This is a genomic window from Geodermatophilus sp. SYSU D01106, assembly GCF_054049995.1.
On the sequence record NZ_JBJGYM010000004.1, the window covers coordinates 112,554 to 224,261 of the forward strand.

General features: G+C 75.0%; 116 protein-coding genes, 1 other RNA gene and 1 riboswitch (2 of these 118 running past the window's edge). Of the genes, 48 read left to right on the forward strand and 69 right to left on the reverse strand.

Annotation, left to right across the window (positions count from 1 at the left end; genetic code table 11):
* The 7 genes from ACI78R_RS05945 to ACI78R_RS05975 form a co-directional block, all read right to left on the reverse strand.
* A protein-coding gene (locus tag ACI78R_RS05945; RefSeq protein ID WP_457039968.1) for an L-ribulose-5-phosphate 4-epimerase crosses the window boundary here: on the reverse strand, positions 1-56 show its 5' portion. It extends 619 nt beyond the left edge of the window; the window shows 56 of its 675 coding nt (coding positions 1-56); its start codon is at positions 54-56; its stop codon lies off the left edge, out of view.
* Positions 53-1,675, reverse strand: coding sequence for a xylulokinase (locus ACI78R_RS05950; protein ID WP_457039969.1), 1,623 nt, complete (start codon positions 1,673-1,675; stop codon positions 53-55). Before ACI78R_RS05950 ends, ACI78R_RS05945 begins: the two co-directional genes overlap by 4 nt.
* A gap of 144 nt (positions 1,676-1,819) precedes the next feature.
* Complete coding sequence (locus ACI78R_RS05955; RefSeq protein WP_457039970.1) at positions 1,820-2,866, reverse strand: LacI family DNA-binding transcriptional regulator; 1,047 nt, start codon at positions 2,864-2,866, stop codon at positions 1,820-1,822.
* A gap of 74 nt (positions 2,867-2,940) precedes the next feature.
* Entirely contained in the window at positions 2,941-4,005 is a 1,065-nt protein-coding gene (gene yjfF, locus ACI78R_RS05960; protein ID WP_457039971.1) for a galactofuranose ABC transporter, permease protein YjfF, read from the reverse strand.
* Complete coding sequence (locus ACI78R_RS05965) at positions 4,002-5,189, reverse strand: ABC transporter permease (RefSeq protein ID WP_457039972.1); 1,188 nt, start codon at positions 5,187-5,189, stop codon at positions 4,002-4,004. Before ACI78R_RS05965 ends, yjfF begins: the two co-directional genes overlap by 4 nt.
* Complete coding sequence (locus ACI78R_RS05970) at positions 5,182-6,744, reverse strand: sugar ABC transporter ATP-binding protein (RefSeq protein WP_457039973.1); 1,563 nt, start codon at positions 6,742-6,744, stop codon at positions 5,182-5,184. The genes ACI78R_RS05965 and ACI78R_RS05970 overlap by 8 nt, the downstream gene beginning before the upstream one ends.
* Before the next feature lie 96 nt (positions 6,745-6,840).
* On the reverse strand, positions 6,841-7,833 hold the full coding sequence (locus ACI78R_RS05975) for an ABC transporter substrate-binding protein (protein WP_336029912.1): 993 nt from the start codon (positions 7,831-7,833) through the stop codon (positions 6,841-6,843).
* A gap of 265 nt (positions 7,834-8,098) precedes the next feature.
* On the opposite strand from ACI78R_RS05975, the gene ACI78R_RS05980 reads away from it, so the two are divergent.
* Positions 8,099-9,040 carry an aldose 1-epimerase family protein gene (locus ACI78R_RS05980; protein ID WP_457039974.1) on the forward strand — a complete coding sequence of 314 codons (942 nt, stop codon included), beginning with the start codon at positions 8,099-8,101 and terminating at the stop codon, positions 9,038-9,040.
* 125 nt (positions 9,041-9,165) lie between these two features.
* Here ACI78R_RS05980 and ACI78R_RS05985 read toward each other — a convergent pair whose 3' ends face one another.
* Positions 9,166-10,527, reverse strand: a complete 1,362-nt coding sequence (locus ACI78R_RS05985) for a dicarboxylate/amino acid:cation symporter (protein WP_073422314.1) — start codon at positions 10,525-10,527, stop codon at positions 9,166-9,168.
* A 250-nt stretch (positions 10,528-10,777) separates the two neighbouring features.
* Here ACI78R_RS05985 and ACI78R_RS05990 point away from each other — a divergent pair, with 250 nt between their 5' ends.
* Genes ACI78R_RS05990 through ACI78R_RS06010 form a run of 5 tightly spaced genes read left to right on the forward strand, consistent with a single transcriptional unit; the run spans position 10,778 to position 14,076 of the window.
* Positions 10,778-11,104 (forward strand): DMT family transporter, encoded by a 327-nt coding sequence (locus ACI78R_RS05990; RefSeq protein WP_073422313.1) that lies wholly within the window; start codon positions 10,778-10,780, stop codon positions 11,102-11,104.
* Positions 11,104-11,673 (forward strand): TetR/AcrR family transcriptional regulator, encoded by a 570-nt coding sequence (locus tag ACI78R_RS05995; protein ID WP_457039975.1) that lies wholly within the window; start codon positions 11,104-11,106, stop codon positions 11,671-11,673. The genes ACI78R_RS05990 and ACI78R_RS05995 overlap by 1 nt, the downstream gene beginning before the upstream one ends.
* A gap of 50 nt (positions 11,674-11,723) precedes the next feature.
* On the forward strand, positions 11,724-12,305 hold the full coding sequence (locus tag ACI78R_RS06000; RefSeq protein ID WP_457039976.1) for a sugar O-acetyltransferase: 582 nt from the start codon (positions 11,724-11,726) through the stop codon (positions 12,303-12,305).
* The gene (locus ACI78R_RS06005) at positions 12,302-12,859 is read left to right on the forward strand and encodes a TetR/AcrR family transcriptional regulator (RefSeq protein ID WP_457039977.1); all 558 of its coding nucleotides are present in this window, start codon (positions 12,302-12,304) and stop codon (positions 12,857-12,859) included. Before ACI78R_RS06000 ends, ACI78R_RS06005 begins: the two co-directional genes overlap by 4 nt.
* 20 nt (positions 12,860-12,879) lie before the next feature.
* Positions 12,880-14,076 carry an MFS transporter gene (locus ACI78R_RS06010; RefSeq protein WP_457039978.1) on the forward strand — a complete coding sequence of 399 codons (1,197 nt, stop codon included), beginning with the start codon at positions 12,880-12,882 and terminating at the stop codon, positions 14,074-14,076.
* 9 nt (positions 14,077-14,085) lie between these two features.
* Here ACI78R_RS06010 and ACI78R_RS06015 read toward each other — a convergent pair whose 3' ends face one another.
* The gene (locus ACI78R_RS06015; RefSeq protein WP_457039979.1) at positions 14,086-14,424 is read right to left on the reverse strand and encodes a hypothetical protein; all 339 of its coding nucleotides are present in this window, start codon (positions 14,422-14,424) and stop codon (positions 14,086-14,088) included.
* Between the two features lie 186 nt (positions 14,425-14,610).
* On the opposite strand from ACI78R_RS06015, the gene yidD reads away from it, so the two are divergent.
* Positions 14,611-15,015, forward strand: coding sequence for a membrane protein insertion efficiency factor YidD (yidD, locus tag ACI78R_RS06020; RefSeq protein WP_457039980.1), 405 nt, complete (start codon positions 14,611-14,613; stop codon positions 15,013-15,015).
* 70 nt (positions 15,016-15,085) lie between these two features.
* Here the strand turns inward: yidD and ACI78R_RS06025 are convergent, their stop codons facing one another.
* From ACI78R_RS06025 to ACI78R_RS06035, 3 genes are all read right to left on the reverse strand, one after another.
* Positions 15,086-16,891, reverse strand: a complete 1,806-nt coding sequence (locus ACI78R_RS06025; RefSeq protein WP_457039981.1) for a bifunctional metallophosphatase/5'-nucleotidase — start codon at positions 16,889-16,891, stop codon at positions 15,086-15,088.
* A gap of 90 nt (positions 16,892-16,981) precedes the next feature.
* Positions 16,982-17,533: a DUF1353 domain-containing protein gene (locus ACI78R_RS06030; RefSeq protein ID WP_457039982.1), complete on the reverse strand. Its 552-nt coding sequence runs from the start codon at positions 17,531-17,533 to the stop codon at positions 16,982-16,984.
* 20 nt (positions 17,534-17,553) lie between these two features.
* Positions 17,554-19,059 carry an MFS transporter gene (locus ACI78R_RS06035; RefSeq protein ID WP_457039983.1) on the reverse strand — a complete coding sequence of 502 codons (1,506 nt, stop codon included), beginning with the start codon at positions 19,057-19,059 and terminating at the stop codon, positions 17,554-17,556.
* Positions 19,060-19,221: 162 nt separating this feature from the next.
* Here ACI78R_RS06035 and ACI78R_RS06040 point away from each other — a divergent pair, with 162 nt between their 5' ends.
* A complete protein-coding gene (locus tag ACI78R_RS06040; protein ID WP_457039984.1) occupies positions 19,222-20,232 on the forward strand; it encodes an iron-containing redox enzyme family protein in 1,011 nt (336 codons plus the stop codon).
* Between the two features lie 113 nt (positions 20,233-20,345).
* The gene (locus ACI78R_RS06045; protein ID WP_457039985.1) at positions 20,346-21,902 is read left to right on the forward strand and encodes a methyl-accepting chemotaxis protein; all 1,557 of its coding nucleotides are present in this window, start codon (positions 20,346-20,348) and stop codon (positions 21,900-21,902) included.
* Positions 21,903-21,949: 47 nt separating this feature from the next.
* Here ACI78R_RS06045 and ACI78R_RS06050 read toward each other — a convergent pair whose 3' ends face one another.
* The 5 genes from ACI78R_RS06050 to glnA all read right to left on the reverse strand — a co-directional run bounded on the left by ACI78R_RS06050 (position 21,950) and on the right by glnA (position 28,777).
* Positions 21,950-22,288 carry a CDGSH iron-sulfur domain-containing protein gene (locus ACI78R_RS06050; protein WP_457039986.1) on the reverse strand — a complete coding sequence of 113 codons (339 nt, stop codon included), beginning with the start codon at positions 22,286-22,288 and terminating at the stop codon, positions 21,950-21,952.
* Between the two features lie 43 nt (positions 22,289-22,331).
* Positions 22,332-23,153, reverse strand: a complete 822-nt coding sequence (locus ACI78R_RS06055; RefSeq protein WP_457039987.1) for an aquaporin — start codon at positions 23,151-23,153, stop codon at positions 22,332-22,334.
* 120 nt (positions 23,154-23,273) lie between these two features.
* Complete coding sequence (locus ACI78R_RS06060) at positions 23,274-26,369, reverse strand: bifunctional [glutamine synthetase] adenylyltransferase/[glutamine synthetase]-adenylyl-L-tyrosine phosphorylase (protein WP_457039988.1); 3,096 nt, start codon at positions 26,367-26,369, stop codon at positions 23,274-23,276.
* Between the two features lies 1 nt (position 26,370).
* Positions 26,371-27,108, reverse strand: a complete 738-nt coding sequence (locus tag ACI78R_RS06065; RefSeq protein WP_457039989.1) for a type 1 glutamine amidotransferase — start codon at positions 27,106-27,108, stop codon at positions 26,371-26,373.
* Between the two features lie 328 nt (positions 27,109-27,436).
* Positions 27,437-28,777 (reverse strand): type I glutamate--ammonia ligase, encoded by a 1,341-nt coding sequence (gene glnA, locus ACI78R_RS06070; RefSeq protein WP_457039990.1) that lies wholly within the window; start codon positions 28,775-28,777, stop codon positions 27,437-27,439.
* 133 nt (positions 28,778-28,910) lie between these two features.
* On the opposite strand from glnA, the gene ACI78R_RS06075 reads away from it, so the two are divergent.
* From ACI78R_RS06075 to panB, 4 genes are all read left to right on the forward strand, one after another.
* A complete protein-coding gene (locus tag ACI78R_RS06075) occupies positions 28,911-29,390 on the forward strand; it encodes an N-acetyltransferase family protein (protein WP_457039991.1) in 480 nt (159 codons plus the stop codon).
* Positions 29,391-29,470: 80 nt separating this feature from the next.
* The gene (locus ACI78R_RS06080; RefSeq protein WP_457039992.1) at positions 29,471-30,004 is read left to right on the forward strand and encodes a DinB family protein; all 534 of its coding nucleotides are present in this window, start codon (positions 29,471-29,473) and stop codon (positions 30,002-30,004) included.
* A gap of 86 nt (positions 30,005-30,090) precedes the next feature.
* On the forward strand, positions 30,091-31,923 hold the full coding sequence (locus ACI78R_RS06085) for an NAD+ synthase (RefSeq protein ID WP_457039993.1): 1,833 nt from the start codon (positions 30,091-30,093) through the stop codon (positions 31,921-31,923).
* A complete protein-coding gene (panB, locus tag ACI78R_RS06090) occupies positions 31,920-32,750 on the forward strand; it encodes a 3-methyl-2-oxobutanoate hydroxymethyltransferase (RefSeq protein WP_457039994.1) in 831 nt (276 codons plus the stop codon). Before ACI78R_RS06085 ends, panB begins: the two co-directional genes overlap by 4 nt.
* A gap of 64 nt (positions 32,751-32,814) precedes the next feature.
* On the opposite strand, the gene ACI78R_RS06095 is transcribed toward panB, so the two are convergent.
* On the reverse strand, positions 32,815-33,192 hold the full coding sequence (locus ACI78R_RS06095) for a DUF2784 domain-containing protein (RefSeq protein WP_457039995.1): 378 nt from the start codon (positions 33,190-33,192) through the stop codon (positions 32,815-32,817).
* A 74-nt stretch (positions 33,193-33,266) separates the two neighbouring features.
* On the opposite strand from ACI78R_RS06095, the gene ACI78R_RS06100 reads away from it, so the two are divergent.
* Complete coding sequence (locus ACI78R_RS06100) at positions 33,267-34,382, forward strand: glycosyltransferase (RefSeq protein WP_457039996.1); 1,116 nt, start codon at positions 33,267-33,269, stop codon at positions 34,380-34,382.
* Here ACI78R_RS06100 and npdG read toward each other — a convergent pair.
* From npdG to ACI78R_RS06115, 3 genes are read right to left on the reverse strand one after another with little or no spacing between them, the layout of a single operon-like run.
* Positions 34,369-35,070, reverse strand: a complete 702-nt coding sequence (npdG, locus tag ACI78R_RS06105; protein WP_457039997.1) for an NADPH-dependent F420 reductase — start codon at positions 35,068-35,070, stop codon at positions 34,369-34,371. The two genes, ACI78R_RS06100 and npdG, sit on opposite strands and share 14 nt — an antisense overlap.
* Positions 35,071-35,256 (reverse strand): hypothetical protein, encoded by a 186-nt coding sequence (locus ACI78R_RS06110; RefSeq protein ID WP_336033693.1) that lies wholly within the window; start codon positions 35,254-35,256, stop codon positions 35,071-35,073. It abuts the gene before it with no gap.
* A gap of 60 nt (positions 35,257-35,316) precedes the next feature.
* On the reverse strand, positions 35,317-35,787 hold the full coding sequence (locus ACI78R_RS06115) for a cupin domain-containing protein (RefSeq protein ID WP_073422293.1): 471 nt from the start codon (positions 35,785-35,787) through the stop codon (positions 35,317-35,319).
* Positions 35,788-35,872: 85 nt separating this feature from the next.
* On the opposite strand from ACI78R_RS06115, the gene ACI78R_RS06120 reads away from it, so the two are divergent.
* Complete coding sequence (locus tag ACI78R_RS06120) at positions 35,873-37,030, forward strand: diguanylate cyclase (RefSeq protein WP_457039998.1); 1,158 nt, start codon at positions 35,873-35,875, stop codon at positions 37,028-37,030.
* Positions 37,031-37,080: 50 nt separating this feature from the next.
* Positions 37,081-38,370, forward strand: a complete 1,290-nt coding sequence (locus ACI78R_RS06125; RefSeq protein WP_457039999.1) for a M24 family metallopeptidase — start codon at positions 37,081-37,083, stop codon at positions 38,368-38,370.
* Here the strand turns inward: ACI78R_RS06125 and ACI78R_RS06130 are convergent, their stop codons facing one another.
* The 3 genes from ACI78R_RS06130 to ACI78R_RS06140 form a co-directional block, all read right to left on the reverse strand.
* Positions 38,371-38,796 carry a ChaB family protein gene (locus ACI78R_RS06130; protein ID WP_073422290.1) on the reverse strand — a complete coding sequence of 142 codons (426 nt, stop codon included), beginning with the start codon at positions 38,794-38,796 and terminating at the stop codon, positions 38,371-38,373.
* Between the two features lie 75 nt (positions 38,797-38,871).
* Positions 38,872-39,606 carry a polysaccharide deacetylase family protein gene (locus ACI78R_RS06135; protein WP_457040000.1) on the reverse strand — a complete coding sequence of 245 codons (735 nt, stop codon included), beginning with the start codon at positions 39,604-39,606 and terminating at the stop codon, positions 38,872-38,874.
* Positions 39,607-39,619: 13 nt separating this feature from the next.
* A complete protein-coding gene (locus ACI78R_RS06140; protein ID WP_457040001.1) occupies positions 39,620-40,807 on the reverse strand; it encodes an endo-1,4-beta-xylanase in 1,188 nt (395 codons plus the stop codon).
* Positions 40,808-40,968: 161 nt separating this feature from the next.
* Here ACI78R_RS06140 and ACI78R_RS06145 point away from each other — a divergent pair, with 161 nt between their 5' ends.
* Entirely contained in the window at positions 40,969-41,988 is a 1,020-nt protein-coding gene (locus ACI78R_RS06145; protein WP_457040002.1) for a LacI family DNA-binding transcriptional regulator, read from the forward strand.
* Between the two features lie 16 nt (positions 41,989-42,004).
* Here the strand turns inward: ACI78R_RS06145 and ACI78R_RS06150 are convergent, their stop codons facing one another.
* From ACI78R_RS06150 to ACI78R_RS06165, 4 genes are read right to left on the reverse strand one after another with little or no spacing between them, the layout of a single operon-like run.
* Positions 42,005-42,406 (reverse strand): acyl-CoA thioesterase, encoded by a 402-nt coding sequence (locus ACI78R_RS06150; protein WP_083628965.1) that lies wholly within the window; start codon positions 42,404-42,406, stop codon positions 42,005-42,007.
* Positions 42,403-42,633 carry a hypothetical protein gene (locus ACI78R_RS06155; RefSeq protein ID WP_073422285.1) on the reverse strand — a complete coding sequence of 77 codons (231 nt, stop codon included), beginning with the start codon at positions 42,631-42,633 and terminating at the stop codon, positions 42,403-42,405. The genes ACI78R_RS06150 and ACI78R_RS06155 overlap by 4 nt, the downstream gene beginning before the upstream one ends.
* Positions 42,634-42,637: 4 nt before the next feature.
* On the reverse strand, positions 42,638-42,895 hold the full coding sequence (locus tag ACI78R_RS06160; RefSeq protein WP_073422284.1) for a DUF2795 domain-containing protein: 258 nt from the start codon (positions 42,893-42,895) through the stop codon (positions 42,638-42,640).
* A gap of 14 nt (positions 42,896-42,909) precedes the next feature.
* Positions 42,910-44,043: a baeRF2 domain-containing protein gene (locus tag ACI78R_RS06165; protein WP_457040003.1), complete on the reverse strand. Its 1,134-nt coding sequence runs from the start codon at positions 44,041-44,043 to the stop codon at positions 42,910-42,912.
* Between the two features lie 133 nt (positions 44,044-44,176).
* Between ACI78R_RS06165 and ACI78R_RS06170 the strand changes: the two genes are divergently transcribed.
* Positions 44,177-44,512 carry a hypothetical protein gene (locus ACI78R_RS06170; RefSeq protein WP_073422282.1) on the forward strand — a complete coding sequence of 112 codons (336 nt, stop codon included), beginning with the start codon at positions 44,177-44,179 and terminating at the stop codon, positions 44,510-44,512.
* 111 nt (positions 44,513-44,623) lie between these two features.
* Here ACI78R_RS06170 and ACI78R_RS06175 read toward each other — a convergent pair whose 3' ends face one another.
* From ACI78R_RS06175 to ACI78R_RS06215, 9 genes are all read right to left on the reverse strand, one after another.
* Positions 44,624-45,508 carry a type II secretion system F family protein gene (locus ACI78R_RS06175; RefSeq protein WP_336033675.1) on the reverse strand — a complete coding sequence of 295 codons (885 nt, stop codon included), beginning with the start codon at positions 45,506-45,508 and terminating at the stop codon, positions 44,624-44,626.
* Positions 45,508-46,449, reverse strand: a complete 942-nt coding sequence (locus ACI78R_RS06180) for a type II secretion system F family protein (protein ID WP_457040004.1) — start codon at positions 46,447-46,449, stop codon at positions 45,508-45,510. The genes ACI78R_RS06175 and ACI78R_RS06180 overlap by 1 nt, the downstream gene beginning before the upstream one ends.
* On the reverse strand, positions 46,449-47,942 hold the full coding sequence (locus ACI78R_RS06185; protein ID WP_073422280.1) for a CpaF family protein: 1,494 nt from the start codon (positions 47,940-47,942) through the stop codon (positions 46,449-46,451). Before ACI78R_RS06185 ends, ACI78R_RS06180 begins: the two co-directional genes overlap by 1 nt.
* Positions 47,939-49,126, reverse strand: a complete 1,188-nt coding sequence (locus ACI78R_RS06190) for an AAA family ATPase (protein WP_457040005.1) — start codon at positions 49,124-49,126, stop codon at positions 47,939-47,941. The genes ACI78R_RS06185 and ACI78R_RS06190 overlap by 4 nt, the downstream gene beginning before the upstream one ends.
* On the reverse strand, positions 49,123-49,827 hold the full coding sequence (cpaB, locus tag ACI78R_RS06195; protein ID WP_454555568.1) for a Flp pilus assembly protein CpaB: 705 nt from the start codon (positions 49,825-49,827) through the stop codon (positions 49,123-49,125). The genes ACI78R_RS06190 and cpaB overlap by 4 nt, the downstream gene beginning before the upstream one ends.
* 5 nt (positions 49,828-49,832) lie before the next feature.
* Positions 49,833-50,858: a TadE/TadG family type IV pilus assembly protein gene (locus ACI78R_RS06200; RefSeq protein ID WP_457040006.1), complete on the reverse strand. Its 1,026-nt coding sequence runs from the start codon at positions 50,856-50,858 to the stop codon at positions 49,833-49,835.
* Complete coding sequence (locus tag ACI78R_RS06205) at positions 50,846-51,277, reverse strand: TadE/TadG family type IV pilus assembly protein (RefSeq protein WP_457040007.1); 432 nt, start codon at positions 51,275-51,277, stop codon at positions 50,846-50,848. Before ACI78R_RS06205 ends, ACI78R_RS06200 begins: the two co-directional genes overlap by 13 nt.
* Before the next feature lie 148 nt (positions 51,278-51,425).
* Complete coding sequence (locus ACI78R_RS06210) at positions 51,426-51,623, reverse strand: Flp family type IVb pilin (protein WP_457040008.1); 198 nt, start codon at positions 51,621-51,623, stop codon at positions 51,426-51,428.
* A gap of 331 nt (positions 51,624-51,954) precedes the next feature.
* Positions 51,955-52,644, reverse strand: coding sequence for a prepilin peptidase (locus tag ACI78R_RS06215; RefSeq protein WP_457040009.1), 690 nt, complete (start codon positions 52,642-52,644; stop codon positions 51,955-51,957).
* A 246-nt stretch (positions 52,645-52,890) separates the two neighbouring features.
* Here ACI78R_RS06215 and ACI78R_RS06220 point away from each other — a divergent pair, with 246 nt between their 5' ends.
* From ACI78R_RS06220 to ACI78R_RS06240, 5 genes are read left to right on the forward strand one after another with little or no spacing between them, the layout of a single operon-like run.
* Complete coding sequence (locus ACI78R_RS06220) at positions 52,891-53,151, forward strand: hypothetical protein (protein WP_073422273.1); 261 nt, start codon at positions 52,891-52,893, stop codon at positions 53,149-53,151.
* A gap of 24 nt (positions 53,152-53,175) precedes the next feature.
* Positions 53,176-53,466: a hypothetical protein gene (locus ACI78R_RS06225; RefSeq protein WP_073422272.1), complete on the forward strand. Its 291-nt coding sequence runs from the start codon at positions 53,176-53,178 to the stop codon at positions 53,464-53,466.
* Between the two features lie 26 nt (positions 53,467-53,492).
* Complete coding sequence (locus ACI78R_RS06230) at positions 53,493-53,819, forward strand: hypothetical protein (protein ID WP_457040010.1); 327 nt, start codon at positions 53,493-53,495, stop codon at positions 53,817-53,819.
* 30 nt (positions 53,820-53,849) lie between these two features.
* Positions 53,850-54,116: a DUF1905 domain-containing protein gene (locus ACI78R_RS06235; RefSeq protein ID WP_457040011.1), complete on the forward strand. Its 267-nt coding sequence runs from the start codon at positions 53,850-53,852 to the stop codon at positions 54,114-54,116.
* A 56-nt stretch (positions 54,117-54,172) separates the two neighbouring features.
* Positions 54,173-55,657 carry a DUF222 domain-containing protein gene (locus ACI78R_RS06240; RefSeq protein WP_457040012.1) on the forward strand — a complete coding sequence of 495 codons (1,485 nt, stop codon included), beginning with the start codon at positions 54,173-54,175 and terminating at the stop codon, positions 55,655-55,657.
* A 24-nt stretch (positions 55,658-55,681) separates the two neighbouring features.
* Here ACI78R_RS06240 and ACI78R_RS06245 read toward each other — a convergent pair whose 3' ends face one another.
* The 4 genes from ACI78R_RS06245 to ACI78R_RS06260 all read right to left on the reverse strand — a co-directional run bounded on the left by ACI78R_RS06245 (position 55,682) and on the right by ACI78R_RS06260 (position 58,514).
* On the reverse strand, positions 55,682-56,500 hold the full coding sequence (locus ACI78R_RS06245) for an alpha/beta fold hydrolase (protein ID WP_457040013.1): 819 nt from the start codon (positions 56,498-56,500) through the stop codon (positions 55,682-55,684).
* Entirely contained in the window at positions 56,497-57,234 is a 738-nt protein-coding gene (locus ACI78R_RS06250; RefSeq protein ID WP_457040014.1) for a hypothetical protein, read from the reverse strand. Before ACI78R_RS06250 ends, ACI78R_RS06245 begins: the two co-directional genes overlap by 4 nt.
* 156 nt (positions 57,235-57,390) lie before the next feature.
* Positions 57,391-58,026 carry an SIMPL domain-containing protein gene (locus ACI78R_RS06255; RefSeq protein ID WP_457040015.1) on the reverse strand — a complete coding sequence of 212 codons (636 nt, stop codon included), beginning with the start codon at positions 58,024-58,026 and terminating at the stop codon, positions 57,391-57,393.
* The gene (locus ACI78R_RS06260; protein WP_457040016.1) at positions 58,023-58,514 is read right to left on the reverse strand and encodes a hypothetical protein; all 492 of its coding nucleotides are present in this window, start codon (positions 58,512-58,514) and stop codon (positions 58,023-58,025) included. The genes ACI78R_RS06255 and ACI78R_RS06260 overlap by 4 nt, the downstream gene beginning before the upstream one ends.
* 132 nt (positions 58,515-58,646) lie before the next feature.
* Between ACI78R_RS06260 and ACI78R_RS06265 the strand changes: the two genes are divergently transcribed.
* From ACI78R_RS06265 to ACI78R_RS06275, 3 genes are all read left to right on the forward strand, one after another.
* Positions 58,647-59,597, forward strand: coding sequence for an ABC transporter substrate-binding protein (locus ACI78R_RS06265; RefSeq protein WP_457040017.1), 951 nt, complete (start codon positions 58,647-58,649; stop codon positions 59,595-59,597).
* Positions 59,590-59,970, forward strand: coding sequence for a hypothetical protein (locus tag ACI78R_RS06270; RefSeq protein WP_457040018.1), 381 nt, complete (start codon positions 59,590-59,592; stop codon positions 59,968-59,970). The genes ACI78R_RS06265 and ACI78R_RS06270 overlap by 8 nt, the downstream gene beginning before the upstream one ends.
* A gap of 93 nt (positions 59,971-60,063) precedes the next feature.
* Positions 60,064-60,645, forward strand: coding sequence for a hypothetical protein (locus ACI78R_RS06275; RefSeq protein ID WP_457040019.1), 582 nt, complete (start codon positions 60,064-60,066; stop codon positions 60,643-60,645).
* Between the two features lie 6 nt (positions 60,646-60,651).
* On the opposite strand, the gene ppk2 is transcribed toward ACI78R_RS06275, so the two are convergent.
* The 4 genes from ppk2 to ACI78R_RS06295 are packed head-to-tail and all read right to left on the reverse strand — an operon-like array spanning position 60,652 to position 64,669.
* The gene (gene ppk2, locus ACI78R_RS06280; RefSeq protein WP_457040020.1) at positions 60,652-61,488 is read right to left on the reverse strand and encodes a polyphosphate kinase 2; all 837 of its coding nucleotides are present in this window, start codon (positions 61,486-61,488) and stop codon (positions 60,652-60,654) included.
* Between the two features lie 52 nt (positions 61,489-61,540).
* On the reverse strand, positions 61,541-63,001 hold the full coding sequence (locus ACI78R_RS06285) for a protein adenylyltransferase SelO (protein WP_457040021.1): 1,461 nt from the start codon (positions 62,999-63,001) through the stop codon (positions 61,541-61,543).
* Between the two features lie 43 nt (positions 63,002-63,044).
* Positions 63,045-63,821, reverse strand: a complete 777-nt coding sequence (locus ACI78R_RS06290; protein WP_457040022.1) for an MBL fold metallo-hydrolase — start codon at positions 63,819-63,821, stop codon at positions 63,045-63,047.
* The gene (locus tag ACI78R_RS06295) at positions 63,818-64,669 is read right to left on the reverse strand and encodes an alpha/beta hydrolase (protein ID WP_457040023.1); all 852 of its coding nucleotides are present in this window, start codon (positions 64,667-64,669) and stop codon (positions 63,818-63,820) included. Before ACI78R_RS06295 ends, ACI78R_RS06290 begins: the two co-directional genes overlap by 4 nt.
* A gap of 183 nt (positions 64,670-64,852) precedes the next feature.
* Here ACI78R_RS06295 and ACI78R_RS06300 point away from each other — a divergent pair, with 183 nt between their 5' ends.
* Positions 64,853-65,803: a helix-turn-helix domain-containing protein gene (locus ACI78R_RS06300; RefSeq protein ID WP_457040024.1), complete on the forward strand. Its 951-nt coding sequence runs from the start codon at positions 64,853-64,855 to the stop codon at positions 65,801-65,803.
* Between the two features lie 4 nt (positions 65,804-65,807).
* Here the strand turns inward: ACI78R_RS06300 and ACI78R_RS06305 are convergent, their stop codons facing one another.
* Complete coding sequence (locus tag ACI78R_RS06305; protein WP_073419381.1) at positions 65,808-66,272, reverse strand: RidA family protein; 465 nt, start codon at positions 66,270-66,272, stop codon at positions 65,808-65,810.
* A 140-nt stretch (positions 66,273-66,412) separates the two neighbouring features.
* On the opposite strand from ACI78R_RS06305, the gene ACI78R_RS06310 reads away from it, so the two are divergent.
* Complete coding sequence (locus tag ACI78R_RS06310; RefSeq protein WP_457040025.1) at positions 66,413-67,861, forward strand: amino acid permease; 1,449 nt, start codon at positions 66,413-66,415, stop codon at positions 67,859-67,861.
* 8 nt (positions 67,862-67,869) lie between these two features.
* On the opposite strand, the gene ACI78R_RS06315 is transcribed toward ACI78R_RS06310, so the two are convergent.
* Both ACI78R_RS06315 and ACI78R_RS06320 read right to left on the reverse strand, forming a co-directional pair.
* Positions 67,870-68,511 (reverse strand): hypothetical protein, encoded by a 642-nt coding sequence (locus ACI78R_RS06315; RefSeq protein WP_457040026.1) that lies wholly within the window; start codon positions 68,509-68,511, stop codon positions 67,870-67,872.
* Between the two features lie 41 nt (positions 68,512-68,552).
* A complete protein-coding gene (locus ACI78R_RS06320) occupies positions 68,553-69,218 on the reverse strand; it encodes a maleylpyruvate isomerase family mycothiol-dependent enzyme (protein ID WP_457040027.1) in 666 nt (221 codons plus the stop codon).
* Positions 69,219-69,300: 82 nt separating this feature from the next.
* Between ACI78R_RS06320 and helR the strand changes: the two genes are divergently transcribed.
* The 3 genes from helR to ACI78R_RS06335 are packed head-to-tail and all read left to right on the forward strand — an operon-like array spanning position 69,301 to position 72,303.
* Positions 69,301-71,538: an RNA polymerase recycling motor ATPase HelR gene (gene helR, locus ACI78R_RS06325; protein WP_457040028.1), complete on the forward strand. Its 2,238-nt coding sequence runs from the start codon at positions 69,301-69,303 to the stop codon at positions 71,536-71,538.
* Between the two features lie 33 nt (positions 71,539-71,571).
* A complete protein-coding gene (locus ACI78R_RS06330; RefSeq protein WP_457040029.1) occupies positions 71,572-71,793 on the forward strand; it encodes an RNA polymerase subunit sigma-70 in 222 nt (73 codons plus the stop codon).
* Between the two features lie 15 nt (positions 71,794-71,808).
* Positions 71,809-72,303 (forward strand): Clp protease N-terminal domain-containing protein, encoded by a 495-nt coding sequence (locus ACI78R_RS06335; RefSeq protein WP_457040030.1) that lies wholly within the window; start codon positions 71,809-71,811, stop codon positions 72,301-72,303.
* Between the two features lie 6 nt (positions 72,304-72,309).
* On the opposite strand, the gene ACI78R_RS06340 is transcribed toward ACI78R_RS06335, so the two are convergent.
* Positions 72,310-72,942: a LysE/ArgO family amino acid transporter gene (locus tag ACI78R_RS06340; protein WP_457040031.1), complete on the reverse strand. Its 633-nt coding sequence runs from the start codon at positions 72,940-72,942 to the stop codon at positions 72,310-72,312.
* Between the two features lie 72 nt (positions 72,943-73,014).
* Between ACI78R_RS06340 and ACI78R_RS06345 the strand changes: the two genes are divergently transcribed.
* Both ACI78R_RS06345 and dapB read left to right on the forward strand, forming a co-directional pair.
* Positions 73,015-73,899: a LysR family transcriptional regulator ArgP gene (locus ACI78R_RS06345; RefSeq protein WP_457040032.1), complete on the forward strand. Its 885-nt coding sequence runs from the start codon at positions 73,015-73,017 to the stop codon at positions 73,897-73,899.
* 10 nt (positions 73,900-73,909) lie between these two features.
* A complete protein-coding gene (dapB, locus tag ACI78R_RS06350; protein WP_457040033.1) occupies positions 73,910-74,707 on the forward strand; it encodes a 4-hydroxy-tetrahydrodipicolinate reductase in 798 nt (265 codons plus the stop codon).
* On the opposite strand, the gene ACI78R_RS06355 is transcribed toward dapB, so the two are convergent.
* Both ACI78R_RS06355 and ACI78R_RS06360 read right to left on the reverse strand, forming a co-directional pair.
* Positions 74,704-75,801, reverse strand: coding sequence for a sensor histidine kinase (locus ACI78R_RS06355; RefSeq protein WP_457040034.1), 1,098 nt, complete (start codon positions 75,799-75,801; stop codon positions 74,704-74,706). The genes dapB and ACI78R_RS06355 overlap by 4 nt on opposite strands.
* A complete protein-coding gene (locus ACI78R_RS06360) occupies positions 75,798-76,475 on the reverse strand; it encodes a response regulator transcription factor (protein WP_457040035.1) in 678 nt (225 codons plus the stop codon). The genes ACI78R_RS06355 and ACI78R_RS06360 overlap by 4 nt, the downstream gene beginning before the upstream one ends.
* Before the next feature lie 88 nt (positions 76,476-76,563).
* Here ACI78R_RS06360 and ACI78R_RS06365 point away from each other — a divergent pair, with 88 nt between their 5' ends.
* Positions 76,564-77,151, forward strand: a complete 588-nt coding sequence (locus ACI78R_RS06365; RefSeq protein WP_457040036.1) for a M15 family metallopeptidase — start codon at positions 76,564-76,566, stop codon at positions 77,149-77,151.
* A 7-nt stretch (positions 77,152-77,158) separates the two neighbouring features.
* Here ACI78R_RS06365 and ACI78R_RS06370 read toward each other — a convergent pair whose 3' ends face one another.
* On the reverse strand, positions 77,159-77,485 hold the full coding sequence (locus ACI78R_RS06370) for a hypothetical protein (RefSeq protein ID WP_457040037.1): 327 nt from the start codon (positions 77,483-77,485) through the stop codon (positions 77,159-77,161).
* 201 nt (positions 77,486-77,686) lie between these two features.
* On the opposite strand from ACI78R_RS06370, the gene ACI78R_RS06375 reads away from it, so the two are divergent.
* The 4 genes from ACI78R_RS06375 to ACI78R_RS06390 are packed head-to-tail and all read left to right on the forward strand — an operon-like array spanning position 77,687 to position 81,967.
* On the forward strand, positions 77,687-78,805 hold the full coding sequence (locus tag ACI78R_RS06375) for a 2-keto-3-deoxygluconate permease (RefSeq protein ID WP_457040038.1): 1,119 nt from the start codon (positions 77,687-77,689) through the stop codon (positions 78,803-78,805).
* A complete protein-coding gene (locus ACI78R_RS06380; RefSeq protein ID WP_457040039.1) occupies positions 78,802-80,034 on the forward strand; it encodes a four-carbon acid sugar kinase family protein in 1,233 nt (410 codons plus the stop codon). The genes ACI78R_RS06375 and ACI78R_RS06380 overlap by 4 nt, the downstream gene beginning before the upstream one ends.
* Positions 80,035-80,060: 26 nt before the next feature.
* Entirely contained in the window at positions 80,061-81,104 is a 1,044-nt protein-coding gene (pdxA, locus tag ACI78R_RS06385) for a 4-hydroxythreonine-4-phosphate dehydrogenase PdxA (protein ID WP_457040040.1), read from the forward strand.
* Positions 81,105-81,115: 11 nt separating this feature from the next.
* Positions 81,116-81,967 carry a GntR family transcriptional regulator gene (locus tag ACI78R_RS06390; protein ID WP_457040041.1) on the forward strand — a complete coding sequence of 284 codons (852 nt, stop codon included), beginning with the start codon at positions 81,116-81,118 and terminating at the stop codon, positions 81,965-81,967.
* A gap of 317 nt (positions 81,968-82,284) precedes the next feature.
* Here the strand turns inward: ACI78R_RS06390 and ACI78R_RS06395 are convergent, their stop codons facing one another.
* The 5 genes from ACI78R_RS06395 to ACI78R_RS06415 form a co-directional block, all read right to left on the reverse strand.
* Positions 82,285-82,524, reverse strand: coding sequence for a hypothetical protein (locus ACI78R_RS06395; RefSeq protein ID WP_457040042.1), 240 nt, complete (start codon positions 82,522-82,524; stop codon positions 82,285-82,287).
* Positions 82,525-83,110: 586 nt separating this feature from the next.
* Positions 83,111-83,620 (reverse strand): hypothetical protein, encoded by a 510-nt coding sequence (locus tag ACI78R_RS06400; protein ID WP_457040043.1) that lies wholly within the window; start codon positions 83,618-83,620, stop codon positions 83,111-83,113.
* Between the two features lie 558 nt (positions 83,621-84,178).
* Positions 84,179-84,706: a hypothetical protein gene (locus ACI78R_RS06405; RefSeq protein WP_457040044.1), complete on the reverse strand. Its 528-nt coding sequence runs from the start codon at positions 84,704-84,706 to the stop codon at positions 84,179-84,181.
* A 202-nt stretch (positions 84,707-84,908) separates the two neighbouring features.
* The gene (locus ACI78R_RS06410) at positions 84,909-87,185 is read right to left on the reverse strand and encodes a hypothetical protein (protein ID WP_457040045.1); all 2,277 of its coding nucleotides are present in this window, start codon (positions 87,183-87,185) and stop codon (positions 84,909-84,911) included.
* Positions 87,186-87,892: 707 nt separating this feature from the next.
* A complete protein-coding gene (locus ACI78R_RS06415) occupies positions 87,893-88,660 on the reverse strand; it encodes an NERD domain-containing protein (RefSeq protein WP_457040046.1) in 768 nt (255 codons plus the stop codon).
* A gap of 271 nt (positions 88,661-88,931) precedes the next feature.
* On the opposite strand from ACI78R_RS06415, the gene ACI78R_RS06420 reads away from it, so the two are divergent.
* Positions 88,932-90,038: a tyrosine-type recombinase/integrase gene (locus ACI78R_RS06420; RefSeq protein WP_457040047.1), complete on the forward strand. Its 1,107-nt coding sequence runs from the start codon at positions 88,932-88,934 to the stop codon at positions 90,036-90,038.
* A 39-nt stretch (positions 90,039-90,077) separates the two neighbouring features.
* Here ACI78R_RS06420 and ACI78R_RS06425 read toward each other — a convergent pair whose 3' ends face one another.
* From ACI78R_RS06425 to ACI78R_RS06435, 3 genes are all read right to left on the reverse strand, one after another.
* Positions 90,078-90,512, reverse strand: coding sequence for a hypothetical protein (locus tag ACI78R_RS06425; protein WP_457040048.1), 435 nt, complete (start codon positions 90,510-90,512; stop codon positions 90,078-90,080).
* A gap of 449 nt (positions 90,513-90,961) precedes the next feature.
* Positions 90,962-91,378: RNase P RNA component class A (gene rnpB, locus ACI78R_RS06430), an RNA gene on the reverse strand.
* A 36-nt stretch (positions 91,379-91,414) separates the two neighbouring features.
* Entirely contained in the window at positions 91,415-93,868 is a 2,454-nt protein-coding gene (locus ACI78R_RS06435) for a phosphoketolase family protein (RefSeq protein ID WP_457040049.1), read from the reverse strand.
* A gap of 229 nt (positions 93,869-94,097) precedes the next feature.
* Positions 94,098-94,242, forward strand: a riboswitch (cyclic di-AMP (ydaO/yuaA leader).
* 252 nt (positions 94,243-94,494) lie between these two features.
* Here ACI78R_RS06435 and ACI78R_RS06440 point away from each other — a divergent pair.
* The gene (locus ACI78R_RS06440) at positions 94,495-95,118 is read left to right on the forward strand and encodes a hypothetical protein (RefSeq protein WP_457040050.1); all 624 of its coding nucleotides are present in this window, start codon (positions 94,495-94,497) and stop codon (positions 95,116-95,118) included.
* Between the two features lie 31 nt (positions 95,119-95,149).
* On the opposite strand, the gene ACI78R_RS06445 is transcribed toward ACI78R_RS06440, so the two are convergent.
* On the reverse strand, positions 95,150-95,869 hold the full coding sequence (locus ACI78R_RS06445; protein ID WP_457040051.1) for a PIG-L deacetylase family protein: 720 nt from the start codon (positions 95,867-95,869) through the stop codon (positions 95,150-95,152).
* Positions 95,866-96,228 (reverse strand): DoxX family protein, encoded by a 363-nt coding sequence (locus ACI78R_RS06450; RefSeq protein ID WP_073419359.1) that lies wholly within the window; start codon positions 96,226-96,228, stop codon positions 95,866-95,868. Before ACI78R_RS06450 ends, ACI78R_RS06445 begins: the two co-directional genes overlap by 4 nt.
* 24 nt (positions 96,229-96,252) lie before the next feature.
* Here ACI78R_RS06450 and ACI78R_RS06455 point away from each other — a divergent pair, with 24 nt between their 5' ends.
* Entirely contained in the window at positions 96,253-97,005 is a 753-nt protein-coding gene (locus ACI78R_RS06455) for a sulfite exporter TauE/SafE family protein (RefSeq protein WP_457040052.1), read from the forward strand.
* A 1-nt stretch (position 97,006) separates the two neighbouring features.
* Positions 97,007-98,242: an SLC13 family permease gene (locus ACI78R_RS06460; RefSeq protein WP_457040053.1), complete on the forward strand. Its 1,236-nt coding sequence runs from the start codon at positions 97,007-97,009 to the stop codon at positions 98,240-98,242.
* A 63-nt stretch (positions 98,243-98,305) separates the two neighbouring features.
* On the opposite strand, the gene nadA is transcribed toward ACI78R_RS06460, so the two are convergent.
* Together nadA and ACI78R_RS06470 are read right to left on the reverse strand one after the other, a co-directional pair.
* Positions 98,306-99,337, reverse strand: a complete 1,032-nt coding sequence (gene nadA / locus ACI78R_RS06465; protein WP_454552431.1) for a quinolinate synthase NadA — start codon at positions 99,335-99,337, stop codon at positions 98,306-98,308.
* Positions 99,338-99,467: 130 nt separating this feature from the next.
* Positions 99,468-100,058: a dihydrofolate reductase family protein gene (locus ACI78R_RS06470; protein ID WP_457040054.1), complete on the reverse strand. Its 591-nt coding sequence runs from the start codon at positions 100,056-100,058 to the stop codon at positions 99,468-99,470.
* 157 nt (positions 100,059-100,215) lie between these two features.
* Between ACI78R_RS06470 and ACI78R_RS06475 the strand changes: the two genes are divergently transcribed.
* The 3 genes from ACI78R_RS06475 to ACI78R_RS06485 are packed head-to-tail and all read left to right on the forward strand — an operon-like array spanning position 100,216 to position 102,715.
* On the forward strand, positions 100,216-101,106 hold the full coding sequence (locus tag ACI78R_RS06475; RefSeq protein ID WP_457040055.1) for an ABC transporter substrate-binding protein: 891 nt from the start codon (positions 100,216-100,218) through the stop codon (positions 101,104-101,106).
* Entirely contained in the window at positions 101,067-101,975 is a 909-nt protein-coding gene (locus ACI78R_RS06480; RefSeq protein WP_217651143.1) for an amino acid ABC transporter permease, read from the forward strand. Before ACI78R_RS06475 ends, ACI78R_RS06480 begins: the two co-directional genes overlap by 40 nt.
* Entirely contained in the window at positions 101,972-102,715 is a 744-nt protein-coding gene (locus ACI78R_RS06485; RefSeq protein WP_457040056.1) for an amino acid ABC transporter ATP-binding protein, read from the forward strand. The genes ACI78R_RS06480 and ACI78R_RS06485 overlap by 4 nt, the downstream gene beginning before the upstream one ends.
* 138 nt (positions 102,716-102,853) lie before the next feature.
* Here the strand turns inward: ACI78R_RS06485 and ACI78R_RS06490 are convergent, their stop codons facing one another.
* Genes ACI78R_RS06490 through ACI78R_RS06510 form a run of 5 tightly spaced genes read right to left on the reverse strand, consistent with a single transcriptional unit; the run spans position 102,854 to position 107,620 of the window.
* Complete coding sequence (locus ACI78R_RS06490; RefSeq protein WP_457040057.1) at positions 102,854-103,948, reverse strand: bifunctional RNase H/acid phosphatase; 1,095 nt, start codon at positions 103,946-103,948, stop codon at positions 102,854-102,856.
* On the reverse strand, positions 103,945-104,685 hold the full coding sequence (locus ACI78R_RS06495) for a zinc ribbon domain-containing protein (protein WP_336033589.1): 741 nt from the start codon (positions 104,683-104,685) through the stop codon (positions 103,945-103,947). The genes ACI78R_RS06490 and ACI78R_RS06495 overlap by 4 nt, the downstream gene beginning before the upstream one ends.
* A 44-nt stretch (positions 104,686-104,729) precedes the next feature.
* A complete protein-coding gene (gene mctP / locus ACI78R_RS06500; RefSeq protein WP_457040058.1) occupies positions 104,730-106,382 on the reverse strand; it encodes a monocarboxylate uptake permease MctP in 1,653 nt (550 codons plus the stop codon).
* A 3-nt stretch (positions 106,383-106,385) separates the two neighbouring features.
* On the reverse strand, positions 106,386-106,757 hold the full coding sequence (locus ACI78R_RS06505) for a DUF3311 domain-containing protein (protein ID WP_457040059.1): 372 nt from the start codon (positions 106,755-106,757) through the stop codon (positions 106,386-106,388).
* Positions 106,742-107,620, reverse strand: a complete 879-nt coding sequence (locus ACI78R_RS06510; protein WP_457040060.1) for a Nif3-like dinuclear metal center hexameric protein — start codon at positions 107,618-107,620, stop codon at positions 106,742-106,744. The genes ACI78R_RS06505 and ACI78R_RS06510 overlap by 16 nt, the downstream gene beginning before the upstream one ends.
* Before the next feature lie 61 nt (positions 107,621-107,681).
* Between ACI78R_RS06510 and ACI78R_RS06515 the strand changes: the two genes are divergently transcribed.
* The 3 genes from ACI78R_RS06515 to ACI78R_RS06525 form a co-directional block, all read left to right on the forward strand.
* Positions 107,682-109,634 (forward strand): FUSC family protein, encoded by a 1,953-nt coding sequence (locus ACI78R_RS06515; RefSeq protein WP_457040061.1) that lies wholly within the window; start codon positions 107,682-107,684, stop codon positions 109,632-109,634.
* Positions 109,635-109,698: 64 nt separating this feature from the next.
* A complete protein-coding gene (locus tag ACI78R_RS06520; RefSeq protein ID WP_457040062.1) occupies positions 109,699-110,691 on the forward strand; it encodes an alpha/beta fold hydrolase in 993 nt (330 codons plus the stop codon).
* 104 nt (positions 110,692-110,795) lie between these two features.
* On the forward strand, positions 110,796-111,708 hold the 5' portion of the coding sequence (locus ACI78R_RS06525; RefSeq protein ID WP_073419348.1) for a WS/DGAT/MGAT family O-acyltransferase. The gene runs 497 nt beyond the window's last position; the window shows 913 of its 1,410 coding nt (coding positions 1-913); its start codon is at positions 110,796-110,798; its stop codon lies off the right edge, out of view.

Sequence of the window (111,708 nt, forward strand, 5' to 3'; positions counted from 1 at the left end):
GCCACGGAGTCGCGCTGCGCCCGGTGGGTGCCGCGCTCGGTCAGGGTGGCGGTCATCGGGGTTCTCCTCGCTGGGCGGGGCTGACGTGGTCGACGGCGGCGCGCTCGACCGGGAGCGCGGCGATGTAGCGCTGCACGAAGGCGTCGAAGCCGGCGACGTCGGCCGGGTCCGGCTGCGCCGTCCGCACGTCCGCGCCGGGGAAGACCGTGGTCTCCAGGTGGTCCGCCAGGCTCCGGTCCGGAGGGCCGCTGCCGGCGAAGGCGGCCAGGACGGCCATGCCCCAGGCGCCTCCCTCGCCGGCGACGTCGCCGACGGAGACCGGGGTGTCGATGGCGGCGGCCAGGAAGCGCTGGGCGACCCCCTCGGTCTTGAACAGGCCGCCGTGCGCGAACATCCGGTCGAGCCGGACGCCCTCGGCCCGTTGCAGGACGTCCATGCCGATCCGGAGCGTGGCCAGGGACGAGTAGAGGTGGGTCCGGACGAAGGTGCCGAGGTCGAGCCGGCTGTCCGGCGACCGCAGGAACAGCGGCCGGCCCTCCCCGAGCCCGGTGATCGGCTCCCCGGCCAGGTAGTTGTAGGCCAGCATCCCGCCGCCGTCGCGGGCGCCGTCGAGGGCCGCGGTGAACAGGACCTCGAAGACCGCCGACGGGTCCGCCGGGGCTCCCAGGGCCCGGGCGAACTCGGTGAACAGCCCGACCCAGGCCTCCAGCTCGCTGGCCCCGTTGTTGCAGTGCACCATCGCCACCGGGTCGCCGGCCGGGGTGGTGACCAGGTCCAGCTCGCGGTGCACCCCGGCGAGCTCGTGCTCCAGCACGACCATGGCGAAGACGCTGGTGCCGGCGGAGACGTTGCCGGTGCGCGGGGCGACCGCGTTGGTGGCGACCATCCCGGTGCCGGCGTCACCCTCCGGAGGGCACAGCGGGATGCCGGGGCGCAGCCGCCCGGTCGGGTCGAGCAGCGCCGCGCCGGCCTCGGTGAGCTCACCGGCCCGGCGGCCCGCGACCTCGATCCGGGGCAGCAGGTCGGCGAGGGTCAGGTCGACCCCGGCCTCGGCGGCCAGCTGGTCGAACCGGGTCAGCATGCCGGCGTCGTAACCGCGGGTGCCGTCGTCGATCGGGAACATGCCGCTGGCGTCGCCGATGCCGAGGACCCTCTCGCCGGTGAGCCTCCGGTGCACGTAGCCGGCCAGGGTGGTCAGGGAGTCCAGGCGCCCGACGTGCTCCTCGCCGTCCAGGATCGCCTGGTAGAGGTGCGCGACGCTCCACCGGTGCGGGACGTTGACGCCGAACTCCGCGCTGAGGCGCTCCGCCGACCGTCCGGTGTTCGTGTTGCGCCACGTGCGGAACGGGGTGAGCAGGTCACCCGTGGCGTCGAACGCCAGGTAGCCGTGCATCATCGCCGACACGCCCAGGACCCCGACCGTCGACAGGTCGACCCCGTGGCGCTGCCGCACGTCCTCGGCCAGGGCCGCGAAGCTCTGCTGCACCCCGGTCCAGACGTCGTCCAGTGAGTACGTCCACAGCCGGTCGACGAACTGGTTCTCCCAGTCGGAGCAGCCGACCCCGAGCGGGACGTGGTCCGGCCCGATCAGCACCGCCTTGATCCGTGTCGACCCCAGTTCGATGCCCAGGGCCGTGCGACCGCCGGTGATCACTGCGCCGGCGTTCTCCGACATCGGTCCTCCTGCTCTGCGGCCGCCGGTCGGCTGCCGTCGGGACGGGGTCGCGGAGGCCGCGCCCGGGGTCAACGGGTGTGCTGGGGCCCGTCGCGGACGCGACGGGAGGAGCGCCCCGGTGGGGGGCGCGGGGGACGGCGGGTCTCAGGCGCCGGGCGGGCGTGCGGTCGACGCGCGGACGACGAGGGCCGCGGGGACGACGACGGCGTCGTCGGCCGAGGACCAGCCCGGGTCCTCGATCCGCTGCAGCAGCAGGTCCACGCACCGCCGGCCCACCTCGGCGAAGTCCTGCCGGACGGTGGTCAGCGGCGGCCGCAGGTACTCGGCCTCGGCGATGTCGTCGAAGCCGACCACGCTGACGTCCTCGGGGATCCGGACGCCGCCCTCGGCCAGCGCCCGGATCATCCCCAGCGCCATGTGGTCGTTCGCGACGAAGACCCCGGTGACCGGGACGCCCGCCGCCAGCAGCGCGACGCCGGCCTCGTAGCCCGACCGCGCACCCCAGTCGCCGGGGAGCACGACGTCGGCGGGCAGACCGGCGGCGGCCATCGTCTGCTGCCAGCCGTGCAGCCGCGCGGCGGACTCGATCCAGTCCTCGCGCCCGGTGACGTGCCCGATCCGGCGGTGCCCGAGGTCGACCAGGTGCCGGGTGGCCTGCACCGCGCCGCCGGCCTGGTCGATGACCACGGACGTGATGCCCGGGGCGGCCCCGCCCTCGACGGCGACCGCCGGGAGGTCGGCCGGCAGCCCGGCCATCACCCGGACCGCCGCGCGCTGGGGCGCGAGCACGACGACGCCGGACACCGAGTGCTCGCGCAGCCGCTCGACCGCCTCGGTGAACCCCTCCTCCGAGAGGTCGGGCACCGTGGCGACGTGCACGTGGTAGCCGCGCTCGCGGGCCGCCTGCTCGAGGCTGAAGAGGGTGCTCGCCGGGCCGTAGAGGCCGGTGTCGAAGGCGACGACGCCGATGGTGTCGGTGCGGCGGGTGACCAGGGCCCGGGCGGTGAGGTTGCGGCGGTAGCCCAACTTGTCCATGGCCGCGAGCACCCGGGTGCGGGTCTCCTCGGCCACGTGCGGGTGGTCGTTGAGGACGCGGGACACCGTCTGCGCCGAGACGCCGGCCAGCCGGGCGACGTCGGTCATGACCGCGGGACGGCTGCCGGCCGCCTGGGTCCTCGGTCGCGCGCCCATCGCCGTCGATCCTGTCAGGCCGCGGTGCGTCCCGCGGCCCGTGGCGCCGCCCCGGGCCGGGCTGCCCAGGGCGGTCACGACGCCGACCCGGCGCGCCGGGCGGTCAGCCGCTGCAGGACGACGAAGACCAGCAGCAGGACCCCGATGGTGATCTTCGTCCACCAGGAGTTCAGGCCACCGTCGAAGTCGATGAGCGCCTTGATCGTGCCGAGGACCAGGACCCCCAGCAGCGACCCGACCACCAGGCCGCGCCCGCCCACCAGGAGCGTCCCGCCGATGACCACCGCCGCGATCGCGTCGAGCTCCAGGCCGATCCCGTGCAGGCTCCAGCCGGAGAGGATGTAGACGCTGAACAGCAGGCCGCCGAGCGCCGAGCAGAAGCCGCTGATCACGTAGACGCCGACCTTGGTCCGGCCGACGGCGAGCCCCATCAGCGCGGCGGAGGACTCGCTGCCGCCGATGGCGTAGACGGTCCGCCCGAAGCGGGTCCGGTGCAGCACGTAGGCCGCCACCGCGACCACGACCAGGGCGAGGACCGCGCCGTAGGACAGGAACGTCCCGCCCGGCAGCTCGACCACGTTGATCGCGACGGCGGTGAACAGGTCGTCCTGGATCGGGATGGAGGGCCCGCTGATGGCGAAGCAGATGCCGCGGGCCAGGAACATCCCGGCCAGGGTCACGATGAACGGCTGCAGCTGCAGGCCGTGGATGGCCAGCCCCATCAGCCACCCGAGCAGCGACCCGGTGGTCAGCACGGCGACGATCACCAGCGGCGCCGGCCAGCCGGCCTGCAGCAGGCTCGCCGCCATCACCGTGCCGAGCGCGACCACCGCCCCCGAGGAGAGGTCGATGCCGCCGGTCAGGATCACGAACGTCATGCCGACCGCGAGGACGATCAGGTAGGCGTTGTCGACCAGCAGGTTGAGCGCCACCTGCGGGTAGCCGAAGTTCTCGTAGCGGATCGAGCCCGCGCCGAAGAGCACCACCAGCAGGACCGCGGTCATGAGCACCGAGACGGTGCTCGACCCGGTCGAGGTGCTGCGCAGCCAGCGGCGCGCCGCCTCCTGCCACCCCGGGCTGGCCGGCGGGTCCGGCGGGGAGCCGGGGGCCTCGGGGAGCCGCGTGTCGGAGACGGTCATCGGAGGACCCCCTGCTCGGCCGGGCGGCCGGGGACGGACCCGGTGCCGGCGGCCGGCTCCGGGACGGACGGCCGGACGGGGTCCGGCGGGACGGGACCGGCGTCCGCGGGAGTCCCCGCGGCACCACCGGCAGTGGCGGCGGGACCCCGGCGGCGGCGGAGGGCCGCGCGCACCCGGGGCGCCTGCAGCAGGAACACCATGATGATCACGACGGCCTTGAACAGCCGGATGTACTCGTCCGGCAGGCCCATGGTCAGCACCGTGGTCGTCAGCGTCTGCAGGATCAGCGCGCCCACGACCGTGCCGGTCAGGGAGTACCGCCCGCCGGCCAGCGACGTCCCGCCGATGACGACGGCGAGGATCGCGTCGAGCTCGATGAACAACCCGGCCCGGTTGGCGTCGGCCGCGCTGACGTTGGCGGTGACCATCAGGCCGGCCACGGCCGCGACCAGGGCGACGAAGACGTAGACGGTGAAGGTGATGCTGCGCGCGCGGACGCCCGCGAGGCGTGCGGCGGCCGGGTTGACCCCGACGGCCTCGATGAGCACGCCGAGCGCGGTGCGCCGGGTGAACAGCCCGACGGCCAGCAGGACCAGCGCCGTGATGACCACCTGGACCGGCAGGCCGAGCACGAAGCCGCCGCCGAGCCAGTCGAAGACCGGGTTCTCCGCGGTGACGATGTTGCCGTCGGTGACCAGCATGGCGATGCCGCGGCCGGCGGTCATGAGCACCAGCGTCGCGATGATCGGCTGGATCCCGACCACGGAGACGAGGAACCCGTTCCACGCCCCGAGGACCAGCCCGGCGGCGACCGCGAGCCCGATGGCCAGCGCGGCGGTGCCGCCGGAGGTGGGGTCGGCGGCCCCCTCGACGACCGTGAAGGCGACCGACCCGGAGATGGCCAGGACCGCGCCCACCGACAGGTCGATGCCCCGGGTGGCGATGACCAGCGTCATCCCGACGGCGATCAGCAGCACCGGCGCGACGTTCTTGACGACGTTGACGAGGTTGCCGAAGAGGTGGCCGTCCTGGATGCGCAGGCTGAAGAAGCCCGGGTTGGCCACGAGGTTGAACAGCAGCAGGACCGCGAGCGCGGCGACGGCCCACAGGACCGGGGACCGGCGGGCGCGGACGAGCAGGCCGTCGACGGGACGGCCCGGCGCGGCGGCGGATCGGTCAGTCACGGGCGTTCCCCCGGGCGATGAGGTCGACGACGCCGTCGAGCGAGGTGTCGGAGGCGTCGAGGTCGGCGACCACCTGGCGGTCGCGCAGGACGACGACGGAGTCGCAGATCCGCAGCACCTCCTCGAGCTCCGCGGACACGAAGACCACGGACATCCCCTCGGCGGCGAGCTGGGCGACCAGCTCCTGGATCTGGGCCTTGGCGCCGATGTCGATGCCGCGGGTGGGCTCGTCGAGCAGCAGCAGCCGCGGCTCGGTGAGCAGCCAGCGGGCGAGCAGGACCTTCTGCTGGTTGCCGCCGGAGAGGTTGCGCAGCAGCGCCTCCGGGTCGGCCGGCCGGACGTCGAGGGCGCGGATGTAGCGGGCCACCATCTCGTCGCCGGCCCGCCGCGGGATCGGCCGCAACCAGCCGCGCCGGGCCTGCAGGGCGAGCAGGAGGTTGTCCCGGACGGTGAGGTCCCCGACGACGCCCTCGCCCTTCCGGTCCTCGGAGAGGAAGGCGATGCCCTGGGCGATGGCGCTGCGCGGTGACCGCAGGCGCACCGGCCGGCCGTCGACCTCCACCCGCCCGGTGCTGGCCCGGTCGGCGCCGAACAGCAGCCGGGTGAGCTCGGTGCGGCCCGACCCGAGCAGGCCGGCCAGCCCGACGACCCGCCCGGCGTGCACCCGCACGTCGGCGGGCTCGATCGCGCCCCGGCGCCCCAGGCCCGACGCCGCCAGCCGCGGCACCGCGCCGTCCTCGACCGGCCGGGGCGCGGCGTGCTCGAGGTCCTCCAGGGTGGCGAGCTCGCGGCCGATCATCGCCCGGACCAGGTCGGTGCGCGGGAGGTCGGCGGTGCGGTGCTCCCCCACCAGCCGGCCGTTGCGCAGGACGGTCATCCGGTCGCTGATCTCGTAGACCTGCTCCAGGAAGTGGGAGACGAACAGGATCGCCACGCCGCGCTCGCGCAGCGACCGCACCACCCGGAACAGCTCGGCGACCTCGCCGGCGTCGAGGCTCGACGTCGGCTCGTCGAGGACGAGCACCCGGGCGTCGGTGTCGACGGCGCGGGCGATCGCCACGAGCTGCTGGACGGCGATCGGGTGCGACCCGAGGACCGACCGCGGGTCGATGTCGAGGTGCAGCTCGCGCAGCACCCGGCGGGCCCGCTCGCGGGACGCCCGCTTGTCGATCGACCCGCGGCGGCGGGGCTCACGGCCGAGGACGATGTTCTCGGTGACCGTGAGGTTCGGGCAGAGGTTGACCTCCTGGTAGACGGTGCTGATCCCGGCCGCCTGGGCGTCGGCGGGGGTCGCGAACCGCTGCTCCACCCCGCCGAGGGTCACCGTGCCGGCGTCGTAGGGGTAGACGCCGGTGAGCGCCTTGATCAGGGTCGACTTGCCGGCGCCGTTCTCGCCCATCAGCGCGTGGACCTCGCCGGGGAACAGCCGCAGCGAGACGTCGTCGAGGGCCTTGACGCCCGGGAACTGGATCGTGATGCCGGTCATCGCGACGACCGGCTCGGGGAGCGGGGGCGGGACCGGGGCGGCCGGCACCTCGGCGGGAGCTGGGGACACGGGAGTCCTCTCGGGAGGTGGTACCCGCCGCCCGCCCGGGGGTGGACGCCCGGGCGGGCGGGGGCGCGGGAGCCGGGACCGGCTCCCCGGACGGGATCAGTACTTCCGGTCCGGGAGGACCTCCGCGGCCTGCTCCTGGGTGAAGGTCGTCTCCTCGGTGACGACCCGCTCGGGGACCTCCTCGCCGTCGAGCACCTGCTGGGCGAGCTCCATCAGCTGCTCACCGAGCAGCGGGTTGCACTCGACGATGAAGTTGATCTTGCCGTCGGCGAGGGCCTGCATGCCGTCGCGGACCGCGTCGACGGAGATGATCTGGATGTCCTGGCCCGGGACCTTGCCGGCCGCCTCGATGGCCTCGATGGCGCCGAGGGCCATGTCGTCGTTGTGCGCGTAGACGGCGTTGATGTCGGGGTTGGAGTTGAGCATCGCCTCCATGACCTCGCGGCCGCCGGTGCGGGTGAAGTCACCGGACTGGGAGGCCACGATCGTCAGGTTCGGGCTGTCGGCGATGGCCTCGGCGAAGCCCTCCTGGCGGTCGATCGCCGGGGCGGCACCGGTGGTGCCCTGCAGCTCGGCGATGTTCCACTGCGCCCCGGTCGAGGCCCAGTTCTCCACGGCCCACTCGCCGGCCTTGCGGCCCTCCTCGATGAAGTCCGAGCCGAGGAAGGTGACGAAGAGGTCCTCCTGCTCCGTCTCGACCGAGCGGTCGGTGAGGATCACCGGGATGTCGGCGCGCTTGGCCTCGAGGAGGACCGCGTCCCAGCCGGTCTCCACCACCGGGCTGAAGGCGATGACGTCGACCCGCTGCTGGATGAAGGAGCGGATCGCGGAGATCTGGTTCTCCTGCTCGCCCTGCGCGTCGGAGAACTGCAGCTCGATGCCGGCGGCCTCGGCCGACTCCTGGATGGACTGGGTGTTGGCGGTGCGCCAGCCGCTCTCGGCGCCGACCTGGGCGAAGCCCATCGTGATGGTGTCGTCCCCGCCACCACCGCCACCGCCGCCGCTGCCCTCCGCCGAGCCGCCGCAGGCGGCCAGCCCGAGGACCGCGACCGACGCCGTGACGGCGGCGAGGAGCTTGTTCCTGATCAACGTCTGCCTCCTGTGAGTTCCTGCCGGCCCGTCGGGTCCGGTCTCGTGGTGCTCCCCGGAGCGACCACCGCTGACTGGTCCCGGGGACGCGCTCTCAGGCGGCTCGTCCTGCGGGCCCGGCGACGCTGCTGGGCGTGACGCGGGACACTGTGAACGCAAACATGTCCGGCCGTCAAGGGGTCCGCGCCGCCGATTTGTCCCCGTCTTCACGGGCGTCCCGGTCGCTACATGGGACGCGGGTCACAGTCTGTTAACGTTCCCAGCCGTGGTCTCGACAACTCCGCCGACCGGGCGGCAGGTCACGCTGCGCGCGGGCCCGGTCAGCGCCGTGGTGACCGAGGTCGGGGGCGGCCTGCGCCGGCTGCGGACGGGCGGGCGCGACCTGGTCGCGGGCTTCGGGGCCGACGTCGCCCGGCCGGTCTTCCGCGGCTCGGTGCTGGTGCCGTGGCCCAACCGCGTGGGCGACGGCCGCTACCGCTGGGCCGGCCGGGACGAGCAGCTCCCCCTGACCGAGCCCGACCGGCGGACGGCGCTGCACGGCCTGCTGTGCTGGACCCGGTGGGACGTGCGCGACGCCTCCCCGGACGCCGTGGCGCTCGGCGCCCGCGTGGTCCCGCAGCCCGGTTACCCGCACCAGCTCGACGTCGTCGTCACCTACCGGGTGCACGAGGACGGGCTGTCGTGGGCGGTGGAGGCCGAGAACACCGGCACCACCGCGGCGCCCTACGGCTGCTCGGTGCACCCGTACCTCGTGGCCGGCCCCGGACGGGTCGACGACTGGACCCTGCACCTGCGTGCCGCCGAGTACCTCGAGGTCGACGCGGAGCGCCTCCTGCCGACCGGCCGCCGCCCGGTCGACGGCACCCCGCTCGACTTCCGCGCCGGCCGCGCACCCCTCGCGGGCGTCGCCGTCGACCACGCCGTCACGGCCGTCACGCCGGACGACGACGGGACCGCGCGCGCGGAGGTCCGGACCGCCGACGGCAGCGGGGTCGCGCTCGAGTGGGACCCGCGGGCGCTGCCGTGGGTGCAGCTGCACACGGCCGACCGCCCGGAGCCCGGGCTGCACCGGGCGGGGCTCGCGGTCGAGCCCATGACGTGCCCGCCGGACGCGTTCCGCACCGGCGAGGGCGTCGTCCGGCTCCAGCCGGGCGACCGGCACGTGGCGCGGTGGCGGATCCGGGCACTGGCCGCCGACGGCGGATGAGGGCTCCCCGGGGACGACGACGGGCCGGTGACCTCCGGGGAGGTCACCGGCCCGTCGGGCGGTGCAGGGTCAGGCGGTGCCGGTCAGGCCGTGCCGGTCAGGCGGTGCCGGTCAGGCCGTGCCGGTCAGGCGGTGGCGGGCTGGCGCAGGTCGGCGTCGACCCCGCCGGTCGGCTCGACCGCCGGGGCGGCCTCGCTGAAGGTGCCGCCGGTGCGGAACCGCTCGACGTCGAGGATGCCCTCGCGCTTGGCCACGATGGTCGGCACCAGCGCCTGGCCGGCGACGTTCACCGCGGTGCGGCCCATGTCGAGGATCGGGTCGATCGCCAGCAGCAGGCCGACGCCGGCGAGCGGCAGGCCCAGGGTGGACAGCGTCAGGGTCAGCATGACCACCGCGCCGGTGACGCCGGCCGTGGCGGCCGAGCCGACGACGGAGACCAGCGCGATCAGCAGGTAGTCGGTGATCGACAGGTCCACGCCGAAGAACTGCGCCACGAAGATCGCCGCGAGCGCCGGGTAGATCGCCGCGCAGCCGTCCATCTTCGTCGTCGCGCCCAGCGGCACGGCGAAGGAGGCGTAGGACCGCGGGACGCCCAGGTTCTGCTCGGTCACCCGCTCGGTCACCGGCAGGGTGCCGATCGACGAGCGCGAGACGAAGGCGAGCTGGATGGCCGGCCAGGCGCCGGCGAACCAGCGCAGCGGCGAGAGGCCGTGCAGCCGGAGCAGCACCGGGTAGACGACGAACAGCACCAGCGCGAGACCGGCGTAGACGGAGCCGGCGAAGACGCCGAGGCTGCCGAGGGAGTCCCAGCCGTAGCTGGCGACGGCGTTGCCGATGAGGCCGACGGTGCCGATCGGGGCCAGCAGGATGACCCACCACAGCACCTTCTGGACGATCGCCAGCGCGGAGCGGACCAGCCGCAGGAACGGCTCGGCGGGCTCGCCGACCTTGAGGACGGCGACACCGACCGCGACCGAGATGACGATCAGCTGCAGGACGTTGAACGACAGGCCGACCGAGCCGTCGTCGCCCGCGGAGGCCTGCAGGCCCAGGACGTTGCCGGGCACCAGGCCGGTGAGGAAGTCCCACCAGCCGCCGGTGGTGCCGGGGTCGGTGGCGGCGGCCGCGTCGACGGAGCTGTTGCGGCCGGGCTGGGTGAGCAGGCCCAGGCCGATGCCGATGCTGACGGCGATCAGCGCGGTGATGCCGAACCACAGCAGGGTCTGCGCGGCGAGCCGGGCGGCGTTGGAGACCTGCCGGAGGTTGGCGATGCTGACGATCACCGCGGTGACGATCAGCGGCGGGACCAGCGCCTTGAGCAGCGTGACGAAGGTGCCGCCGATGGTCTGCAGGGTGCTGGTGAGCCAGTTCGGGGTCCCGTCGGCGACGGGGCCCATCTCGCGGGCGACCAGGCCGAGGGCCACGCCGACGACGAGCGCGAGGAGGACCTGCGCCGCGAAGGGGACGCGGCGGAGACGTGCGAGCACGGAGGTGTGCCTTTCGAGGGGAGGAGGACGTCGGGACCGGTGTCAGGCGCCGCGGCGACAGGCGGCGGTCGTCACCCGGCCGTAGTCGAGCGCGCGGCGGCGCGTGAGTCCCCAGAGGTCGTGCACGAGGAGGTCAATGCCGCCGCGCGCCCGGGCCATCCCACCTGTGCGGCAACTCACGATCTTGACCTGGTCCGGTACTCGTGTACCGTCCAAGTGGTACCGCCGTACCACTTCTGGGGAGCACATCGTGGCCTGGGCCCTGCTCGTCACCGCCGGACTGTTCGAGACCGCCTTCGCCGTCTCGCTCAAGCAGTCCGAGAACTTCACGCGCCTGTGGTGGTCGGTGGCGTTCGTCGTCTGCGCCGCCGCGAGCTTCGTGCTGCTGTCGTCCGCGCTGCGCACGCTGCCGGTCGGCACCGCCTACGCCGTCTGGACCGGGATCGGTGCCGGCGGCACGGCGGTCGTCGGCATGGCCGTCCTGGGCGACCCGGTCACCACGATGCGCATCGTCGCGATCCTGCTGATCCTCGGCGGCGTGCTGATGCTCCAGCTCGCGCCGTCGGCGGCCCACTGATGACCCGCCTGACCGGCAAGGGCGAGGCCCGCCGGGCGGCCATCGTCGAGGCGGCCGCGCGCCTGCTGGCCGAGGCGGGGCCGGACGCCCTCACCCACCGGGCCGTCGTCGCGGCGTCGGGCGTCCCGCTGGCCGCCACCACCTACTACTTCGCGAGCATCGACGACCTGCGGGCCGCGGCGGTGGAGGCGCTCGCCGCGCAGGAGCGGGCGGCGGCCGAGGACCTGGTCGCCGCGGTGCCCCGCCGGGCCCGCTCCGCGGCGGCCACCGCGCGCCTGGTCGTCGACGTCGTCCACGGGGCCGGCCGCACCCGCGACGACGAGCTGCTGGCCCTCTACGAGCGGTTCCTCGCCTGCGGGCGGCACCCCGCGCTGCGGCCGGTCCTGCGCGCGGCGCGGCACGCGATCGACGCCGCACTGGCCGACCTCCTCGACCGGTGCGGCCGGACCGGGGCCGACGTCGCCACGCTCGTGGCGCTGGTCGACGGCTCGACCGTCTCGGCGCTGGTCGAGGGCGACGGCTCGGCGCGGCGCCGGGCCGAGGAGGCGGTGGCGCGGGCGCTCGGCTGACCGGCGCGGCGGTGTGTACGGACGTTCCTAGCATGTGTACGGTCGTCCGCATGGCCGCTCCCGACGACTCCCGGACCATGCGCGAGCGCATGCTCGCCGGCGAGCTCTACATCGCCGACGACCCCGAGCTGGCCGAGGCGAGCGCGGCGGCCCAGGACCTCGCGGCGGCCTACAACGCCACCACCGCCCGGCAGCGCCCGCTGCGCCGCCGGCTGCTCGAGCAGCTGCTCGGCGCCGTCGGCGAGGACACCGAGATCCGCCCGCCGCTGCACGTCGACTACGGCACCTCGATCCGCGTCGGCGCCCGCTGCTTCGCCAACTTCGGGCTGGTCGCCCTCGACGTCGCGGCCATCACCATCGGCGACGACGTCCAGATCGGGCCGAACGTCCAGCTGCTCACCCCCACCCACCCGGTGGAGCCGGGGCCGCGGCGGGAGAAGTGGGAGGCCGCGGAGCCGATCACCATCGGCGACAACGTCTGGCTCGGCGGCGGCGTCGTCGTGCTGCCCGGCGTCACGATCGGCGCGGACACCGTCGTCGGCGCGGGGTCGGTGGTCACCCGCGACCTGCCGGCCGGGGTGGTCGCCGTCGGCAACCCCGCACGGGTGGTCCGCACGCTGGAGCGGTCGTGACCCGGGCGCCCGTGCGGCGGGCGCGGCGGCACGACCCCGGACGGCGCGACCGGCTGGTGGCCACCACCGTCGACGTCATCGCCGAGGTGGGCGTCGTCGGCGCCACGCACCGGGCCATCGCCCGCGCCGCCGACGTGCCGCTCGGGTCGCTGACCTACCACTTCGCCTCCCTCGACGAGCTGCACACCGCGGCCTTCACCCGGCACGTCGACGAGGTGGCGCCCCGCTTCGAGGAACGCATGCGGGCCGCGGACGGCGCGGGCGCCGCGCTCGAGGTGCTGGTCGCCCACCTCACCGACGACCTGCTCGTCTCCCACCGCGACTTCGTGCTCATGGTCGAGCTCTACGCCGCGGCCGCCCGGCGGCCGGCGCTGCGCGCGGTCACCCAGGACTGGATGCAGCGCAGCCGCCGGAGCCTGGAGCTCCACTTCGACCCGGTCACCGCCCGGGAGATCGACGCGATGGTCGAGGGCCTGGTGCTGCACAGCGCCCTGTCGACCGACCCCATGACACCCGACCAAATCCGCGCGGCCTTCGCCCGCTTCGCGCGCTGACCCTCCCGGACAGGACACCCGTGTCGGACACCCTCGCGGTCCCCGCGCACCTGCGCGCCGCCCGCGCCGCCGTCGCCACCTGCTTCTTCGTCAACGCGGTGCTCTACGCCAACCTCGTGCCGCGGCTGCCCGAGGTGAAGGACCGCCTCGACCTGAGCAACGCAGCCCTCGGTGCCGCGATCGCCGCACTCCCCCTCGGTGCCCTGGTCAGCGCACTGGCCTCGGCCGCGCTCATGCGCCGCTTCGGGTCGGCGCGGGTGGCCTCGTGGGGGCTCGTCGCGCTGGCGGGAGCCATTTGGGGCGCGGCGGTGTCACCGTCGTGGTGGCTGCTGGCCGCCGCGCTGTTCGTCGCCGGCGCGCTGGACGCCGTCGTCGACGTCGCGCAGAACGCGCACGGGCTGCGGGTGCAGCGGGCCTACGACCGGTCGATCCTCAACGCCTTCCACGGGCTCTGGAGCGTCGGCGCGGTGGCCGGCGGGCTGCTCGGCTCAGCCGCGGCGGGCCTGCGGGTGCCGCTCGCCGTGCACCTCGGCGTGGTGGCGGCGGTGTTCGCCGTCGTCGCCCTGGTGGCGTACCGCCGCATGCTGCCCGGGCCCGACCACGAGGAGCCCGTCGACGACGACGGCGCCCCGGCGGCCGGACGGGCGGGGATGCGGGCGTCCCTCGGCGCGATGGCGGCGCTCGGCGTGCTGGCCACCTGCGGGGCGTTCGTGGAGGACGCCGGCTCGTCGTGGGCCGCGCTGTACCTGCGCGGCGAGGTGGGCACCGGGGTGGCCACGGCGGGCCTGGGCTTCGTTGCGCTGTCGGTGGCGATGACCGTCGGCCGGCTGACCGGCGACCGGGTGGTGGACCGCTTCGGCCAGCGCCGGGTGGCCCGCGGCGGCGGCGCGCTGATCGCCCTCGGCATGGGGCTGGCCCTCGCGCTGCCGTCGCTGACGACGACGCTCGTCGGGTTCGCGCTGGCCGGGCTCGGCGTGGCCACCCTCGTGCCGGCCGTCTACGCCGCCGCCGACGAGCTGCCCGGCCTGCGGCACGGCGTCGGCCTGACGGTGGTCAACTGGCTGCTGCGGATCGGCTTCCTCGCCTCGCCGCCGCTGGTGGGCGCGGTCGCCGACGCGACGAGCCTGCGGGTGGGCCTGCTCGGCGTGGTGCTGGCCGGCGTCGTCACCCTCGTGCTCGGGCGGGTGCTCCGGCCGACGGTCTCCGCGGCCGGCTGACCGCCGGGGTCAGGCGGCGTCGTCCTCCAGGACGGGGGCGTCCTCGAGGCCGACCATGACCTCGTTGGTCTGCAGGGTCACCAGCCACGCGAGCGCGTGGTCCTCGACCGGCTGGCCGGAGACCTGCGCGATGGCGTGCAGCTGCGCGGCGACCAGCCCGCGGGCGGCCTGGTAGACGTCGGCGGCGGTGACGGCGACGCCGAGCTCGGCCAGCCACAGCCGGCCGTCGGACAGCACCCGCACCTCGGGCTGGGCGCCCACCTGCAGGTCGGCGGCCGCGCTCGTGAGCACGGACATGCCGGCGCGCAGCTCGGTGAGCCGGCGGCTGGGCTGGGACGACGACGACATCGGGTGCTCCCTCGGACGGGCCCACGGGCCTCGGGTCGTGGGAGAGGAGTCGGCAGCCGGCAGGCGGCACCCGACCACCGGTGGGACGGCGGTGCACCCGTGGGGCGCCGGTGACGAACCGTTGCCGTCCCGACCCGCGCGCGCGGCCCTTCCGCGGACGGCGGCCGCCCTGCACGATGCCGCCCCGTGACCAGCCTCCCCGGGTGCCGCCGCCGGAACCGCCGCTCGCGACGCAGGAAGAACGGGTCCGACGGCTGCGACGGGTGCGACGGCTGCGAGAACGGCTGCGACGCCATCGGCCTGTTCTCGCTGCTGTGGCTGGCGCTGCCCGCGGCCCTGGTCACCCCGGCCCCGGCCGGCACGCCGTGGGCGGCGCGCTGGCCGGCGCGGCTCGTCGTCGCCTACCGGGAGCGGGTCAGCCCGGCCCGCCCGCCGTGCTGCCGGTTCACCCCGACCTGCTCCACCTACGGCCTGCAGGCGCTGCGCGTGCACGGCCTGCTGCGCGGCGGGCTGCTCACCGTGCGGCGGCTGCGGCGTTGCGGCCCCGGCAACGGCGGGTCCGACCCGGTGCCGGTCCGGACCCGGACGTAGGACGGCCCTGGACGCGCGCCGGCGGCGGCCCTCCGGAGAGGACCGCCGCCGGCGACGGGGTGGTGCGGGGTCAGGCGACCGTGGTGATCCGGTCGTCCGTGGGAGCGGCCACCGGGCTGTTCGCACCCAGGTAGGCGGTGAAGGCGTCCAGGTCGATGACCCCCGTGACGCGGTTGGTGCCCGAGCGCAGCACCGTGAAGCCGTCCCCGCCATCGGCGAGGAAGTTGTTCACGGTGATCCGGTACGTGGCCGCGGGGTCCACCGGCTGGCCGCCGAGCCGCACGGAGGAGTCCACGACGCGGGTGCCCGTGCACGGGTCCGCACCGAGCGCGGCCGAGGTCCCGCTGAGCGACACCTGGTAGCTCACGCCCGCCGACGCGTACAGCGGCTGGTTCTGCGCGCCCTGGCGGGCCTGGAACTGCTGCTCGAGCAGGCACTGCACCTGCGCGCCGGTCAGGTCCAGGGTCACGAGGTTGTTGGCGAACGGCTGGACGGCGAACGCCTCCTCGTAGGTGACCGGGTCCTGCCCCGTGGCCGTCGCGTTGAGGTCGGCGCGCACGCCGCCGGGGTTCATGAACGCGGCCACGGCACCGGTCTCGTCATCGGTCGCGGCGAGCTGGGCGTCGGCGATCAGGTTGCCCAGCGGCGACTCACCGTTGATGTAGACGGGCTGGCCGTTGGACCCCGTCCCGTAGGGGTACAGCCGCTCCTGCGCCCGCAGGACAGGACCGGTGGTCGAGCCGACGACCTCGCTCGCGATCGGGCCGAGCGCCTCCCGGTACCGGGCGATCAGGGCGGTCTGCGCCGCGTCGGCCGGGACGCCGCGCTCGACGACGACGTTGTCGACCCGGGTCGCGGAGTCGATGACGTCACCGGTCCGCTTGTCGACGGTGAGGTCGATGTCGGTGACCAGGCGGCCGTTGTTGCCCGCGCTGCTGACGACCTTGTCGTCGACGGTGCAGTTGTAGGCCTGGTGGGTGTGGCCGCTGACGACCACGTCGATGGCGTCGGACATGCCGTTGGCGATGTCGACGATCGGCCCGCTCAGGCCGTTGCAGCCGTCGACGTCCCACGCGTTGGTCCCGGTCTGCGTGCCGCCCTCGTGCAACAGGACGACGATGCTCTCGACCCCCTGGGCCTGCAGTTCGGCCGCGTAGCGGTTCGCGGTCTCGACCTCGTCGGCGAAGTCCAGGCCGGCCACCGCGGCCGGGCTGACGATGTCGCCGGTGCCCTCGAGCGTCATGCCGATGAAGCCGACCTTGACGCCCTGCACGTTGTGGACCGCATACGGGGCCAGCAGCGGCTGCCCGGTCTCCGTGACGAAGGCGTTGGCCGACAGGTACTGGAAGTCCGCGCCCTCGTAGGGGGTGCCGTCGGCGCATCCGTCGACGGGGTGGCAGCCGCCGTTCTGGATGCGCAGCAGCTCGTCCGCGCCCTCGTCGAACTCGTGGTTGCCGACGCTGGCGTAGTCCAGGCCGGCGAGGCCCAGCGCCTCGATGGTCGGCTCGTCGTGGAAGGCGGCCGACAGGAGCGGCGAGGCGCCGATCAGGTCGCCGGCGGCCACGGTGATCGTGTTCTGCTTGCGCTGCGCCTCGGCGAGCTGTCGCAGCTGGGTGGCGAGGTACTCGACCCCACCCGCCGGGACGGTCTGCGCGGTGCCGTCGGGGTTGGTGCCGGTCCGGACGGTGCCGCCGGAGCCGGTGGGCGGCTCGAGGGCGCCGTGGAAGTCGTTGAGGGCCAGCAGCTGGATCTCGACCGGCTTCGGCCCGTTCGGGGCGGCGGCTGCCGGTGCGAGGGCGGCGGTGACGACCAGGCCGGTCATCGCCGTCGTCACGGCCGCGGCGACGGTGCCGCGGCGCAGGACGGAGGGGCTCATGCGGAGGACTCCCAGGGTCTCTGGAGGAGGGACGCCGGCCATTCCACCCGCGTCCGGTGACGGGAGTGTGACGGACCGGTACGCCCATCGTCACCAGGGGGTGCCGGATCCGTTCCGCCGCCGAGTCCACGGCCGCACGCCGTCGTCGCCGGACACCAGCCGCTCCAGTCCGGCGTAGACGGCCAGCCCCGGGACCGCGAGCAGCGATGGCGGCAGCACCAGTGGCGCGGCGAGCACCGAGATCACCAGCACCCCGGGCGCCGACAGCAGCCACCCGGGCCGCCGCTCGGCGTCGGCCAGGGCGCCCCAGCGCACGGCGGTCCACATGAGCCAGCGCAGGAGCACCGGGACCCCGGCCTCCCGCATCGCCCGCCGGAACAGCCCGTCCGCCTCGCGGGAGGCGACCGCGCGGGTGCGGATGCCCACGGTGCACAGCCAGTCGTGCAGCACCGCGGCGAGCGTGTAGCGGCCGGACTCCGGCACCAGCCAGAGCACCGGCCGCGGCACGCTCGCCAGGTCGGTGGCGAAGCCGGCCGGGACGACGAACCGGTCGCGCCGGCCGAGGTAGGTGAGCGGCTCGGCGAGCGTCCAGCCGTCGGCGCCGGAGGTGCGGAGGACCGCGACGGGCGGGTCGAAGGGCACGCCGCGATCCTGCCGCGCGGTCAGCCCCGCGGCCGGGCCGCGCCCTCCGCGCGGGTGGCGGGACGGCGGGCGGCGAACGGCGTGGCGACGTCCTCCAGCGACTTGCCCTCCGCGTCGATGCCGAGCACCGCGGCCACCACGCCGCCGACCACCATCACCGCGGCGCCCAGCATGTAGCCCCAGAACAGCCGGATCGGCTGGGAGCCGTCGCCGATCAGCGAGCCGTAGACGACCGGGCCGAGCGCGCCGAAGCACTGCGCGATGGCGAAGAAGACCGCTATCGCCTTGGCCCGGACCTCCATCGGGAAGATCTCGCTGACCGTCAGGTAGGCCGAGCTCGCGCCGGCCGAGGCGAAGAAGAAGATGACCGACCAGGCGATCGTCTGGGTGTAGGCGTTGAGCGCGCCGGCCTGGAACAGCCCCGCCGTGACCGCCAGCAGGATGCCGGAGAGCACGTACGTGCCGGCGATCATCTTCTTGCGGCCGACGGTGTCGAACAGGTGCCCGAGCACGAACGGCCCGGCCAGGTTGCCCACCGCGAAGGCGATGAGGAACAGCGGCGCGTCCCCGGAGTCGACGTCGTAGTACGTGCCGAGCACCAGGACGTAGGTGAAGAAGATCGCGTTGTAGAGGAACGACTGGCTGACCATCAGCGTCGCGCCGTAGACGGCGCGGGCCGGGTACTCGCGGAACAGCACGCGGGTGAGCGCGGCGTAGCCGATGTCCGGCGTCGGCTTGAGCTCGATGGCGCGGCTCTCGTCGACCGCCGGCAGCGACCGGCCGCCGTGCTCCACCTCGTGCTCGATGTAGGCGATGGTCTCCTCGGCCTCGGCCTCCCGGCCGTGCATGACCTGCCAGCGGGGGCTCTCCGGCAGGTGCCGCCGGACCAGCAGGATCACCAGGCCCAGGACCGGGCCGATGAGGAAGGCGATGCGCCAGCCGGTGCTGGGCTCCAGGGCGTTGAGCAGGATGAAGGTGCCGAGCGTGCCGAGGACGGCGCCGGCCCAGTAGGTGCCGCTCACCATGATGTCGACCCGCCCGCGGTACTTCGCCGGGATGAGCTCGTCGATGGCGGAGTGGATCGCGGCGTACTCGCCGCCGATGCCCATGCCGGCGATGAACCGGGTGACGTAGAGGAAGGCCACCCAGCCGGGCCCGTTGCCGAGCGTGAGCGCGGTCAGCCCGCTCCCGACGAGGTAGACGGCGAGGGTGATCATGAACAGCTTGCGGCGGCCGAGCTTGTCCGACAGCCGGCCGAACCAGAGGGCGCCGACGACCTCGCCGAGCAGGTAGACGGTCGCGATGAGGCCGACCTCGGTACCCGACAGCCCGAGGGTCTCGGGCTCGGTGAGGCGGTCGACGACGGCGCCGGCGACGGTGATCTCCAGCCCGTCGAGGATCCAGGCGGTCCCCAGCGCGGCCACCATCCGGGTGTGGAACGGCGACCAGGGCAACCGGTCGATCCGCGCCGGGATGAGGCTGCGGATCGCGCCGGGCGCCTCCGCCGGCTTCGACAGGCTCGTCATCGAGCACCTCCAGTTCGGGAACTTGAGCGCCCTCTACCCCGTTGAGGATCGGTTGACGCAACCAACCTCGCGCGGACCCGTCCGGGTGACGCCGCTCCTCCTGTGCGGCATCCCATCGCGCGCGGTGCATCGAAGCCGCGCGAGCTGGGCATGGGCGGGGACATGCGCCTTCCCCAGCCCCGGGGCCCCCTGACCGCCGCCCTGCGCGACGACCTGCTCGCCGGTGAGGTCTCCGCCGCCACCGTCGAGCTCGCCCGCCGCACTGCGGAGGAGTCGGCCGACCCGCTGCACGACGACGACCTGCAGCTGGCGCTGGCGGTCTGCTACGAGCTGCACTACCGCGGCTTCGACGACGTCGACGACGCCCTCGAGTGGGACCCCGACCTGCTGGGCCTGCGCGCCCGCCTCGAGCGCGCGCACCTGGCGGCGCTGCGTGCGCTGACCGGCCCGGTCACCGCGACCGGCGACCCGGTCGACGAGCAGCTGGCCGCGCTGATCGCCGCCGACGACGGCCCCTCGCTGTCGCGGTACATGGCGCGCAGCGGCACCGAGGAGCAGTGGCGCGAGTACCTCACCCTGCGGTCGGTCTACCACCTCAAGGAGGGCGACCCGCACACCTTCGCCATCCCGCGCCTCGGCGGCCGGGCCAAGGCCGCGATGGTGGAGATCCAGGCCGACGAGTACGGCGGCGGGTCGCCCGAGCGCATGCACAGCGAGCTGTTCGCCGGGATGATGCGCGACCTCGGCCTCGACGCCGGCTACGGCGCCCTGTGGGACGTCGCGCCCGCGGTGGCCTTCACGGCGGTCAACACCATGTCGCTGTTCGGCCTGCACCGGCGCTGGCGGGGCGCGGCGCTCGGCCACCTCGCCTGCGTGGAGATGACCTCCTCGGAGCCCAGCCGCCGCTACTCCTCCGGCCTGCGCCGCCTCGGCCACGACGAGCACACGACCGTCTTCTACGACGAGCACGTCGAGGCCGACGCCGTCCACGAGCAGATCGCCTCGGTCGACATGTGCGGCTCGCTGGTCGCCGAGGACCCGTCGCTCACCGCCGACGTGCTGTTCGGCGCGGCGTGCTCGCTGGCCCTCGACGGGCTGGCGGCCGGCCACCTGCTCGGCGCCTGGGAGGCCGGCCGGTCGGCCCTGCGCGGGGAGACGGTGCTGGCCGCCTGAGTTCCGTACCGGGGAGGTCACCCGGCTGCACATCGGTTGCGTGCTGCCGATCCTCTGGGCGCACGGACCGGTGGGGACCCGCTCCCCCGGTCCCCTGATCCCCGGAGGACCCCATGTGGCGGCGCACCGACCCGGCCACGGCCGGCCAGCCCGCGGCCCAGCCGATGCCGCGTGACGTCGAGACGCTGGAGAAGGTGGTCGAGGCCCTCGACGACGGCGTCTCCACGGTCCTCGACGCCCACGTCGCCGTCGTCCGCACCATCGTGGAGACCTGCGACCTCGGCTACGGCGCCGTCTGGCTGCCCGACGGCACGGGCGCGTTCGTCCTGGCCTGGGAGGGCGGGCCGCTCACCCGGGCCATGTCCGCCGCCTGGCCGCGCGACGGCCGGCTGACCGAGGCCGCCGGCATGGGCGGCCGCGCGCTGCGCGAGCGCAAGCCGGTGCACATGACCGAGGCCCCCGCCGGGCGCGGGCAGTGCATCCGGTGGGAGACGGCCTGGGCGGCCGGCGCGCGGGAGGGCACCTTCTCCCCCGCCGTCGACGACGGCGTGGTCACCGCGGTCCTGGAGTTCCACAGCGCCACGCCGCTGCCCTTCTTCGGCGTCCGCAGGGAGAAGTGGCGGGCCATCGCCCGGCTGCTGTCGCACGCCCGGAAGGCCGCCCTCGCCACCTCCGCGCTCAAGGAGACCCTCGACGACCGGGTCGCCGTCACCACCGTGGTCACCGAGATCGGCGCGGCCCGGGACGAGCAGAGCGCGCTGCGCAGCGCGCTGGACACGGTGCGCACCGCCTTCGGCTGGGCGTACGGCTCGTTCTGGGCGCTCGACGAGGCCGAGGGCGTGCTGCGCTTCTCGACGGAGTCCGGCTCGGCCGGCGAGGAGTTCCGCAAGGTCACCCTCGCCGCCAGCTTCGCCGAGGGTGTGGGCCTGTCGGGGCGGGCGTGGAAGCGGCGCGAGCTGGTGTTCGTGCGCGACCTCGCCGAGGTCACCGACTGCGTGCGCCGGCCGGCCGCGCAGCGCGCCGGCGTGAAGTCCGGCGTCTGCTTCCCCATCACCGTGGGCGGCCGGGTCATCGGCACCATGGACTTCTTCGTCACCGAGACCATCGAGCTGTCGGAGTCGCGGCTCGACGCGCTGCGCAACGTGCAGCAGCTGGTCAGCCAGCGGCTGGACACGCTGCGCCGCTCGGAGGCCGACGCCCGCCGCTCGCAGGAGCTGCTCGAGAGCGTCGACCGGCTGCGCGAGGCCGCCGCGGCCGCCGGCGAGGTGGCCACCAGCGCCGTCGCCCAGGCGTCCACGATGACCACGGAGGTGGCCACCCTCACCGAGGCGTCGACCTCGATCGGCGAGGTCATCCGGATCATCTCCGGCATCGCCGACCAGACGAACCTGCTGGCGCTGAACGCCACCATCGAGGCCGCCCGCGCCGGCGAGCTCGGCCGCGGCTTCGCCGTGGTGGCCAGCGAGGTCAAGGACCTGGCCCGCGAGACCGCCGCGGCCACCCAGCAGGTGTCGGACCAGATCGCCGGCATCCAGGCCAGCAGCGAGCAGGTCACCGCCGGCATCCACGCCACCAGCGACGTGATCGGCCGCCTCGACGCGGTGCAGGCGCGGATCAACGACGTGCTCGAGGAGCAGGTCCGGATGGCGCGCTCCATCCAGGCCCACTGAGCGCGGGCGGCGCGGACCGGGCACGGGGCCGGTCCGCGCCGCCGCCCTCAGGCCGGGTCCTGGCCGTGCGCCCCGGCCGGGTCCTGCCGGTGGCGCTCCCGCAGGATCGCCGCCGCGGGCCGCGGCCGGCTCGGTGCGCTGGGCGCGGAGAAGCCCGAGCGCTTGTGCGTGCCGTCGCAGAACGGCTTGATGCCCGACTTCCCGCACCGGCACAGCGCCACGGTCTTGCGCCCCGGGTCGATCTCGGCGCCGTCCTGGTCGACCAGCCGGAAGTCGCCGCGCACGATCAGCGGTCCGTCGCGGTAGGGCGTGATGGTGGCGCCGGCAGCGGCGTCGTCGGGCAGGTCGGCGTCGTCGGGCGGGTCGGCGGGCAGGGCTGAACTCACGTCCCCAGCGTGCCCCGCCCGGCCGGGCGGCACACCCGGCGGGTCAGACGGGCCGGCGCCCGGCGTCCTCCCGCCCGGGGGTGCGCTGCCCGGCAGCGGACGGCACGTCCGCGCCGGTGGCGTCAGCGGCCGCCGGCGCGGCGGTCCCGTCGGCGGACCCGGCGGCTGTCCCATCGGCGAGGACGGGAGCCGGCCCGGACAGGACGCGCGCGGCGGCCACCGCCACCACGGCGCCGACCAGCGGCGCGAGCACGAACAACCACACGTGCGCGAGCGGGTCGCCGCCGGCGAACAGCGCCGGGCCGATCGACCGCGCGGGGTTGACCGACGTGCCGGTGAGCGGGATCGCCACCAGGTGCACCGCGGTGAGCGTCAGGCCGATGGCCAGCCCGGCGAAACCAGGGGCCGCCGACCGGGCGGTGACCAGCAGGACGACCAGGACGAGGACGAAGGTGAGCACCGCCTCGACGACGAACGCGCCGCCGGCCGTGACGGTGTCGCCCCAGTCGTTGGCGCCCAGCGCCCCGGTCTGGTCGGTCACCCCGCCGACGTCGCCGGTGAGCAGCCACAGCAGCGCGGCGCCGGCCACGGCGCCGGCCACCTGGGCGATCCAGTAGGCGACCGCCTCGGCGGCGGTCATGCCGCGGGAGAGCAGCACGCCGAGGGTGACGGCGGGGTTGACGTGGCACCCGGAGACGGGGCCGATGGCGTAAGCGAGGGCGAGCAGCACGAACCCGAAGGCGAGCGCCACACCCGTCGGGCCGAGCACGTCGAGGCCGGCCACGGCCGACCCGACCGCGACGACGACGAGCAGCGCGGTGCCGAGGAACTCCGCCAGGACCTGGCGGGAGAGCGTCGGGGACACGAGGACTCCACGGGGAACGTCCGCAGCCACTCCCCCGCGCCGGACCGGATGCCGGCTGCACTGCGGGCCGGGGACAGGCTGCCAGCGCCCGCGCACGGCGCGCCAGGGGCGCCCGGCGTGTCAGGCGCCGGGCGCCTGCCCGTAGAAGACCTGCTCGACGACGGTCCGCGCGTGCCGGGTGGTGCGCCGGTAGTCGTCGAGGAACTGCCCGGGGTCGACGTCGGGACCGGCGCCGCTGGCCCGCGCGACGCCGGCCAGCTCCAGCCCGGGGCGGGGCAGCTGGTCGCTGGGCCGCCCGCGCACCAGGAAGACGGCGTTGCGCGCCCGGCTGGCCAGCTCCCACGCCTCGCGCAGGGCGTCGGCCTGCTCTCCGCTCAGCAGGTCGTGCGCGACCAGCCCGGCCAGCGCGCCGACCGTGGAGGCCTGCCGCAGCTCCGGCACCCGGGCCGCGTGCTGCAGCTGCAGCAGCTGCACCGTCCACTCGACGTCGGCCAGCCCGCCGCGGCCGAGCTTGGTGTGCGTGGCCGGGTCGGCGCCGCGGGGCAGCCGCTCGCGTTCCACGCGGGCCTTGATCCGGCGGATCTCGGCGACCTGCGCGTCGGTGAGCCCCTCGGCCGGGTAGCGCAGCGGGTCGACCAGCTCGACGAACGCCTCCCCCAGCTCGGCGCTGCCGGCGACGGGGGTGGCGCGCAGCAGCGCCTGCACCTCCCACACCGACACCCAGCGCTCGTAGTACTCGCGGAACGCGTCGAGGCTGCGCACCAGCGCGCCCTGGCGGCCCTCGGGGCGCAGGTCGGCGTCGACCTCGAAGGCGGGGTCGGGCGCGGGCTCGCCGAGCAGCCGGCGCAGCGTGTGCGCGACGGCGTTGGCCGCCTGCGTCGCCCGCGGCTCCGCGGCGCCCGGCCGCGCCCGGTGCACGAAGAGCACGTCGGCGTCGGACCCGTAGCCCATCTCGCCGCCGCCGAGCCGGCCCATGCCGATGACGGCGAGCTCCATGGGCACGTCGGCGGGGTCGGTGCCGGTCTCGCGCGCCCAGGCGCGGACGGCGGTGTCGAGGCCCACCTGCAGCGTGGCGACGGCGACCGCGGTGAGCGCCTCCCCCACCCGGACGACGTCGAGGCGCCCCAGCAGGTCGGCCGAGGCGATGCGCAGCAGCTCCTGGCGGCGCAGGCCGCGCAGCACCCGGATGCCGGCCTGCGGGTCGGGCGCGCGCCCGGCCGCCTGCCGCCAGGCGCGGGCCAGCGTCTCGACGCCGCGCGGCTCGAGCTCGTCGTCGTCGGCGAGGATCCGCATCGCCTCGGGCGTGCGGGTGAGCAGCGCGGCCACGTACTGGCTGGACCCGAGCAGCCGGGCCAGCCGCTCGGCCACCGACCCCTCGTCGCGCAGCAGCCGCAGGTACCACTGGTCGTCGCCCAGCGCCTCGCTCACCTGCCGGTAGGCGAGCAGCCCGGCGTCAGGGTCGGCGCAGTCGGCGAGGGTCTGCAGCACCACGGGGAGGAGGTAGCGCTGCATCGACGCCGACCGCGACAGCCCGCCGGTGAGCGCGGCCATGTGCCGCAGCGCCCCCTGGGGGTCGGCGAAGCCCAGCGCGCGCAGCCAATCGCCGGCGGCCCCGCTGCCCAGCTGCGCGGCCTCGGCGGGCACCTTGGCCACCGCCGACAGCAGCGGCCGGTAGAAGAGCTTCTCGTGCAGCCGCCGCACCTCGCGGGTGTGCAGCGCCATCTCCGCGCGCAGCACGTCGACGGCGGTGCCGCGGGCGTCGGGCTTGTAGCCGAGCGAGCGGGCCAGCCAGCGCAGCTGCTGCTCGTCGGTGGGCAGCAGGTGGGTGCGCCGCAGCTTCAGCAGCTGCAGCCGGTGCTCGACGGTGCGCAGGAACCGGTAGGAGGCGATGAGCGTGTCGGCGTCGTCGCGGCCCACGTAGCCGCCGGCGCGCAGCGCGTGCAGGGCGGGCAGCGTGCCGCCGACCCGCAGGCGCACGTCGACCCGGCCGTGCACCATCTGCAGCAGCTGGACGGCGAACTCGACGTCGCGCAGGCCGCCCCGGCCGAGCTTGATCTCCCGGTCGGCCTGCGCGGGCGGGATGTTGTCCTCCACCCGCCGGCGCATCGCCTGCACGTCGGCGACGAACCCGGGGCGCTCGCCGGCCTGCCAGACCATCGGGAACAGCTCGTCGACGTAGGCGCGGCCGAGGTCGGGGTCGCCCGCGACCGGGCGCATCTTGAGCAGCGCCTGGAACTCCCAGGTGCTCGCCCACTGCCGGTAGTAGGCGACGTGGTTGGCCAGCGTCCGCACCAGGGCCCCGGCCTTGCCCTCGGGGCGCAGCGCGGCGTCGACCTCCCAGGCCGCCTCGTGGCAGATGCGCATGAGCGCGGCGGCCACCCGGGTGGCGCTCTGCACGGCGGGGGCCTCGGGGTCGCTGGGGTCGACCGGCTCGGCGACGAACACGACGTCGACGTCGCTGACGTAGTTGAGCTCCCGCCCGCCGGTCTTGCCGAGCGCGATGACCGCCAGCCGGCAGGCCGCGGCGCTGGCGGGCTGCTCGGCGACGGCGAGCGCGAGGCCGGCGGTGAGCACGGCGGCGGCGATGTCGGCGAGCTCGGCGGCGACGTCCTCGGCGGGCAGCCCCTCGCCCAGGTCGCGCCCGGCGAGGGAGAGGACGGCGCGGCGGTAGGCCGCGCGCAGCGCCGCGACCCGCTGCGGCGAGGCGTCGGGCGCCGCCTTCCCGAGGCGCACGCCCCACGGCGGGTCGTCGGGGTCGGCGCCGACGGCGGCCAGCATGTCCCGCTCGATCGCGTAGGCGGCCGGGCGGACGGGGCCGTGGTCGGCGTCGTCGAGGACGGCCCAGTCGGCGGGGTGGGCGGCGAGGTGGTCGGCGAGGCCGGCGCTGGCGCCGAGCAGCGAGAGCAGCCGGCTGCGCAGGGCGCCGGACCCGCGGAGCCGGGCGAGCAGGCCCGCGGCCGCGCCACCGCTGTCGTCGGCGGCGTCGAGGGCCTCGACCAGCCGCGACAGCGACCGGACGGCGAGGTCGGGGTCGCCGGCGCGGGCCAGCGCGGAGACGACCGGGCCGGCCTCGGGGTCGGCGGGCTCGTTGCGGTCGAGGTCCCACAGGCCCAGCGCCGGGTCCGACAGGAGCAGCGCCGCCTTCTCGCCGTCGTCGAAGCCGAAGCGGGCCAGCCGCACCACCGCGCGGCGCGGCACCTCCCGGGAGGCGGTCACGTCAGACGGTGGCGCCGCGGGCCGCGCGGACCAGGTCGGCGAAGCGGGCGGCGAACGGCGCCCAGACCGCCTCGACGTCGGGGTGCACGGCGGCGGCGCGCTCGGCGATCTCCGCGGCGTCGAACGGGGTGGCGGCCACGCCCACGGGGTCGCCGTCGGCCCATGAGCGGACGATCTCCGGCGTCGTCTCGACGTGGAACTGCAGCGCGTAGCAGGCGCGGCCCACGCGGAAGGCCTGGTGCGGGTAGCGCACGCCGGCGGCGAGCAGGGTGGCGCCGGGCGGCAGCTCGGAGATCTCGTCGTGGTGCCACTGGACGACGTCGGGGCTCAGCGGCACCGGGCCGAACAGCGGGTCGGTCTCGGCGGCGTCGCGCTTGGCGACCAGCCCGGCGCCCACCTCCGGGCCGTCGACGCCGACCCGCACCCGCCCGCCGCCGGCCTGCGCCATGAGTTGCGCGCCGAGGCAGACGCCCAGCGCCGGCGCATCGGTGGCGATGGCGCGGCGCAGCAGGTCCCGCACGGGCTCGAGCTCGGTGGCGGCGTCGTCGACGCTCGACTGCGGGCCGCCCATCACGAGCAGGCCGTCGTGCCCCGACAGGTCCGCGGGCAGGGCGTCACCGGCCCCGAGGTGCCGCTCGTCGAGCTCGAGGCCGGCGGCGCGCAGCCACTCCCCCAGCCGGGCGGGCGGCGCGGTGTCGCTCGGGACGACGACGAGCAGGCGGGCGGCGGTCTCCGGCACGACGCCGAGGTTAGTGCGCCGCTGTCCCCCGGCCCGTCAGCCGCCTCCCTGCCCGCCCGGCGCGGCCGCCTCCGCCGTTGCGGGCGTTCCTCGTGAAATGCCGGTCCTGCAGCACCGGCAATCCACGAGGAACGCGGGCAGTTGCGGCTCCGAGCGGCCTTCCGCGGGCGAGAGGCGGCACGTGCCCGCGGCCGGGTCCGCCGGAAGGGCCTTTGTCGCGCTCTTGGCCCTCACCGGCCCGCACTCTCGGGGCGCTTCACGTGCTCTTGCGGTCCTGCAGCACCGCAGGAGCACGAAGAACACCCCAGGAGCGGAGCGCTGTCGGCCGCTACAGGCCGGGGAGGTAGCGCTTGAGCTCGAAGGGCGTCACGTTCTGGCGGTAGGAGTTGAACTCCTCCCACTTGTTGCGGAGGAAGAACTCGAACACGTGCTCGCCGAGGGTCTCCGCGACCAGCTCGCTGCCCTGCATCGCCGTCAGCGCCTCGCCGAGGGACACCGGCAGGTCCTCGTAGCCGGCGGCGCGGCGCTCGGTGTCGGTGAGCGACCAGACGTCGTCCTCGGCCTCCGGCGGCAGCTCGTAGCCCTTCTCGATCCCACGCAGCCCGGCGGCGAGCAGGACGGCGAAGGTCAGGTACGGGTTGCACGCGGAGTCCGGCGAGCGGACCTCCACCCGCGCCGACTGCGCCTTCGACGGCTTGTACGACGGCAGCCGCACCAGCGCCGAGCGGTTGGCCCGGCCCCAGGTGGCCGCCGTCGGCGCCTCGGTGCCGGCCAGCAGCCGCCGGTAGGAGTTGACCGTCTGGTTGGTGACGGCGGTGAACTCGCGCGCGTGGGTGAGCAGCCCGGCGATGAACTGGCGCCCGGTGGCCGAGAGCTTGATCGGGTCCGACGGGTCGTGGAAGGCGTTGCGGTCGCCCTCGAACAGCGACACGTGGGTGTGCATCGCCGATCCGGCCAGGTCGGTGAACGGCTTGGGCATGAAGGTCGCGTACACGCCCTGGGCGAGCGCCACCTCCCGGACGACGTGCCGCAGCGTCATCACGTTGTCGGCCATCGACAGCGCGTCGGCGTAGCGCAGGTCGATCTCCTGCTGGCCCGGCGCGACCTCGTGGTGGCTGAACTCCACCGAGATGCCCATCGCCTCCAGCGCGAAGACCGCCTCGCGCCGGAAGTCGTGCGCCACGTTGTGCGTGGACAGGTCGAAGTAGCCGCCGTTGTCGGCGGGCCTCGGGGCGCTGCCGTCGGTGGGCAGGTCCTCGAGCAGGAAGAACTCGACCTCGGGGTGGGTGTAGAAGGTGAAGCCCATGTCGGCGGCCTTCGACAGCGCCCGCCGCAGCACGTGCCGCGGGTCGGCCCACGACGGCGACCCGTCGGGCAGCGTGATGTCGCAGAACATCCGCGCGGTGTCGCTGGCGCCGCCCTTGGTCGCCGGCATCACCTGGAAGGTGCCTGGGTCGGGCTTGGCGAGCATGTCCGACTCGTAGACGCGCGCGAAGCCCTCGATCGCCGAGCCGTCGAAGCCGATGCCCTCGGCGAAGGCGGCCTCGATCTCGGCCGGCGCGACCGCCACGGCCTTGAGGTAGCCCGAGACGTCGGTGAACCACAGCCGCACGAAGCGGATGTCGCGTTCCTCGAGGGTGCGCAGGACGAACTCCTGCTGTCGGTCCATGCTGGCCATGATCGGGTCCGCTCGTTTCCAGGGTGTGACGTCGCCGCACACAGCCTGCCCGGTCCGGGCCGCTCGCACACGGCCGCCCCGCCGGGGACACGTCCGCGCCCCGCCGTACCGACCAGGAGTACCCGTGACCGTCGACCCGCCCCTGACCGCCCGCCGCGCCGGGCCCGGTGACGCCGGCGTCGTGCTGGCCCTCGTCCGCGAGATCGCCGCCCACGAGGGCGACGTGTCCGACGTCCGGAGCACGGCCGGCACCTGGGCGGCGATGCTCGACCGGCCCGACGTGCTGGTGCTGCTCGCCGAGCGCGCCGGCGAGCCGGTCGGCTACGTCTCCGCCGTCCACCGGCTGCACCTGTGGCTCGGTACCGACGTCCTCGCCCTCGACGACCTCTTCGTCCGCGACGGGCACCGCGACGCCGGCGTCGGCCGGTTCCTCATGACCGAGCTGGCCCGGCTCGCCACCGCCGAGGACCTCGTCGTCCGGTGGGAGGTGCGTGTGGACAACACCGCTGCGCAGCGCCTGTACCGGCGCCTGGGAGCGCGGCTGTGGCCGAAGATCGTCGCGTGGTGGCCGCCGGAGGCCCAGCGCGTGGTGCTGGGCGACTGACCTCGGCTGGCAGGAATCCGGCGGACGGCGGCCGCCGGGACGCTGGTGGTCCCGGCCCGCGGTCGGCGAGCCTGTCCACCGTGACGACGACGCACGCCCGCCCGGCCGATCCCGTGACCACCGCCGCGACCGCGTTGGCCGCGCAGCAGGACCGGGTGTCCGCCCTCCTCGGGCGGGCCGGCGGGCGTCCCCTGCAGCTGTCCCCGGAGGCGCGCGACCGCCTGGTCGGTCTCGGGCACTTCCCCGCCTACGCGACCGAGCTGGACTGGACGCCGCACGAGGTCGCCGGCCACCTGCGCGACAGCGCCCGGGTCTTCACCGCCCGCATCCGGCGGATCGGCACGGAGGACAGCCCGGCGCTGCCCGACTTCGTCCCCGACGAGCCCGCGCGCGTCGCGGGCTACCGCGCCACCCCGACCGCGGTGCTGCTGACCGAGCTGGCCGCCGCCCAGGCGGAGCTGCGACGGGCGGTCGCGGCCGTGCGGCCCGACCGGCTCGGCGCCGTCGGCGTGCACGAGGTCGACGGCCCGGTCGCCCTCGCCGACCTGCTGGCCTTCCTCCCGGGCCACCAGCGCGACCACGCCGAGCAGCTGGCCGCGCTCGTCGACGGCTGAGCGGGCGCCGGGCTCGGTCGGCGGGCGGGGTCCGGGTCCCCGTCCCCGGTCTGGCCGGTCCCGGGTGCCGGTTGTTGGATGGTGCCGTGACGGTGCAGCTGAGAGTCGCGATGGCCCAGGTCGACACCCGCGTCGGCGACCTCGAGGGCAACGCCGCGCTGGTCGTGGAGTGGTCCCGCAGGGCGGCCGACGACGGCGCGCACCTCGTGGTGTTCCCCGAGATGACGCTCACCGGCTACCCGGCCGAGGACCTGGTGCTCCGCGAGTCGTTCGCCGAGGCCAGCGAGCGCGCGCTGACCGACCTCGCCGCCACCCTGGACCGCGAGGGGCTCGGCGAGGTCGCCGTCGTCGTCGGGTACCTGGCGCACACCGAGGGCTCGGCCACGGTCGACACCGCGCCCAGCGACGAGGAGACCCTCGACGAGGAGCGCCCCGGCGACGCCAACCCGCGCCGCATCCAGCCCCGCAACGCCGCCGCCCTGCTGCACGGCGGCCGGGTGGTCGGCCGCTACGCGAAGCGGCACCTGCCCAACTACGGCGTCTTCGACGAGGCGCGCTACTTCGTGCCCGGATCCGAGCTGCAGGTGGTGCGCTTCCGCGGCGTCGACGTCGCGCTGACCATCTGCGAGGACCTCTGGGTCGAGGGCGGCCCGTGCGGCGTGGCCGGGCAGGCCGGCGTCGACCTCGTCGTCTCCCCCAACGCCTCCCCCTACGAGCGGGCCAAGGACGACCTGCGGCTGCCGCTGGTGCGCCGCCGCGCGGCCGAGGCGAACGCGCCGGTCCTCTACTGCAACCAGGTCGGCGGGCAGGACGAGCTGGTCTTCGACGGCGACTCGCTGGCCGTCTCCGCCGACGGCGAGCTGCTCGCCCGCGCGCCGCAGTTCGTCGAGCACCTGCTCTGCGTCGACCTCACCCTCGACCGGGGCCGGGTGACGCAGCGCCGCGAGGGCCGCATCGGGCCGATGACCGTCACCCGCACCGTGCTGTCCGAGGAGCCGGTGCCGGCGTTCGAGCCGCGGGCCGGGCACGTCGCCGAGCCGCTGTCCGACCCCGAGGAGGTCTGGCGGGCGCTGGTCCTCGGCCTGCGCGACTTCATCGACAAGAACGGCTTCCCGTCGGTGGTGTTCGGGCTCTCCGGCGGCATCGACTCCGCCCTGGTGGCCGCGCTCTCCGTCGACGCCCTCGGCGCCGACAGGGTGCACGGCGTCGCGTTGCCGTCGCGGTGGTCGAGCGAGCACTCGCTGTCCGACGCCGAGGACAGCGCCCGGCGGCTGGGCCTGCACTTCTCCACCGTGCCGATCGCGCCGATGGTCGACGCCTTCGAGTCGCAGGTGGAGCTCTCCGGGACCGCGGCGGAGAACCTGCAGGCCCGCATCCGCGGCACGCTGCTCATGGGCCTGTCCAACCAGCACGGGCACCTGCTACTGGCCACCAGCAACAAGAGCGAGGTCGCCGTCGGCTACTCGACGCTCTACGGCGACGCCGCCGGCGGGTTCGCCCCGATCAAGGACGTCCCCAAGACGCTGGTGTGGGAGCTGGCCCGCTGGCGCAACGCGTACGCCCGCGAGCGCGGCGAGACCGAGCCGATCCCGCAGAACTCCATCGACAAGCCGCCGTCGGCCGAGCTCGCGCCCGGGCAGAAGGACAGCGACTCGCTGCCCTCCTACGAGGAGCTCGACGCCGTCATCGGCGACTACGTCGACCGCGACCTCGGCATGGCCGCCCTGCTCGAGCGCGGCCACGACCCGGAGGTCGTGGCGCGGGTGCTGCGTCTGGTCGACATCGCGGAGTTCAAGCGCCGGCAGTCCGCGCCCGGCACCAAGATCAGCCTCAAGGCGTTCGGCCGCGACCGGCGCCTCCCGATCACCAACCGCTGGCGGGAGAGCCTGCCCAGCGTCCGCGAAGGAGCCCAGGCGTGACGGAGTCGGTGCTGTACGGCGGGACGTCGTCCGCCCGGGTGCGCATCCACCACCTGCAGCAGGCCAAGGCGCGCGGCGAGAAGTGGGCGATGCTCACCGCTTACGACACCTACAGCGCGCAGGTGTTCGAGGAGGCCGGCATCCCGGTGCTGCTCGTCGGCGACTCCGCGGGCAACGTCGTCCTCGGGCACTCCTCGACCGTCCCGGTGACCGTCGAGGACCTGCTGCTCCTGACCAAGGCGGTCACCCGCTCGACGCAGCGGGTGCTGGTCGTGGCCGACCTGCCCTTCGGCAGCTACGAGTCCGGCCCGCAGCAGGCGTTCGAGACGTCGGTGCGGATGATGAAGGAGGGCGGCGCGCAGGCGGTCAAGCTCGAGGGCGGGGTGCGGGTCGCGCCGCAGATCCGGCTGCTGACGGAGAACGGCGTCCCGGTGATGGCGCACGTCGGCTTCACGCCGCAGAGCGAGCACGCCCTCGGCGGCTTCCGGGTGCAGGGCCGCGGCGCCGGTGCCGACCAGCTGCTCGAGGACGCCCTCGCGGTCCAGGAGGCCGGCGCGTTCGCCGTCGTCCTGGAGATGGTGCCCGCCGACGTCGCCCGCCGGGTCACCGCCGAGCTGTCCATCCCGACCATCGGCATCGGCGCGGGCCCGGACTGCGACGCGCAGGTGCTCGTGTGGCCGGACATGGCCGGGCTGAACGGCGGGCGGGTGCCGAAGTTCGTCAAGCGGTACGCCGACCTGCGCGGGGAGCTGCTGCGCGCGGCCCGCGAGTACGCCGACGAGGTCCGCGGCGGCGTCTTCCCCGGCCCGGAGCACTCCTTCGAGTAGCTCCGTGCCGCGGTGATGTGCGGTTGTGGCGCGGCCCGGGCCGGGAATGCACCGCAACCGCACGTCACCGGTGCAGCGGTCGGCGCTGGAGGCGTGAGCGCCGTAGCAGCAGGCCGTAGCCGAGTGCGTTGAGGCCGAACGCGACGGCGTACATCCCCACCTGGACGGCGGCCGAGCGCACGTCGAGCCCGACCGGTCCGAACACGAACTCCCCGAGGAAGCCGCCGTCGTAGGGCGCCGCCCCGCCGGCGGCCCGCAGCGCGAGCTCCAGCGTGGTCAGCGGGCACGGCACCCCGGCCAGGTTGACGGCGAGCACGGCCAGCGCCACCGGGGCGTGGAGCGCCACCAGCCGCGGCCACCGGAGGGCCAGCAGCGACCCGGTGAGCATGAACAGGACCACGGCGCCGTGCAGCACCGCCACCGCGCCCGCCAGCACCAGCACGACCCCATGGTCGCGTGCGCAGCAGCGCGGGGGAACGCCTTGTGCGGCCCGGTCACGGCGGCCAGCCTGACCGCGTGCGCGTCCTGGTCGTCGCCTCGCCCCTGACCGGCCACGTCCTGCCGCTGGTCCCGCTCGCGCTGGCGATGCGCGACGCCGGCGCCGAGGTCGTGCTGGCCACCGCGGGCGACGGCCTGGCCGTCTGCCCGCCGGAGCTGTCGCCGGCCGACGTCGCACCCGGCCTGCGGCTCGGGCCGCTGTTCGGCTCGCTGATGCTGCGTCACCCGCTGCTCGCCCGGCGGGAGCTGGCCGGCCGGGGCGGCACCGACGCCGTCGGGCTGCTGTTCGGCCGGCTCGGCGCCCGCACCGCCCGCGGCGTCGTCTCGCTGGCCGCCCGCCTGCGGCCGCACCTCGTCGTGCACGAGCCGCTCGCCCCGGCCGGCGCCGAGGCCGCCGCCCGCCTCGGCGTCCCCGCGGTGCTGGTCGAGGGCAACCTCTTCGACGCCGGCGTCCTGCGCGAGGCGGCCCTCGGCGTGCATGCCCGCGCCCGCCGGCTGGGCGGGGTGCCGCCACCGGTGGAGGTGGTCACCACCGCGCCGCCGAGCCTGGTGGGCGAGCGCGCGGGCCGGCCGATGCGCTTCGTCCCGTGGGCGCCCGAGCGGCCCTCCGACGGGCGGTTCGCCGAGCCCGGGCCGCGGCCGCGGGTGCTGGTCAGCCGGAGCACCGTGGCGACGCCGGGCCGCGACCGGCTGATGGCCGACGTCGCCGCCGCGGCCGCCGGCACCGGCCTCGACGTCGTCCTCGTCCGCCCCGACCGGGAGGCGACCCGGCGCCCGCTGCCGCCCGAGGTCACCACGACGGGCTGGTTGCCGTTCCCCCAGGTTCTCCCCGCCGCGGCGGGCGTCGTCCACCACGGCGGTGCCGGGACCCTGCTCACCGCGCTGGCCGCCGGGGTGCCGCAGCTGGTGGTCCGCGGCGCCGGCGACCGCCGCACGAACGCCGACCTGCTCGCCGCCCGCGGCGCCGGCCTGGCCGCCGACCCCGGCGAGGTGACCGGCACGCACCTGCGGCGGCTGGCCGGCGACCCGGCCCTGGCCGCCGCCGCGCGCGAGGTGGCCGCCGAGATGGCCGCCATGCCGGCACCCGCCGAGGTGGCGCCCGCGCTGCTGGAGCGGGCCCTCAGACGTCGGTGACGCGCAGCCCCGCCGCCGCGCCGTACCGCTCGTCGACCGAGCCCAGCACCACGGCCATCGCCTCCAGGTGGCGGGCGTTGCGCAGCGGCCCGGCGTACACCCCGCGCATCCCCGGCAGGCGCCCCGCGAGCGCCTGGGCGGTGGCGGTCGCCGCGGCGTCGTCGCCGGCCACGAGCACGTCGGCGTCCACGGTGGGCCGGGCGAGGTCGGCGAGGGCCGCGACCGGCACGGTGTGGAACGCCCCGACGACGGCGGAGTCGGGCAGCAGCGCGGCGGCCTGCTGGGCGGCGCTGCCCTCCTCGACGTCGACGAGGTAGGTGCCGAGGTCGTCGGTGCCCACCGGGACCACCGCGTCGACGACGACCTTGCCCGCCAGCGCCTCGGCCAGGCTGCGGAGGGCGCCGGCGTGCTCGGCGAAGGGCACCGCCACGACGACGAGGTCGGCCGCGCCGGCGACGTCGGCGTCGGCCCCGCCGCGCACCGACCCCTCCCCGCCGCCGGCCGCGGACGCGAGGCCCGCCACCTCGGCGGCGACGGCGCGGGCGCGGTCGGCGTCAGCGTCGCCGAGCAACACGCGCTGCCCGGCGGCGGCCAGCCGCAGCGCCAGCCCGCGCCCGAGGGGACCGGCGCCCCCGAGCACCCCGACGAGCAGGTCGTCGACCGGCCGGTCGGCAGCCGCGGAGGTCACTCAGTCGCCCTCCCGCCACTCGCGGTCCTCGGCGTCGAGGCGCTCGTTGCGGTCGGCCACCGACTGCAGCGCGTGCTCGGCCTCCTCGCGCGTCGCGTAGGGGCCGAGGCGGTGCCGCTCGGCGCAGCCGTCACGGGTCTCCACGGCGTGGTGCTTGAGGCAGTAGAACCACGGTCCCTGCGCCATCGCGGCGCACCTCCTCGTGTCGGGGTGTCGCGAGGAGCCGTGCCCAGCCGGTCCTCGCGCTCAACCCTCCACCATCACCTGGTCGTGCCGCGCGTAGAACGCCGTCATCTCCTCCGGCGAGGGCCGTCGGCCGCTACGGCGCATCTCGGCCATCTCGGCGAAGAACTCCTCGCGGGCGATGCCCGGGGTGAACAGGATGAGGAAGGACGCCGGCTCGTCGGAGTCGTTGCGGAAGCCGTGCACGCCGCGCTCGTGGGCGAGCGCGAAGTCGCCCGGACCGCAGGTGCGCCACTCCCCGTCGGCGTGCAGGGTCAGCCGGCCGGAGAGCACGTAGAAGGACTCCGAGAAGGTCTGGTGGTAGTGCGGCGCGGCGCCGGGCGAGTGCGGGCCGAGCCGGTACTCGACCAGCCCGAACCGGCCGGCGGTGACCTTCCCGGGGGCCACCATCCGCAGGGCGGCGGTGCCGGCCTCGGCCAGCGGGTGGTCGGCGAGCAGCCGGAGGTCGACGAGTGCGGGGTCGGGGTGCGACATGCCGGGGAGCCTGGCACCGCCGGGCGTGTCGCGGACCGCGCTCGCGACCTCCCCCTGAGGCCCTGACGTGCGGCATCCTCACGCCGTGACCTCCGACCGACGCTCCGTCACCGGTGACGCGCAGCCGGCCGCCGGTGGGTCCGCCGGCTCCGACCACCGGGTCACCGCCCTCGCGCTCGCGGTGCTGCTGGTGGTCGGCGGCGGCATGGGCCTGCTGAACCTCGCGCTCGACGGCGTCGTCCGCGAGGGCACCGTGCGCTGGGTCTACGGCCTCACCATGGCCACGCTGCTGCTCGCCGCCCTCGTGCTCGCGGTGCGGCGCCGGGTGGACCGCTGGTCGACCTTCGGCCTGGTGCTGCTCGGCGAGGTCATCTACGCCGTGGTCGCGCTGTGCATCGAGGACCCGGTGCGGCACGCGACGCCGATGATGCTGCTGTTCGTCGCGCTCACCGCCGCCTGGTTCCTCGACGGCTGGATGTTCGCCGTCTCGCTGGCGGTCACGCCGGTGTCGGTGCTGGTCGCCATGGCCGGCAGCTATCCCGACCGGGTCGACCTCGCCGTCCAGGTCGTGGTGCACGCCGGGATGCTCGACGTCGTCGCCACCGGTGTGTTCCTGCTGCGCCGCCGCGTGCAGCGGCTGCTCGTGGCCACCGAGGAGCTCTCCCAGCGCGACCCGCTGACGGGGCTGGCCAACCGCCGCCACCTGGTCGAGCAGGCGCCGCGGCTGTGGCGCCACGCCCGCCGGGAGGGCCTGCGGGTGGCCGCGCTGGTGATCGACCTCGACCACTTCAAGCAGGTCAACGACGTCCACGGGCACGCCGCCGGCGACGCGGTGCTGCGCGCGGTGGCCGACGCCCTCGGCCACAGCGTGCGCCCCAGCGACGTGCTGGCCCGGCTCGGCGGCGAGGAGATGGTCGTCCTCGGGTTGGTGGGCGACCCCGGGGAGGCGGGCCGGCTCGCCGAGCGGCTGCGGCACGCGGTGTCCGCCGCCCGCACCGGGGACGGGCACGCCGTCACCGCCTCTATCGGCGTCGCCCTCACCCGCCCCGCCGACGGCGACGACGCCGCCGCGGAGCTGTGGTGGCTGGTGGACCGGGCGGACGCCGCCATGTACGCCGCCAAGCAGGGCGGCCGCGACCGGGTGGGGTGGCCGGCGCCGCCGCGGCCCCGCCCCGCGCCGCGCGACGAGCGGGTCGACCCGCCGACGGTCCCCGGCCCGGCGCTGCCCTCCGACGCCGGCTGACCTCTCGTCCCACCCGGTGGGGACGGCGTTTCTCTGCTTCCCTGTCCTACATGACGCTGGTCGTCCCGGACCCGACACGGACGGTCCCGCTGCCCCTGCGGCAGCAGGCCGACGTCCGCGACCGGTGGCTGACCCAGCGCCTGCTCGACCTCCTGCCCGGGCTCATGGACCGCGCCGGCATCGACCTGTGGATCGTCACCGGCCGGGAGAACAACGAGGACCCGGTGCTCGCCACCCTGCTGCCGGCCAGCTGGCTCTCGGCGCGCCGGCGCACCGTCCTCGTCCTGCACCGCAGCGACGACGGCGTCACGCCCGTCGCGGTCTCCCGCTACCCGGTGGGCCAGTTCCTGGCCGGCTGGGCGCCCGGCGACGGCGGGCAGTGGTCCGCGGTCCGGCGGATCGTCGAGCAGGCCGCGCCGCGCCGGATCGGCGTCGACGTCTCCGCCCGCTGCGCGGCGGCCGACGGGCTGTCGGTGGCCGAGCACCGCGCGCTCACCGAGGCGCTCGGCCCGTGGGCGGACCGGGTGGTGTCGGCGGAGGACCTCGTCGTCGGCTGGCTGGAGACGCGGCTGCCGGAGGAGGTCGCCGCCCTCGACGCGCTCAACCGGCTCACCGACCGGGTGCTCGCGCACGCCCTCTCCCCCGATGTCGTCGTCCCGGGCACGACGACGGCCGCGGACCTGGCGTGGGCGGTGCACCAGCGGCTGGCCGACCTCGGCGTGCCGCCGTGGTTCCACCCCGGCGTGACCGTGCAGCGGGCCGGTGTCCCGCTGGCCGACGAGGGCGGGACCGCGCTGCCGGCGCTGCCCCAGGACACGGTGCTGCGGCCCGGCGACCTGGTCACCTGCGACGCCGGCCTGGCGAGCCTGGGCCTGGCCACCGACCTGCAGCGCAGCGCCTACCTGCTGCGGGAGGGCGAGACGGCGCCGCCGCCGGGGCTGCAGGCGGCCTGGACCGCCGGCACCCGGGTGCGCGCGCTCACCGCCGAGGCCCTGGCGGCCGGGCGCACCGGCGACGAGGTGCTCGCCGCCGCCCGCGCCGCCGCGGCCGCCGAGGGCCTCGACGCGGAGGTCTACTCCCACCCCGTCGGCGTGCACGGGCACGGCGCGGGCCCGGCGATCGGCCGTTGGGACCGGCAGGACGGCGTCCCCGGCGACGGCGAGCGGGTGCTGCGCCCGGCCACCGTCTTCGCCCTCGAGCTGGCCGTGCGCGTGCCGGTGCGCGAGTGGGGCGGCCAGTGCGTGCGCCTGGCGCTGGAGGAGGGCGTGGAGCTCACGCCCACCGGCACCGCGTTCCTCGGCTCCCCGCAGCGGGAGCTCTGGACGCTCCCCGCCGGCTAGCTAGCCCTCCCGCGCCTTGCGGGTCTCGCGGTCGCTCGCCTTCTGGATGGCGTCGACGAGCTCGTCCTTGGTCATGGACGACCGGCCGTGCACGTCGAGCCGCTTCGCCACGTCCATGAGGTGCTCCTTGGTGGCGTTGGCGTCGACGCCGCCCTTGGTCTCCCGGTCGGTGTCGGCGCCGCCCTCGGCCTGCGCGTCGGACGGGCCGTTGTGGTCCTTCGGCTCCCAGTGGTCGCCGACCTTCTCGTGGGTGTGCTTGACCGCCGCCCACGCCACCCGGTTGGCGCGCTGCTCGTCGCCGTCGTAGCTCTCCGCGGCGGAGTCGTGCGCCTTGGCGAAGGTGCGCTGCGCCTTCTCGTCGGAGCGCTGCAGGGTGCTGGGGATCTCGTCCTGCTTCGGCTTCCCGCTCTTCGTCGTCTTCGGCATGGGACGGACCTACCCAGCCGCGACGCCGCGGAACGGCGGGTTGCCCGGCCGGGGTGCGGCCGGGCAGCCCGTCGCTCAGCCCCGGCGGTCGGGCTTGTGGAACCGCCAGCCCTCGGCCCGCAGCTCCGGGATGACGCGCGCCACCGCCTCGACGGTGCCGCTGCGGTCCATCACCGGCCCGTCGTGCAGCAGGACGACGGCGCCCGGGTTGGCCCGGATCCGCGACTCCAGCCGCTCGGTGAGCACGTCGGCGTCCTGGGTCTCCCAGTCCTCGATGGTCACCGTCCAGCCCAGCGGCTGCATGCCCAGGTCCGCGGCCACCTGAGCGCTCTGCCCCCACGACCCGTACGGGGCGCGGAAGTACGGGATGGGCGCGCCGGGCACCACCTCACGGATGAGCGCCGAGGTGGCCTCGAGGTCGGCCCGGACGGCCTCCGGCGTCCAGGTGGCGAGGTCCTCGTGGTGCATCGTGTGGTTGCAGAGGGTGTGCCCCGCCGCCACGATCTGCCGCACCAGGTCGGGGTTCTGCCGCACCACGTCACCCCAGAGGCAGAACACCGCCTTGACGTCGTTCTCGGCCAGCACCTCGAGCAGTCGCGGGGTGTCGTGCGGGTTCGGTCCGTCGTCGAAGGTCAGGGCGGCGACCTGCCCGCCCAGCCGCGTGGTGGTGACGACGTCGGCGGTGGCCGGGCCGCCCTGGCCGGGGCCCGCCCCGGTGCCGCCGGCCAGCGCCGGGGCGGCGCCGGACAGCAGCGCCCCGACGGCGAGCGGAACGGCGAGAAGGCGCAGGCGGGTCCGCCTCGAGGTCATCGCGCTCCCCCGCTCAGTCCTGCGCCGCGGCGAGGGTCTCGTGCAGCGCCCAGTACGCGGGCTTGCGCTCGTAGTCCTCGAACATGACGTTCGCGGCACCGGTGCCCTCGAAGAAGTAGGGCACCCACGAGTACTTGTCGGTGAAGCCCCAGATGGTGAAGGAGTTGCACTCCTCCACGCCGAGGCAGGCCTCCAGCGCCTGCTGGTACCAGTCGGCCTGCTGCTCCAGCTGGGCCTCGGTCGGGCCGCCCTCGGCGACCGGCATGCGGACGTCGAGCTCGGTGACCGCCGTCTCCAGGCCCAGGTCGTCGAAGCGCTGCAAGTTCTCCTGCAGGGAGGCCGGGAACGAGTACTCGAAGCTCAGGTGCGCCTGGACGGCGAAGCCGTGCAGCGGCACGCCCTGGGCGAGCAGGTCCTGCGCGAGGGCGTAGTAGGCGTCGCTCTTGGGCCCGATGTGCTCGACGGCGTAGTCGTTGAGGAACAGCGTCGCCTGCGGGTCTGCCTCGTGCGCCCAGCGGAACGCGTCGGCGATGATGCCCGGCCCGAGCTCCTGGATCCAGAAGTTCTCCGGGCGCAGCCGCGGCGTCGCCTCGTCGGTGAAGATCTCGTTGGCCACGTCCCACTGGTCGATGCGGCCCGCGTAGCGGCCGACGACGGTCCGGATGTGGTCCTCGAGGATCTGCCGGAGCTCGGTGTCGTCGATCTCGCCGCTGGCCACGCCCTCGGTGAGCCACGCCGGGTTCTGGCTGTGCCAGAGCAGGGTGTGCCCGCGGACGGCCTGGCCGTTGCGCTCGGCGTTCTCGACGATCGCGTCGGCCGGGCCCCAGTTGTACTGGCCGCGCTCGGGCTCGAGGAACTCCCACTTCATCTGGTTCTCGGGCGAGACGGAGCTGAACTCGGCGTTGAGGATCCGCCGGTACTGCCGGTCGTACGTGAACGGGTCGGGGTAGCCGGCCGTGACGTGGTGCCCGCCACCGGCGGCCGCGGTGCCGATGACCAGGTCGTCGGGCGCGACGGTGCGCAGGCCGTTCTTCTTGGCCTGGCCGTACGACTGGTCCTCGTTGGCGTGCGGCGGCGGGCCCTGCGGGCCCTGCGGGCCGGGCGCGGCCGACGCGGGGAGCACCGCGGCGGCCAGCAGGAGGGGCGCGAGCCCGAGCCCGACGGCGCCGCGGGCGAGGGTGCGGTTGCGAGAGGAACGCATGCGGGGAGGACCTTCCGGGAGGAGCGACTCTGCTTTTCGGAATGTTCCGGAACGTGAGCCACGTTACGAACCCGACCCGGACGGGTCAAGGCCGACCCCGGGTCCGGCCGGTGCCGGAGGCGGCAGCCCTAGGCTGACCAGCACCGAGGCAGGAGGCACGCGTGTCCGAGAGTCAGGGCCGAGCCGTCACCATCGCGGCGATCGCGGCGGAGGCGGGCGTCTCCCTGCCCACGGTGTCCCGGGTGCTCAACGGGCGCTCCGACGTCGCCCCGCACACCCGCGAGCGGGTCGAGGCGCTGCTGCGCGAGCACGGCTACCAGCGCCGCGGCGGCCGTCCGCGGGAGCGCGCCCGCCTGGTCGACCTGGTGTTCAACGACCTCGACAGCCCCTGGGCGCTGGAGATCATCCGCGGCGTCGAGGACGCCGCGCACGCCGAGGGCGTCGGCACCGTCGTCTCGGCCATCCACCGCCGCGTCAGCGCCACCCGCGCGTGGCTGGAGAACCTCGCCGCCCGCGCCAGCGACGGCGTCATCCTGGTGACCAGCGAGCTCGACCCGGCGCTCGGGTCGGAACTGCGCGACCTGCAGGTGCCGGCCGTGGTGATCGACCCGGCGGGCGTGCCCTCCCTCGACGTCCCGACCGTCGGCGCGACCGACTGGGCCGGCGGCCTGAGCGCCACCGACCACCTGACCGGCCTCGGGCACCGGCGCATCGGCTTCGTCGGGGGGCCGGCCCCGCTGTGGTCCAGCCGCGCGCGGATGGACGGGTACCGCGCCGGCCTGGGCGCGGTCGACGTCGCCGTCGACCCCGACCTCGTCGTCGAGGGCGACTTCGGCTACCGCTCTGGGTCGGAGAGCGGCGAGCGCCTGCTGGCGCTGCCCGACCGGCCGACGGCGGTGTTCGCCGCCAACGACCAGATGGCGCTCGGCGTCTACGAGGCCGCGCGCCGCCGGGGCCTGCGGGTGCCCGAGGACCTCAGCGTCGTCGGCTTCGACGACCTGCCGCAGGCGCAGTGGTCCTCGCCGCCGCTGACCACGGTGCACCAGCCGCTCGCGCAGATGGGCACGCTGGCGGCGCGCACCGTCCTGCGGATGGTGCGCGGCGAGCCGGTGGAGACCCCGCGCATCGAGCTGGCCACCCGCCTGGTGGTCCGGGACAGCACCGCTCCCCCGGCCGGCTGACCCCGCCGGAGCGGGGTCAGCCCACCTGCCAGCGGGCCCAGTACGCCCGCTGCGCCTCGGTCATGGGCGCCGAGCGGTCGGCCGCGTAGTCGAAGGTGACCAGCACCATCTCCGCGCGCAGGGCCACCTCGCCGTCCTGGGTGAGGTCCTGGCGCATGCCGATCGAGCTGCGGCCGAGCCGGGTCACCGTGCTGGTGACCGTCAGGTGCTCGGCCACCCGGTAGTGGACCTGCCGCAGGTAGTCGATCTCCAGCCGGGCGAGGATGATCCCCGCGCCCGGCGACGGGTCGGCCATCGCCAGGCGGGCGTCCTCGAGCAGCCCGAGCACTCGGGCGTGGTTGACGTGGCCGAACACGTCGGTGTCCGACCAGCGCAGCTGGACCGGGTGCTCGTGCGGCTCGCCGCCCCCTCCGCTCAGGGCAGGTCCGCCGTCTCCGCCGACTGCCGGTGCGCGCCCTGGGCGTCGTCGGGGTCGGGGTGCACGGTGCGCTCCTCGGACTCGGCGAGGATCACTTCGGCGGCGACCTCCTCCATGCCCGTGCCGCGCACCGCCGCCTCCTCCGGCAGCAGGTCCGCGCGCGTCTCGATGTTGTGCTCGGTGACGTTGGCGAGGGCCTCGGGGCTGGGCTCCTTGTTGGTGGTCACCGGGTCAGAACCGCTGCTGCTCGGTGCCGATGCCCAGCGCCCGGGCGACGTCCTGCACGTTCTCGAACGTCTGGCCCTCCGGCAGGCGGCGCAGGTCGCCGAGCACGCGGTCGGGGGCGTTGGACTCCTGCGCCTTGGCCACGAGCGCGTCGCGGTCGGCGGGCCACACCTCCTTGCCGAGCGCCTCGGCGATGGCCGCGCGGTGGTCGACGTCGGCCGGGCTGGTGCCGGCGGGCGTGCCCTCCTGGTGGGGGTCGGTCATGGCTGCTGCCTCCGTTACTGGGGGGTGGGGGTCGAGTCGTCGGTGTAGCGCAGGATCGCCGCCACCGGGATGTCGCCGGGCATGGCCGCGCGCGGGACCACGACGACGCCGGCGGTGCTGGCGACGGCGGCCGCGAGCAGCGCGTTCGTGGCCGGCACCGAGCGCGCCTCCTGCACGCCGAGGGCGTCCATGTCGGCCTGCGCGACGCCGAGCTCCAGCGGCGAGCCGCCCACGAGCAGCTCCTCGTCGTCGGCCGGCTCGGCGAGCACGAGCGTCTCCACCTGGGCCTTGCGGAGCGCCTCCACGACGTTCGCCGTGCCGGTCACCGCGAGGCCGTGGGCACCGGCCGAGCTGATCTTCTCGACGGCGTCGGCCTCGTCCCGAGCCTCGTGCTCGGCGACCAGCTCGGCGGCCTTGCGCTCCACCGGCTCGCGGTCGGCGCCGGCGGCCCGCCCGCCCTCGTCGATGGACACGATGAGGTCCGACCACAGGTCGCTGGCGCGGTCGGTGAGGATCTGGCGGGCCCGCATGTCACCGGCGAGCAGCACGAAGCGTGGGTGCAACCGGCGGACCACCGAGGACACGTGCTGGGCGACGTCCTCGGCGTTGTGCACCCACTTGTTCTCGGCATTGTGCTGGTACCGGTGGTGGGCCCAGCCGCCGCCCTGGAACTTGCGGATCTGGAAGGTGTCGCCCTTCACCGTCTCCTCCTCCTCGGCGTGCCCGGGGAGGCTCGCGACGGTGAGGTCGGCGCCGGTGCGGTCGGTGAGGACGACGACGTGCGGGATCCGGCCGGGCAGCGCGCGCAGCACCGGCAGCAGGTCCGGCGTCGGCGACCACTGCGCGAGCTCCTGCCGCGGCACGTCGGCGAGCTGGGAGTCGAAGACGACGGTGCCGTCGGCGGCCACCACGACCGCGCGGCCGCGGACGGTGCCGGCCTCGCCGCCGTCGTTGCCCTCGAGCAGCCGGCCGCGCACCGCCTCGACGACGGCCTCCGGCGCACCCTGCTCGGTCAGCTTCTCGGCGACCGCGCGGACCTTGAGCTCCAGCTCGGTGTCGGCGCTCTCGGTGTTGTGCGTGACGTCGGCGGTCACCGTGGCGTAGGGGCCGGCGGCGTCGAAGACGGGTGCCAGGAACGACACGTCCATGGGTGGGACCACTTCCTCGGTGCGGATCGGTGGGACGGCGTCCTCGGCGGGACGCGCACTGTCCGCCGCCTACCCACCGGCCCCACCCCCACACACCGTGTCGGAACGGGAGGGGACGGGTAGGCGCTGCCCCATGACCGAGCACGACCAGCTGCCGCTGCCCGACTACGACCACCTGCCGGTGGGGGGACTGATCTCCCGGATCCGCACGCTGGACGCGACCGGCCTGCAGACACTGCTGGACTACGAGCGTTCCCACGCCCGGCGCCTGCAGGTCGTCACCGCCATGGAGAACCGGCTGGCGTCCCTGCACGAGGGCGCGCAGCCCTCCGGCGGTGACCCGGCGGCCGCGGCCGCCGACGACCCGGCGCACGCGAGCGGGGGCTCCAAGGTGTCCGAGGCGACCACCGGCCCGAAGATCAACCCGCCGTCGCAGGGCGACCCGACCAACCCCGGCCAGCCGCGCTGACGGGCTGACCGGTCCCGCACCCGGGCGGTCCCGCTCACGCAGGAGGCCGCGCACCCCCACCGGGGTGCGCGGCCGCCTGCGTCCCGGCCTGGGAGCGCCGGGGCCGGGCAGCTACATGACCTCGCCGAGGCCGGCGATCATCGGGCCGACGACGATGACCAGCAGCGCCGGCAGGATGCAGGCGATCAGCGGGAAGGTGACCTTCACCGGCACCTTCGCGGCCTGCTCCTCCGCGCGCTGGCGGCGCTTGAGCCGCATCTCGTCGGCCTGCACGCGCAGCACGTCGACGACGGCGATGCCGTAGGCGTCGGCCTGGTTGATGGCGCTGACGAAGCGGCGCAGGTCCTCGACCTGCGTGCGCTTGACCAGCGCCTCGTAGGCCTCGCGCCGGGGGCGGCCGACGGTGACGTCCTGCAGCGTGCGCACCAGCTCGCCGGCCAGCGGGCCGGTGCCGGTGGCCGCGGCGCGGGCCAGCGCGCCCTCGAAGCCCAGCCCCGCCTCGACGGCGATGGTCATCTGGTCGAGGACGTCGGGCAGCTCCAGGGCGATGGCCGCCTGGCGCTCCTGGCCGCGGCCGTGCAGCAGGATCTCCGGCACGTGGTAGGCCACGGCGACGCCGGCGACGCACAGCACGCCGACCAGCAGCCCCGGGTTCTCGGTGAACGCGACCGCCGCGACGAGCACGGCGGCGGCGCCCAGCGCGAGCTTGGCCCACAGCAGGCGGGTCATCGTCCAGCCCTCGGGCCGGCCGGCGAGGTCGAGCAGCCGGCGGACCCGGCGCGCCGCCGGGTCGGGGGTGAGGGCCCGCAGCACCGCGCCCCAGCCGGTGCGCCGCGCCTCCAGCGAGCCGACCTCGTAGGTGGTGGAGAACAGCCCCCGGGTGAGGTTGCGCCGCGCGATCGACAGCACCCGCCCCGAGCGGGACAGCGCCACGTGCACCGACAGGCCGAGCGGCAGGACGATCGCGAGCACTCCGGCGAGGACGATCCCGGGCATCAGAACCTCACCTTGACGACGGCCCGCAGCCACAGCCCGCCGAGCAGCATCAGCACCGCGGCGACGACGAGCATGACCACGCCGGCCGAGGTGCCGGTGATCTGGTCGAAGTAGGTCGGCGAGATCAGGGACAGGAAGCAGAAGACGCCGACCGGCATGAGCATGAGCACCAGGCCGGACATGCGGCCCTCGGCCGACAGCGACCGGGCGTGCCGGCGCAGGGCGTTGCGCTCGCGGATGGTGGTGCTGACCCGGTCGAGGACCTCGGCCAGGTTGCCGCCGACCTCGCGGTGGATCGCGATGGCCTGCACGACCCACGCGAAGTCGCGGCTGGCGGTGCGCTCGGCCACCTCCTCCAGTGCCCGGTTGACGTCGCGGCCCACGCGGGTCTCGTTGACCACGCGGGAGAACTCGATCGACGTCGGCTCCGGGGCGTCGCGGGAGACGGCGTCGAGCGCGCGCAGCACGCTGTGCCCGGCCCGCAGGCTGCTGGCCATGAGGTGCAGGGCGTCGTCGAGCTGGTCGGCGAAGGCGGCCTGCCGCCGGTCGCGCCGGCCGTTGACCCAGACGACGGCGGCGACGGGCGGGAGCACCGCGAGCAGCACGCCGAGGACCACCCCGCCCAGGACGCCCCCGGCGAGCGCCGCGCCGGCGGTCGCCCCGGTGACGACCAGCGCCACCTCGGCCGGCGGCCGGGAGATCCCGGCGCGCTCCAGCGCGAGCTCGAGCTGCTCGGCGCGGCCGAGCCGCCGCAGCACCCGGTCGGCCAGCGCCGCGGTGTCGTCGGCGGCGCCGCCCAGCCGGGTGGCCTGCTGCGGCCGCGCGCCGGGGGCGAGCCGCTCCAGGCCCACCCGCGGCGGCCGCGGCACGGCGAGCACCAGCACGCCGGTCGCCAGCCCGAGGGCCACCGCGCCGACGGCGACCCACAGCATCGGCGTCATCAGCCACGGCCCCCGAAGGCGGGCCGCTGCGGCGAGACGCCGAAGACCCGGGAGGACAGGCTGATGCCGAGCTCGGCGAACTTCTCGGTGAACCGCGGGCGCACGCCGGTGGGCACCGCGCGGCCGAGGAACCGGCCGTTGAGGTCGGTGCCGGCGGAGTAGTCGAAGAGGAAGGCGTCCTGCAGGGTGACGGTGTCGCCCTCCAGGCCCTGCACCTCGGTGACGTGGGTGACCCGGCGGGTGCCGTCGCGCAGCCGGCTGATCTGCACGATGACGTCGACGGCGGAGGCCACCTGCTCGCGCACGGCCCGCAGCGGCAGGTCCATGCCGGCCATCAGCACGAGGGTCTCCAGCCGCGCGATGGCGTCGCGCGGGGTGTTGGCGTGCACCGTCGACAGCGAGCCGTCGTGGCCGGTGTTCATCGCCTGGAGCATGTCGAGGCTCTCGCCGCCGCGGACCTCGCCGACGACGATGCGGTCCGGGCGCATGCGCAGCGAGTTGCGCACCAGGTCGCGGATGGTGATCTCGCCCTTGCCCTCGATGTTGGCCGGGCGGGACTCCAGCCGGACGACGTGCTCCTGCTGCAGCTGCAGCTCGACGGCGTCCTCGATGGTGATGATCCGCTCGTTCTCCGGGATGAAGGACGACAGGACGTTGAGCAGCGTCGTCTTGCCGGTGCCGGTGCCGCCGGAGACGACGATGTTCAGCCGGGCCTCGACGCAGGCGCGCAGCAGCTCGGCCATGTCCGGCGACAGGGTGCCGAAGGAGATGAGGTCGGCCACCTGGAACGGGTCGCGGCTGAACTTGCGGATGGTCAGCGTCGAGCCGCTGAAGGCCAGCGGCGGGATGACGGCGTTGACGCGGGAGCCGTCGGCGAGGCGGGCGTCGACCAGCGGGGAGGACTCGTCGATGCGGCGGCCGACCCGGGACACGATCCGCTCGATGACCTGGCGCAGGTGCTGCTCGTCGGCGAAGGACGCCGTCGTCCGGCTGATCCGGCCGTTGCGCTCGACGTAGACCGAGTCCGGGCCGTTGACCATGACCTCGCTGACGGCGGGGTCGTCCAGGTAGGGCTGCAGCGGGCCGTGCCCGAGCACCTCGTCGGTGAGCTCGGAGATGAGCCGGCGGCGGTCCTCGGCCGACAGCGGGGTCTGCTCGTTGGCGACCACCCGCTGCAGCTCGGCGCGGACCATCGCGAACAGCTGGTCCTCGGGCAGGTTGCCGTCGCTGAGCTTGGCGCCCAGCCGCTCGAACAGCGACCGGCGGGCGCGGTCCTTCAGCCGGCCGAGGGCGTCGCCGCCGGCCACCGCGGCGTCGGCGGCCGGCCGCGGGCCCGGCAGCGCTCCGGGCTCGGGCACGGGGTGCGCCGCCGCGGCCCGGGTGGCGAGCGAGCCGTGCTCGATCACCTCGGGCGTGCTGCGGGCCACCCGCACGGGATCGGCGCCGAGGGCCGCCTCCCCGCGCGCGAGGGCCACCCGGTCGTTGAGGTTCACCGCGAGCCCGCCCGCAGGCGGCCGAAGAGGCCGGCCTTCCGCGGTCCGGCGTCGGGCAGCATCCGGCCGAGCAGGGTCTGCAGGCCGCGGGCGACGGCGTCACGGCTGCCGGACTCCAGCAGCGGCGCGCCGGTGTTGGTCGACAGCGGGACGGCGGTGGTGCGCGGCAGGACGACGTCGAGCGGCGCGCCCACGGTCGTCTCGACGTCGGCCATCGACAGCGCGCCCGCGGAGTCGGCCATGTTGATCACCAGGTGCCGGCCGGCCGGGACGAGGCCGAGCTCCTGCAGGACGTCGAGCTCCTTGCGCAGCCCGCGCACGCCCGGCACGTCCATGCTGCTCATGAGCACCAGGTCGGTGGCCTTCTCCAGCGCCATGAGCGTGTGGTCGGACAGGCCCGGCGCGGTGTCGACGACGACGTAGCGGAACTCGTGGCTCAGCGTCTCGATGAGCCGGCCGACCTGCTCGGCGGTCACCGCGTCGCCGGCGGCCGGGGACTCGCTGCCGGCGACCACGTAGAGGCCGCTGGGGTGCCGGGTGAGGAAGGTCTTGAGGACCAGCGGGTCGTTGCTGGCCGCGCCGTGCACGGTGTCGGGCAGCGAGTACTCGGGCGCGAGGGCCAGGGCGCTGGCGACGTCGCCGAACTGCACGTCGAGGTCGACGATGACGGTCGGGCCGACGCCGGCCCTGGCCAGGCCGACGGCGAGGTTGGTCGACACGGTGGTCTTGCCGACGCCGCCCTTGGGCGAGGCGACGACGATGACGCGGTGGTCGGGGCGCGAGCCGCTGCCGGCCTGGGTGGCCTCCCACCGGGCGCGCGCGAGGTCACCGGCGCGGCCCAGGACCGCCGCGACGTCGCCCGGGCCGGCGTCGGCGGCGAGGACGTCGCGGACGCCGGCGCGCATGGCCGCCATCCACAGGTCGGGGTCGGCCGGGGCCACGACGACGACGCTGGTGGTCGGGGCGGCGACGTCGACGTGGCCGGCGAGCAGGAACGCCCGCTCGAGCGGCACGGCGGGACCGAGCACGACCACCTGCGGGCTGCCGGCCTCGGCGATCCGGGCGAGCAGGCCGCCCTCGGCGTCGAGCGACTCGACGCCGAGGTTCAGCAGCGCGCCGTTGCTGGCGTGGGCGAAGCGCTGGACGAGGTCGGCGCCGACGCCGACGGTGAGGACCTGGGTCACTTGTCGCCTCCGGAGGTGGTGCTGGTGCTGGTGGTGGTCCCCGGGGCGCCCGCGGCGGGCGTCTCGAGGGAGAGGTAGAGGGCCTGCGCGGTCGAGCCGATGACGATCAGCTCGGCCTCGGCGGGCGAGACGGCGAGGGTGACCAGGAAGCCGGTGGCGGCGTCGGCGGGCACCTCGACGCGGGTGACGAGCACCTGGTGGAAGACCTTGAAGACGGTGTAGGCGGTGAGCCCGTCGACGTCGGGGAGCTGGCTGGTGAGCTGGACGCCGACCTTGTCCCCCGCCTGCAGCGCGCCACCGGCGGCGCGCTGGGCGTCGAGCGCGACGGTCACCTCGACGGTGCCGGCCGGGGCGAGGACCGTGCCCTCGGGCGCGAGCGCGGCCGGGTCGACGAAGCGGTCGGTGAGCAGCTGCTCGCCGGGCAGCAGGTCGGTGGTGGTGACCTTGCCGGAGGCGGCGCCGATGTCGGTCATGGCGTCGGGCGCCACCAGGCGGGTGGGCACCTCCTCGGTGCGGACCGCGCCGCCGACGGTGATCGCGTCCGAGCCGGCGGGCACCCGCTCGTCGACGACGAGGACGGAGACGAGCTCCTCGTCGGCGCGGGCGCGCTCGTCGGCGGCCTGCACCCACCGGACGAGCACGATCACGCCGAACAGCGCGATCGCGAGGGCCGTGAAGCCGGCCAGCAGTCGTCGTCGCATGGGTCCTATCCCTGGGGTTCGAGGAAGACGGAGTACGCGCCGCGGTAGCCGGCGTCGAAGGTGGTGAGGTCCGGCGCCGTCCGGGAGACGGCGGCCGCGACGGGGGCCGACGACGGGAGGGCGGCGCGCGAGAAGCGGCCGACCAGCGCCGGGTCGTCGGGCCGGTTGATGTAGTCGTAGCCCTCGAGGTAGAAGGCGGCGTAGGCGTAGACGCGCATCTGCGCGCTGCCCTCGGGGCCGCTCACCCGGTCCCAGATGGGGACGATCACCGTGGTGCCGATCAGGCTGGCCAGGTAGGCGTTGGTGCAGCTGATCGGCAGCCGGTACGAGGTCGTGTACATGCCGGTGTACTGGCTGATGGTGCCGCCGATGCTCGACGTCGTGCCGCAGGAGGAGTTGCCGCCGTCGCCGTTGGTCACCGCGTAGCCGACGCGGACCGGGGTGACGCCGTCCGGACCGATGCAGGTCTCGGGGGACCCGAGGTCGGTGGTCGCGTTGACGCGGATGGTGGCGTTGCCGTTGCGGTCGCGCTGCATCTGGCCGACGTACTCGCACCAGCTGATGACCAGTGGGAACCGGGCGGTCCCGCCCGAGGTCGGCGCCCAGGTGGCCCGGCTGGTGGCGGTGACCCGGCTGGCGTCGCGGCCGAGCAGCGGGGCGAACCAGTGCGCGGCGTCGGCCGACGTCGTGACGTCGACCCGGCGGGTGCCGACGGTGACGGCCGGCGTCCGGAGGGTCGCGTCGAAGGAGTCGGCGACGGAGGCGTTGGCGGTCTGCAGTGCCGTCGCCGTGGTCGTGGTGTTCCCGCAGGCACCGCGGGCGCAGTCCGAGGCGATGGCGATGGCCGCCGCGTCGGCGGCGTTGAGCAGCTGCGCGCGGTCGGAGTAGTACGAGGCGACGTCGACGGCGATGGCGCCGCAGGCGAGCAGCGGGACGAGCAGCATCGCCGTCATGACGGCCGTGGCCCCGCGCTCCTCGGCGAGGCGGCGCGGGGCGAGGCGGCGGAACGGCCAGGTGATTAGCCGCCGCATCGCATCCTCGCCGTGCCGGAGAGGTCGACGCCGGTGCGGCCGAGGAAGCCGGAGACGAAGGTCTGGCGGTAGGTGATCCGGGCGGTGACCGTGTCGGTCGGCGTCGCGCCGGAGCAGGAGGTGCCGCGGGAGAACGTGAAGGTCACCGCGCCGGCCGGGACGCCGAGCGAGGTCGCGGCGTTCACGGCGGCGGTGCGCGCGTTGCCGGCGTTGTTGGTGAGCGCCATGACCCGGACACCCTCGCGGGCGGCGGCGGACAGGGTGCTCTGCGCCTGGAACATCTTGCTGCACTCGACGATGCCGATGAGCAGCAGGATCAGGACCGGGGCGACGAGGGCGAACTCGACCACGGCGGCACCCCGCTCCCCCAGCAGACGGGTGCGCAGGGTGCGGGGACGGCGGCTCGACCGGGAGCGCATGGCCGGTGCACGTCCTCTCGGGGTGGTCAGGGCAGGGATGCCGGGCGGGCCGGCGGGGGTGGCGCGAGAGGGGTGGAGGCGGCGCGGTGCCGGGAGGGCACCGCACCGCCTCGCACGACCCGTCAGAGCAGCGGCTGCGCCGCGAGGGTCACTTGACGATGTTCTCGAAGAGGCCCGTGAGGTCGTCGGTGAAGGCGGCGACGGCGGTGGCGACCACCGCGGCGATGGCGGCGACGAGCAGCGCGTACTCGACCATCGTGGCGCCCTTCTCGTTCTCCTTGACCGCCGCGAGGCGGTCAGAGACGACGAAGGACAGGGTCTGCAGGGCGGCGAAGATGCTGGTCACGGGGTGCTCTCCTAGAGGGTCGGCCGTCGGCGGTCCGGGTCGGTGTGAACCGGTGTCGCGGCGTCGCAGTGGTGTTCGGCCGGTCGACCGGGCGGGTGAAGCAGGTGGCGCGGCGTCTCCCCCCGGGGGGTGAGGCCGAGCGCTCCACAGGCCCGGTCAGGTCCGGCGGTTCAGGTGCGTCTCCGCAGGTCAGCCGGGCGTTCGCCCGTTGCGGGGGCGGGCCCGCGCCGCGGGGGCCACCCCAGGTCTCCTCCGGTCACGGAACGTGCGCGGAGCCACCGGGACGGGTGGCGCGCAGCACCCGTCCGGGGGCACGGGCGCCGCTCGGCGGTCACAGCAGGCCCTGCCAGGTGCCGGCGAGCACCGCGGCGGCAAGGGCGCCGGCCGCGAGGGCCGGCCCGAAGGGCAGCTCGGTGCGCCGCCCGGCGCGGCCGGCCGCCATGAGCGCCAGCCCGAGGACGGCCTGGGCGAGGAAGCCGAGGAGGAAGCCGACCAGGACGACGGGCCACCCGAGCCAGCCGAGCAGCAGCCCGAGCAGGCCGGCGAGCTTGACGTCGCCCATGCCGAGTCCCGGCGCGGCCATCGCCATGGCGAGGGCGACGCCGAGAGCGGCGGCGCCCGCGAGGACCGCGCGCAGCAGGTCGTCCCAGCGGTCCCCCGCGGCGGCGGCGACGGTGAGCAGGACCAGTGCGCCGGCGACGGCGGGCAGCAGCACCCGGTTCGGCAGCAGCTGCTCGCGCAGGTCGATCACGCTGAGCAGGACGCCCGCGGCGACGAACCACAGCCAGGCCGGGAGCTCCGCCGTCGGGCCGAAGCGGAGGGCGGCGAGGAGGAACAGGGCCGCCGTCGCCGCCTCGAGCAGCCCGCGCGGGGCAGCGCCGCCGCGGCCGCCGAGCACGGCGCCGACGGTCGCCGGGCGCGGCCACGGGAAGCGCGCGGCGGCGCGGTCGACGAGGTGGCCGACGCCCGCCCCGGCCAGCGCCGCCAGGACCGGCACCAGCACCGGCGCGAGGCCGGTCACCGGGCGGTCCGGGGGCGGGAGGCGGGCACGGCGTGGACGCTGACACAGCGCGGACAGCGGTCCCGGGCGGTACCGCGGGCGCTTTCCCCGCGTCGTCCCGCTCGTCACGGACGGCGCAGTCGCCCCACGGTCCCCTCCCGCCCACGGCGAGATGCCACGGGATCGGTGCTGGTCGGACGGCAGGTCCTGCCGAGAGACGTGCGACGATGCGCACGGCGGCCGGTGCGGCCGGCGGGGGGAGGTCGCGTGGACGAGCAGGCGCCCGAGCGGCCCACCCGGCGCGCACGGCGCCTGGCGGCCCGGGCCGAGGCGCGGGTCGACGCGCGCGGTCCGCGCACCGGCGAGATCGCCGTCACCGACGCCGCCCGCGCCGCCCGCGAGGCGGCCGGCCTCCCGGCGGAGCCGTCCGACACCGCCCGCTGGCGGTGGCTGCAGCGCGAGGAGGAGCGGGCCCGCGCGACGCCTCCTCCCCCACCCTCGGGCGGGCGGCACCGCGCCCCGGAGTGAGCGCCGATCCGTCATGCTCCGATCGTGCGCACGCTGCCGGTGCTCGCCGTCCTGTGGCTCCTGCCGCTGACCGCTGCCTGCGACCTGGGCGGCTGCGACCAGTTCGCCGTGTCCCTCGCGTCGGACCGGGGTGGCGCCGCCTCCCCGGTGGCCGCGGCGGAGGCGTACGCCGGCCCCGGGGACGTGCCTTCTACGGGCTGGCGGGTGGTGGACGAGGACGCGACCGGCGTCGAGCTGAGCGCCGGCGACGTCACCCTGCACGCCGTCCAGGGACCGGACTCGACCTGGCAGGTCGACTCAGGACGCCGCTGCTGACCTTCCGTGCCGATAGCGTTCCGCCCGTGCACGTGGTCCGCGGTCTCCGCCAGGCGCTGGTGATGCTCGTCGGAGGAGCTGCGGTCGGCGCAGCGGCCGCCGGGATCTGGGTCCTGCTCGCCGGCGGCGGCTACCGGGCGAAGCTGGCGGTCGCGCTGGTCGTCGTCGCCGGGCTGCTCGCGCTGGTCGGCGGTTCGCTGGTCGCTCGGGCCGGCACCTCCGACGTGCGCGCCTTCCTGGGGCGGGCGCCCGAGCGCGACCAGGCCGACCTCGGCGGCGCGCTCCAGCCCATGGGCGTCTTCCTCTTCGTCTGCGTGCCGCTCGCCGTCGCCGGGCTGCTGCTCGCCGGCTGAGCTGTCGGTGCCCCGCGGCAGGGTGTGTGCGTGCCCTTCGAGACGACGCTCGTCCGCTCGCCCGGCTCCGGCGGCTGGGTCTTCGCGCCGGTGCCCGCCGAGCACGCGCCCGACTCGGCTGGCCCCTTCGGCCGCGTGCCGGTGACGGCCACCGTCGACGGGAGCACGTGGGCCACGAGCGTCTGGCGCGACCGCCGCGCCGGGTGGCTGCTGGCCGTCCCCGCGCGGGTCCGCCGCGGCAAGGACGACGGCGACGTCGTGACCGTGGAGGTGGCCGTGGACCCGACGCGGATGTGAGCCGATCCGGCCGCTGACCTGCCGTTTCTGTCGTACCCCCGCCGTAGGTTCGCCTCATGTCGGCGAGTGCGGAGCACGTGTCGCCGATCGAACGCGCCCTCGCCGGCTGGCTGATCGAGCAGCCGGTGGCGATCGAGCGCCTGCCGGTCGGGGTGCTGTCCGACGCCCAGGCCGCTGCGGAGCTGGCGCGGGTGCAGGCGCGCAAGGCGATGGACGCCGCCTACGAGGCCGAGCTGGTGCTCCGGCTGGCCGAGACCCGCCCCGCCGACCTCGACCCGTCGCCCGGCACCCCGGGTGCCCGGTCGGGGTCGTGGGCGCCGGACCCGGAGCTGCCGGGGGTGTCGGAGTTCTTCACCGCCGAGCTGGCGGTCGTGCTCAACGTCGGCCGGCCCACCGCCTCGACGCTGGCGAAGCGGGCGTGGACCTACCGGGAGTCGCTGCCGGCCACCTGGGCGGCGCTGGCTGCGGGTGAGCTGGACGAGCGCCGGGCGATGGTGCTGGTCGACGTGCTGCAGTGGACCGTCCCCGCGCTGGCGCGGCGGGTCGAGGCCCGGCTACTCCCGCACGCCACCGACTGGACCGTGCGGACGCTGCGCAAGCGCGCGGTCGAGGCGCTGCTGGAAGTGGACCCCGACGCCGCCGAGCGCAAGAAGGACGACGCGCAGCGGACCGCCGACGTCCGGATCGTCCCCTCCGCGCAGGACGGCATGGCGCTGATGATCGCCGAGCTGCCCGCCGAGGTCGCCGCCGCCTGCATGGCCGTGCTCGACTCCTTGGCGCGGCTGGCCAAGGACGCCGGCGACCCCCGCCCGATCAGCCAGCTGCGCACCGAGCTCTACGCCGCGGTCTTCCTGCGCGCCGGCGAGCCGGGCCGGCCGGCGGTCACCGCGCACCTGCAGATCATCGCCACCCTCTCCGCCCTGCTCGGGCACAGCAGCGAGCCCGGTGAGGTCGACGGGCAGCCCATCACCGCCGCCCACCTGCGCGAACTGCTGCGCCAGCTCGACGCCCTCGGCATCCGCGTCCCCGCCGGCGGGTCGGTCACCGTGGCGGTCACCGACGACGACGGCACCCTGCGCGCCACCACTCCCCTGGACCAGGCCCGCCGCCTGGCCACGCGTGGCTGCCCCGACCACGCCGACGCCGACGACGATTGCGACTGCCCGGTGCTCGACCGACCCGAGCCCACCGACCGCTACACGCCCACCCGGCCGCAGCAGCGGTTCGTCCGCACCCGCGACCGCACCTGCCGCTTCCCCACCTGCGGCCAACGAGTCGGCTGGGCCGACGCCGACCACGTCATCCCCCACGCACACGGCGGGAAGACCGACTGCGCCAACCTCTGCTGCCTGTGCCGCAGCCACCACCGCCTCAAGACCTTCGCCCGAGGCTGGAGCTTCCAGATGGCGCCCGACGGCGTGCTCACGGTGACCACGCCGTCGGGCATCACCCGCACCACCCGCCCACCGGGCATGCGACCACCCCCACCACCCGCGCCCGACCCGCCACCGCCGACGGCACCCGAGCGGCCACCGTTCTGACACCCGTCCCCGGCGGCGCGCGCGTCAGCTGAGAGCCCGGTCGAGGAACGACCCCACGACGGCACGGAAGGCGGCCGGCTGCTCCACCCACGGGAAGTGGCCGCAGCCGTCGACGACCGCGGCCTCCCCGCGGGGGAAGGCGTCGGCCACCGCGAGCACCGGCGCACAGCCGGCGGCCGTGTCCTGCGCGCCCGCGACGACGAGGACCGGTGCGGTCACCGCGGCCAGCCGGTCGCGGAGGCCGTCCGGGGCGTCCCCGGCCATGAACGCCCGCGCCGCGGCGAGCGAGTACCGCACCCCCTCCGCGTGCGCGCGCGTCCTGGCGTCCCACCGGGCGTAGCCGAGCGGCGCGGTGCGCAGGCGCCAGGCGGTGAAGTCGTCGTCGGTGAGGCCGGGGCCTTCGTCGAGCGCCGCCAGTGCCGACGCCACGGCCGGTTCCCCCACCCGGGCGGCCAGCAGGTCCGGGACGTCGGACGGCACGTCCACCAGGTACTCGGCGGGCGGCGTCACCAGCACCAGCGCCGAGAGGCGCTCCGGGAAGCGGGCCGCGTACGCCACCGCGAGGCGGGTGCCGGCCGAGTGCGCCACGACCGCGTAGCGGTCCAGACCGGACGAGGCCCGCAGCCGGTCGACGTCGTCCACCTGCTCCCACCGCGAGGCGAGCGGCGCGGCGCTCGACCGGCCGACCCCGCGCAGGTGCGGCACGACCAGCCGGTACTGCTCTCCCAGCCCGGCCAGGTCCCCGAGGTAGGACGGGTGGGCCGCCGCGCCACCGGCCAGCACCAGCACCGTCGGTCCGTCGGCCCGCCCCAGGACGTCGGCGTGCAGGTCCACCGCACTCATCGGCCGTACCGGACGGTCAGCAGCCCGTCGTCGGAGTCGGCCAGCCGGCCACCGGCGGCGGCTATCGCCGCGGCCACCCGCGCCAGCCGCTCGTAGGCCGCGGCGGCGTCGGCCAGCGTGGCGGCCCTGTCGGCGGCGTGCCGGAAGGTCAGCGCCTCCGTCGTGCGCACGAGCGCGCCGTCCTCGACCGCGTGCACGCGCAGCGCGGCGGCGTCGGCGACCAGGTCGTGGCCCGGCCCCACGCGCGCCGGCACCACCGCCCACCGGCGCTCCCCCGCGTCGGCCGCCGTCACCTGCCGGCCGAGCTCGCCGAGCACCCCGGCGGCGAGCCCGGGGCCCGACACCTGCCGCGGACCGGAGCGGTCCCACGCGACCACGGGCGTCCGCGGCACGGCGTCGAGGTCGAGGACGTCGTCGCCCGGTGCAGGCGGCTCGTCGACCACCCGCACCCGCCAGACCGGCAGCGGCGGCGCCTGCCCGTCCCCGGGCGGGACGGCGACGCCGTCGCGGGCACGCGCCCGGCGGGAGGGCCGCGTGGCGAGCAGGTGGCCGTCGCGCAGCGGCTGCTCCGGGACCCACCCGGCTGCGTGTGCGGCCCGCAGCTCGGCCGCGAGCGCGGTGAGCCGGGCGACGACGTCGTCGAGCGTGCGGGCGCCGTCGAGCTGCCAGCGGTGCTCGGTCTCGTACCGGGAGCCCGGCCAGGGCGACGGTGGGTGGGGTGCGGTGGCGGTCATGGCGTCTCCACGCGGGCGCGCCCCGGGCCGCGGCGGGGTGGCGGCGGGAGGTGCCGCGCCGGCGCCGGGCCCGCGGGGTGCGTCGCGGGTCGGGGCCGGCGGGGGTCCCCGGTCGGGGGCCGCGCCGGCCGGGCCGATCATGGCACGCCCGGCCGGTCAGTCCAGGGCGTAGGTGGCCTCGACGACGGCGTGCACCGTCACGTCCTGCGGATCGAGGTGCAGCTCGGGCTCCCCGCCCATCGCGCCGCGGCCCTTGGCCATCATGAGCTCGGGCCCTCCGGCCGTCGCCGACGACAACCCCGCGTCGGCCAGCTCCACCAGCGCGCCCAGCGGCCGGCCGACGGCGTCGGCAAGGTCCTCGGCGGCCTCCCGGGCGGCGTCGACGGCGGCCCGGCGTACGGCGCGCCGCGCGGACGCGGGGTCGTCGAGCTCCCACGCCACTCCGCCGATCTCCGCACCGGCGCCGGCGGCGACCTCGGCCACGGAGTCGGCTGCGCCGGCGTCGACCCGCACCGACCCGCTCACCGACGCCTCCCACCCGTCGCGCCGGTGCCGGCCGGTGTCGGGGTCCCAGGCGTGCCGCTCGTGCACCGACACCCGCGACAGCACCACCCGGCGCACCCCGGCCGCCAGCTCGAGCGCCGCGCGCAGGCCCGCCGCCAGCGCCGAGGCCCGCTCTAGGGCCTCGGCCCGCGACGACGGCGACACCGCGCGGGCGTGCACGGCCAGCACCGCGGCGTCCGGCGCGTGCTCGGCGCTCGCCTCCCCGCGGACGCGCACGACAGCGGTCACACGCGCGACCCCGCGGGCACGGCCAGCGCCGCCTCGAAGCAGCCGTGCAGCAGGTCGAGGCGCTCCACCAGCCGGGCCACCCACGCCGGCGAGGTGCTCACCGGTACCGGCTCGAACATCAGTGACCAGAACAGCCGGTCGACGGCGCCCGCCCGCACCCACCGCAGCTCCTCCGCCGACAGCTGGCTCCCGACGGCGGCGGCGAGGTCCTGCGCGACCCGGCGCTCCAGGCGGCCCGTCGCGGCAGTCGGGGCGACGAGGCCGATCGCGCGGCCGAGCAGCGGCAGCAGCCGGGGCCGGTCGGCGTCGGAGAGGACGTCGTTGGCGTGCCGCAGCACGGCGGCGAGCTCGGCGTCGACGCAGCGCGGCGCGTCGGTGAACGCCTCGCCCGCCAGCAGCGCCGTGTACTCGAGGAAGCACGCACCGCGTGCGGGTGTGCGGTGCCGGCCGCGGCCGAGCACCGGCAGCGAGTCCGGGATCCGTTCCATGGCAGCCCCCTCCGCCGGGAGCCCCGAGCGTAGGTCCGCGCGCCGCCTCCTCCCACCCCCGGAGCGCAGCGGATCGAGAACGGACGCCGGACCGTCTTGTGAGGCAAGGCTGTCCTCACTATCCCTGTGTCCGTGACCCGTCTCCGCATCGCTTCCTGCGCCGCCGCCGGTCTGCTCGTCCTCGCCGGCTGCGGCACCGACGACGAGCCCACCGCCGCCGCACCGACGTCCGGCGGCAGCGCCGACGACCAGGTGGTCGTGGCGCTCGACGACTTCGCGGCCATGCACGCGCTCGCCCTGGGCGTCGAGCCCGACCTGGTCCTCGAGGCCTTCGCCTACGAGTCGACATCCGCCGTCTTCGACGACCTGGGCCTCCCGACCCAGCCCTACGGCGACGCCCTCGACCCCGAGGCCGTGGCCGCCGCGGACCCCGACGTCGTCATCGGGGTCTCGCTGCCCACCACCGTCGCGGCGGAGGCGCAGCTCGAGGCCATCGCCCCCACCACGGTCGTCGACTACACCGCCGGCTGGGACGAGCAGTTGGCCACGGTGGCCGGGGCGCTCGGCCGGGAGGACGAGGCCGCCGCCGTCCGCGAGCGGCTCGACGAGCAGACGGCGGACCTCGCCGCCGACCTCGAGGAGGCGGGCGTGGCCGGGTCGGTCGTCTCCGTCGTCGGCGACAACGGCGGCTTCTTCTCACCGCCCGGCGCGACCGCCGTCGGCTCGCTGCTCGCCGGGGTCGGCCTCACCCGGCCGCCGGCGCAGGAGACCGCGGGCAGCGCCGAGAGCCCGTTCGCGCTCTTCGGCGCCGAGACGCTGACCGACCACGACGGCGACGTCCTCTTCCTCCTCTCCGGCGGGCCGTACCTCACCGAGGGGCTCACCGGGTCGCCGCTGTGGAGCGGGCTGCAGGCCGTCCGCGACGACGCGGTGCACGAGGTGAGCGGCGAGGTGTGGCTGTCGGCGTCGGCCTTCTCGGTCGCGTGGGTGCTCGACGACCTGCGCGCCGTCCTCCTCGACGGCGGGACGGCGGCCACCGGCGCCGAGGCGCCCGAGCGGTTCGCGGAGTTCACCGGTGTCTGAGTCCACGGCCGTCTGGGACGGCGACGTCCTGCAGGTGGCGCTCGTCGGCCGGCTCACCGCGGAGCACATCGGGCTGATCGTGACGGCGCTGTCGTCGGCGGGCGTCCGCTTCGGCGTCGTCCTCGACCGGCGCCTGCTCGGCGCGCCCACCGCCCAGGGCCGCGCCGCCCTGGAGCGGTGGGCCGCCGAGGACCTGCCGGTGCACGTCCCGGCGATCGCCGCCTGGGCCGACGTCCTCGACGAGCGCCGGTACCGGTCGCTCACCCGCGACGGCGCGTCCGACGACCACGGCCCCGGCTATCCGCAGCGGACCTTCGACGACCACGACGCCGCGGTCGCCTGGGTGCGCGAGCGCTTGGGCGCGGCCGCCTGACCAGCGCACAGGGCAGTTGGCCTCTGTCCCGGGGGCACGGTACGGAGCAGCGTGCGGGTCCTCGCACCTCGGTCCCACTCCGCAGGAGGAGCCATGCGCGCGGTCCGGACGACGACGACCGGGGTCCTGGCCGCAGGCCTCGGCCTGGTGATGGCGGGCACCGCCGTCGCGGCGCCGCCGCAACGAGGCGTCATCGAGGGCACGACCACGGAACGGTTCGCGGACTTCTGCGACGTCGAGGGCCTGGTCGCCGAGGTCACCCTGACCGTCGAGGGACGGTGGCGGTTCGTGCAGCGCGGCCGCGACGGGCTCGCGTACTACGCCGAGAACGTCCGCGGGACGGCCACGTACGCCCCGGTCGAGAACGGGGTCGCCGGGCCGGTCGTGGCGGTCCGCGTCGACCGGGTCCTCGACAAGGACCTGCGCGTGACCGACGACGGCCAGGGCAACCTCGTGGTGCAGGTGCTCGCGACCGGGAACTCCGTCCTCTCCGACCCCGGCGGCCGCGTGCTCGCCCGCGACCCGGGCCAGGTCCGCTTCACCCTCCTGGTCCCGCACAACGGCACGCCGACCGATCCGAATGACGACGGCGACCCCCAGTTCGTCAGCCTCGACAAGGGCTCGACCGGCCGCAGCGACGACTTCTGCGAGATCCTGGTCCCGCTCCTCGACTGAGCCGCCTCAGGGGACGACGTCGGGGACGAAGCGCTGGCTGTCCTTGGGCGGGCGGACGTAGTCCTCGTCGACCGGCGGGCGCGGCGGCAGCTGGGGTGGCTCCGGCGTGAGGTCCTCGTAGGGCACCTGCGCGAGCAGGTGGGTCATCACGTTGATCCGGGCGCGCTTCTTCACGTCGGCCTCGACCACCCACCACGGCGCCTCGGGGATGTCGGTGGCGGCGAACATCGCGTCCTTGGCCTTGGAGAAGTCGACCCAGCGGTTGCGCGCCTCGAGGTCCATCGGGCTCAGCTTCCAGCGCTTGGTCGGGTCCTCGAGCCGCTTCTGGAAGCGCTTCTCCTGTTCGGTGTCGCTGACGGAGAACCAGTACTTGACCAGCACGATCCCGCTGCGCACGAGCATCCGCTCGAACTCCGGGCAGGAGCGGAGGAACTCCTCGTACTCCTCGTCGGTGCAGAACCCCATGACCCGCTCGACGCCGGCGCGGTTGTACCAGGACCGGTCGAGCAGGACCATCTCGCCGCGGGTGGGCAGGTGCGCCACGTAGCGCTGGAAGTACCACTGCCCGCGCTCGCGCTCGGTCGGCGCCGGGAGCGCCACGACCCGCGTGGCCCGCGGGTTGAGGGTCTCGGTGATCCGCTGGATCGCGCCGCCCTTGCCGGCCGCGTCCCGCCCCTCGAAGACGACGACGACGCGCAGCCCGCGGGCGCGGATGAACTCCTGCTGCTTCACCAGCTCGACCTGCAGCCGCGCGACCTCCTTCTCGTACCAGGCCGTGTCGACCTTGCCGGTGGAGGTCGGCGCCTCCTCGACGGAGTGCCCGGACCGCTGCTTGGTGGCCATGCCGCAGCATCGACCCGCCGCCGTCCGGGGGCAACAGGGCGGCCGCGCGCCCTCAGGTGCCGCAGAAGGTGACGTACGGGCCGGCCGGGCCGGCCTCGGCGTAGCGCTCCAGCCCCGGACGCTCCTCGAACGGCCGGCTCACCACGTCGACCAGCCGGTCGAACGGCGCGAGGTCGCCGGCGGTCGCGGCGGCCAGCGCCTCCTCCACGAGGTGGTTGCGCGGCACGTACACGGGGTTGACCCGGTCCATCGCGTCGGCGTCCGGGCCGGTCGCCCGCCACCGCTCGAGCCAGGCGTCGATGCCGGCGAGGTCGAGCACGAGCCGGCGCACCGGCTCGGCGTCGCCCCGCGCCGCCGACGACAGCAGGCGCGCGAAGGACGTCAGGTCGACCTTGCCGGCCTGCAGCAGGTCGAGCAGGCCGGTGACCAGCGCGGTGGCGACGGCGTCGTCGAGGCCGGCCGGCAGGCCCAGCTTGGCCCGCCACCCGCCGAGCCACGCGGCGTCGTAGGCGGGGCGGAAGCCGCCCAGCGCGGCGACGGCGAGCTCGACCGCCTCCTCCTGCTCCTCGGCGAACAGCGGCAGCAGCGCCTCGGCGAGCCGGGCGAGGTCCCACTCGGCCACCAGCGGCTGGTTGCCGTACCGGTAGCGCCCGCCCTGGTCGACCGAGCTGTACCAGGCGTCGGCGTCGTAGCCCTCCATGAACGCGCAGGGCCCGAGGTCGATGGTCTCGCCCGACAGCGTCACGTTGTCGGTGTTCATCACGCCGTGCACGAACCCGACGAGCATCCACCGCGCCACGAGCCGGGCCTGCGCCTCGACGACGGCCTCGTACAGCGCCAGGTACCGGTTCGGCGCGTCCGCCGCGGCCGGGTGGTGCCGGTCGATCGCCTCGTCGGCCAGGCGCCGCAGCAGGTCGCGGTCGTCGGTGGCGCGCGCGTACTGCGCGCTGCCCACCCGCAGGTGGCTGGCCGCCACCCGCGCCAGAACGGCGCCGGGCAGCAGGGTCTCGCGCCGCACCGGCCGGCCGGTGGCGACGACGGCGAGCGCGCGCGTGGTCGGGATGCCGAGCGCGTGCAGGGCCCGGCCGACGACGAACTCGCGCAGCATCGGCCCGACCGCGGCGAACCCGTCGCCACCGCGGGAGAACGGCGTGCCACCCGACCCCTTGAGGTGCAGGTCGCGCAGCCGGCCCTCGCGGTCGGTCAGCTCGCCGAGCAGCAGCGCCCGGCCGTCGCCGAGGCGCGGGTTGTAGTAGCCGAACTGGTGGCCTGCGTAGGCCTGCGCGACCGGCCGGGCGCCCTCGGGGACCGCGGTGCCGGTGAGCAGCCCCAGCCCGGCGGGGGTGCGCAGCGCGGCGGCGTCGAGGCCGAGCTCGGCGGCCAGGTCCTCGTCGAGGGCCAGCAGCCGCGGCTCGGGCACCCCGGCCGCCTGCCAGGGCACCGCCATCTCCGGCAGGGTGCGGGCGAACCGGTCGCCGAGGGCGACGGTCGGGGCGGCGGGCGCGGCACTCACCCCGGCCAGTCTACGAGCGCGGCGCCGCTCGGACCCCCGCCGCTCAGACCTCCGTCGCGACCCCGCGCTCGACCCACCGGAACCGCCGCCGCACGTCCTCCGGCGCCGCCGCGAGCTCGCGCTCGGCGCCCGCGCGGCCCTGCCGGAAGTGGCTCCACCCCTCGTGGTGCACCGGCACGACCACCCGCGGCGCGGTCAGCCGGGCCACCCGCGCCGCCTGCCGCCCGGTCATCGAGTACCGCAGCGGCCCGCTCACCGGGAACCGCACGCCGCCCAGGTGCAGCACGGCGACGTCGACCCGCAGCCGCTCGGCGACCTCCCGGAGCCCGCGGAAGGCGACCGTGTCCCCGGAGATCCACAGCACGCCGTCGGTCCGGCCCGGCTCCCGCAGCGCGAACCCGACGACGTCGCCGACCACCGGGCGGCTCAGCGGCGGGCCGTGCCGCGCGGGCGTGGCGGTGACCTCCAGCGGCGCCAGCCCCGGACTCCCGAGCACCGTCGACTCCCAGGGCCGCAGCCCCCGGGCGTCCCCGCCGAGCCGCCGGGCGCCCGGCGCCGTGGTCACCACCACCGGCACCCGGTCCAGCAGCGCCCGGCCGGCGTCGTCGAGGTTGTCGGCGTGGTGGTCGTGGGTCAGCAGGACGGCGTCGACCGGCAGCAGGTCCTCCGGCGTCAGCGCCGGACCGGCGGTCTTCGTCGACCCGGTGCCCCAGCCGAAGGAGTAGGACCGGCCGGGCGGGTCGAAGGTGGGGTCGGTGAGCAGCCGCCACCCGTCGACCTCGACGAGCAGCGTCGGCCCGCCGACGTGCGTCAGCCTCACTGCGCCCCGGCCGGCTCGGTCCGGGCGCCGGTGGCGTGGGCCAGCGCCCACTCGAGGACCTCATCGGCGATCCGCTCCCACCCCGGCTGGGCCGGCAGCAGGTGGGCGTAGCCGGGGTACTCGCGCACCTCGGGCACGGGGTCGCCGCGGTAGTGCGCGGCGTTCGAGCGCTGGATCGCCGGCGGCATGATGTGGTCCTCCCCGCCGGAGACGAACAGCAGCGGCGGGCGGGCCGGGTTGGCGTAGTCGACGTGCGCGTCCTGCGGGCCGGGCATCAGGTTGGCCAGCACCGAGTTCCACAGGATCCGGCCCGACGCCGGCACGTGGTAGCGCCGGTAGAGCTCCCGGGACTCCTCCTCGGAGAACGTGTTGGTGAACGCGTAGTGCCACTGCTCCTCGGTCAGCCCGACGGCGCGGTGCCGGTTGGCCGGGTTCTTGAGCACCGCCCACGTCGAGCGCAGCTGCGACAGCGGGACCACCCGCACGCCCTCGGTGGGCGCGGAGTTGAGCACCACGCCGCACGCGCCGAGCCCGCGGTCGAGCAGCAGCTGCACGATCGTGCCGCCGGCCGAGTGGCCGATCAGGACGGGCGGGCGGTCGAGGCCGCGGACCACGTCGGCGATGGAGTCGACGATCGCCGGCAGCGTCACCTCGGCCACCGGCGTCGGGTCGGCGACGAGCGCCTCGACCTCCACCTCGAAGCCGGGGTAGGTGGGCGTCAGCACGCGGAAGCCGCGCGCCTCGTAGTGCGCCTTCCAGTGCTCCCAGCTGCGCGGGGTCACCCAGAAGCCGTGGACGAGGACGATGGTGTCGGGGACGGACGGCTGGGCTGACGGCGGCACGGTCATGGTCGCTCCCTCGCAGGTGGTGGCCGGTGAGCCGGAGCCTGGCAGCGGGACGGCGCGCCGACCGTGCCCTGCGTGCACGACCGCGGTCCCTGCCCGCACGTCCGCTGCTTCCCGGCGCGCGGCCGCTCTGCCAGGCTCGGCGCCGTCCACGGGGACCTCCGCAGACCAGCCCAGGACGGCGCCATGCTGCTCTTCGACACCGCCCCGCTGCCCCGCACCGACCGCGCCGAGGCCTTCCGCGTGGCGATGCAGGAGGCCGCCGCGCCCTGCCGCGTCGAGCACCGCGAGGACCCGGGGGCCATGGCGGCCCGGATGCAGGCGTGGCCGTACGGGTCGGTGACGCTGCTGGCCACCGACGCCACGCGGTTCCGGATGGTCCGCACCCGCCGGCACGTGTCCCGCGACGACGACGCGGTGGTGGCCCTGGCCTTCCAGCACCGCGGCCGCGGCGAGTTCGACCAGCTCGGCCACGAGCAGCACGTGCAGGGCGGGGACCTGATGCTCGTCGACATGAGCTCGCCCTACGGCTTCGGCTGCGCGACCGGCGGCGGGTCGCGGGCGGTGCTGGTCCCGCTGGACCGGCTGGGGCTGCCGGTCGACGTCGTCCGCCGGGCGACGCCGCGGCTGCGCGCGAGCCCGCTGCACGACCTGGTCCGCGACCACCTGCAGCGGCTGGCCGACGCCGCGCCGGAGCTGTCGGCCGACCCGGGCGCCGCGGCGCTGGGGACGGCGACCGTCGAGCTGCTGCGGGCCCTGGTCGTCTCGGCGGCCGGCGACGACCGGCACGGCCCCGCGGTGCGCGCGGACACGCTGGTGACCCGCGTGCGCGCGCACGTCGCCCGGCACCTCACCGATCCCGCGCTGACGCCGGCCGCGGTCGCCCGCGCCCACGGCGTCTCGGTACGGCACCTCTACAAGGCGTTCGCGGCGGCCGGCGCGAGCCTGGAGCAGGAGGTGATCGCCGGCCGGCTCGAGGCTGCGCGGTCACGTCTGGCCAGCCCCGCGGGACGGCACCGGCCGATCGCCGCCACCGCCCGCGCGTGCGGCTTCGCCGACGCCAGCCACTTCGCCCGCCGCTTCCGCGCGGCGTACGGGATGAGCCCGCGGGAGTGGCAGCGGGCCGCCGCCGGCTGAGCCGTCAGGGAGCGACCTGGACGACGGCCTCGATCTCGACGGCGATGTCGAACGGCAGCTCGGCCATGCCCACCGCCGAGCGGGCGCCGCGGCCGCGGTCCCCGAGGACCGCGACGAGCAGGTCCGAGCAGCCGTCGATCACCGCGGGCGTGCGGGTGAAGCCGGGCCGGCAGTTGACCATCCCGAAGAGCTTCACCACCGAGCGGACGCGGTCGAGGTCGCCGAGCTCCGCGCGCATCGCGGCGAGCATCTGCAGGCCGGTGAGCCGGGCCGCCTCCCGCGCGGTGTCGAGGTCGAGGCCGCCGTCGCCCACCTTGCCGGCCACGAGGGTCCCGTCGGGGCGGATCGGCCCCATGCCGGACAGGTACAGCAGGTCGCCGGCCGCCTTCGCGGGGAGGTAGTTACCCGCCGGGGTCATCGGCTCGGGCAGCTCCAGGCCGAGCTCGCGCAGTCTCGCGTCGACGTCCATGCGCCGATGCTGGTCCTGCCGCCGGTCCGGCGCGAGCCCCCGCGCGCGGCCCGTGGGCCGGCGCGCCCCTCCGCTTTGCCGATCGGGCGCGGTGGGAGCACCCTCTCCCCCACCACGGGGCCAGCGACGAGGGGACGCCCATGAGCACCCGCGATGCGCACTCGATCTGGCGGCGCATGCCGGTGGAGTCGATGCACGACGAGGAGGAGCGCACCGCCGGCGGCGCGCTCGCCAAGAGCCTGGGCCTGTGGCAGCTGACCGCGATCGGCGTCGGCGGCATCATCGGCGTCGGCATCTTCTCGCTGGCCGGGCTGGTGGCCGCCGGGGACGAGAGCAACGAGGGCGTCGGCCCGGCCGTGCTCATCGCGTTCCTCATCGCCGGCCTGGCGTCGGCGGCCGCGGCGCTGTCCTACGCCGAGTTCGCCGGCATGATCCCGCGGGCCGGGTCCGCCTACACCTACGGCTACGTGGCCCTCGGCGAGGTCATCGGCTGGTTCATCGGCTGGGACCTGCTCCTGGAGTACATCGCGATCGTCGCGGTCGTGGCGATCGGCATCTCCGGCTACCTCGGGGAGCTGATGGACAACCTCGGGCTCACCCTGCCGACGTCGCTCACCGCGTCGGCGGAGGAGGGCGGCGTCGTCAACGTCCCCGCCGTCCTGATCTGCCTGCTCGTCACGTTCATCCTCAGCCGCGGCACGAGGACCTTCGGCCGCTTCGAGCTGGTGGCCGTCGCCGTCAAGATCCTGCTGATCCTCGGCATCATCGGGCTCGGCGTGTTCTACGTCGAGGCCGGCAACTACGACCCGTTCCTGCCCTCGGGCTTCGGCCCGGTGCTCACCGGCGCGGCCACCGTGTTCTTCGCGGTCTTCGGCTACGACGCCATGAGCACCGCCGCCGAGGAGGCGGAGGACGGCAAGCGGCACATGCCCAAGGCGATCATCCTGTCGCTGGTCATCGCGATGCTGCTCTACGTCGCCGCCACCCTGGTGCTCACCGGGATGCAGGACTACCGCGACATCGACCCGACCGCCGGCTTCGCCTCGGCCTTCGAGGGCGTGGGCCTGCCGGTGATCGCCAGCATCATCTCGGTCTTCGCGGTGCTGTCGATCCTGACGGTGATGCTGACCTTCCTGCTCGGCGTCACCCGCGTCTGGTTCTCCATGAGCCGCGACGGGCTGCTGCCCCCGTGGTTCGCGAAGGTCGACCGGAGCGGCACGCCGCAGCGGGTCACCTGGATCGCCGGCGTCGGGTCGGCCGTGCTGGCCGGCGTCTTCCCCATCCGCGCCGTGGCCGACCTGACGAACATCGGCATCCTGTCGGCGTTCATCGTCGTCTGCGTCGCGGTCATCCTGTTCCGCTACACGCGCCCGGACACGCCACGCTCGTTCCGCCTGCCCCTCATGCCCGTGGTACCCGCCTTCGGGGTCCTCGCGTCGCTGTTCCTGATCTGGCAGCTGCCGTGGGAGACCTGGGCGCGCTTCGGGGTCTGGCTGCTCATCGGGTTGGTCCTCTACTTCGCCTACGGCCGGAAGCACTCGCTGCTCAACCCCGACAGCCCCCACCACCGCCGGCAGGCCGACGTCTGAGCGGACCGTCAGGGACGGACGGCCTGGCTCAGCCGGTAGGACAGGTCCCGCACGGCGCGGAACAGCGCGACCGGCTGCAGGTCGTCGGCGCCGAGCGTCGGCCGGAACCGCAGCTCCTCCGACACCGTGCTCGGCAGCGGGTCGCCGAGGGTGAGCCGGCCCCACCGCGCCCAGCCGCCGGCGAGCGGGGCGGCGAGCAGGTCGTAGCCGTCGCCGTCCTCCCGGGCGCCGAGCAGCAGGGTGCGCCCGCTGCCCGTGCGGTAGGGCAGCACGGAGGAGAACGTGCGGCCCAGCGGCGCGGGCAGGAACACGTGGCGCAGTCCGGGCGGGCCGCCGGCGGTGTTGACCAGGAGGTCCAGCGGCCCGCCGTCCCGGCCGAGCCCGTCGAGCCGGACGGCCAGGCCGACGACGTCGGGCAGCGGCTCGGGCAGCCCGGCCCCCCGGGAGATCCGGACGACGGCGTCGTGCCGGCCGGCCTCGTCGAGCAGCCGCGCGCCCCACGAGCCCCCGCCGTCGGTCTCGACCGTCGCGGCCCGCGCGGCGCCCCGCGGGTGGAAGACCCGGGCGCCGCGCACCGCCGTCCCGAGCGCGAGGGCCGACGACGTGAGGGCGCGGGGGACGGCGAGCGGGTCCAGGGAACGGAGGGGCATGCCGACCGCCTACCCGGGCCGGCGGCCGCCGACCCCCTCGCTCAGCAGCGGGCGCGCAGCACCTCGATGCCGTCGCCGGACAGGTCGCCGAGGAAGGCGGCGCGGCCGGCCGTCGCCATGACCAGGGCCAGGGTCGGGCCGCGGACGAGCGGCCCGGCCCCGGCGGCGAACGGCCCGTCGGTGGCCTCCAACCGGAGGCCGGCGGCGCGGCCGCGCGCGGCGGCCGCCCGGTCGCCGCGGGAGGCGTAGGCGGCCACGCGGGTGAGGACGTCGATCGGTGGAGCGCCGGGGAGCCCGAGCGGCCGGCGCACGTCGGCGCCGTGCACGACCACCTCCCCGAGCAGCGCGATCCGCGGCAGCGGCGGGGCGGTGGTGCGCGCGACGACCCGCTCGAAGCGGGCCAGGGTGTCCGCGCCGGAGCTGCCCAGGTGCTCGCGCAGGCGCACCGCCACCTGCCGGTCCGGGTCGACCCGGCCGCGCAGCACCCCGGCCAGCCAGCGGAACCCGCCGAGGCGCGCGCCGGCGGTCAGGTGGGCGAGCACCTCGCGGACGGTGAGCCCGCCGCACAGCGAGGGCGTGTCCCACCGGTCCTCGTCCAGGCCGCGCAGGTCGGCCGCCAGCGCGCGGCGCTCGGCGTGGATGAGGGGCCAGTGGTCGACCGCGGTCGTCGTCACGCGGGAGGGACCCGGGAGGCGGGCGGAACTCATCGCCGTTCCTCGTCCCACCTCAACGTATAGCGCCTGCCGGGGCTTGCGGCAAGACCCGGGGAGGGGTCGAGGATCCCCGGCCGTGGCTGCACAGACTCCCCTCCCGACCAGCGCGTTCGACCTCCCCGCCCGCCTCGCCGCGAAGGCCGACCCGGCCCTCGTGGCCGCCGACGAGGCGCACTTCGCCGCCATGGCCGACAGCCTCCGGCGGACGGTCGCCGAGCTCTCCGGCCGGCTCGACGCCGAGCGCCGTGCGCCGGGCGGGACCGGCCAGGAGGCGCTCGACCGCGACCTGGAGGTGCACCGGCTCACCGCCCGGCTGCGGACGCTGCGCCGCTTCGGCCTGGACCTGTGCCTGGGCCGGATGGTGCCCGCCGACGGCGGGGCGCCGGTGTACGTCGGCCGGCTGGGGCTGACCGACGGCGCGGGCGGGCGGCTGCTGGTCGACTGGCGCTCCCCCGCCGCCGAGCCGTTCTTCGGCGCCACCCACGCCGACCCGATGGGCCTGGCCAGCCGGCGCCGCTACCGCTGGACCCGGGGCCGGATCACCGACTACTGGGACGAGGTGTTCACCCCCGACGGGCTCGAGGGGCACGCCGCGCTCGACGACCAGTCGGCGTTCGTCGCGAGCCTCGGCACCAGCCGGTCGCCGCGGATGCGCGACGTCCTCGGCACCATCCAGGCCGACCAGGACGCGATCATCCGCGCCGGCTCCCGCGGGGCGCTGGTCGTCGACGGCGGCCCGGGCACCGGCAAGACCGTCGTCGCCCTGCACCGCACCGCCTACCTGCTCTACGCCGACCCGCGGCTCGGGCACCGGCGCGGCGGCGTGCTGTTCGTCGGCCCGAGCCGGCCCTACCTGACCTACGTCGCCGACGTGCTGCCCGGCCTCGGCGAGGAGGGCGTGCGCACCTGCACCCTGCGCGACCTGGTGCCCGAGGGCGCCGCCGCCGTCCCCGAGCCCGACCCGGAGGTGGCCCGGCTCAAGGCCGACGCCCGGATGGTGGCGGCGGTCGAGCCCGCGGTCCGCCTCTACGAGGTGCCGCCGGCCACCGGCACCGACGTCGTCACGCCGTGGGGCGACGTGCGGCTCGACCCGGCCGACTGGTCGGAGGCGTTCGCGGCGGCCGAGCCGGGGTCGCGGCACAACGACGCCCGGGACCGGGTGTGGGAGGCGCTGCTCGACGTCCTGGTCGACAAGCTGACCGAGGAGACCGACGAGGACGACGACGGCGACGACGAGGACGACGACCAGTTCGACGCCTACGGGCTCGGGCACTCCGACCCGCACGCGCGGTACCGCCGGGCGCTGGCGGGCGACCGCGAGCTGGTCGGCGCGTTCGGCCGGGCCTGGCCGCTGCTCGAGCCGGCCGACCTCGTCGGCGACCTGTGGTCGGTGCCGGCCTACCTGCGGCGCTGCGCCCCGTGGCTGACGCCGGAGGAGGTCGCGCTGCTGCAGCGACCGGACCCCGCCGCCTGGACGGTCGCGGACCTGCCGCTCCTCGACGCCGCCCGGCAGCGGCTCGGCGACCCGGCCGCGGCCCGGCTCCGCCGCCGCCGGGAGGCCGAGGTGGCCGCCGACCGCGCCCGGATGTCCGACGTCGTGGAGCACCTCATCACCACCGACGACTCGGACATGGGCGTGATGTCGATGCTGCGGGGACAGGACCTGCGCGGCGCCCTGGTCGACGACGCCGCGCTGCCCGCCCCCACGCCCGACGCGCTGGCCGGCCCGTTCGCGCACGTGGTCGTCGACGAGGCGCAGGAGCTCACCGACGCCGAGTGGCAGATGCTCCTGCTGCGCTGCCCGTCGCGGAGCCTGACCGTGGTGGGCGACCGGGCGCAGGCACGCCACGGGTTCGCCGAGTCGTGGGAGGAGCGGCTGGCGCGGGTCGGCGTCCCCGAGGTGTCGGTGGCCTCGCTGACGGTGAACTACCGGACGCCGGCGGAGGTGATGGCCGAGGCCGAGCCCGTCATCCGGGCGGCGCTGCCGGACGCGAACGTGCCGACGTCGGTCCGCAGCAGCGGCGTCCCCGTCTCGCACGGGGCGGCGGCGGAGCTGGCCGCAGTCCTGGACGACTGGCTGGCCGCGCACGCCGAGGGCACCGCGTGCGTGATCGGCGCGCCGGGGTTCCGCGGGAGCGAGCGGGTCCGGTCGCTGACCCCGGTGCTGGCGAAGGGGCTGGAGTTCGACCTGGTGGTGCTCGTCGACCCCGACCGCCTCGGCACCGGCGTCGAGGGCGCCGTGGACCGGTACGTGGCGATGACCCGGGCGACGTCACGGCTCGTCGTCCTGACCTCGTCCATCAACCAGGGTTGACGGACGCCGTCCTATCAACCTAGGTTGATGGCCATGGCCGAGCTGCAACCCCTCCCGGGTCCCGAGGACCCGGAGGCCGCCCTGGCCGCCGTCGTGGCCCTCCGCCGGCTCGCGGGCCGGCTGGAGTCCGCGGCGGTGGCCGAGGCGATCGGCCAGGGCTGGACGTGGGCCCAGGTCGGCGAGGCGCTGGGGATCAGCGGCCAGGCCGCGCACAAGAAGTTCGCATCCGAGGTCCGCGCCCGGCGCGGCTCCTGACCGAGAGGACAGACCATGGGGCTCCTGACCGCCGTGCGGGACGTGCGCACGATCGAGCAGCTGCTCACCGCCGCCGAGGCGGAGGCCCGGGCGGGTGGCGAGGAGACGCCGGGCGCGGAGCACCTGCTGCTGGCCGCGACGACGCTGCCCGACGGGACCGCCGGCCGCGCGCTCGCCCGGGTCGGCGTCGAGCCGCAGCGGCTGCGCGCCGCCGTCGAGGAGGCGCACGCCGGCGCGCTGGCCGCCGTCGGGATCGAGGCCGGGCCCGCCGCCGCCGCACCCGCGCTCCAGGCGTCGCCGACGGGCGCCTTCCGCTCGACGCCGCAGGCGCAGCAGGTCTTCCAGGACGCCGTCGCGCTGGCGAAGGGGCGGGGTCGGCTGACCGGCGCGCACGTCGTCGTCGCGGCCGCCCGGCTCGAGCACGGCACGGCGGCCCGCGCGCTGGCCGCGCTCGGCGTCGACCGCGACCGGCTGCGCGCGGCCGCGGAGGCCGAGGCCGGGATCGGCTGAGCCGGCTCAGAGCTCGGCGAACCCGCGGGCGGCGAGGGAGACGGCGAGGGCGGTCATCACGGCGGCGATGACGCCGTCGAGGACCCGCCAGGCGGCGGGGCGGGCGAACACCGGGCGCAGCAGCCGCGCGCCGAACCCGAGCGCGGTGAACCAGACGACGCTGCCCAGCCCCGCCCCGGCCGCGAACGCCCACCGCTGCTCGCCGTAGGTGGAGGCCGTCGACCCGAGCAGGACGACGGTGTCGAGGTAGACGTGCGGGTTGAGCCAGGTGAGCGCGAGGCAGGTGCCGACGGTGACCGCGAGGCCGGCGCGGATCCCGCCGGCGTCGGGCAGCAGGGTCCCCGGCCGCAGCGCCCGCCGGGCGGCGAGCAGTCCGTAGCCGAGGAGGAAGGCGGCGCCGGCGAAGCAGACGACGGGCACCAGCCAGGGCAGCCGGTCCAGCGCGGCGCCGGCCCCGGCGACGCCGGCGAGGATGAGGGCGAGGTCGGACAGGGCGCACACCGCGACGACGGCGGCGACGTGCTCGAGGCGCAGGCCCTGGCGCAGGACGAAGGCGTTCTGCGCGCCGATCGCGACGATCAGGCCCAGGCCCAGCGCGAGTCCGGAGGCGGCGGCGAGCAGGGCGGGCGTCGTGGGCACGTGCCCGACGCTAGGAAGTACCGCACCACAGGTCCAGCTAAGGATCCTGTTGCACCGTTAGCCTCGCTGTCCGTGGAGCTGGACCTGGCGCAGCTGCGGGCACTGGATGCGACGGTGCGGGGCGGGACGCTGGAGGCGGCGGCGCGGGCGCTGCACGTGACGCCGTCGGCGGTGAGCCAGCGGCTGCGCGCGCTGGAGGTGGCCACCGGCCGGATCCTGCTGGTGCGCAGCAAGCCGGTGCGGGTGACCGAGTCGGGGCAGGCGGTCCTGCGCCTCGCGCGGCAGGTCGACCTGCTCACCGCCGATGTCGCCCGCGAGCTCGGCGACGACCCGGCGACCGCGGCCGTCCCGACGCTGCCGGTGGCCGTCAACGCCGACTCGATGGCCACGTGGGTACTGCCCGCGCTGGCGCCGCTGGCCGGGGAGGTCTGCTTCGACCTGCACCGCGCCGACCAGGAGCACACCAGCGCCCTGCTGCGCGCCGGCACGGTGATGGCGGCGGTGACGGCGGAGGCCGAGCCGGTGCCCGGCTGCACCTCCACCCGGCTCGGCTCGATGCGCTACCGGCCGATGGCCGCCCCGCCGTTCGCGCGGCGCTGGTTCCCCGACGGGCTCACCGCCGAGGGCCTGGCGCGGGCGCCGGTCGTCGTCTTCGACCGCGAGGACGAGCTGCAGCACCGGCTGCTGCACGCGTGGGCCGGCAGCGACGCCACTCCCCCGCTGCACTTCGTGCCGGCCTCGGCCGACTTCGTCCGCGCCGTCGCGCTCGGCCTCGGCTGGGGCATGGTGCCCGACCTGCAGACGCGCGACCTCGACGCGGAGCTCGTCGATCTCGACCCCTCGGCCGCCGTCGAGGTCACCCTGCACTGGCAGCAGTGGAAGCTGCGCTCGGCGACGCTCGACCGCGTCCGGGAGGCCGTGCTCGCGGCGGCCGGGCGGGAGCTGGACCGCCCCTAGGGTCGGGCCCGTGATCCGCGTCTGCTTCGCCGGGGTGACCGGCTGGACCGCCCCGCCCGTCCTGGCGGCGATCGACGCCGCCGAGGACCTCCAGCTCGTCGCCGGGGTCTCCCGGTCCGCGGCGGGCCGGGCGCTGTCGGAGTCCACCGCCTCGACCGCCGACGGCCTGGTGCACGCGACCGTGGCCGGCGCGCTCGCCGCGGCCGAGGTCGACGTCCTGGTCGACTACACGAGCGCCACCGCGGTGCGCGGTCACGTGGAGACCGCCGTCGCCGCCGGGGTGCACGCCGTCGTCGGCACCAGCGGGCTGACCGCCGCGGACTACGCCGCCCTCGACCGGCTCGCCCGTGACCGCGGCGTGGGCGTGGTCGCCGCCGGCAACTTCTCCCTGCAGGCCGCCGTCCTGCAGCAGGCCGCGAAGCTCGCCGCCGCGCAGCTCGACCGCTGGGAGATCGTCGACTACGCGAGCGCCGGCAAGCCCGACGTGCCGAGCGGGACCGCACGCCAGCTCGCGGAGGCCCTCGGCGAGGTGCGGGCGCCGCTGCCCGCCGTCCCGCTGGCGGAGCTGCACGGCCCGGTCGAGGCACGCGGCGCGGACGTGGCCGGCAGCCGCGTGCACTCGGTGCGGCTGCCGAGCTTCGTCGTCAGCACCGAGATCGTCTTCGGCGGCACGGGCGAGCGGCTGGTCATGCGGCACGACACCGGCGAGTCGCCGGACCCCTACGTCGCCGGCACGCTGCTCGCCGTGCGCCGGGTGGCCGAGCAGCCCGGCGTGCGCCGCGGGCTCGACACGCTGCTGTTCGGCTAACCCGCGGCGGGCAGCCGCACCGTGACGCGGAGGCCCCCGCCGGCGCGCGGCGTCAGGGTGAGCGCGCCGTCGTGCGCCGCGGTCACCCGCTCGACGATCGCCAGGCCGAGGCCCACGCCCGCGTGCCCGGTGCGGACGCGCCGGCCGCCGCGCTGGAACGGCTCGGTCAGGGTGGCGACCAGCTCGGGTGCGAGCTCCTCGCCGGTGTTCTCGACCGTGAGCACCACGGCGCCGGGACGCGCCGTCGTCGAGATCCACACGCAGCCGCCGGGCACGTTGTGCACCACCGCGTTCTGGACGAGGTTCGCCGTCAGCTGCAGCAGCAGGGCGGGCGAGCCGCAGGCGGAGGCGACCTCGCCGGCGGTCTGCACCTGGACGCCCAGCGACTCCGCCAGGGGCAGCAGCGTCTCGGCCGCCTCCTCGACGAGCAGGGACAGGTCGACCCGCTCGCGGTCGGGCGGGCGGTGGTCGGCGCGGCTGAGCAGCAGCAGCGCCTCGGTGAGCTCGATGGCTCGGGTGTTCACCTCGTGCAGCCGCTCGACGAGGACGTCCGGGTCGCGGCCGGGGTCCTGCCGGGCGACGTCGAGGAGCGTCCGGGTGATCGCCAGCGGCGTGCGCAGCTCGTGGGAGGCGTTCGCGGCGAACCGGCGCTGCTCGGCGACGTGCGCCTCGAGCCGGGCGAGCATGCCGTCGAAGGCGTCGGCGAGCTCGCGGAACTCGTCCATCCGCCCAGGCAGCGCGATCCGGTGCGACAGCGAGCCGGTCGCCGCGGTGCGGGTGGCCTCGGTGATCCGGGTCAGCGGGGCGAGCACCCGGCCGGCGAGGAACCAGCCGCCCGCGAGGCCGACGAGCAGCAGGAAGGCGAGGGCCGCGGCGGCCCGCGGGACGAAGGCACGCTCGAGGTCGGAGCGGTTGGGGACGAACAGCCCGGGGCCGCGTCCGGGACCGCCGCCGGTGACCAGGACGGCGTCGGGCACGTACCGGAGCAGGAAGACCCACACGACCGCCAGGAGCAGGGCGCCGGTGAGGACGACGAGGCCGGCGTAGCTGAGGGTGAGGCGCAGGCGGACGCTCGGGCCGGGCGCCCGGGTCACCGGCCGCCTCCGGCCGGGGCCTCGATCCGGTAGCCGACGCCGGGGACGGTGGCGATCAGCCACGGCTCTCCGAGACGCCGGCGCAGCGCGGAGATGGTGATGCGGACGGCGTTGGTGAAGGGGTCGGCGTTCTCGTCCCAGGCGCGCTCGAGCAGCTCCTCGGCGCTGACCACCCCGCCCTCCGCGGCGACGAGCACCTCGAGGACGGCGAACTGCTTGCGGGTCAGCGCGACGTAGCGGCCGTCGCGGAACACCTCGCGGCGGAAGGGGTCCAGCCGCAGACCGGCGATCTCCCGCACGGGCGGCCGGTGGTGGGCCCGCCGGCGGTCGAGCGCGCGGAGCCGGAGCACGAGCTCGCGCAGCGCGAAGGGCTTGGTGAGGTAGTCGTCGGCGCCGAGCTCGAAGCCGGAGGCCTTGTCGTCGAGCCGGTCCGCCGCGGTGAGCATCAAGATCGGCAGGCCGCTGCCCGAGGCGACGATGCCCCGGGCGATCTCGTCCCCGGAGGGGCCCGGGACGTCGCGGTCGAGAACGGCGACGTCGTAGGTGTTGACGGCGAGCAGCTCCAGGGCGGCGTGCCCGTCGCCGGCGACGTCGGCCGCGATCGCCTCCAGGCCCAGCCCGTCGCGGATGGCGCCGGCCAGCACGGGCTCGTCCTCGACGATCAGCACGCGCATGCGGCGAGGGTAGGGAGCGGGGGCGTATCGCCGGCGTATGCGCGGCGGCATACGCCCCGGCAACACGCCCGCGCCTTGGCTGCGGGGCATGCCCGCTCCCCTGCTCCGCCGCGCCCGGCCGCTGGCCGCCGTCGCCCTGGTCCTGGCCGCCGGCTGCGCGGTCGCCGGTCCCGCCCCGGCCCTCCGGCACGGCGGGAGCCCGCCCGCTCCGCCGGGAGGCGTCACGGTCGACGACGGCGTGCTCCCCGACGGCGCGACGGTCTTCGACGACCGGTACCCGGCGGTGTCCCGGCTCGACGCCGAGCTGCTGACGGCCCTTCGCGCGGCGGCGTCGGCGGCCTCCCGCGACGGGGTGGAGTTCGTCGTCACCAGCGGGTGGCGGTCGCCGGAGTACCAGGAGCAGCTGCTGCGGGAGGCGGTCGACGAGTACGGCTCCCTGGAGGAGGCGGCCCGCTGGGTGGCGACGGCGGAGACGTCGGCACACGTGACGGGAGACGCGGTCGACGTCGGGCCCACGGACGCCATGTCGTGGCTGTCGCAGCACGGCGCGGACTTCGGGCTGTGCCAGGTCTACGGCAACGAGCCCTGGCACCACGAGCTCCGCCCCGACGCCGTCGAGGACGGCTGCCCGGCCCCGTACGCGGACCCCACCGAGGACCCCCGCATGCGGCCGTGAGCAGCGGCTAGAAGCTGCCGACGGCCAGCGCGGTCGTCGCAGCGAAGACGACCAGGGCCACCGGCCCGACGGCGAGCGCGGCACCCGGCGCCCATCCCGGCCGGCTCCGGGCGGCGAGGACAACCAGCACCAGCCCGACGACGAGCAGGACGCCCTGCAGCACCCACCCCGCGGTCAGCCAGGTCTGCGCCGTGCTGCAGGGCCGGCAGCCGGTCACCGTGCAGCTGTAGGTGTTCGTGCAGTTCGTCATGACGCCGAAGGAGGCGCCGAAGCTGCCGAGCGTGGCGAGGAACAGGGCCACGGCGAGCGAGCCGACGCGCAGCAGGCGCTCCACTAGGCCGGGATGACGGGCTGGGCGAGGAGCACGCGGTCGAGCATCGCAGCCGGACGGCCCTCCGGACGTCGACTGCCACGGGGACACGGCCGGACGTCGTCCCGGGGTGGCTCTTCCCATCAGCTGCTGTGACGGGTACAACTGTACGGACATCTTGTACGCACAACCGATGGCGCAGGGCTGCGCCCCGAGGAGTGCTCCATGAGTTCCCCCGCCCCCGCCCCCGAGCGGTCCCGGGTGCCGCTGTTCGCCACGATGAACCGGATCCCGGGTGGGCTGATGCTCATCCCGCTGGTGCTCGGCTCGGTGATCGGCACCTTCGCCCCGGACGCCCTCGGCATCGGCAGCTTCACCACCGCGCTGTTCCAGGACAGCGCGCTGCCCCTCATCGCGCTGCTGATCTTCGCCACCGGCACCCAGGTCACCCTCCGCACCAGCGGCCCCGTGCTGGCGCACACCGGCGTCATCCTGCTGTTCAAGAGCCTGATCCCGGCCGGCCTGATCGTTCTGCTGGGCCTGGCCGTGGGCATCGACGGCTTCTGGGGGCTGTCGATCCTCGGCCTGCTGGCCGCCTTCGACAACAGCAACGGCGGGCTGTGGCTCGCCTTCACCGGCAAGTACGGGGACAGCCGCGACCGCGGTGCCTACATGGCCTCCGCCATCAACGACGGCCCGTTCTTCAGCCTGCTGTTCCTCGGCGCCTCCGGCCTCGGTGACATCCCGGTGCTCACGCTCGTGGCGGCGATCGTGCCGTTCCTGCTCGGCGCTCTCGTGGGCAACCTCGACCCGCAGTGGCGCGAGGTGCTGCGCCCGGTGCCGAACATCGTCATCCCGTTCTTCGCCTTCGCCCTGGGCACCGGCATCGACCTCGGCGCGGTGGTCACCGGTGGCATCGGCGGCATCGCGGTCGGCGTCGCCGTCGTCCTGATCACCGGCTCGCTGGTCTACATCGGCTACCGGTTCGTGCTCCGGCGCGGCCGCAAGGCCGGCATCGGCTTCGCGTCGGCGACGACGGCCGGCAACGCCATCGCCACCCCGGGCATCGTCGCGGCCGCCGACCCCCGCTTCGCCGAGTTCGCGGGGACGGCGACGGCCCAGGTGGCGGCCTCCGCCCTGGTCACCGCGATCCTCGCGCCGATCGTCGCCTCCTTCGTGCTCAAGCGCGCCGGCGGGCTGACCACCGAGGACGAGGTGGGGGTCCCGGTCGCCACCGTCACGGAGCCCGCCCACGAGGCGCCCGACCGCGAGGCGCCCGACCGCGACGGGCCCGGTCCCGACCCGTCCGGCCCCGGCGGGAGGACGACGGGGGACGGCCGGTGAGCCGCACCGGCGTCGTCGCCGACGACCTGACCGGCGCCACCGACACGTCGGTGCAGTTCGCCCGCCAGGGCTGGCCGACGCTGCTGCGCCTGCGCCCCGGCGCCGACCGGCTACCCGCCGACGCGGTGCTCGCCGAGTGCACCGACGCCCGCGCCCTGGGCGACGAGGCCGCGCCGGCGACCGGTGCAGCCGTCACCCGGCTGCACCGGTCGGGTGTCGAGCGGCTCTACGTCAAGGTCGACTCGACGCTGCGCGGCTCGGTCGCGGCCCAGGTGCGCGGCGCCCTGGAGAGCTGGTCGGCGGTGCGCCCGGCCGCCTTCGCCGTCGTCTGCCCCGCCTACCCGGCGATGGACCGCGTGGTCACCGACGGCGTCGCGCTCGCCGGGGGGCAGCTCCTGGAGGAGGGCCCGGCGGGACGGGACCCGGTCACCCCGGTGGCCACCTCCCGGCTGGCCGAGCTGCTGCCCGGCTCCGTGCACGTCCGCCAGCCGGCCGACGGCGACCCGGCCACGCTGGCCGCGGCGCTCGCCGCGGCCGGCCGCGACGCCCGGGTGGTCACCGTCGACGCCCGCGACGACGCCGACCTCGCCCGCCTCGCCGACGCCGTCGACCGGGTCGGCCCCGACGCGGTGCCCGCCGGCTCGGCCGGGCTGGCCGGGGCGCTGGCCGCCCGCTGGCGCCCCGCGGCGCCGGCTGCCGACGGCGGCGCACCGCCGTCCGGCGAGCGGCCGGTGCTGGTGCTGGTCACCTCGCTGCACCGCACCGCCCGCGAGCAGGAGGCCCGGTTGCGCCGGGTATACGACGGCGACCTGCTGCACCTGGCGCCCACCGCGGCCGACCTGGCCGACGAGGCGGCGTGGGCGGCCTGGGTCGAGGGCGCCGTCCCCTCCGGCCCGGTGCCGGACCTGACCGTCGTCACCGCCCCGGAGGAGCGCGCCGCCGGGGCGCGCGCCGACGCGGTGGCTGCCGCGCTGGCCGGGCTGGTCGCCCGGCTGCACGCACACCGGCCGTACGCCCGGGTGGTGGTGACCGGCGGCGACGGCGCCCGGGCGCTGGTGGACCGGTGGGGCTGCACCGGCATCGAGGTCCTCGGCGCGGTCACCGAGGGCGTGCCGCACGGCCGCCTGGTCGGTGGGGACGCCGACGGGCTGCCCGTCACCACCAAGGCCGGCGGCTTCGGCGACCCGGACACCCTCGTCCGCGCCGTCTCCCCGGCCGGACGACCCTGAGCCCGCACACGAGGAAGAGGACAGTCATGGACAAGCCCACGCTCGCCGTCACCATCGGCGACGTCGCCGGCATCGGCCCGGAGATCACCGCCAAGGCCCTGCTGGGGCACGACGACCTGCGCGCCGAGTGCGTGCCCGTGGTCGTCGGCGACGTCGGCGCGGTGCGCCGGGCCGTGCAGGCCGTCGGGGGCGACCCGGCCGTCGTGCGGCAGATCGACGACCCGCGCGCCGCCACGAACGAGCCCGGCACCGTGGAGGTCGTGCAGGTCGGCGACCCGATGCCCGAGGTCCCGCTCGGCCGGCTCAGTGACGTGGCCGGCGACGGCTCCTACCGCTTCGTCGTCGCCGCCTGCGACCTGGCGAAGTCCGGGGCGGTCGACGGCATCGTGACCGCGCCGCTGAACAAGGCGGCGATGCACTCGGCCGGCCACGCCTGGCCCGGTCACACCGAGCTGCTCGCGCACGAGTTCGGCGTGGAGAACTTCAGCCTGGTGCTGTCGGCCGGCGACCTCTACCTGTTCCACCTGACCACGCACGTCTCCCTGCGGCAGGCGATCGAGGCGGTCACCCCGGAGCGCACGCAGGCGGTGCTCCGGTTGGCCGGTGCCTTCACCCGCGCGCTGGGCAAGCCCGACGCGGAGGTGGCGCTGGCCGGGCTCAACCCGCACGCCGGGGAGAACCGCATCTTCGGCGACGAGGACGCCGACGTGCTGGCGCCGGCGGTCGAGGCCGTGCGCGCCGACGGGGTCAACGCCGTGGGCCCGCTGCCGGCCGACGCCCTCATCCCCGCGGCCGTCAAGGGGAAATACGAGATGGTCGTCGTCTGCTACCACGACCAGGGGCACGCGCCGTTCAAGGCCGTCTACGGCGACGACGGCGTGAACATCACCGTGGGCCTGCCGGTGGTGCGGGTGTCGGTGGACCACGGCACCGCCTTCGACATCGCCGGCCAGGGCATCGCCCGCGAGGGCAGCCTGGTGCTGTCCTGCCGGCGCGCGGCCGCACTCGCCCGGGGCTGGGACCAGGTCTGGCAGACCGCGCAGGCGTCGGCCGCCCAGCTCGGCGCCTAGGCTCGGCACCCGTGCCGGGTCTCGACCGGGCCGCCGGGCGGCCGCTGCACGTGCAGGTGGCGGACGCGCTGCGCGCGGAGATCCGCGACCACCGCCTGCCGCCGGGGTCCCCGCTGGACGGCGAGATCGTCCTGCAGGAGCGCTTCGGGGTGGCCCGGTCGGTGGTGCGCCAGGCGCTGTCGACCCTGGTGGCCGAGGGGCTGGTCGAGCGCAGCCGCGGGCGGGGCAGCATGGTGGCGCCCGCGCGGCAGCACCACCGGCTGGTGCAGCGCGCCAGTGGGCTCTACACGCAGATGGCCGCCGAGGGCCTCGAGGTCACCACCGAGGTGCTCTCGCTCGACGAGGAGCCGGCCGCCTCCGCCGAGGACCGCTGGCTGGGCGGGGACCGGGTGCTGCGGCTGGAGCGGCTGCGCCGGGTGGACGGCCGGCCGCTGGCCCGCATCCGCACCGCCCTGCCGCTCCCCCGCTGCGCCGGGCTGACCGCCGAGGAGCTCACCGACGCCTCGCTGCACGAGGTGCTCACCCGGCGCCTCGGTGCCCGGCCGACGAGCGGGCGGCGGCAGGTGCGCGCGGTGGCCGCCGACGTCGACCTCGCCCGGGAGCTGGAGACGCGGCCGGGGGCTCCCCTGCTGCTGCTCGAGGGCCGGACCCAGGACCAGGACGGCCGGCCGCTCGAGGTCTTCGCCACCTGGCACCGCGCCGAGGACATCGCCTTCGACGTCGACCTGGAGGCCGGCCCGGTCGATCCGTCCGGCTCTCCTCCGCCCCCTCCTCCGCCCGGCCGGGAGGGTTTACGGGAGGCCGCCGAGCAGGCCCAGCTGCTGGCCGACCGCCTCCGCGAGCTGGCCGACCGCGAGCTCTGACGCCGGCAGGCCCCGGTCCGCCCGTCGGCCGACCACGGACGGGTAGCGTCGGCGCGGAACGAGGAGGCTCCATCGCCACAGACCGTGGACGCGACGCCGACGCCCGTCTCGACTCCCCCGCGCAGGGCGGGGAGACGACCGACGGGGAACCGGCCGCCCAGCTCACCGACGCCCAGATCCCGTCACACCAGGCCGTCGAGTGCCCCGAGTGCGGCGCTCCTACGTCGGCGCGGGCGCTGTCCTCGTGGGGGAACTGCCGCGCGTGCCGCACGGCCCAGTCCCGCCTGACCGACCCGCTCCGCTGGTGACCGGCGCCGTCACCGGTGGATCCCGGGCACCCCGACCTCGCGCAGGTCGGTGACCGCCAGGACCCGACCGGTCGGGTACAGCTCGATCTCGGCGTCCTCGGTCGCCGCCGCCATCACCGTCAGCCAGCCGGCGGGCCCGAACCGGACGACCCTCCGCACCAGCTCCAGCTGACGGGACGGGTCAGCCGGGTCCTGGACCACGACCCGGGCCTGGTGGAGGTGCCGGTCGTTGACGGTGGTGATGTCCATCGGCCGAGCCTCCTCCGCGGGGTGCCTGCGCGACACCTGCGGCGGATGAAGGGACCCGCCGGACCTGAAGGCGCAGGTCAGGCGTTGGGCGACGGACGAGTCGGCCTGTACGCCGGGGACGGATTCGGGGATGTCGATCATCGTTGGGCGACGCCGGATGTGTTCGTTGACCTGCAGGTTCGCCGTTGGCAGCTGGTGGTCAGGATGGCCCGCAATTGACCCTGCTGAGGAACGATTGAGGAACGCTCCCAGTCATTCCACCCGCTTCGGCGGTCGCTGATCAGCGACCGGGGTCCGGCCCCTGTGAGGCGTACAGACGGGACGGAGCCCCGCGCTGCCAGGCTGACCTGGCGGCGTTCGCCGGAGTTCGCGGATGTCCGACAAGGTCTGCTGACCAAGGACTTTGTAGCCCTGGCGGACGACGGCGACCGACCGCGAAGCAAGATTGATTTAGGCCAACTACAACCATGGCCGCGGAGTCGTTGAGACCGCCGCCCTCCTCTTCCGCAGGCCCGCGACGAGGCGAAGCGTCCCCGGCTCGGGATTGCCAATTTCCCGGGGCAAGACCTGTTGGCTTCGCGCGTTCCTATACGGCGAGGGAGCCCGCAGATCGATCCTTCGGACGTCGCCAGTTGGCAGGCGCCTGATCATTAGCAATGCCGGAGTTGGGGGCAGGCAGATTGCGCTCTTCTATATCTACCACATATCGGTGCCATCCCGATACCGCCTGGAACCGCGCCAGCCAGAGCTGCGTCGTCCCCAGAAGCTCATTAGGATTTCGTCGTGCGCGACCGCGAAACCAGACGTCCGAGATGCCCGGCGGCAAGACGAGGTCATCGACGTGCTCAGACGTCGCGTCGTCGTACGTATCTGAGAGTCGATAGAAATAGTCACCCCCTTCCTTATGACCGCGAGCGAACAGGAAGAGGTGTCGCTCATCAGCCGACTGGGCCAAGAGCTTATCCATGTTTTCACGAGCCCAGCCTTCCTGCAGCAACTCGGAACACACTTGCGCAAGCTCGTTCAAGCGCAACGGGATCGAGCCGCTTTCGGTCTGGGACTGTCCCGCCCTTTTCGCGCGGGCCCATTCACTCATGAGGCGCGTGGCAGGGGGAGATGTGATTTCCACGATGCCTTGGCGCGCTGGAGCGCCGGGGTAGATCCAAGAACCGTCAGGCATCTTGTTGCCGGCGCCTGCATCGGCTAGCTTGATTTCACTCCGAGCACCTGCTCCATAGCCAGAAATGCGATCTCCTCTTCACGGCTTGCCGTGGTCCCGGTCGCGTTGCTCATGGCTTGAAGGCCAGTGGCCACGGTCGCGCCGAGCGCCGACACATACGAGTAGCCCAGCGGGAGGGCTGTAGCGCTGATGGGGACCCGTGTGATGCAGCGTGATGGCCGTTGCGCGCTCGAGGAGAGGTTGACCCACCGCCCGGATCTCTCAGGCGAGCGCCCGAAGTCGGTCCCCTGACCAGTTCGTTGGGCGCCAGCGGAAGCCGACGAACTGCCGTCGCGAGAGGACGGCGAGCCGGTGCGTGGGTGACGCGTTCTGTCAGCCCTGTCTGTCCCGCCGCCTCGGGAAGGGCTTCCTGCGTGTCCTGCAGGAACGCCGTGTGTCTTTGTTTCTAAGGAACGCCGAGGAAACACATGGGCATCACAGGCCGGGGCGTCCGACCCATGCTAGTTGCCGCTCCGCAACGAACGCTCCTTGCTTGAGGCGGCCCTTGAGGATTCCGACACGAGTCCGACCTTCGACGACCTGAAGGCCAACACCTGACGGCTCGAGCAATCTGCGGTCGATTAACACCGTCCACCGCTTCCAGGTGCCGTGGAGTTCCCACATCTGAGCGACACCGAGGTGGACGCCCGAATTACGCACCCTAATCCAGTGGTCAGGATCCGCCGCGTATACATCGATGACGTCGTGCTCCGCAGGGCCCGTCGGCATCGCGGCAATCTCTGCGGCTCGCAGCGCTTCGAGGCCCCAGCGGATCCGCGACAGATTAACATCGCCGTAATCTTGGATAAACGGCTCCTTGTCTGAGTGGTCATACAGCCACTGCTCAGCGACGTCATCTGGCCACCCAAGGCCGAGGACTCGGTCGGCTGTCCGGAACGCCGTGAACCCTCCACCAGATTTTCGAGACGCCTCGGCGAGCGCGGTGAAGTCAGCTAGGTGCACCTCAAGGTCCTTTTACTTGACGGGCTCGTTCCGAACCCGCACCTGCCCCAACTGCGCCCGAGCCCGACGGAGCTTTCACCCCTTACGCAGGACGCCTGCAGCCACGCCCAACGGCTGAGGAGACCTGAAGAAGACGTCGCAAAGGCGCGATGCGCGCAGCCCCGCCATCTCATAGGAGAACCAGCTATTGGCACGCGGATAGTCATGAGTTGGGCTTGAACACCTTGGTGAGCCGAGCGTACTCGGCGGCGTCGTATGCGGGTGGCCCGTTCGTGGAGATGGCGGTCGTGTCCCAGGGCCTTAAGCCGTCGGCGCGAGGTGTCAGCAGAACACCGACCGTCCATGGGTAGATCGGTCCCCGGGCACCTGATTTTTGCAGGAAGTCCTGGCGACGCAACAGTAGCCACGACCGGTAGATCTCAAGGTGGTAATCGGTGAGCTGGGACATGGTCGTGAAGGTGAGCTGGAAGGACCCCATATCGATGTACATGATCCGGTGGTCCATCCTGTGGCCATCTGGTGCAACCTGGGCGCATCGGGTCAGCCGTCGCAACAGCAACCTTCCCAGTTCGGCCCGCTCCCCGACCGCCACCCTGTCAATATTGGACAGAAGCGTGATGCGCTCCGTCTCGTCGCCTGTGAAGTCGGTGTCTGCGATGTCTTCGAGGATCTGCTGGAAGATCGCATGCCCGAAGCGGTCAGCTGCCGCTGCAGGATCATAGGGGAGGAGAGGATGACTCGTATTGATGGCACCAGTCTCTGGAATCCAGTCCGGCATCTCCGCCGGAGGCGCCTGCGCATCCTTCTCGGCCAGGTCTAAATATCGGTTGCTCTCTGCGCCGAGCTCAAGCGGGTCCCTATCATCGGCGACTCGGTGTATGTAGTCAACGATCGCAGTGGCTGAGCGGAGTTGGTTCCAGAGGAACTCCCAGTCGCGTCGAGTCAGGACAACGCTGGGGCCCTTGGGGTCGGTGGGCGGAATGACACCCGCAGGTGGAAGATCGGGGTGGTCAACCACCACGACGGGAACCCACGCGACCGAGCGTCCTCGAATCGCGACGTTGCGTCCCCGCAGGTTTGTCAGCTCGACAGCGGGGTTGAGCAGGGCCGTCCTGATCGTGCCCCGTGCTTGTCGCAGGCCTTGAGCTGCGTTCTTCAGTGTCCACCGCGTCGCCTTCTCAGGGGTGTCTCCGGTAACACCTCGAGCCTTGACCTGGAGGCTGATCCCTCGCGGGCCAGCAAGGATCGTTCCGTCGCCGAGCTCGCGGATCCCGTTTCCCTTCGCGAAGACCTTCGGCTGTAGCACGAGGTCCCGCAGGCCCCACCGGCCGGCGGCCGCCCGAGTCGCTTCTTCGACCGCTGTGCCGTCCCGGCTGACGTCCGGTAGGTCGCGAGCGGGAGCGATCTCGCGTCCGATGACGGCCCCGTTCTCGGCGAGGCGCATGTAGACCAGCGTGCCGTCTCCGTTGAGGTAGGTGGCCAAACTCCGGTCAGATTCGGCGATTGCGGCTCGGGCATCTTCTTCCTCCTCGCCGCTGCTGAACTTCACCGGCAGCCAGGTGTTGACCTTCCCCTGTGGAAAGTGTTGGTCTAGCGCGTCTAGGAGATCCGTGCGGTAGGGGGCGCTGACGGAGCGCTCCAATCCATCAATGAGGTGCCGCGTGATCACAATAAGACCATGCGAGCGGTGGGAAAAGTTGTCGTTGGGGTCGTCAGGCCAAGGGCCAGCATTCAAAATGACATCGAAGGAAACATTGGGGTTGCCTCCGAACGACACTCCAGCCGAGCCTTCGTAAAGAGTGAGTCTGGCCAACCTCTTAGGCCGGTCTAGCGGACCGGCGGGGTCGGCCATAATTTCCTGGATGCGCACGCCGTCTCGAGGGTCAGGCTCAGGATTGGCCTCGGATGCCCACGCGGTAAAGAGCGGAAGCTCTCCTTGGGAAGATTCCCATGCGCTCAGCGCCTCGAGCCCGGCTGCGAGGTGCGCCATGTCGCGGGCGATCGTCCGCGTAGGCTCAGAATGCTCAAGCCGTTCACTGAACGGCTGTAGTAGACGGAGTGTCCGAATTTGGTCGGGGCGCAGACCCCTCAGATGCCCCTGCGCGGAAAGGGAATCGAACACCGAGGGCGCAGCGACGAGCGGCATCCGGTGGCCCTCTGTGTCGACCGACCCGATCGCGCGGCACACCGTGTTCGCAGTAATCAGAACGCAGGCGTCCAGCGCGGCCTTGATGTCGCGAAGGAAGGTGGCCATCGCTTCGTCTGCCTCTCGTTGGAGGGCGTGATCGGGCTCAAAGGCACACAACACTTCTCGGACGAGAGGCTCGGGAGACTCGACCCACGCGGAGAACGCTTCGTTGTCCCGCATCGCGTTCCAAAGTGCGTTGATGCGAGAGCGGCCATCCTGGGCTCGGGCCAGGTGGCTGCGAGCGACTGAGAAAGCGGGCCCTGCCAGCAAGTCGTCCGCAATGTCCTCCACGGGACCAGCCTGCCACTCAAACCTGACCACACCGTCAGGCGCGCAAGGTCTGGAGCGGACGCCGTCCCATCGTGGCCGGGGGAGGCGGATCAACCTGAGAGATTGTCGTTTCTGCCGCGTCATCCTGGAGCCGATACGCGGGGACTCGGTCGGCTGAGCCACAACGGCGATGTTGCAGGTCCTGGCGCGACCTACTCGCCGGCCCCTCTCCGTGACCTCCTGTGGACGTGCCCGACGACGGGCCGGCCCTCGGGAGGCTCAGTCGCCGAACGGGCGGGCAGCGGCGCCGCTGCGGACGGCAAGACTCGCCGCCCACTTCCCCGGCGGCATCTCTGCCATCCGCCGTCAGCCCAGCCACCAACGGCTTCGAGCCCCATCAGCGCGGAGGGCGGCTCATGCCGCCTCGCACCCGGCACAGACATCACGAACCCCGAGACTTCAAGATCACTAGGCGTCACCTCTCTTGTATCGCGGCAACGGCAGCGACTACGGGCGGGGTGTCATTACTCGCAGGCACCCAAGTCCACCCGCATGTCGTTGCGGCCTCGACTCACTCGTCCCAACGAGTTGCTGGCCCGACAGTGCATGAGGTGTGTCGCCTCGTGATCTTGGATGCTTCAGTGGAGCCGGATCGGCGGCTCCGGTCAGGCGAAGCAGCCAGTGCTGCGGACCAGGGCACAACCGGTCGAGGCAGCCCGACGGCTGGCTTACGAGCTACAAGTGAAGAGCTGCAACAGGTCGTCGTCCGCTGCTGCCGCCAGCTGAGCCACCTGGTCGCGGTGCAGCCTCTTCGGCCGGCTGAGCAGCCAATCAGCCAAGTGGTCGCCCTCGACGTAGGTCACCCCGCCGGCACTCGCGACGCGCTGCGGGAACGACGCCCAGACCACGACCACAGGCTCGGGCTGAGGAACCGTCACGCTGCTGCGTGAGGCCAGGGCGCGAGCGACTGCCGTCCCGGCGCGTGCCTGTCTTCCCCGTTGGCCACGCTCGGTCCGCGCGGCGTCCGGGTTGTCCCTCGGCGTGATCGTGGCGCCAGCGTCATCGACGCTCACCACGCCGCTCCACGCCTTGCTGTCGAACACGAAGACACCACCAGGCCCGACCACCACGTGGTCGACGTTGCCGGCGCCGGGCCAGGCGAGGTCGTGCACGACGTGCCAGCCCGACCGCAGGAGGGATCGCAGCGCCCGAGCGGTGCGCCGCCCCCCCTCCGCGCCGACACCCCACTTCTCGATGTGCTGCGGCGGCGACTTCCACGCGATGACGAAGAGCGCGAGCCCCAAGCCGAGCACCACGCCGCCGAACCAGTGAAGGCGGCCTTCCGTCAGCGAGGTCAACGCGGCACCCAAAGCAAGGAAGGGCGACACGATCAGGAGCAACGGTCCGAGCACGCGACGGCGCCACCGACCGCGCAGCCGCCGGTAGCGCTGCTCGGCGTACCGACCGGCTCGAGACGAGCGCTTCCACGAGCTCACGGCGTCACCATCGGCCAGGCGGCGCCCAACAGCAGCCGGGTGGCCCAATACCTCACCACTGCAGGGGAACTAGAGACCTTCTGCAGTCCCGTCGTCAGGCTCATGAGGCGTCCTTGAGCCTCCGGTCCGGCTGCAGTGCAAGGAGCCGAGTTCGTCCACAGGCGCCGCCCGCTCCACAGATCCCGCCGGACGAATTCACCGCCTGCGGCCGCGCAGTAGCCCGGGTGCAGCGGCCAGAGATCCTGCCGCTCGGTCCGCACGAGGAGACGGCATGGCGAGCATCTCGAGGCGACCCAACGGCACCTGGCAGGCTCGCTACCGCGCCACCCCGGGCGGCCCCCAGCGGTCCCGCATCTTCACGCGGAAGGTCGATGCCCAGCGCTGGCTCGACGAGGTCCGCGCCAGCATCGTCACCGGCCAGTACGTCGATCCTCGCGCCGGCCGGCAGACCGTCCGCGAGTACGCCGAGCAGTGGCGCGCCGCCCAGGTGCACCGGCCGACCACGGCCGCCCACGTCGAGACGATGCTGCGCCGACACGTCTACCCGAGCCTCGGCGACAAGCAGCTGTCCGCCGTCCTGCCGAGCGACGTCCAGGCCCTCGTGAAGCGGCTGTCCAAGACACTCGCGCCAGGCACGGTCGGCGTCGTCCACCGGATCCTGTCCGCCGTCTTCAAGGCTGCCGTCCGCGACCGCCGCATCATCGCGTCGCCGTGCACGGGGACGCGGCTGCCCAAGGTTCACAAGCAGCGCATCGAGCCGCTGTCCATCGAGGCCGTCCGGGCGCTCACCGACGCCGTCCCTGAGCGCTACCGGGCGCTCGTCACCCTGGCCGCCGGCACGGGCCTGCGACAGGGCGAGGCCCTCGGGTTGACCGTCGACCGGATCGACTTCCTCCGCCGGCAGCTGACGGTCGACCGGCAGCTCGTCACCATGCCCGACCGCCCGCCCTACCTGGCCCCGCCCAAGACCCAGGCCTCGGTGCGGGTGGTCCCGCTCCCCCAGGTCGTCGTCGACGCCCTCGCCGCCCATCTCGCGCAGTGGCCGAGCGACGGCTTCGTCTTCACGACCGACCTCGGCAAGCCGATCCGCCGGACCGCCTTCTCCGCCACGGTGTGGCGCCCGGCCGTCAAGACAGCCGGCCTGGACGACAGCGTGACCTTCCACGGCCTCCGGCACTTCTACGCCAGCCTGCTCATCCGGCACGGCGAGTCGGTGAAGACCGTCCAGGCGCGGCTCGGTCACGCGAGCGCCTCCGAGACCCTTGACACCTACAGCCACCTATGGCCGGACTCCGACGACCGGACGCGCGCAGCGGTGGACGCCGTGCTGGCTCCGCATGACGAGCCGCCAGGGAGAACCACTCACTTGCGCCCCTGAGGTCAGTCGGCTGGGACGAGGGGCCCGTCCCCGGACTCGCTACTCCTGCACCATCTCGGCTGGGAAGTCCCGGACTTGGAGCGTCGAGTGGTCGAGCAGCGTCAGTCGCCCATCAGCAACGAACACCAGCTGGCCAGGGAGCGGCGTCAATAGGTACGGGATGGCGAAGATGACGCGCCGCCGGAGCCAGCCGACACGGCGGACATGCAGCCTCGTCGACCAGCTATCACGAACAGCCTCGAGGATCTCGTATGCCTGGGCGGGCTTCGCGGCGTACCGCCCGCGGAAGTCACCAGCGATCGCCGGCGCCTCCGGGGTCGACCGCGTGCGATAGATCGCCTGCGGGCCGGCGGCCCAAGCGAAGCCAGCTCGAACGTCAGTGCACGGGTGCTTCGGCCATGGCGGTCCCATCTCGTCGAAGTAGACCCGACTGCCGGCCGCGTTCGACCAGAAGTAGACGGCTGCGCCGCACACGGGGCAGCGAGCGTTGGGCCTCAGCCAGCGAGCTGAGTAGGGCAGTGCCGGATAGCGGACCGTGGCGGGTCGCGGCGGGGCTGGATGGTGGTCCTGCGTGAACCGGCTCGTCGAGTAGAAGCTTGAGCTTCGCCTGCCCGAGGACCCTCGTGTGACGTCGTGCGCAGAGACCCAGTGCATGGTCCCGTTTCGACCACGTCGCCAATGCCCCCGCCGCCGGTACTTGGCCAACGTGCCTCCTGCTCGGGCCAACGCTGGATCGCAGCCTCCCATACGAGACGTTCAAGTCCGTCCTCGTTGCCGGCGGCCGCGCGCAACGGTGCGGACACGTCCGGGTCCTCGTCCTCAGGCGGGCCGTGGTGGGCGCCGTACTGGCTCCCGCGGCTGAGGAACATCTGAGGAACGGGGACCCCCGCCGGACCTGAAAGCGCAGGTCAGGCGGTAGGCGACGGACGAGTCGGCCTGTACGCCGGGTTCTGTCCTCGGGCGCCTCGCGGCCTCCCGATGGGCGGTCATCCATCTAGGCCCGCCGTTGCCGGCGGGCTCGAGCGGTCCACCCGCAGGCATCGGGCGGGCAGCCCTCGAACGCCTGCGCAGGACGACGGTCGCCCGCCGTCCCTTCTCGACCTTGCTCCGGGTGGGGTTTACCGAGCCGCACCGGTCACCCGGTGCGCTGGTGGTCTCTTACACCACCGTTTCACCCTCACCAGCCGCGTCTCCGGAGAGGCGCTGCTGGCGGTCTGTTCTCTGTGGCACTGTCCCGCGGGTCACCCCGGGTCGCCGTTAACGACCACCCTGCCCTATGGAGCCCGGACGTTCCTCGGCGACGGGGTCTCCCCCGCCGACGCGACCGCCCGGCCGACTCGTCCGTCGTGCCGGCCAGTCTACGGGTCGCCGCCGGGTCAGTTCTCCGGCTCGTGCAGCGGCTCGTTGCCCCCGCCGACGACGACCGGCCCGGCACCCGAGCCCCACTGCCAGCCCGCCACCTCCGGCAAGTCCTCCCCGTGGGTGCGGATGTACCGCTTGTGCTCGATCAACCGGTCCCGCAGCCGGTCGCGCAGGTGCGCCCCGCGGGAGCGCAGCCGCGGCACCCGGTCGATCACGTCGATCGCCAGGTCGTAGCGGTCGATGCCGTTGACCACGCACATGTCGAACGGCGTCGTCGTCGTGCCCTCCTCCACGTAGCCGCGCACGTGGATGTTGCCGTGGTTGGTGCGCCGGTAGGTCAGCCGGTGGATCAGCCACGGGTAGCCGTGGTAGGCGAACACGACCGGCCGGTCGGTGGTGAAGTACGCGTCGAACTCGGCGTCCGACAGGCCGTGCGGGTGCTCGCGGTCGTCCTGCAGCCGCATCAGGTCGACGACGTTGACCACCCGCACCCGCAGGTCCGGGAAGGCCGAGGTGAGGATCTCCGCGGCCGCGAGCGTCTCCATCGTCGGCACGTCGCCGGCGCAGCCGAGGACGACGTCGGGCTCGGCACCGGCGTCGGTGCTCGCCCACTGCCAGATGCCGATGCCCTTGGTGCAGTGCTCGACGGCGGCGTCCATGTCGAGGTACTGCAGCGCCGGCTGCTTGCCCGCCACGATCACGTTGACGTACTGCCGGGTGCGCAGGCAGTGGTCGGCGACCGACAGCAGCGTGTTCGCGTCCGGCGGCAGGTACACCCGGATGACGTCGGCCTTCTTGTTGACGACGTGGTCGATGAAGCCCGGGTCCTGGTGCGAGAAGCCGTTGTGGTCCTGCCGCCAGACGTGCGAGGTGAGCAGGTAGTTCAGCGACGCGACCGGCCGCCGCCACGGGATGTCGTTGGTGGTCTTCAGCCACTTGGCGTGCTGGTTGACCATCGAGTCGACGACGTGGATGAACGCCTCGTAGCAGGAGAAGAAGCCGTGCCGCCCGGTCAGGAGGTAGCCCTCCAGCCAGCCCTGGCAGAGGTGCTCGGAGAGCACCTCCATCACCCGCCCGTCGGGCGCGAGGTGGTCGTCCTCGGGCTCGCGCCGCGCCATCCAGGTGCGGTCGGTGGCCTCGAGCACCGCGCCGAGCCGGTTGGAGTTGTTCTCGTCGGGCGCGAAGACGCGGAAGGTTTGCGGGTTGCCGCGCATGACGTCGCGGAGGAACTCCCCCAGCACCCGGGTGGCCTCCACCGCGCCGGTGCCGGGCTCGGGCACGGGGACGGCGTAGTCGGCGAACGCGGGCATCCGCAGCGGCTGGAGGAGCAGCCCGCCGTTGGCGTGCGGGTTGGCGCTCATCCGGCGGGGGCCCTCCGGGTGGAGGTCCCGCACGGCCGGGACGGGCGCGCCGGCGTCGTCGAACAGCTCCTCGGGGCGGTAGCTGCGCAGCCACTCCTCGAGCACCCGCCGGTGGCCGTCGTCCTCGCGCGCGTTGGCGAAGGGCACCTGGTGCGAGCGCCAGGAGCCCTCGACGCGGTGCCCGTCGACCTCCGCCGGCCCGGTCCACCCCTTGGGCGAGCGCAGCACGATCATCGGCCAGCGCGGCCGCTCGGGAACGCCGCCCTCCCGGGCCCGCCGCTGGATGTCGGCGATCTCGTCGAGGCAGCGGTCCAGCGTCGCGGCGAACTGCTGGTGCATGAGCGCGGGGTCGTCGCCCTCGACGACGTACGGCGTGTGCCCGTAGCCGCGCAGCAGGGCGTCGAGCTCGTCGGGCTCGATGCGGGCCAGCACCGTCGGGTTGGCGATCTTGTAGCCGTTGAGGTGCAGGATCGGCAGCACGGCGCCGTCGCGGGCCGGGTCGACGAACTTCGTGGCGTGCCAGCTCGCGGCCAGCGGGCCGGTCTCGGCCTCGCCGTCGCCCACGACGGCGGCGACGACGAGGTCCGGGTTGTCGAAGGCGGCGCCGTAGGCGTGCACCAGGGCGTAGCCGAGCTCGCCGCCCTCGTGGATCGAGCCGGGCGTCTCCGGCGCCACGTGGCTCGGGATCCCGCCGGGGAAGCTGAACTGGGTGAACAGCCGCTTCATCCCCGGCTCGTCCTGCGACACGTCGGGGTAGACCTCGCTGTAGGTGCCCTCCAGCCAGGCCGACGCGACCGGGCCGGGGCCGCCGTGGCCGGGCCCCATCACGTACATGCAGTCGAGGTCGCGCGCGGCGATCGCCCGGTTGAGGTGTGCGTGGACGAAGTTCAGCCCCGGCGTCGTGCCCCAGTGGCCGAGCAGCCGCGGCTTGACGTGCTCCGGGCGCAGCGGCTCGCGCAGCAGCGGGTTGTCCATGAGGTAGATCTGGCCGACCGACAGGTAGTTGGCCGCCCGCCACCAGGCGTGGATGCGGGTCAGCTCCTCCTGGGTCAGCGGCCCCGCGCCGTCGGTCGCGGCGATCTCCTCGCGCGTGCTGGCCTCGGTCACCGTCGTCCTCCCGGGGGTGGTCGCGCTCGACGCCCCCACCCTGGCGGACTCCCGGGCGCGCCGCAGTCCGGCCCGGGGTGTCCGCTCGGCGAACACCCGGCGACGGGAGCCTCCCGGTCCACCGGAACTCCCCGGTCCCCGTTGCCGGGTCCCGCGGGCCTCCCTACGGTCGACCCGTCCGGACGGCCCTTCCGCCCCAGCCGGGGTGATCCGCCCGGACGCCGCCGAGTCGCGGACCACGCCTGTGGCCGCGAGCCGGGGACCCACCGCGTCACCGGGGTGAGTCCCACCGCCCGGTCCTCCCGGGAGGTGGGTAGGGCGACATCCCCGCCCGAACCCGTCAGCTGACCCGGTAGGCGGCCACGGGAGAAACGGAGAGCCGCGACACGGGGAGCGCCGTCGGCGCCTGCCCCGACGCGCCCCGCCCCCAGACACCTCGCCGCGGCCCGCGCACCCGCGCCGGCCGCCGCGCCTCCGGGATCCGGACCCGACCGGCCTCCGCACCGGCCCGACGCCGGGCTGCCGCGCGCCGTCCCGGATCCCGTGCCCTCCCCTGCCCCGGGGCGGTCCCCTGCCGAGCAGACGGCGGGACCGCGCGGGGCCACACGACAGGAGCTCTCCTCGTCATGCGCAGACACGCCCTCCGCCGCACGCTCACCGTCGGCACCGCCACCGTCGCCCTCTGCCTGGCCGGTCAGTCGGCCGCCTCCGCCGACCGTCCCTGGGACGGCGACCGGCACGACCGGGGCGGCTGGTCCGAGCACTGGTCCAGCCGCGGCGACGTCGCCCCGGCACCCGCCCCCGCTGCCGCGCCGGCCGCGGCTCCCGCACCGGCGGCGGCTCCCGCACCCGCGCCCGCCGCCGCGGCGGCCACCGCCGTCGTCGCCGTCGCCACGGACCTCACCGGGGCGCCGACCCCGACGTCGACCGCCTACAGCGCCTGGGCGCCGCACGTGCGGCCGGCCGTCGCGGAGGTCACGCAGGCCTTCGCGGTGTCCACGGTCCTCACCCGGCCCGGGCACTCCCCCACGCAGGAACTGGCCGCCGACTTCATGGTGTACGCCGACGCGGCGAAGGGGCACGCGGTCGCCCAGTTCGTCATCGACAACGCGGCACGGCTGCGCGTCGAGTACGTCATCTGGCAGCAGCGGATCTGGCTGGTCGGCGGGTCCGGCTGGCAGGCCATGGCCGACCGCGGCTCACCGACGGCCAACCACATGGACCACGTCCACGTGAGCTTCCTGCCGTGACGCCCGCCTGAGGGGTGGACGGCCGGCGCGCTCAGCCGGCGTAGAGCGCGAAGCCGGTCCTGCGCCGGCCGTCCACCTCCGGCGTCGCCATCTCGACCTGTCGCCGTGCCTGCTCCTCGACCGGGTCGTCCGACAGCGCCTCGAGGTAGCGGCGGTGCTCGGCCAGCGAGGCCACCGCCCGGTCGACGACGTCGGTGACGTCGACGGCGTGCGTCGCCCCGACCGGCGTGGCGACGGCGACCCAGCGCACGCCCCGCCACGGCTCCTGCCCGGCGAGCTCGGGGAAGATCCACTCGTTGGCGGCATCGCCCACCGCGTCGATCACGGAGCGGCCGAGCGCCCGGTGGTCGGCGCTGTTCCAGTACGCCGGGGTCACGCCCGGCGGCGTCCACGTCTCGCCGAAGTGCATCGTCACCACCAGCTCCGGCCGGTGCCGGCGGATCGCCGCGGCCAGCGACCGGCGCAGCTCCAGTCCCTCCACGAGCCGGCCGTCGGGGAACCCGAGGAACTCGACCCCCGTGACGCCGACCACCGCCGCCGACGCCCGCTGCTCCCGCTCGCGCAGCGGCCCCGCCTCCCCCGGCGGCAGCCCGGCGATGCCGGCCTCCCCGCGGGTGGCCAGCAGGTACCGGACGTCCCGCCCGGCGTCGGTCCACACGGCGACGGCGGCCGCGCACCCGTACTCGACGTCGTCGGGGTGGGCGACGACGACCAGCGCGCGCTCCCAGTCCGTGGGGAAGGGCTCGGTCACGCCCGGCCCCGGGCCACCCGCAGCGCCGCGCCGATCATCGGCGCCTGCAGCGGCAGCCGCAGCACCCCGGCGGCCAGCAGCGCCGGCCGCCCGCGGGCGATCCGGAGGTGGTGCAGGTGCGCCGGCACGAACGACGCCAGGAGCCCGGCCGCGGCCCAGCCCCCGGCCCGGCGGGTAGGCGGCGCGGCCAGGAGCGCCGCGGTGGCCACCTCGGCCACCCCGCTGCCGAGCACCCAGGAGCGGGCGTCGCCGAGCTCCGGGGGCACCAGCCACTCGTAGGTCCGCGGCCGCACCAGGTGCAGCACGCCGGATCCGCCGAGGGCGGCGGCCAGCCAGGTCGCCGGGGCGGGGAGGCGCATGGCGCCACCGTAGGCTCCCGCCCCGTGTCCGCCGCCGACCTGGTCATCGCCGCGGCGGTCTCCCTGCTCGCCGGCGTCATCAACTCGATCGCCGGCGGCGGGTCGCTGATCCTGTTCCCCACCCTGGTCGCGCTCGGCCTGCCCACGGTGGCGGCCAACGTGACCAACTCGGTGTCGCAGTGGCCCGGCTACCTCGGCGGGATGCTCGGCTTCCGCCGCGAGTACGCCGGCCAGCGCGGGCGCCTGGTGCGCCTCGGCGTCGTCGCGGTGCTCGGCGGCACGGCCGGCAGCGTGCTGCTGCTGACCACGCCGAGCGAGGCCTTCGACGTCGTCGTGCCGGTGCTCGTGCTGCTCGCCAGCCTGCTGCTGGCGGTGCAGCCGCTGCTCACCCGCCGGCTGCGCGACCGCGACGACGGCGCCGTGCGCGACCCGTGGTGGCTCTACGTCGCTCTGTTCCTCGCCACCGTCTACGGCGGCTACTTCGGCGGGGCGCTCGGCGTCATCCTGGTCGGGGTCCTCGGGACGGCGCTGCACCGGCTGGCGCTGGCCAACGCGCTCAAGTCGGCGCTGTCGGCGGTGACGGCGACGGTCACCCTCGTCGTCTTCGGGCTGTTCGGGCCGATCGCCTGGGAGGTGGTCGCGGTCGCCGCGCCGGCCAGCCTGGTCGGCGGGTTCGCCGGCGCGCGGATCGCCAGCCGCATCCCCGCGACGCCGCTGCGGGTGCTCATCGTGGCCTTCGGCGTCGTGGTCTCGGTCTACCTGTTCACCCGCATCTGAGGTGACCGACCCGGTCGCGCTCGGCACCGCCGGCGTCGTGCTGGCCGCCACCCTCGCGGCGGCCACGGCCGGCACCCGCCGCGTGCCCCCGGCGGCGGTCGCCGTGGTGGGCGCGGTGTACCTGGTGGCCGTCGGCGCGGTCGGCTTCGCCGCGGCCGAGACGGCGGTACGCGGGGTGCTGCCCACCGTGGCGTTCCTCGTCGTCGTGCTGGTGCTCGCCGACCTCGCCGACCGGGAGGGCGTGTTCACCTGGGCGGCCGCGGCGACGGCCCGGCGGGCGGGGCGCTCGGCCGGCGCGCTGCTCGGCCGGGTGGTGCTGCTCGCCGCCGGGGTGACGGCGCTGCTCAGCCTGGACGCCACGGTCGTCCTGCTCACCCCGGTCGTGCTGGCCACCGCCACCCGGATGGGGCTGCCGGCGCGCCCGCACGCCGTCGCCACCGGGCACCTGGCCAACTCCGCGTCGCTGCTGGTGCCGGTGTCGAACCTGACCAACCTGCTGGCGTTCTCCGCGAGCGGGCTGTCGTTCCTCGCCTTCGCCGGGCTGATGGCCGGCCCCTGGGGAGCCGCGGTCGCCGTCGAGTACCTGGTGCTGCGGCGGCTGTTCCGCGCCGACCTCGCGGTGCCCGTCTCCGCTCCGGTGGCCGAGGTGCCGCCGGCGCCGCGGGCCGCCCTGGCCGTGGTCGGGCTGACCGCCCTCGGCTTCGGCGCCGCCTCGCTCGCGGGCCTGCCGCCGGTGTGGCCGGCCGTGGCCGGGGTCGCCGTGCTCGCCGCCCGGCTGGCGCGGGCCGGGCGGCTGCGGGCGGCCGACGTCGTGACCGCCGCCGACCTGCCGTTCGCGCTGTTCGTCTGCGGGCTGGCGGTGGTCGTGCAGGCCGTCCTCGGCGCCGGGCTCGAGCAGGGGCTGGCGCGGCTGCTCCCCGACGGCGAGGGGCTGGCCGAGCTGCTGGCGGTCGCCGTCGTCGCCGCGGTGCTGGCCAACGTCGTCAACAACCTGCCGGCCACGCTGGCGCTGCTGCCGGTGGCCGCGGCCGTGGGCCCGGGCGCGGTGCTCGCCGTCCTGATCGGCGTGAACGTCGGGCCGAACCTCACCTACGCCGGGTCGCTGGCCAACCTGCTGTGGCGCCGGGCCCTCGGGACGGAGGCGCCGTCGGCGGCGCGGTTCGGCGCGCTCGGCCTGGCGACGGTGCCGCTCACCCTGCTCGCGGCCACCGTCGCCCTCTGGCTCATGGTGAGGTGATGGAACGGCCGCCCTTCAGGGTCCCGCGCCGAGCTTGCGAGGCGTGGGGGGAAGGGTGGTCCTTCATTCGCCGCCGCGACCGGGCTCGCCGATGGCGACCATCGCCTCGACGGCACGGCGGGCGCGGGCGGCGGTCTCCGGGTCGACGTCGATCGCGCCCTCGCCGGTGCGCAGCGTGTGCAGCAGCTTGGCCGGGGTGATCATCTTCATGTAGCGGCAGGCGGCGCGCTCGTTCATCGGGATGAACGCCGTCCCGCTGTTGAGCGCCCGCAGCTGGTGCAGGATGCCGACCTCGGTGGCCACCAGCACCTGGCCCGACGACGTCCGGGCCGCGGCCTCGACCATGCCGCCGGTGGACAGCACGCGGGTGCGGTCGGCCGGCAGATCGCCGTGGCTGACCAGGTCGAGCACCGAGGTGGTGCAGCCGCACTCGGGGTGCACGAGGATCTCCGCGTCCGGGTGCGCGGCGATCTGCGCGCGCACGTCGGCCGGGCTGATGCCCGCGTGCACGTGGCACTCCCCCGCCCAGACGTGGATGTTCTCCCTCCCGGTCACGCGCTTGACGTGCGCGCCGAGGAACTGGTCGGGGCAGAAGAGGATCTCGCGGTCCTCGGGGATCGAGCGGATGACGTCGGCGGCGTTCGACGACGTGCAGCAGATGTCGGTCTCGGCCTTCACCGCGGCGGTGGTGTTGACGTAGCTGACGACGACGGCGCCCGGGTACTGGGCCTTCCACTCGCGCAGCTGCTCGGCGGTGATCGAGTCGGCCAGCGAGCAGCCGGCCGCGTGGTCGGGCAGCAGCACCGTCTTGTCCGGCGAGAGGATCTTCGCGGTCTCGGCCATGAAGTGGACGCCGCAGAAGACGATCTCGCGGGCGTCGGTCTGCGCCGCGACCCGCGACAGGTAGAGCGAGTCGCCGGTGAAGTGGGCGACGTCCTGGATCTCGGGCACCTGGTAGTTGTGCGCGAGCACCACCGCGCCGCGCTCGTCGGCCAGCCGGCGGACCTCGGCCGCCCAGGTCTCGTACTCGGCGGGCGACAGGGTGCGCTCGTCGCCGGCGACGGCGGGGGTGGCGGGCGCGATGGTCGCGGTCACGGGGCTCCTCGGAGATGCGGGGGGCTCATCGTCCCCGTCCCGCCGTCGGAGGCCGGACCGGGGTGCGCCGGGTACAACGCCGGCCGCCCCGGCCCGCTTCCCGCTTCCCGTCGGACGTCGGCGCCGGTCGTCAGCGCCGGACGTCGAACGACAGGAAGGTCACCCGGCTGCCCTGCACCACCCGCGGGTCCTCGAACGCGATCTCCGGCGGGCCGCCCGCGCCGAAGTAGGGCCGGCCCGAGCCGAGCACCACCGGGACCTGCGCCAGCACCACCCGGTCGACCAGGCCCGCCCGCAGCGCCTGCCCGCCGACGTCGCCGGCGCTCACCGTGACGTCCCGATCGCCCGCGAGCTCCCGGGCGCGCTCCACCGCCGCCGGCACGTCGGGCGCGAAGGTGAAGGGCGCGGCGCCCCGGTGCGGCCAGTCGTCGGCCGGCCGGTGCGTCACGACGACGACGTGCCCGCCGTTCGGCGGGACGCCGCCCCAGCCGTCGGTGATGTCGAACAGACGGCGGCCGCAGACCATGACGCCCACGCGGCCGGCGAACTCGCGCAGGAACTCCGCCGTCGGGGCGGTCACCCGGAACGGCCGGGCGGGGTCGCTGAAGGTCAACTCGACGTCCCCGTTGCCGTACCAGTCGAACAGCGGCCCCGGCATGTCGTCGTCGCGGCCGACGAACCCGTCCAGCGAGACCGCCGCGAACAGCACCACCGCGCCCATGGCGCACCTCCTCCGTCCCGGCTCCCCGGCGGAGCCGCTGAGGGTCAGACCGCGCCGCCGTCCTCAACTCATCGGTTGAACAGGCGAGGTGAGACCGGACACACCGCCCCCGGACCTACGATTCCCGCGCCGCACCGACCTCAGCCAAGGGACCCCCATGCGCCGTCGCCCCCTCCCCCTCGTCCTGGCCGCCGCCACCACCCTCGCGGTCGTGGCCTGCGCCCCGCAGGAGGAGTCGACCGACGCCGGCGCCTCCTCCGGCGGCGGCTCGGCCACCACCGGCGCGTGCACGCCCGACGAGCTCGACACCCTCGAGCCGGGCACCCTGACCGTCGCCACCGACCAGCCCGCCTACGAGCCGTGGATGGTCGACGACACCCCGGAGAACGGCGAGGGCTTCGAGTCCGCCGTCGCCTACGCCGTCGCCGAGCAGCTGGGTTACGCCGAGGACGACGTCACCTGGACCCGCGTGCCGTTCAACGCCGCCATCCAGCCCGGCCCGCGGCCCTTCGACTTCGACATCAACCAGTTCTCGATCACCGAGGAGCGCCGGCAGGCCGTCGACTTCTCCTCGCCGTACTACACGGTCAGCCAGGCGGTCATCACCACCGCCGGCTCCGCGGCCGACGGCGCGGCGAGCCTCGACGAGCTGCGCGACCTCCGCCTCGGCGCCCAGGTGGCCACCACCAGCCTCGACGTCCTCACCACGGTGATCGACCCCGAGTCCGACCCGGTCGTGTTCAACACCAACGACGACGCCAAGCTCGCGCTGCAGAACGGCCAGGTGGACGCGATCGTCGTCGACCTGCCGACGGCCTTCTACATCACCGCCGCCGAGCTCGACAACGGCGTGATCGTGGGCCAGATCGAGGACTCGGGCGAGAGCTCCACGGCCGAGGGCGACCAGTTCGGCCTGCTCCTCGCCAAGGACAGCCCGCTCACCGACTGCGTCAGCCAGGCCGTCGACGCCCTGCGCGAGGACGGCACGCTCGCCGACCTCGAGCAGCAGTGGCTCTCCGACGTCGCCGACGCGCCCGTCCTGTCCTGAGCACCGTCCTCCCCGGCGGGGCGCTGCCCCCGCCGAGCGCGCTCGAGCTCGAGCGCCGGGCCTGGCGCACCCGCCGGGCCCGGCGCTCGACGCTGGTCGCGCTGGCCTCGACGCTGCTGTTCGCCGTCGTCGCCTACCTCGCGGTCACCCGCTCGCCGGGCTGGCCGCGGGTGCAGGCCACCTTCTTCTCGCCGTCGGCCGCGCTCGACGCGCTGCCGGAGATCGCCGAGGGGCTGCTGGTCAACCTGCAGGTGCTCGTCGTCGGCGGGCTGCTCGTGCTCCTCGTCGGGCTCGGCACCGCCGCACTGCGGACCCTGCGCGGGCCGGCGTGGGCGCCGCTGCGCATCCTCGCCACGGTCTACGTCGACCTGTTCCGCGGCATCCCGCTGATCATCGTGCTGTACCTGGTCGGCTTCGGGTTCCCCGCGCTCGGCCTGCAGGGCGTGCCGACGTCGCCGTTCGTCCTCGGGACGGCGGCGATCGTGCTCGTCTACTCCGCCTACGTGGCCGAGGTGTTCCGCGCCGGCATCGAGTCGGTGCACCCCAGCCAGCGCGCCGCCGCCCGCTCCCTCGGGCTCACCCACCGCCAGACGATGCGGATCGTGGTGCTGCCGCAGGCGCTGCGCACGGTCACCCCGGCGCTGCTCAACGACTTCGTCGCGCTGCAGAAGGACGTCGGCCTGATCTCCGTGCTCGGCGCGATCGACGCCGTCCGCTCGGCGCAGATCCAGGTCGGGCAGACCTTCAACTTCACGCCCTACGTCGTCGCCGGGCTGCTGTTCGTGCTGCTCGCCGTCCCGTCGGCCCGGCTGGCCGACGCCGTCACCGCGCGGGCGCGCCGCCGCCAGCAGAGCGGGTCGCTGCTGTGAGCGTCCTCGAGCTGCGGAACATCGTGAAGGCGTTCGGGTCGAACGTCGTGCTGCGCGGCGTGGACCTCGCCGTCGACGAGCACCGGGTGGTGGCGCTCATCGGCGGGTCGGGGTCGGGCAAGTCGACGCTGCTGCGCTGCGCGTCGCTGCTGGAGACCGTCGACGACGGCCAGGTGCTGCTCGACGGCGAGGACGTCACCGACCCGCGGGTCGACGCCGACCGGGTGCGCCGGCGGATGGGCGTCGTCTTCCAGGCCTACAACCTCTTCCCCCACCTGTCGGTGCTCGACAACGTGACGCTCGCGCCGACCGCCGTGCACGGGCGGCCGCGGGCGGAGGCGGTCGAGGAGGCGCGCGGCCTGCTGGCGCGGATCGGCCTGGCCGACAAGGCCGCCGAGTACCCCGACCGGCTGTCGGGCGGCCAGCAGCAGCGGGTGGCGATCGTGCGCGCGCTCGCCGTCCGCCCGCGGGTGCTGCTGCTCGACGAGGTGACCAGCGCGCTGGACCCCGAGCTCGTCGGTGAGGTGCTCGCGCTGGTGCGCGAGGTGGCCGGTCAGGGCATGACGATCGTGATGGCCACCCACGAGATGGGCTTTGCCCGCCAGGTGGCCGACACGGTGGCCTTCCTCGACGGCGGGGTGCTGCTGGAGTCCGGCCCGCCGGCGCAGGTGCTCGGCGAGCCGGAGCACCCGCGCACGCGGCGGTTCCTCGCCCGGGTCATCGACGCCGGGCGACTGTAGGGACGCCCGGAGGGAGCCGCCCTGCGAGGGCGGGGTCCCGGCGCGGGGGCCGGAGGCCTCCCGGCGGGTCCTCGCGGATGGGCTCAGCTCGTCAGGGGGACGGCACGTGGCCGCGGTGCGGTCCGGAGGACCGCAGTGTCACCGGAGGTGTGCCGTGTCGTTGACGACGCGGACGGACGTGCGGCCGTCGGAGCTCCACGCGACCGTCGACAGCGACGCCGCCTCGAGGAACACCCGGTGCACCACCTCGTCGGCGACGCCGAGGCCCGCGGCGAGCATCAGCTTGATCGGCGTGACGTGGCTGACCAGCAGCACCGTCCTCCCGGCGTGCCGCTCGAGCAGCCGCGCCCGCGCCCGGGCCACCCGCCGCGACACGTCGGCCACCGACTCGCCATTGGGCGCGGCCACCGTCACGTCGGACATGAACCGGCGCGCGGCCAGCGGGTGCCGCTGCTGCGCCTCGGCGCCGGTCAGCCCCTCGAGGTCGCCGAAGTCGAGCTCGACCAGGTCGTCGTCGAGGTCCACCGGCAGGCCGAGCGCGCCGGCCACGACCTCGGCGGTCTCCCGCGTCCGGCGCAGCGGCGAGGCGACGACGACCTCGATGCCGAGCTCCTTCGCCCGGACGGCGGCCGCCTCCGCCTCCGCGCGCCCGGTGGCCGACAGCGGCAGGTCGTTGCGGCCGCTGTAGCGCCGCTCGGGGGTGTGCTCGGTGCGCCCGTGCCGCAGCAGGTGCGTCACCGTGGTGACCGGCGGCGCGGGCTCGGCGCCCGGCTGGACGTCGTCCTCGACCACGGTCGGCTCGGCGGCGAGGTCGCGGTGCACGGGCCGGCCGTCCATCGCGCTGTTGGCCAGGGCGTCGGCGGCGCCGTTCTGCGCGCGCGGCACCCAGGTGTAGCGGACGCTGCCCAGCCGCCGGGCGATCTCCCGGGCCTGCACGGCCAGCTTCTGCATGTCGGGGTGCTTGATCTTCCAGCGTCCGGACATCTGCTCGACGACGAGCTTGGAGTCCATCCGGACCTCCACGTCGGCGCTCGCGTCCAGGTCGAGCGCCGCCTGCAGCCCGGCCACCAGCCCGCCGTACTCGGCCACGTTGTTGGTGGCCCGGCCGACCGAGGCCGCCCGCTCGGCGAGCACCCGCCCGGTGTCGGCGTCGCGCACCAGGGCGCCGTAGCCGGCCGGCCCCGGGTTGCCCCGCGAGCCGCCGTCGGCCTCGACGACGAACCGCCGGCTCACAGCCCGGACTCGGCGGTGCGGACGAGGATCCGGCCGCAGTTCTCGCAGCGCACCACCTCGTGCGGGTCGGCGTTGCGGACCGCGGCGAGCTCGCGGCCGTTGAGCTCGATGCGGCAGCCCTGGCACTGGCGGGCCTTGAGCATGGCCGCGCCGGTGGTGCCGGTCTGGGTGCGGATGCGGTCGTACAGCGTCAGCAGCGGGGCCGAGATGCCGGCGGCGACCTCGTCCCGCGCGGCCTGGTGCCGCGAGGTCGAGTCGGCGATGTCGGCGAGGGAGTCGTCGCGGAGCTGCTCGGCGCGCTCGCGGTCGGCGACGGCCGAGGCCCGGCCGGTCTGGGCGGCGACCAGCGCGGCGTCGGCGGTCTCCCGGCGCTCCATCAGCTCGAGCACCTGGTCCTCCAGGTCGGACTGCCGCCGCCCCAGCGACTGCAGCTCCGACTGCAGCGAGGTGATCTCCTTCGGCGTCGCCGCCCCGGAGTCGATCCGGGACCGGTCGCGGTCGGCGCGCTGCCGGACGGTGTCGACGTCGCCCTCGAGCCGCTTCTGCTCCCGGTCGAGGTCGCGCACCTCGGTCTCCGCGCGGACCTCCGCCTCGGCGAAGGTCCGCTCGGACTCCAGCGCGGCCTCGACGGCGGCCGTCTCCGGCAGCGTCCGCTTCCGGTGGGCGAGCTGGGTGAGCGCGACGTCCTCGTCGGCCAGCGCCAGGAGCTTCTGCTGCTCGAAGTGGTCGGCCTTCACCAGGACAACCTACCGGGGCAACGCCCGGGCCCCCGGTCCTCCCGCTACCTGCCGGCCGCGCGCCTCCCCGTGCCCTGCTCCACCCCGGGCGGGGCGGACTCCAGCGGGTCGGGGAGCTCGCGGAACGTCGGGTCCTCGCGCTCGGCGGTGTAGTCGGCCGGTGCCGTCGCGTCGACGCCGTCGGACACCCTCATCGCCCGCAGGACCACGGTGACGAGCACGGCCACCAGCAGGTTGGCCAGCAGCGCGAGCAGCCCGGTGTAGACGCTGGAGGCGCTGTCGAGGCCGAGCTTGGACAGCGCGAACGACGAGCCGCCGAAGTGCTCGCGGACGACCGTGCCGTCCGGGCCCAGGCGCGGGATGTTGTAGAGCATCAGCAGGCCGGAGGCCATGCCGGCGAACCAGCCGGCGATGAGCCCGCCGCGGTGCAGCCAGCGCGTGTAGAGGCCCAGCGCGACCGCGGGCAGCGTCTGCAGGATGATCACGCCGCCGATGAGCTGCAGGTCGATGGAGAACTGCGGGTCGATGAACAGGATCGCCGCGACCGCGCCGAACTTGACCACCAGCGAGACGATCTTGGCGACCTGCGCCTCCTGCCGCGGGGTGGCGTCCCGCTTCAGGAACTCCTTGTAGATGTTGCGGGTGAACAGGTTCGCCGCAGCGATCGACATGATCGCCGCCGGCACCAGCGCGCCGATGCCGATGGCGGCGAACGCGACGCCGGCGAACCAGCTCGGGAACATCTCCTGGAACAGGACCGGCACGATCGTGTTGCCGTCCTCGCCGATCGGCGTGACACCGGCGGCGATCGCCATGAAGCCCAGCAGCGCGATGAAGCCGAGCGCCAGGCTGTAGACCGGCAGCGCGCTCATGTTGCGCTTGAGCACGTCGCGGTTGCTGGCGGCCAGCACGCCGGTGAGCGAGTGCGGGTAGAGGAACAGCGCCAGCGCCGAGCCGAGGGCGAGCGTCGCGTACCCCAGCTGCCCGGTCGCCGGGAGGATGACCCCGGCTCCGGTGCCGGCGGAGAACTTCTCCTCGGCCGCGCCGAAGATGGCGTCCCAGCCGCCCAGCTTCACCGGGATGACGATGACCGCGACGATGATCGTCAGGTAGATCAGCGTGTCCTTGACGAACGCGATGAGCGCCGGCGCCCGCAGCCCGGAGTTGTAGGTGTAGAGCGCCAGGATCACGAACGCGACGATCAGGGGCAGCTCGCCCTCGACGCCCATCGCCTTGAGGATCGCCTCGATGCCGACGAGCTGGAGGGCGATGTAGGGCATCGTCGCGACGATCCCGGTGAGGGCGACCAGCAGCGCCAGGCCCGGGGAGTCGAACCGGGCGCGCACGAAGTCGGCCGGGGTGACGTAGCCGCGCACGTGGCTCACCGACCACAGCCGGATCACCACCAGGAAGACCAGCGGGTAGATGACCACCGTGTACGGGACGGCGAAGAACCCGGCCGCGCCCGCGCCGAACATCAGCGCCGGGACGGCGACGAACGTGTAGGCGGTGTAGAGGTCACCGCCGAGCAGGAACCAGGTGACCCAGGTGCCGAAGTTGCGCCCGCCCAGGCCCCACTCGTCGAGGTGCATGAGGCTCTCCGCCCGCCGCCAACGCGAGGCGACGAACCCCAGCACCGTGACGACGACGAAGAAGAAGATGACGATCGACAGCTCGACGACGTTGACCCCGTCCACGGCTCAGCGCCCCCCGTCCCGGTCGGTGTCGCGCGGCGTCGTGCCCCGCGCGGTGGTGTCGCGTGCAGTGGTGTCCCGCGGCGTCGTGTCCCGCGCGACCGCGGCGCGGGCGGCGGCCTGCTCGGCCGGGCTGCGCCGGGTGGCCCGGTAGACGACCACCGTGGTCAGCACGCCGAGGGCGACGAACAGCAGCTGCACCCAGTAGAAGAACGGCCAGCCGAACAGCGTCGGCTCCACGCGGTTGAACAGCGGGACGAGCAGCGGCACCACGATCGGCACCAGCAGCAGCCAGTTCCACGGGCTGCGGTCGCTGCGCACCGGCGCCTCGTCGGTCCCCCGCGGTCCTCCCGCGGGCGGTGTCACTGCGCTGGCCATCCGTCCCCTCCTCGTCCACCGGCCCGTCGGGCCGGGTCGTCCCCCGTGCGCGGGCCCCGGTGCACCGTCCAGGGATCGGTGCGCAGCCGCGACGCGGCCACCGAGACCCTGCCCGACAGGTCCCGGGCCAGCACGTCCGCGGCCACGGGCACCCAGGGCCACTCGGAGGCGAAGTGTGCCACGTCACAGACCGCGGGCCCGTCCGACTCCCGGGACTCCGACACGGGGTGGTGGCGCAGGTCGCTGGTGAGCAGGACGTCGGCGCCGGCGGCCGCGGCGGCCGGCAGCAGCGAGCCGCCGCTGCCCCCGCAGACGGCGACCGTGCGCACGGGCCGGTCCGGGTCCCCGGCCGCGCGGACGCCGCCCTCGGTGGCGGGCAGCACCGCCGCGGCGAGCGCGGCGAACCCCGCCAGTGTGGTCGGCTCGGGCAGCTCCCCCACCCGGCCGAGCCCCTGCCGCGAGCCCGGTGCCACCGGCTCCAGCGGCCGGGTGCCGGTCAGCCCGAGGACGGCGGCCAGCGCGTCGTTGACCCCGACGTCGGCGGCGCGGTCGGCGTTGGTGTGCGCGACGAACAGCCCGCACCCCGCCCGGACCAGCCGGTGCACCAGCCGCCCCTTCGGGTCGCCGGCGGGGACGCCGTGCACCGCGGTGAGGAACAGCGGGTGGTGGGTGACGAGCAGCTGCGCGCCGATGGCGATCGCCTCGTCGACGACGGCGGCGACCGGGTCGACGGCGACGAGCACGCGCCCGACCGGCTCGGCCGGGTCGCCGCACACGAGCCCGACGGCGTCCCAGCCCTCGGCCAGCGCCGGGTCGTAGCGGGCCTCCAGCGCGGCGACGACCTCGCCCAGGGTGGCGGTCACGGGCGCCGACCCTAGGTGCGCCGCCCCGGCCCCCCGCCCGCCGGGTGGCAGGCTCGGTCCCGTGGCGGACAGGTCGCTGCGCGCACCCGCGTGGCTCGAGGAGCTGGTGCGCACCTCGCCGCCGCCGGTGCCGTGGCGCGACGTCGCCCGCTTCGCCGTCGCGGTGCCCGCGCCGCTGGCCGTGGCGCTGCTCGTCGGCGGCCAGCACGCCCTGGGCGCCGGCGTCTTCGGCACCACCGGCGCGCTCGCCGCCACCCTCGCCCCGCAGGGCGGGCCGCTGCGCGACCGGCTGCGGCGCACCGCGGCCGCGGTCGGCTTCGGGGCCGTGGGCCTCGTGGCCGGGCAGTACGCCAGCGGCGGCGGGGTGCTGCCCGTCCTCGTGGTCGCGCTGCTGGCAGCCGCGGCAGCGCTGATCAGCGCGGTCAACTCGGCGATGTCGCTGGGCGCGCTGCAGCTGCTCGTCTACACGGCGCTGGCGTCCGGCCTGGTCACCTCGCTGCCGGCGGAGGCGGAGGTGGCGTTCTTCGCCGCGGGCGCCGGGTGGGCGACGCTCCTGACGCTCGTGCAGGCCGCGACCGACCCCGCCGACCCCGACCGCACCGCGGTGGCCGCCGTGCTCACCCGGATCGCCGGGCTGCTCACCGCCGTCGGCACCGACGGCGCCGACGGCGCCCGCCGTGAGCTCACCACCGCCCTGAACGCCGCCTACGACCGGGTGATCCGCACCCGCAGCCTCGCCGCCGGACGCAACCGGGAGCTCGCGGAGCTGGCCGGCGTCCTCAACGCCACTGCGCCGCTGGTGGAGGCCGCCGTCGCCTCGGCCCGGGCGGGCGTGCACGCCGACCCGCACGACGTCACCGCGGTGCACGCGCTCGCCGCGGCCGTCACCGGCGGCCGCTCGCTGCCGCCCGACCGGCCCCCGGCGCTGGAGGAGGGCCCGCCGCAGCGGCGCGCGGTCCGCCACGGCGTGCGGCTGGCGTGGGCGGTGGTCGGTGACCCCGAGGAGCGGGCCGGCGCCGCCGTCGCCCAGGACCGCCCGCCGTGGCGCGAGCGGCTGCGCGACGTCGCCGACCGCACCCTCGGCAGCCCCGACACCCGCGACTTCGCGCTGCGCCTGGTGCTGTGCATGACGATCGCCGAGGTCGCCCGCCAGCTGCTGCCCATCGAGCGGCCCTACTGGGTGCTGCTCACTGTGGCGATCGTGCTCAAGCCCGACTTCGGGTCGGTGTTCACCCGCGCCGTGCAGCGCGGCGCGGGCACGCTCCTCGGCGTCCTGATCGGCTCGCTGCTGCTGTCGGTGCTGCCCGGCAACGCCTGGGTGGTCGCGGCGATGGCCGTCGGCGCCGGGCTGCTGCCGTGGGCGCGGGGCGCCAACTTCGGCCTGTTCTCGGTGTTCCAGACGCCGGTGATCATCCTGCTGCTCGACCTCGCCGTGCCGGGCGGGCCGGGGCTGGTCGGCGCCCGGCTGGTCGACACCCTCATCGGCTGCACGATCGTGCTGGTCGCGGGCTACCTGCTGTGGCCGCAGACCTGGCGGGCGCCGCTGGACGAGGCGATGCGCGCGGCCGCCCTCGCCCTCGACGAGTTCGTCGGCGCGGCCTTCGGCGAGGACGCCGTCGTCCGGCGGCGGGCGCGCCGGCGGGCCTACCGGGCGCTCACCGAGCTGCACACCCAGCTGCAGCGGCGGCTGGCCGAGCCGCCGCCGATCAGCACCCGGGCCGGGGCGTGGTGGCCGGTGATCGTGCAGCTGGAGCGGACGGCCGACGCCGTCACCGAGGCGGTCATCGCCGTCCGGCACGGCGGGCACTCCCCCGACCCGGCGCAGGTGGCGGTGCTGCGGCGCGCGCTGCGCGAGCTGGAGGACGACGTCCGCGCGCACCGGCCGCCCGACGACGCCGAGATCCACGCCGACGGCGTCCTCGCCCCGGTGGCGCGCGAGGTCGACGCCGCCCGCCGGCTCGTGCGCGACGCCGCCCCGGGCAAGCGGCCGGAGTCGGCGGCCCCGGGCGGCTGAGGGGCCTCTGTCGTCCTATCGGCCCCCGGTCGCCGCCCGCGGGGACCTGCGTTGTCATGGACGGATGCCGCGCCGCCGCCGGGCCACCCCGCCCGCGCCCCGCATCCCGATCGTCCCGGGCACCGGCGGTCCCCCGCCGCCGGGCTCGCGCACCGTCCGCACCGACGACGGCGTCGACCTGCACGTGGAGTTCGACGGCCCCGAGGACGCGCCGGTCACCGTCGTCTTCTGCCACGGCTTCACCGCCCGCCTGGGCGAGTGGCAACTGCAGCGCGAGGCCGTCCGCGACCGCGCCCGCCTGGTGCTGTGGGACCACCGCGGCCACGGCCGGTCGAGCTGGGCCGACCCGACGACGGCGACCATCGACCGCACCGCCCGCGACCTCGGCCAGGTGCTCGACGCCGTCGTCCCCGCGGGCCGGCCGGTCGTGCTGGCCGGGCACTCGATGGGCGGCATGACGGTCATGGCCTACGCCCGGCAGCGGCCGCAGGAGATCGGCGCCCGCGTCGTCGGCGCCTTCCTGCTGGCCACCTCCGCGGGCGGCCTGGTGTCCGAGGGCCTGCTCGGTGCGGCCGTGGGGCTGATGCGCCGGCTGCACCTGCTCCCGCTCTACCTGTGGTGGCTGCGGCTGCTCGCCCCGTTCCTCGAGCGGTACCGCCGCCGCGGCACCCGGATCGGCCGCCGCGCCATGCGGAAGTACCTGTTCGGCCGCGACGACGCGACGCCCGACGCCGTCCGCGTGGTGCAGGACATGCTCGAGGAGACGCCGCTGACGGTGACCATGGCCTTCTACGGCACCTTCCTCGACCACGACGAGACCGCGGCGCTGCCGGTGCTCGCCCGGGTGCCCACGGCCGTCGTCGCCGCGGAGTACGACCGCCTCACCCCCGCCGCGCACGGCCGCCGGCTGGCCGAGCTGCTCGGGCCCGGCTGCGAGCTCGTCGTCGTCCCGGGGGCCGGGCACAGCGTGAACCTGACCCGCACGTCCGTGGTGGACGAGGCCCTGGTCGCGCTGCTCGACCGGGTGGCGGCCGGGGACGCCCGCCGGGCGGGCTGACGACGCGCCGTCCTACTGTGTCCGGCACCACAGCACGGGGTTCGGCCGGCCGGTCGGTGGACACAGGACCGGCCGGGACAGTCTCGACCAGCGAAGGAGCGACCGTGGACCGCCTGAGCTCCACCGACGCCGGCTTCTACTACGCCGAGAGCGAGAACGCGCCGCTGCACGTGGGGTCGGTCGCCGTCTTCGAGGGCCCGGCGCCCTCCTACGGCGACCTCGTGCGGCTGCTGCTCAGCAAGCTGCCCCAGGTGCCGCGCTACCGGCAGCGGGTGCGCGAGGTGCCGCTGAACCTGGGCCGGCCGCTGTGGGTCGACGACCCGCACTTCCAGATCCTCTACCACGTCCGGCACACCGCCCTGCCCAAGCCCGGCGGCCAGGAGCAGCTGCGCAACCTCGCGGGGCGCGTGCTCGGACAGCGCCTGGACATGGCCAAGCCGCTGTGGGAGGTGTGGCTGGTCGAGGGCCTGGAGGACGACCGGTGGGCGATCATCTCCAAGGTCCACCACTGCATGGTCGACGGCGTCGCCGGCACCGACCTGATGCAGGTCATGTTCGACCTCGACCCGAACGCCGAGCACCCCGCGCCGCGCGACTGGTCGCCGCAGCGCACCCCCTCGGGCCTCGCGATGGCCGCCGGCGCGGTGGCCGAGACGATGACGGCGCCGCTGCGCCAGCTGACCTCGCTGCCCGGCCCGGAGGCGGTCTCGCACGGCGCGAAGGGCCTGGTGTCCAGCGCCCGCGCCGCGGCCGCGAGCCTGCCCACGCTCGCCCGCCAGGCGCTCACCCCGCTGGCCCGCACGCTCACCGGCCCGATCGGCCCGCACCGGCGGTGGGCGTGGTCGGACGCGGAGCTCGCCGAGATCAAGGCGGCCCGCGCGGGACTCGGCGGCACGGTCAACGACGTCGTCCTCACCGCGATCACCCGCGGCTTCCGCGACCTGCTGCAGGGCCGCGGCGCGCTCGGCGGGGACACGGTCGTGCGCACCATGGTGCCGATCTCGGTGCGCCGGGAGG

Coding starts and splice junctions, on each gene's coding strand:
- ACI78R_RS06315 (WP_457040026.1), bottom strand. CDS start 68,511: ATGCCCCTCCGTTCCCTGGACCCGCTCGCCGTCCCCCGCGCCCTCACG.
- ACI78R_RS06475 (WP_457040055.1), top strand. CDS start 100,216: ATGCGCCGTCGCCCCCTCCCCCTCGTCCTGGCCGCCGCCACCACCCTC.
- ACI78R_RS06040 (WP_457039984.1), top strand. CDS start 19,222: ATGCGCCTTCCCCAGCCCCGGGGCCCCCTGACCGCCGCCCTGCGCGAC.
- ACI78R_RS06140 (WP_457040001.1), bottom strand. CDS start 40,807: ATGCGTTCCTCTCGCAACCGCACCCTCGCCCGCGGCGCCGTCGGGCTC.
- ACI78R_RS06310 (WP_457040025.1), top strand. CDS start 66,413: ATGAGCACCCGCGATGCGCACTCGATCTGGCGGCGCATGCCGGTGGAG.
- ACI78R_RS06305 (WP_073419381.1), bottom strand. CDS start 66,272: ATGGACGTCGACGCGAGACTGCGCGAGCTCGGCCTGGAGCTGCCCGAG.
- ACI78R_RS06035 (WP_457039983.1), bottom strand. CDS start 19,059: ATGACGAGCCTGTCGAAGCCGGCGGAGGCGCCCGGCGCGATCCGCAGC.
- glnA (WP_457039990.1), bottom strand. CDS start 28,777: ATGGACCGACAGCAGGAGTTCGTCCTGCGCACCCTCGAGGAACGCGAC.
- ACI78R_RS06000 (WP_457039976.1), top strand. CDS start 11,724: ATGGCCGCTCCCGACGACTCCCGGACCATGCGCGAGCGCATGCTCGCC.
- ppk2 (WP_457040020.1), bottom strand. CDS start 61,488: ATGGCCACCAAGCAGCGGTCCGGGCACTCCGTCGAGGAGGCGCCGACC.
- ACI78R_RS06375 (WP_457040038.1), top strand. CDS start 77,687: ATGAGTTCCCCCGCCCCCGCCCCCGAGCGGTCCCGGGTGCCGCTGTTC.
- ACI78R_RS06200 (WP_457040006.1), bottom strand. CDS start 50,858: ATGCGGCGGCTAATCACCTGGCCGTTCCGCCGCCTCGCCCCGCGCCGC.
- ACI78R_RS06240 (WP_457040012.1), top strand. CDS start 54,173: ATGTCGGCGAGTGCGGAGCACGTGTCGCCGATCGAACGCGCCCTCGCC.
- ACI78R_RS06505 (WP_457040059.1), bottom strand. CDS start 106,757: ATGGCCAGCGCAGTGACACCGCCCGCGGGAGGACCGCGGGGGACCGAC.
- cpaB (WP_454555568.1), bottom strand. CDS start 49,827: ATGCGACGACGACTGCTGGCCGGCTTCACGGCCCTCGCGATCGCGCTG.
- ACI78R_RS06440 (WP_457040050.1), top strand. CDS start 94,495: ATGCGCAGACACGCCCTCCGCCGCACGCTCACCGTCGGCACCGCCACC.
- ACI78R_RS05955 (WP_457039970.1), bottom strand. CDS start 2,866: ATGGGCGCGCGACCGAGGACCCAGGCGGCCGGCAGCCGTCCCGCGGTC.
- ACI78R_RS06335 (WP_457040030.1), top strand. CDS start 71,809: ATGGGGCTCCTGACCGCCGTGCGGGACGTGCGCACGATCGAGCAGCTG.
- ACI78R_RS06130 (WP_073422290.1), bottom strand. CDS start 38,796: ATGCCGAAGACGACGAAGAGCGGGAAGCCGAAGCAGGACGAGATCCCC.
- ACI78R_RS06110 (WP_336033693.1), bottom strand. CDS start 35,256: ATGGCGCAGGGACCGTGGTTCTACTGCCTCAAGCACCACGCCGTGGAG.
- ACI78R_RS05950 (WP_457039969.1), bottom strand. CDS start 1,675: ATGTCGGAGAACGCCGGCGCAGTGATCACCGGCGGTCGCACGGCCCTG.
- ACI78R_RS06400 (WP_457040043.1), bottom strand. CDS start 83,620: ATGAGTGAATGGGCCCGCGCGAAAAGGGCGGGACAGTCCCAGACCGAA.
- ACI78R_RS06275 (WP_457040019.1), top strand. CDS start 60,064: ATGCGCGCGGTCCGGACGACGACGACCGGGGTCCTGGCCGCAGGCCTC.
- ACI78R_RS05995 (WP_457039975.1), top strand. CDS start 11,104: ATGACCCGCCTGACCGGCAAGGGCGAGGCCCGCCGGGCGGCCATCGTC.
- ACI78R_RS06045 (WP_457039985.1), top strand. CDS start 20,346: ATGTGGCGGCGCACCGACCCGGCCACGGCCGGCCAGCCCGCGGCCCAG.
- ACI78R_RS06395 (WP_457040042.1), bottom strand. CDS start 82,524: ATGGACATCACCACCGTCAACGACCGGCACCTCCACCAGGCCCGGGTC.
- ACI78R_RS06115 (WP_073422293.1), bottom strand. CDS start 35,787: ATGTCGCACCCCGACCCCGCACTCGTCGACCTCCGGCTGCTCGCCGAC.
- ACI78R_RS06295 (WP_457040023.1), bottom strand. CDS start 64,669: ATGACCGTGCCGCCGTCAGCCCAGCCGTCCGTCCCCGACACCATCGTC.
- ACI78R_RS06300 (WP_457040024.1), top strand. CDS start 64,853: ATGCTGCTCTTCGACACCGCCCCGCTGCCCCGCACCGACCGCGCCGAG.
- ACI78R_RS06520 (WP_457040062.1), top strand. CDS start 109,699: ATGCCGCGCCGCCGCCGGGCCACCCCGCCCGCGCCCCGCATCCCGATC.
- ACI78R_RS06320 (WP_457040027.1), bottom strand. CDS start 69,218: ATGAGTTCCGCCCGCCTCCCGGGTCCCTCCCGCGTGACGACGACCGCG.
- pdxA (WP_457040040.1), top strand. CDS start 80,061: ATGGACAAGCCCACGCTCGCCGTCACCATCGGCGACGTCGCCGGCATC.
- ACI78R_RS06260 (WP_457040016.1), bottom strand. CDS start 58,514: ATGGAACGGATCCCGGACTCGCTGCCGGTGCTCGGCCGCGGCCGGCAC.
- ACI78R_RS06360 (WP_457040035.1), bottom strand. CDS start 76,475: ATGCGCGTGCTGATCGTCGAGGACGAGCCCGTGCTGGCCGGCGCCATC.
- ACI78R_RS06125 (WP_457039999.1), top strand. CDS start 37,081: ATGACGCTGGTCGTCCCGGACCCGACACGGACGGTCCCGCTGCCCCTG.
- ACI78R_RS06015 (WP_457039979.1), bottom strand. CDS start 14,424: ATGTCGTCGTCGTCCCAGCCCAGCCGCCGGCTCACCGAGCTGCGCGCC.
- ACI78R_RS06135 (WP_457040000.1), bottom strand. CDS start 39,606: ATGACCTCGAGGCGGACCCGCCTGCGCCTTCTCGCCGTTCCGCTCGCC.
- ACI78R_RS06365 (WP_457040036.1), top strand. CDS start 76,564: ATGCCCGCTCCCCTGCTCCGCCGCGCCCGGCCGCTGGCCGCCGTCGCC.
- ACI78R_RS06165 (WP_457040003.1), bottom strand. CDS start 44,043: ATGGACGTGTCGTTCCTGGCACCCGTCTTCGACGCCGCCGGCCCCTAC.
- ACI78R_RS06330 (WP_457040029.1), top strand. CDS start 71,572: ATGGCCGAGCTGCAACCCCTCCCGGGTCCCGAGGACCCGGAGGCCGCC.
- ACI78R_RS06420 (WP_457040047.1), top strand. CDS start 88,932: ATGGCGAGCATCTCGAGGCGACCCAACGGCACCTGGCAGGCTCGCTAC.
- ACI78R_RS06175 (WP_336033675.1), bottom strand. CDS start 45,508: ATGCCCGGGATCGTCCTCGCCGGAGTGCTCGCGATCGTCCTGCCGCTC.
- ACI78R_RS06160 (WP_073422284.1), bottom strand. CDS start 42,895: ATGACCGACCCCCACCAGGAGGGCACGCCCGCCGGCACCAGCCCGGCC.
- ACI78R_RS06205 (WP_457040007.1), bottom strand. CDS start 51,277: ATGCGCTCCCGGTCGAGCCGCCGTCCCCGCACCCTGCGCACCCGTCTG.
- ACI78R_RS06245 (WP_457040013.1), bottom strand. CDS start 56,500: ATGAGTGCGGTGGACCTGCACGCCGACGTCCTGGGGCGGGCCGACGGA.
- ACI78R_RS06450 (WP_073419359.1), bottom strand. CDS start 96,228: ATGCGCCTCCCCGCCCCGGCGACCTGGCTGGCCGCCGCCCTCGGCGGA.
- ACI78R_RS06250 (WP_457040014.1), bottom strand. CDS start 57,234: ATGACCGCCACCGCACCCCACCCACCGTCGCCCTGGCCGGGCTCCCGG.
- ACI78R_RS06170 (WP_073422282.1), top strand. CDS start 44,177: ATGACCGAGCACGACCAGCTGCCGCTGCCCGACTACGACCACCTGCCG.
- ACI78R_RS06180 (WP_457040004.1), bottom strand. CDS start 46,449: ATGACGCCGATGCTGTGGGTCGCCGTCGGCGCGGTGGCCCTCGGGCTG.
- ACI78R_RS06470 (WP_457040054.1), bottom strand. CDS start 100,058: ATGGGCGCGGTGGTGCTGTTCGCGGCGGTCTCGCTGGACGGGTTCGTC.
- yjfF (WP_457039971.1), bottom strand. CDS start 4,005: ATGACCGTCTCCGACACGCGGCTCCCCGAGGCCCCCGGCTCCCCGCCG.
- ACI78R_RS06025 (WP_457039981.1), bottom strand. CDS start 16,891: ATGAGCCCCTCCGTCCTGCGCCGCGGCACCGTCGCCGCGGCCGTGACG.